Raw genomic sequence first — 115,343 nt, 5'->3', positions numbered from 1 at the left:
AGGAGGCTGGATTTAATTCCACACGCACCGCAGGTAAAGAGCTACCGCCCACCGAGACTTGACCGATACCGGGTAGTTGCGCAATTTTTTGCGCCAGAATAGTGGATGCCGCATCATACATTTGCCCACGGCTCTGTGTGTCCGAAGTCAGTGCGAGTACTAAGATTGGCGAATCGGCAGGATTGACTTTGCGATAGCTGGGGCGGATGGGTAGATTAAAGGGCAGTAAACTGCTGGAAGCATTAATAGCCGCTTGCACATCCCGCGCCGCGCCATCAATATCACGATCAAGATCAAACTGCAGGGTAATGGACGTTGAACCCAATGAACTGCTAGAAGTCATTTCAGTGATGCCTGCGATGCGACCCAATGAGCGTTCTAGTGGCGTAGCAATGGTTGCGGCCATGGTTTCCGGACTGGAACCCGGCATGTTGGCACCGACAGCGATAGTGGGGAAATCCACCTGTGGCAGTGGAGCCACCGGCAGTTGTAAAAAGCCCATCACTCCAGCCAGTGCAATAGCCAGTGTTAGCAAGGAAGTGGCAACAGGCCGATTTATAAATAATGCCGAAAGATTCACTTGAGTAAACCTGAGTTCTGCTGTGTACTCATCCCCTGTGTTGCCAGGCTATGTAATCCGCCATCATCAACATGAGGGTCCTGTCCGTCTAAGCTGTGTAGCACATCAGGATCACTAGGGCCTGTAGGACCAAAGCGCCGAGCTAATCTATCCAATGCCAGATAAATAACCGGCGTGGTATATAAGGTTAACAATTGACTAAAAATTAAACCGCCAACCATAGTAATGCCTAGCGGGTGACGGAGTTCGGAGCCGACACCGCTACCCAGCATTAACGGTAAAGCCCCCAACAAAGCCGCTAGCGTTGTCATCAATATAGGGCGAAAGCGTAGCAAACACGCCTGATAAATAGCCTCCAGCGGCGGCATACCCTGTTTGCGTTCAGCATCCAGAGCAAAGTCTATCATCATGATGGCATTTTTTTTCACAATACCGATTAACAGCACAATGCCGATGATACCAATAATGCCCAGATCATTGCCTGACATCATCAACGCCAGTAAGGCACCGACACCAGCTGATGGCAATGTGGACAGAATGGTCAGCGGATGGATATAGCTTTCGTACAACACCCCCAACACAATATATACCGTGACTATCGCCGCTAAAATTAACCATAAAGTCGTATCCAGCGAGGCATTAAACGCTAACGCAGCCCCCTGATAGTCTGTTTGTACGCTTAAGGGTAAATCAATCTCGGTTTTAATCTGCTCTATGGCAGTAATGGCATCGCCCAAAGCGGCACCCGGTTGCAGATTAAAAGAAATGGTGGTTGATGGAAATTGATCGAGATGGTTAATAGACAGTGCAGTTTGCCGCTCAGAAACCTCTGAGATTTCGGATAATAATACCTGCGTACCATTGGTTGACGGAATGCGCAGGCGATAAAGCTCTTCTGGCCCAACCTGCGCGGCGGGATTGACCTCTAGAATCACCCGATACTGATTGGATTGGGTAAATATAGTCGATACCAGTCGCTGCCCATAAGCATTATACAAAGCATTATCAATGGCACTGGTGGTTACTCCAAGACGGCTGGCGGTGGCTCTGTCGATGGTAATATAAGCCTGTAAACCCTGATTTTGTAAATCACTTGCCACATCAACAATAAATGGAATATGGCGCATATGCTCGACCAAACGCTGCGTCCATTCGGCCAGTTCTGCATAATTCACCGTTTGCAGAGTAAACTGAAACTGTGTACGGCTAATACGATTTTCCAGCGTCATATCCTGCACAGGCTGTAAAAATACACTAATGCCGGACACCGAATTGAGGTTGGAACGTAAACGTTGGATGATGGCTTCGGCACTTTCGTGGCGTTCTGACAAGGGTTTTAGATTGATTAATAGTCGGCCACTGTTGAGCGTGGAATTGCTGCCATCCACGCCAATAAACGACGACAAACTGGCGACTGCCGGATCTTCCAGAATTTTACTTGACAGTGCAGTTTGTCGATTAGCCATGGCGGCAAAGGAAATACTGGGTGGCGCTTCAGAAATACCCTGAATAAGTCCTGTGTCTTGTACTGGAAAAAAACCTTTAGGAATAATCAGGTACAACATGACCGTCATCACCATGGTGGCCATAGCCAAGCATAACACCAGAGTTTGATGACGAAATACCCACTGCAAACTGCGACCATAGCGGGCGATAATCGCATTAAAAAAACCTTGACCAGATCCCGGCAGTTGTTCATCAGCGATAGAATGCCTGAGCGGACGCAGCATTTTTGCGCACATCATGGGTGTGAGCGTGAGTGAAACTATGGCAGAAATCAGAATAGCCACCGCCAGGGTAATAGCAAATTCCCGAAATAAGCGACCCACCACATCGGCCATAAACAATAAAGGAATTAATACGGCAACCAACGAAAAGGTCAGCGAAATAATGGTAAAACCAATTTGTTCAGAACCTTTAAGAGCCGCTTTTAAGGGTGGATCACCACGTTCAATATAGCGGGAAATATTTTCTATTACCACAATCGCATCGTCCACCACAAAGCCACTGGCGATGGTTAATGCCATTAAGGTTAAATTGTTGATACTAAATCCGGCCAAGTACATGACAGCAAAGGTACCAATTAACGATAGAGGTACGGCAATACCAGGAATAATAGTGGCCGGTACACTACGTAAAAACAGGAATATCACCATAATGACCAAGGCGACGGCAAGCATTAATTCAAATTGCACATCCTCAACCGAAGCGCGTATGGTGGCGGTACGGTCGGTTAATACCACAACGTCAATCGCCGCCGGTAAACTGGCTTGTAATTGCGGTAAACGCTGTTTAATGCGATCAACCACCTGAATAACATTGGCCCCAGGTTGACGTTGAATATTAACAATAACTGCAGGCGTATTATTGGCCCAGGCAGCCAGTTTTACATTTTCTGCCGCATCCACTGCTTTGGCTACATCAAGTAGTCGTACTGGGGCATTATTCCGATAGGCAACTACCAAGTCCTTGTATTCCGCTGCAGTACGTAATTGATCATTATTATCAATAATGGCAGAGCGCAAAGGGCCGTCGAACATACCTTTCGGTAGATTGACGTTGGCGGCGGTAATGGCTGTTCGTAAATCCTCGAGGCTAAGTCCATAAGCAGCTAACGCCTTATCATTGGCCTGAATGCGAACCGCTGGCCGTTGTCCACCACTAATGTTGACCATGCCTACGCCGGGGATTTGTGCAATTTTCTGGGCTAAACGGGTATCCACCATATCTTCAATTTTAGCCAACGGAATACTGCTGGAACTAATCGCCAACGTCAGTATGGGGGGATCGGCCGGATTAACCTTGTTGTAGATGGGCGGCATAGGCAGATCGGTAGGCAAAAAGCTGTTTGCGGCATTAATCGCAGCCTGTACAGTCTGTTCTGCTACATCTAAACTAAGTTTAAGATTAAATTGCAGTGTAATCATGGATGCGCCACCTGAACTGCTGGATGACATTTGCTTCAGTCCAGGCATTTGCCCAAACTGGCGTTCTAGTGGAGCGGTGACTACCGCTGCCATGACTTCTGGACTGGCTCCCGGATACAAGGTGGTAACCTGTATGGTTGGATAATCCACCTGGGGTAGGGCGGAGATAGGTAGGATACGATAGGCGAGAACCCCCACCAGTAACAAGGCCACCATCAGTAAAGAAGTGGCAACCGGACGCAGGATAAAAATGCGTGACGGATTAAAGCCGGCCGCTGCTTGCTCAGAGTTGTTCATAGTCAAGAATGAGGTTTGTCCGTAGGTTTTGAAGCGGATGGTGGCGCATTCACAGCTTGGTTATCCAGTTTGACGATATTTACCGTCATTCCTTCCCGCAGTTTGTCTGCACCATCCACTACAAGTTTTTCACCAGGGCTTAGGCCGCTCAATACGGCAATATTGTCACCTTGGGTGGCACCGGTTTTAATAGGGCGCACGCTGACAGTATTATCCTCTTTAACTACATACACAAAAGTGCCATCTACACCGCGTTGTATGGCTGCATTTGCTGCTAGAGTGGCTGCCTTAAGCGTGTCCAAATGCATTTTGATGTTAACAAACTGATTAGCAAATAAGCTGCGATCTTCGTTATCAAATTGCGCTTTCAATTTTAGGGTGCCGGTAGTGGTATCTATCTGATTATCCACAGCCAGTACTTTACCGGTTGCCAATTTATGGTTACCAGCCCGATCATAAGCTTCGACAATGATATTAGGTTCTGCATGCCAGCGTTTCATAATGGCGGGTACTACATCTTCCGGTAAAGTGAAGATGACGGAGATGGGTTGCGTGAGGGTGATTACCAGCATGCCGCCGGCATCACTGGCATGCACAATATTACCCTGATCGACCAATCTTAGACCAATACGACCACTGATAGGGGCGGTAATATGTGCATAGGTTAATTGTAGCCTGGCGTTATCCACCAAGCCCTGATCCATTTCTACCGTGCCTTCGTACTGTTTGACCAAAGCCTGTTGCGTGGCTGTTTGTTGTGCGGCAATAGAATCCTGTTCCTGCAAAGTTTGGTAGCGATCCAGATCAATGTGCGCATTTTTAAGGAGTGCCTGATCGCGTAGTAACTGACCTTCTGCCTGTTTTAATTGTACTTGAAAAGGGCGCGGATCAATTTCGGCCAGCAAATCGCCTTGTTTAACTATTTGACCTTCGGTAAACGCCACTTTAATTAGTTCGCCATCTACCCTGGAATGCACTGTAACGGTACGCAAGGCAGTGACGGTGCCCAGGCCGTTAAGATAAATGGGCATATCGCCCTGTAGACTGGTTGCCACCCCCACACTGACAACCTGATTATCACTCCTGCCAGTTTTAGCCGCACCGTTGGGGGCTGAGGGTTGACGAAAATAATAGACGGCGGCGGTAACAATGACGATGATAAGCAGAATACCGATTAGCCGCTGCCAGTTAAACGCTTTATCAGAACTGGAAATTGCGTCGTGTGGTGGTTGATTCATGGATATGTAGATGATTAAAAGTTAGAACACTCAGTTAGGCAAGACTTTCACTGCGGGATTAAGTTCAAGAGGGCAGGTGTTTCCATAATACCTTTAGTTAATTTATTTTAAAGCCCGATTTACTGTTGAGTAATGTACACCAAAAACAGTGGCTATTTACTGTAAAGTATATTCGCCAGTTTTGAAGGCAACTCTCATTTCTTCTTTAGGGAACTTCGAAAAACCTGGCTTTTGTGCTTCGATAGGCTCGGCACGAACGGTAAGCTATTGATACATTGAGACACCGTTCGCCCTGAGCCCTTCGATACAACTCAGTAGAGCTTTATTGAAGGGTAGTTTTTCGAAGTTTCCTTAACTATCAGCATAATGATTTTTATCGAACAGCCATGATTCAGCATGGGGGCATCGTTGAGTCTTGAGAATTTCATTAATAGCTTCGGAATCGCCTTGCAAATGACTTTGTAGGGGAAATTTTTAGACTAGTTGTCGCCTAGAGGGTTAGAGAGTTAACTTCTTTCGGATTTTTACACTGCATGCATTAACACAGACTCATTATTTTTTAATTTGTGAACTGAACCCATGTTTTTGTATAAATAAAGGTATTAAATATAAGGTAATAAACACATTTAATTAAATGAATTGCTGATGAAAATACTTAGAAAGCTAATATTTATGTGGTTAATATCTATTGCTGTGACAACTAATGCCGAAGATATTACTCAATTAAAAACCAGCTTGGGTGTTCTATCGATATCAAAAAAAGATTTAAAATCAGAAGTTGACGATACTTGGGTTATTAAATTAGATGATAAGCCCATAGTCGATTATAAAAATTTAGGAGAGTTTACTCCCAGTTTTATAACGGAATTAGGTAATGGCGTAGAGTCATTCGATCCACCGAAGGGCGTGAGCAATAAAGTTGTCGTAGTTGATATTGAAGGCGAATTAATGGCAGGCATATCAAGAGCCAAAGGTGGTAATGCTTGTGATGGTGGTTATGTATCTGTTTTTTATTTTAATAAAAATGGCCAATCAAATCTATTGGAAGTTCCGGGGGGTGAATGCGCTGTAGTTAATAGAATTAGCATGCAAGATAATAAATTGGTTCTCCAGGTTGCGGGACTAAAAACACCGCTTGTGTATGAGAGTGGCGCTTTAAAAACACTCGAAATACCTGCTGAACCAGCAAAGCCAGATTATAAAAATAGTCATGCATCGAAAAAAGCGTTTGATTGTGTCACTCAAACCCGAGCAGATTGTCCCTATTTTACCAATGTTTATAACGGGGATTTGGATTTTAGAAATAGTTTATTAGACGCGTTAAAAAAATCAGGTTTCGCTATATTTGAATGGGATTTAGAAGTTCCCATGACTCCAATCATCATAGGTGGTGAGTCATTTATTTATGGGCAGGCATGGACAAAGTTTACTGATGAAAGGGTTGAAGTACTTTATTCTCTTAAAAGTAAAATTAGCGTAGGTTTATATTACCAAGAGTATGATAAAGGACGTTTTTTTGGTAATCCATCAACTAAAGAACAGCAAGTTCTTAAAGATATTAGCGAGCATTCTGGTAAAAACCCGATTGGAAAGGCTGCATCAGAAGGCCCATTTCCAGTGGTTGTTATTTAATACCCGATATGAGCAGGCTTACCTCTACGCTAACCTATGTTAGTTTGATTCCTATGTTTTTCAAAAACTCTATCTTGGTTTCTAAAAGCCAGTGTCAACGTGCGTTTTTTCAAGTTTCCTTGTAGTCAAATATATGAAAATACAAACAATTACTTTCAATAATGACAAACCACGTCCCCCTAGACGGTTGCCTATGCAAAAAGTGTGGGTGGGTTTGCTCATTATGTTATGTAATGTTTGTGTTTTTGCGCAAGAAGCCAGTACCGAGCAAACCTTTCGTTTAGGCTACTATTTAAAGTCTTATCCAGATCATAAATATGAGGACTTACAAGTAGCCGCACACTTTATGGTTGAGGAGATTGGTAAACAAATTGGCATCGAAACTTCTGTTATCGAATTTGATAATTTAGATGTAATGAAACAAGCTCTGGCCGATGGCAATATTAATTTTATACTGTCTAACTCTTTTGTTTTGGTTAATTACTTTGATGAAAATGAATTTGCAGAGGGATTCAAGTTAAATAAGTCGGATAGTTATTATGACAGTCTTATTGTGTTAACCCGAAAAAACGCAGGCATGGATGAGGTAAAATCTTTACAAGGTAAACGCCTAACCTTGCTAGAAAATAATCAGATTATCGATGCTTATATGGATGTGTTAGCGATGCAGAACTTTAAAAAACACTACAAAACTGTTTTTAAAGTCAGTAATCAGGAAAGCAAATCGGTTCAGTCCATCTTAAAACTATTTTTTAAGCAAACCGATGTGGTATGCGTTTATCATAATTTTTACAAAATTGCGGTTGATTTAAATCCGCAACTTAACGAACAGCTGCAAATTATTGATCATAGAGATAATATTCAACAAGCTATTGGTTTTTTTAGTAAAAGTACGCCAGCAGAATTTAGGGAGCGAGTCATTGAAAAAGTGCTTATGATGAATACCCTCGCCAGAGGGCGGCAATTATTTGATTTACTTAAAGTCGATAAGGCAGAAAGAGCCACCGTTGACAATTTGTTCGAAACCAAAAAATTGGTAGCTACGTATAACAGTTTTAAAAAGAGTAAATAATAGCTAGATGCTCAGATCTGCTCTAACTTTGATGGGCAAAGTCGGTCCCAGGCTGTGTAAAAACGTAAAAATTCAAAAATAAGTAGGTAAATTTGTAACAAAAAGTATTTACAATCAAACTGTTCTCTTGTCGTCTGGTTGATTTTCAGCCGAGAAAGCTATTTATAGCTGTAATGACTGCCGCAGGGTGACTGATATGCGGTAAATGGCCCGACCCATCTATGATTGCAAGCCGACTACCTTTGATAGCTGTATTTAAGTATTGAGCTACTTCAATCGGCACAAAGGGATCGTCCTTTGTTTGAATGATTAAGGCAGGCTTAGTCAACTTTTCTACGTCAGCTCGATGATCACTCTGAAATATTGCACAAAGCGAGGTAAGAATTTGTTCTTGAGGAATGGTTTGAATCGACTTAGAAAAATTTTGAGCTAGACTCGGTTTGTGCAGATTGGCCATGGCCTGTTTTGAAAACTGATCGAGCCAATTATTGAAATCAATGGTGATTGCTTGGTAAATATCATTCAAGTCGTAGTCACTGAAGCCGCCAAAGTAGCCAAAATCATTTAGGTAACGAGGTGATGCACCAATTAGTATTACCTTTGAGAATAAATCAGGTTGTTTGATGGCGGCAAGGATCGCAATCATACTGCCGACCGAATGTCCCACCAAGATGATATTCCTCTGCTCCAGAGCATGGCAAATATCAAGAACATCTTCGGCGTAAGTATTCAAATTCAGATATTTTGCTTGTACGAAAGCTTCAGGAATTGACCGCCCTGTGCCGGTATTATCAAAAACCACCAAACGATATTCATTTGCAAACGCCTCTGCAATGTTGTGCCAAGCTGTCTGATCAGTGCCAAAGCCATGAATGAAAAGCAAAGTTTGTTGCGCATCAAACTTTCCTGTCACTTTTACTGCATTTTTGAGTAAAGGGTCAAAAGATTTCATAGTGGGTTAACACGCAATATTTTTCCAACTGGTATTGATTGTTACCTCCGCTATATTGCCGTTGCCAAGATAGGTCAAGGCATCAAAGCTTATGACTTTAGCAACGGCAATTTTACATCCCTTTTCTGCCAGAGTATGTTCGATAAAACCTATACAGATTTCTTCGCCTTCGACAACCAAAACTTGAGTGTTAGGCATGTTGAAACTCCAATAGCGTCATTCTTCTGCATCTCGATCAGCCCATTCGGACTTGATCTCGATAATGGTTGGCAGAATAGTCATAAATTGTTCCAGCAAATCGGGATCGAAATGCTGACCAGACCCTTCATACATATAAGCCAAGATTTTGTCCATGGGCCATGGTTCTTTATAGGGGCGGCGCATGGATAAAGCATCGAATACATCGGCAATAGCCACAATCCGAGCTGATTCCGGAATGACTTTTCCCGCCAATCCATCGGGATAGCCGCTGCCATCCCATTTTTCGTGATGATGCAAGGCAATATCGGCTGCCATTTTGAATAATGGCGCATCGTTTTGGGACAGAATCTCGTAGCCGATTCGGGTATGGCTTTGCATAATTTGCCATTCATCGGCATCCAGTTTGTCTGGTTTGCGTAAAATAGCGTCAGGTATACCGATTTTGCCGGTGTCATGCATTGCCGCTGCCATTTCAATGAGTTCGCAGTCCAGCTCACTCCAACCATGATAGTTGGCTAGTGCCCGCGAATAGGCCGCCATACGCCAAATATGGACGCCCGTATCGTTATCATTGTAATGACCGGCTTTGCCTAACATGAAAACGGCATTTCGGTAACTCTTTTCTAATTGCGAGGCGCGAACCAGCGATAAATGAGTTTTGACCCTCGCTTGCACAATATCTGGGCAGACTGGTTTGATCAGATAATCGACACACCCTGCGGAAAATCCCTCTTTTTCGTTACCCATCTCGCCTAACGAGGTAACAAAAATAATCGGTATGCTGTCATAGGTTGGGTTAGCTTTTAAAGTTCTGCAGACTGTATAGCCATCCATATCTGGCATTTGGATGTCGAGCAATATCAGAGAGGGACTATGCTTGGCAACGGCATTGAGGGCCTCGGCCCCGTTATGGGCAAATACCAGAGCATAGTTGGGTTCGAGAATTTGGCGCAGTTTAGCCAAATTAATGGGTTCATCATCGACTATCAAAATAGGATTGTTTGCCATTTTGTACAACTCACTTTTTCTTATTATTATGCATCTTCATTTTACTTAATATTGCTAGTGTCAGACGCTCCGCCGAGCGAAAATCGAACATCGATAGTTTCGATTGAATTTCAGAGAATTCTGGTTTCGGCAGTTTACTCTTTAATTGTAACAGCACAGGTTCTGAAAGGGCTGGATTGTCTCTGTCAAGTGTTTGTAAAAATTGTTCCAGAAGTTCGATCAGTTCTCCCGGATTAATCGGATTATGCGTTGAAAGGCTAATTTCAGAAGGAGATTCATGATTTGGAGCCCAGGTCGCGATGGCTGTGCAGGCTTGATCAATAGCAATTTGTAGCGATTTTAATGTTGAATTTAAAACAATTTCGGCTTTTAAATTTGCTTCAAATGCTTCAGCTTGAGCCGCGATTTTTTTCAAAGCCAGATTACCGGCAACGCCTTTGAGCTTATGTACCAAAGCTGATGCGGCGGCCTTGTTATGCGCGGCTAGTAAATCAGCTAGAATGTGTCCACTGGTTGCATAGCTCTCAACAAATTTGTGTAAATAAGTTTGATAGACTTCAATATTACGCCATTGTCGAATGCCCTCATCAAAATCAATGTCGGGTAATGTATCAGCATGACTGTAGCCATCGAATAGGGAACCTCCTACGTCTGATGCCGTCCCATGTTGTATTTGCACCTGAAAATTTGTCGGCGACGTCTGGGAACTGGTCAAAAGTTGAATGGTTGCCAGGATATACTCGACGTCTATAGGTTTAGAAACAAAACCGTTCATACCTGCCGCAATCGCTTGTTCTTGTTCATCTTTTAGAACGCCGGCGGAGAGCGCAACGATCGGTAAATTATGCCAGCGCGAGTCTTGCCTAATCAAATGAGTAGCCGAATAGCCATCCATGACTGGCATCTGGACATCCATTAACACAATATCAACTTCTTCGGGGTGCGCATGCAACCAATCCACCGCGTCCTGACCATTGAAGGCGGTATATACAATGGCTCCGTAGCTTTCCAGTATCAACTGAGCAACTTGAATATTGATTTCGCTGTCATCTACCAGCAAAGCCAGCACACCTTGCAGATGTTGGTCTACGTTAGTTGAGGGGATAAGGTCGTTTATTTTAGTGGAATCTTTTCGTCGTTCCATCAGTTCTGCAATGGTGCTGTATAACACCGATGCCGTTACTGGCTTGCTCAGCAAACTGTGTACATTTTCGATGCCGGGTTGCGCCGCTATTAATTCGCGATCATAAGCCGTCACCATATAGACAATTGGCAGTTTTCTCTGTTCGCCAAAGCGGCTAGATAATGCGGTATGAATAGCCCTAGCGGTCGCCAACCCACCCATTTCCGGCATTTGCCAATCCAGCAATAACATGTCATACGGGTTATGTTCCTGCCAACGCATCAGCACTTGGCGAAGTGCAGCATTGCCGGAGTCTACCGTATCGACTCGCCAGCCTAGACTTTTAATGGTAGTAGATAGAGCCTCGCGCGACGAAGCGCTGTCATCGGCTACCAACAAATTCATGTGCTCCAGATGCTTAGCGGTTATTGCTATTGGGTCCGCGCTCTGTATGGGTAATTGGAAACTAAACTCGCTGCCGATACCCTCTTGGCTGGTTACATCAAGATTTCCTCCCATTAATGCCACCAGACGTTGACAGATAGCCAAGCCTAAGCCTGTACCACCGAAGCGGCGACTAATGGAGGTATCAGCCTGACTAAAAGCCGAGAAAATTTCTGCCAGTTGTTCCCTACTAATACCAATACCGGTATCCCTGACCAAGAAACGCAGTGCTTCCTGATTATCGGGTGTTTGAATCGATTCGATACGTAACTCCACTTCACCTTGTTCGGTAAATTTGATGGCATTGCCGAGTAAATTTACTAATACTTGCTGAAGGTGTTGTTTATCTCCCTGCAATCGGTCGACAGAATAGAGTGGGGTGATAACTAATTCCAAATTTTTTCTGCCCGCGAGGGTCGACATTAAGGAAGCCAATTCGTCTAACAGTACAGATAGGCGGAAAGGTTCGTTTTCGATGTTCATACGCCCCGCCTCAATTTTAGAAAAATCGAGAATGTCATTGATGATGCTCAGCAATGAATCTCCTGCATTATGAATTTTTCGAACTAAGTCCAGGCTTTCTCTATCCAGAGAACGCTGTGCCAATAAATAGCAAAAGCCTAGCACCGCGTTCATAGGTGTACGAATTTCGTGGCTCATATTCGCCAAAAAGTGTGATTTAATTTTAGATAAGCGTTCGGCTTCTTGACGCGCCTGTTCCAGTTCAATAGTGCGCTCACGAACAAGTTGTTCTAAATGATTACGATGTTGCATGAGTTCTTGATTGTTTTGCTTGCGAAGGCTGATGTCCTGTTTGATGGCAATAAAATGCCGGATGATCATTTGATCATCAAAAACCGGCGTAATGAGCTGTTCTTCCGTATAAAAACTACCGTCCTTGCGCCGATTAATCAATTCGCCTTGCCATATTTTGTCCAGGGTAATCGACTGCAGCTTTTCAATAAAATTGGGTTGGTTTTGTTGATTGGAATTTATAAGTTGATCGACATCGTAGCCGATGGCTTCCTCGACACTGTAGCCTGTCATCCTCGTGAAGGCCGGATTAATCCATTCAATAATGCCGTTTGGATCGGTGATCATAATGGCGTTGGCGGCTGCCTTTAGGGCGCTGCTTTGTAATTGCAGTGTTTGAGCGTCACGCTTGCGCTGACTGATATCCTGAACGGTCGCCACGCGATAGAGTAGGGAGCCGTCCTTGTTTTTGACGCTAACAATATCGACTTGTACCTCAAAGCAGGAGCCATCGACATGCCGATACACGGATTCATAACGGGTTTGCCCTAGCCGATCTGCGTCTTGCAAGTGCTTGATAACCGTATCGGTATTGTCAACAGCATACAAGTCTTTAATGAGATGGCCTTTTAATTCATTAGGAGAAACATAACCTAGCAAAGCTGCAAAGGCTTGATTACAATATTCGATGACATTGTTGTTGGGATTGCCGATGACAATCCCTTGCGCACAATGGTAAAAGGCGTCGGCCCAGCGTTGTCGTTCACTTTCCATTAGTTTTTGCTGGGTGATGTCCTCGGCAAAGATCGCGATGCCGCCCACCGCGTTTTCTTTGGTCAGCCATGGTCTGACTTCCCAGCGCAACCACTGCTGTTCGCCGTTAGTGCGAACGAAACAATCCTGATCGGCTTTAATCACTTCACCGGCCAGTCCCCGTCGATGCACTGTTTTCCAAGCTTCACTGATGTCTGGAAATACCTCGTAATGGCAGCGGCCAAGGATCACTTGTCCTTGGAGATGATAGTCTTCAATCCAGCGTTCGCTTGCAGCTAGGTAGCACATGTCGGCATCGAACATCGCCAACGCAGCTGGCGCATGTTGAATAAACAGGCTTAATTTGGCTTGGTTTTCGAGTAAGTCTTTCTCGATTTTCTTACGTGCCGTAACGTCTTGATGAATACCTATCATGCGGTTTGGGCTGCCGTCTTTGTCGCGCCCGATTACGATGCCGCGCGCAAGTATCCAAATGTAATCGCCAGAGCGGTGTCTCAGCCTGATCTCGCTTTGATAATAAGGGGTTTCGCTGCGAAAATGTCTGTGTACGGCCTCCATCGCTGTATTCAGGTCATCGGGATGCACGCGTTCTGACCACTCTTCAAATCGATTGGCTATTTCCTCATCGTTAAAACCGAGCATGGATTTCCAGACTTTTGAAAAAAATACGCAATTACCAGTAATATCCCAGTCCCAAACGCCTTGCTCGCTGCCTTCCAGCGCAAATTACCAGCGGGCTTCGCTGTCTTGTAATTTTTGCTCGACCTGTCGTTGCTCGGTTAGATCGCGAGCTAAAACGATCGCCGCCGGACTCTCTTCGAGCGGCAAGTGGTGACCGGTAAGTTCTGCCCAGAAATAACCGCCGTCTTTTCGCCGCTGACGACAAACCACGGTTTTGCCATCCAATTGCACGTTAGACATTGAGGATGCGCCGTCATCAGCCTTTTTCTCTAAATCGACTACTTTTTGCTGATCAATATCTGTGATGGTCATCGCCAAAAACTCATTCCGGCTGTATCCATAGTTGGCAATGGCCGCCACGTTAACATCCAAGAAAGCCAGAGTTTCAGTGTCATAAATCCACAACGGCAGAGGATTGGCCTCAAACAACTGCCGATAACGGTTTTCAGATTTTTTTAAGCTTGCCTGTGTCAACTTGAGGTCGTGAATATCAGTGCAGGTACCAAACCATTTTCCTATCTGACCCTCTTCATTCTTAATGGGCACGCCGCGAATTAACCACCAGCGATACTCACCGTCAAATCGGCGCAAACGGCATTCACGCGAATAGACGGCATGACTATGTACAGCCTTTTGCCAAGCCTCCCATGCCAATTGCTGATCCTCGGGGTGAAACGGAATATTCCAACCATGACCAAAACTTTCCTCAAATGACAAACCGGTATAATCGACCCATTGTTGGTTGAAAAAAGTATTTAAGCCATTGGTATCGGCGATCCAGACAATTTGCGGCATTGCATCGGCCAGCAAGCGGAACTCTCGTTCGCTGTTGCTAATGGCTAGCTCTTGACGGCGGCGCTGGGTAATATCCAGGACGATGCCGCGATAGAAAAGGATGTTGTCCTTTTTATCGCGCACCGGTTTGCCATTGGACATTAACCATTGTTGCTGGTTTTCGGGTCGATTAGCGACTCGCCATTCCAGGCTAAATTCATGGCCTTTATTGACTGCATCCAACAATTCTTGCTCCACAGAGGCCTGATCCTCTGCGTAGATAGTGGCTAGCCAATTGTCGTAGCTGGACGGTGTGGTCATATCTAGCCCATACAACTTGCGTAGTGTATCGGACCAGGTAACCCGATTGTCCGCCAACGACCATTCCCATAGACCGGCTTGCGATGATGCCAACACCATAGCCAAGCGTTCTTGGTCTGATTTTATTTGTATTGCAGCTAATTTTTGCAGGGCGTTTTCACTGCGTTTGAGTTTTTCGAAAATCAACCCAAAAAATACACCCATCACGATGAATAAAACAATCGAATAAGCGTAGTTAGGGTCAGACAACTGAAATGAGTGGAAAGGGGGAATAAAAAAGTAAACGCCTAGTAGAGCGGCGAAAATGCTGGCAACGATGCCCCCCCAAACTCCACCCAGCCATGCGCTGATGAACACTGCTGGATACAGTAGCAACCAAGTTGTGTGGGGAATAAAGTGCATCAACCATAATTGCAGCATGGTTGCAATAACCGGTATTATGACGGCAATAACGAATATTGTAATTCGCCGATAAGTGATTTTTGGCTGCATTGTTACCATCTTTTCATGAAAACTAATCGTCACTTGATTAAGTGTAGCCTATTTTTTTTAAGGAACTCGATATAGAATTTCAAATTTCTAATCAGTTTTAGGAATTGATGGTTTTAAATGATTTTTACTAGTACATTCAATATAATCAGTGTAATAGACTCTTACGTATTTATGTCAATAATGACAAATATTGAATAGGGAGTGAACTATCTGCTTGTGCATTTACTATAGAGCTTTTCCCTGCGAAGTAAGGACTTCGGTGGATGGGTTGCGATGCTTTCTCTAAACGGTTTTAAATAGAGACCCTACAGCACAACTGTTTGAGTGAGGGCAATCCACACACCTCGCTGCTGACTCAGTCAAAAGAGTAGTTTTCCTGTCCGCCATTATTTGCTTAACCAATTTTGTCGTGGAAATAATGTCTGGTAACTGCTGGTGTAAGCTGAGATTGTTTAGTTCGTAAAACAAAGCGCCTGCTAACTTTGCCTTGATATTAACGCCATCTAACATTGAAACTTCTTTCAAATACAGTTTAAGTGGGCAACTATCACTCAGAACTATTGTTTTCATGATAAATAACTTTTGGTATATCTTATAAGATATACCCAGTCTACGATAATGAAACAAAAAAATAATGACCTCTATGAGGTAATTGTTTAGCATATATATGCCAAATTAACTTATGCTTTGATCTTAGCTGAGCTCTTTGCTTGTAAGCAGACCGTGATCAATTGCGAAACGCGTGACTTCAGCAGTGCTATGAAGTTCTAACTTTGCCATCAGGTTACGCCGATGCGAGATGATGGTTGGTGTGGCTAAGTGCAGCTTCTTACCGATTTCAACCGACGTCATCCCGTTAGCAATCATCCCAATAATTTGTCGCTGGCGTTTTGTCAGGCTTTCGGCGGAATTATCTTTCGCTGCATAAACTGGCAAGCGTGATGAACCCTCGCGTATGAGTGACTCGATCTGCTTTAACAAGTCCATGCCTTCTTCATTCAGGCGTTTGAGCTGTGTGATATCCAGTATTGTACCTACCATGCGCAACGGCGTGTTGTCTTTGTCTCGACGGGTTACCTTGCCTTTTGCTTCAACAGACACCCAATGGCCAGACTTGTGCCGCAATTGGTGTTCGCTATAAAAGCTTGCGGTTTCGCCCTTCAAATGAGCTGAAATTTTCTGTTTGAAGCGATCAAAGTCCTTGGGATTGATTAAATTCATCCATTCATCTTCTTCGTTGCCCAGTTCCTCGTTCGTATAACCGAGCATTTCGAACCAGCGATTGCCTGCCGTTACCTTACGTTCTAGAATGTTCCAGTCCCATAAGACCAGTCCCGATCCCGACAATGCCAGTTCAAGTCGTTCATCGCTTTCGCGAAGGTTAGACTCGATTTGCTTAAGGTCGGAGATATCTTGCACCGTTCCGACAGCTTTGCTCAGTCGCCCATTACCATCGAACTGCAGTTCAGCTATGGCCCGGATCCAGCGGATCTGGTCTTTAACCACAATGCGGTAGGTCATGTCATACGCAGAACCCTGCAAAGCAGCTCGCCATGTAGTATCGACTTGGCATTGGTCATCGGGGTGTACACGTGAAAACCATTCAGCGAATGTTGTTACGCCGTTATCTTCAAGATCAAACAGTCTGGCTGTTTCTTTTGTGATCTTGAAGGTTTCAGTATCATTACTCATCAAGAAACTGCCGATTCGTCCTACCGACTGGGCACGTTGCAATGCTTCCTCACTTTCACGCAGGTTTAATTGGGTATTCTTTAGCTTGGTAATATCGCGACCGACCGATTGAGTTTCCATTAGGGTTCCGGCGGCATCGAAGAACCCCCGATTAAAGAATTGCATCCAAAGAATTTCGCCATTGGCCACGAATACCCTATTTTCAATAGTCACAACTGGGTTGTCGGGTGTCATCTTGCTTAGACTGGCCTCGATGATAGGAATATCCTCGGGATAGGCTACTGGATGCCAACGATGGCCTATCAGTTCATCGGCTGATTTTCCGAATAGTCGGCAAAAGACATCATTGACGAACACGAAGGTGCCATCCGGCAAAAACCGGGAGATGATCTCGGTCTGGTTTTCCACGACAGATCGATAGCGTAATTCGCTTACTTCTAGTTGCTGAACACTATAATGGCTTGCAGTTCTGTCAGCGATTACCCCCACCACCTTATCGGCGTCATCCACGAAGCGTGAGAAATTGAATTCATATATTCCCTTAGTATTATCCTTGCGTTTCAACGGAAGGATTCCAGAATAGATTGTATTTTTCTGGATGGCTGAATAAACGTCCTTATCGAACGCTGCGTAGCTGTCCTGATCGAAAAATAGCTTACGGATAGGGTGTCCTACCAATTCATCAGGCTCGTAATCAAAGATCAAATGCATGACTGAATTGGCCCATACAATATGCATGTCCTTGACTATCACGATGGCTATGAAGTTGCTATTTAAGATTGCGGATGATTCGCCAATAGATTTTTCTAGCATGCAGCGGGCTTAGAGTGTATGAGAAATTGGCTATTCTGACAGAAAGTTAGGTTTTAGTATGGCATAAATGCTTACTTAAATGTTACTCATAACCTGAGCTGAGTTTCTGTCTCAATCATTGTGGGAGATTACAAATAGGTTGGGTTGCGGATTTAATCATTTTGATGGTATGGCTGTTTTTCGAAACCAAGCATCCCTTCGGATCACTAACTGTTGGTTACTTGGAGTTTCTGATCTTGATTCGAACTCTGGATGTGCCAACCCTAGGTGGTGGATTACGATGTACAAGTAGTGTCTAACCCATAGTAAGAGTAATCAACGCATATCTTTTGCATGTCCCTGTAGCGTGCGATAACACGTTGACTATTTGGTATAAGTTTATTTTACAACAACGGCTTTTTCATAGGCGTCCGCCATTGCATCCTGGTGAGCGGCTATTGCCAGATGTTTGTTTTGTAATATCGATTTGCCGTTAGCCAGATAATTAGCTGCGGTTGATCTTTCCTGCTGAGCTAATCCTCTACGATAAGCGATATGTTGTCTAAGGACGACGTTTTCAGCGTTTTGATCTTTAATTTCAGCAGATTGATTTACCTCGGACTCAGTAACCGAGACATCATCACTTGCCGACGCAGCTACTGTAGCAAATGACAGTAAAGCGGCACATATCGTATTTCGATAGATAATTTTATTCATAAAATGAACCTCAGTTAAATAGTTATTGCCGGTCAATTCCCGGTCACAATATGATCGTTGCTTTTGAATTCTTCGTCTGTATGCAACCACACATAGAGCATGACTATTAATAATGAGTAATAGCAGTTAGCACCACGCAATGCATCGGGTTGCAGAAAAATCGTCGCAATGGGTTAGTTTCGATGCAGACTTAGATTATAAACACCTATCTGATTAGGTGTTTATACGAATAGAAAATAGTCTGTATGCTTTGATAACCTATATCTGCGCTTTTTAAGGAGTAGGGTTTATGTCTGCAAAGAAACACCGATACCATCCAGAAATGACAGGTGATCCACTCCCAGACGGGAAAGGAAAGTCAGTGGCTAAATTTAAACTTGCCAAGGGTAAACACAAGTCATGGTTAAGTGTTGGCTTTGAGGAACTGGACGATACTCTGGATAATCGTGAGATGAGCATTGAATTGGTGGTGTTTGGATATAAAAACAGTACCGGCTTTCAATAACTTAAAAGTGCAATTTACCTTTTGCCTGATAACTGACAGCCGGGTAACACCGGCTTTTTTTACATTAAAGTTGTCAGTTAATTAATATTAATCATTAACGATTTATGGCAATTACAGATGCTGTTGAAAACGAGTAAATATAAAAGTCTTACAAGCATGTATTGGCTAAAAAAACAATTTAACATCGATTATAAGTATATCTCTTCCGTACTATTGTTTTGGTCTAGTGTGTATTCTGCTGCTATTTTGCTAAGAGCCTTTTCTCTGGCCTAGGTATCGATTAGAGGCAACTTCGGATTAAAAAGTGGTCTGTCTGTTATTCTTTATAAATAGAATGTCGTGTGGGATAGAAGGGCATGAGCAACGCCTGGTTTGACTAGCTTCATAATGTATCGTAACAACCATAGCCTTATTTAGCGACTACCTATTTTTGTTCAGATTGGTTCACCACTATTCACTTATTGAGTTGTTTGTCTTCATAAAACAGCGATAGCGACGAAGCTCGCAATGGGTTTGCACAACACAAGAAATGTCAAACCAAAAGCGATCAAAAGCAAGGAGTGACTCACTTGGCTTACACCCGTAGTTGCACCCCATAAAAATAAATCACAAAAAATTCATTTTATTTGTAACAAAATAACGATTATTCCGACTGATAAGTCAGGGAAGCAAAAATTGCTTTTCTAATCTTCTATTTATTTACTTTAAGAGGCTTATCATTATGAACAAAAGAAACTTAGCATTGACACTTGGCGGTACCATGGCAACTCTGTTAACCGCCAGCCCATTATTACATGCTCAACAAAATCCGTTTGGTATGCAAAAAATCAACGCACCGCAGATGTTTGCAGAAGCTGATAAAGTCAAAGAAGGCAAATGTGGTGAAGCTAAATGTGGTGCTAATAAAGAAAAAATGAAAGAGGCAAAATGTGGTGCTGACAAAGCAAAAATGAAAGAAGCTAAATGTGGTGCCGATAAAGCAAAAATGTCAGAAGCCAAATGTGGTGCTGATAAAACGAAAGAAACTGACTCTAGCGAAGCGCCTAAATAAAGGTAAAAACGCTGTTAGGTATCGCCGATAGTGATTATCGGCGATTTTATTTCGATCCGTAGCGGAGTTTAAAATGTCTACGATTTGCAAATTTCAAAGTAAGTTCAGCATAACTCACCATCCACATACACCGTTAATACATAGATCGTTGTGCGTGCCATTCATGTGCCATCCTTCGGTTTTAGCGGGGTAGCTTACTGATGAAACACATTACACTATCTGGTGCAGGCTTAGGTTTGCGCCGTGAGCTGTTATCTGCTTTTGAAGCGGATGTTCCAGACTGCATCAATTTTTTTGAAGTTTCCCCTGAAAATTGGATAGATATTGGTGGCAAACAAGGCAAAATTTTTCGGCAGCTGACAGAGGAGTATTCTTTCGTTGCGCACGGCTTGTCGTTATCGATTGGCGGGCCTGCAGAGTTGGATGTCGCCTTTTTACAGCGGCTAAAAGCGTTTTTAGATACTCATCACATGGCATTGTATAGCGAACATTTAAGTTATTGCAGCGATGAAGGGCATCTGTATGATCTTTTTCCCATCCCGTTTACAGAAGAGGCAGTGCGGCATGTTGCCGAGCGCATGCGTATCGCACAAGACATACTGGAGCGGCCGATTGCGCTGGAAAACCCATCTTATTATGTAAAGCCTGTTTGGGCGGATATGGACGAGCTGGCGTTTATTAATGCGGTGCTTGACGAAACAGATTGTGCTTTGCATCTTGATATTAACAATGTCTATGTCAACAGCCTGAATCATCATTACGATGCTACACAGTTTATAAATAGTTTACCGAGCGAACGCGTGGTTTACGGACACGTGGCTGGACACGAGCTGGATAAGTCTGGTGTCATTATCGATACACATGGTCAGGCAACTTGTGTTCCAGTATGGGCGCTATTGGATTTGGCCTATAAAAAATTTGGGGTGTTTCCCTGTCTGTTAGAACGCGATTTTAATCTACCACCCTTGGTGGAATTGTTAACAGAAATTGAGCATATTGCTAGCTTACAACGCAATAACGGAGGGATGCATGGCAGAGTTTAAACGCGAACAACAACAGTTTTTAGCGCATTTACGTAATCCCAACTGTGCAGCTTTACCAGCTGGTTATGATGCTGAACGTAGCAATATTTATAGAGAGTTACTGAATAATAGATTTAATGACAGTTTACAACGCTGCTTTCCAGTTACCCATTCCCTGTTGGGGGAGAGCGCATGGCAACATTTGCTGAAAGCGTTTATTGCCGAACATCGTTGTCAATCGCCATTGTATCGGCAGTTACCAGATGAGTTTATAGGGTTTTTACAAACTAAACCCATCCAACCCTATTTATTCGAATTAGCCCATTTTGAATGGGTAGAGCTGGTGTTAGCCATTGCGGAGGCTGATACGGTAAACATTGAAACAGAGACGGCTGCACTGGACTGGCAGGTAGCCAGCCCGATTTTTGCGCCCGTTTTTGTGATATTGCATTACGATTATCCGGTTCATTGTATCGACGCCAACTATCAATTTACTCACCCATCTACAGAGCCAATCCATATATTGGGTTTTAGAGATAGAGATGAAAATGTGCAGTTTATCGAATGTCAACAGGCAACTTGTCGTTTACTGGAAATTTTACACAAAAGCGGCGGTACGCTAGTCAGTGCCATTGCACAAATTGCACAGGAACTGGAACAAAGTGATCCTGCTGTACTGTTAAGTTATGGTATTGATACCTTAAACAATTTAATACAACAAGGCGCCATTCTGGGCGCAACTATCAAGTGAGTCAATTTATGAATCCTAGCAGCAATTCATCTACATGCAAGCGTGGTTCTTTAGCACCATTTCTAGTGTTCCCTAAATGCATCCAATGTTGGCTAAACTATGAGGGCAACACCTATGCACCACTAGCACTTAGATTATTCTTAGCTTATGAATTTTTAGAAGCCGGATTAGAAAAGTTATCGGGCGAAAACTGGTTCTCTGAATTGGTGTTTCCGTTCCCATTCAATTTATTATCAGCCGATATGAATTGGATGCTTTCCACGGGCTTAGAAATAATTGGGCCTATTACCTTGATACTAGGTTTAGCCACCCGTTTTTTTAGTTTAGCTTTAATTGTATTAACCCTTATCGCCATTGCAACGGTGCATTGGCCAACTGAATGGCATACCCTGCAGGAATTATGGAAAGGCTATGTGTTTACCGATCAGGGCTACGGAAACTATAAATTGCCGTTGATCTATGTTTTCATGCTAGTATCATTAGTATTTAGCGGCGCAGGAAAATTAAGTTTGGATGCGTGGCTTTTTTACCGTAATGAGCCAGCCACTAAATGGATAAAGCCCAAATAAAAAACTATCGGGAAATGCTAGTCCGTTACGCTCTATTACAAGTGCAGAATGAGGCTATCGCAGAAGATGCTGTCCAGGAAACTCTATTGGCAGCTCTGCAAGCAGAGAGCAATTTTCGAAACGAATCCGCAGTTAAGACTTGGTTAATCGGCATCCTTAAACATAAAATTGCCGACCATTATCGTGCAGTTCAGAAACTGGATTGCATAGACATACAAGTCGATGAAGATAATCCTGACCAAGCTATTGAAAAACTGTTATTTAACGCAGCCGGTCATTGGATAGGTACACCCAGTTCCTGGAAAGAACCTGATCATGCTTTAGAGCAAAATCAGTTTTGGCTGATTTTTGAGTGGTGCCAAAAAAACTTACCGGCACCACACGCACGAGCTTTTATGTTACGCGAAATGGTTGGTCTTGAAGCCGAGGAAATATGCGTGGATATGGATATTAGCCATAGCGCCTGCCGCGTATATCTGCACCGGGCTAGGCTGGGTTTACGAGAATGCCTGGAACTAAAATGGTTTAATTCAGGAAAAGTATGATGAAAACCTGCAAAGAAATTACCGAACTATTATCCGATGGCATGGAAAGACCATTAGCCTGGCAAGAGCGCTTAAGCATTCGCGTGCATATTTTTTACTGCAAGTCCTGCTTTCGGTTTAAGCATCAGGTCATTTTTTTACGTAAAGCGGCAGAACAATTTAGACCGGGTAGTAAAAAATAACATATTTCTATGCTATAGATCATTCAACTAGTAGCCCGTTACAACCTTAAATGCACTGCAAATTAATTATTATGACTAGATGAGTTACCTGTCGTAAATGAAAGTCATAACTAAATGGTACTTGCAACTTTGCGGTTCGGCGGGTGACGATGTGCGAAAAGTGTTAAACCATTTATTACTAATTACTGCACATTGAAGCGGCCCGTTTATTCTTCCGCAAGAAAATCCTACTACGAGGGGGTAACAGGTGTAACCAGCAAGCTGGTGCTGGCTGACTGTCCCTGATCATCTACCACAGAAATGACAAACCGGCCTGGTTTGCCAGGCCAATTAACGGTTGCGCCTTCGCCGATAAAATTATCATCCAAAAACCAAAATAAGCGATGTCGTCCGCCGCCGGACACTGCGCTAAACTCAATGGTTGCTTGCTGGCCTAAGCGTAGCGGGTAACTGACACCAGCCTGGGGTGAAACAATTTTAGGTGGATTTGCCTCGGCATTTTGTTCGCTGGCATCATCACACGGATGCTGAAATGGGGGAGGGTTATCGCGCTGAACCCCGGCCTGTTTAAACGATTCTAATTCATCACTCTCCCAAAACTCTGCGATACGTTCTATGCTAGGGCCTTTATCGCCAGCACACAAACGCAAGCCTGTTGCAGGATTGATATGAATTTGTCGATGCAGGGTGCAGGTTTTTAGTGGTGATACGCCGGGAATAATCCAGCCGCTTTTACCGTGTGGACACCAGGTCGAAACTGGCCTGCCGGAGAGTGGACAAATGTCTATACGCTGCAGACTGACGGGTGGTTGATCAGCGCTTGTAGAACCCCTATGCTCAATAGCCAGTGCATCGACCATATCAAACAGCAAGGGCCCGACCAACTCTCTGCCTACCAGATGCCGATTTGCACTGCCATCGAAATTACCGGCCCACACGCCGATCAGATACTCGCCGCTGATACCGATTGCCCAAGCATCTTTAAGGCCGGAAGAGGTACCGGTTTTCCAGGCTACGCTTTGTTGCGCACTGAAACTACGACCGCCAAAACTACGATCTGGTCGTGGGTTAGTGGCTAACATGTCTTTGACTATAAATGCGGCTTCGGGGAGTAATAAGGGCTTTTGCTTATTAGCAGTTTTCTCAGTTGCCAACCAGCGTAAATCGCGTACTTCACCCTGATTAGCCAGTAAACCATATAAACGCAATAAATCTTCCATGGAAATTTCAGCACTGCCAATTGCCAGACTTAAACCATAATTTGCGGCATGTTTGGGTATGGTGATACCAGCATCGAGTAAAAATTGATGAAAACCGGGTTGTTTTAATTGTGCCAATAAACTGATAGCTGGTATGTTACGGCTACGGATTAAGGCGTCGGTGGCGGATAACGGTCCATAAAAATTACGTTCGAAATTTTCGGGTTGATAATCCCCCATGCGTAACGGCGTATCTTTGATTAAGGTATCGGCTGTAATTAAGCCTTGGGCAATGGCGAGAGCGTAGATAAACGGTTTAAGAGTCGATCCTGGCGAACGCGGTGCTTTAAGGCCATTCACGTAACCATGAATATTACGATTAAAATAATCGGCCGAACCCACATAAGCCAGCACTTCCATTGTGGGTGCATGCACCACCATCATACTGGCATTCAAAATACCGTCCTGACGGTGTTGGCGCAAAAAGCCAGCCAGTAATTCTTCGCTGAGTGCTTGAATATTACTGTCCAAAGTGGAGGGTAGGGTGGACATAGCCGGATATAAACTATGTAAGCGTTCAGAAAAATGCGGGGCGCGAAACGGTAAGTCTTGGCGTTGCCGAAACCAGAGTCGATCAAATCCAGGGCTATTGCCGTAGGCGATTTGCCAGGCTTTATGTAAACTTTGCAGTGCAGTGGCGTTTCTGGGCGCGCGCAGTTGTGGATTTTGTGGAATTAAAACCAAGGCGCGGGTTTCATCTTCTGTTAACGCTGAAATAGGTTTATGAAAATAGATCCAGGCAGCTGCTCCTGCACCTTCTATATTGGCTCCATACGGAGCCAGATTTAAATAGGCTTCCAATAATTGCGACTTACTGAAATGACTTTCCAGCCACAAGGCATAAGCCATTTGTTTAAGTTTACCACTAAAATGGTCGGTTTTTAGCCGCCAACGCTGTCTGGCCAATTGCATGGTTAGCGTGGACGCGCCTATCCAGTGTTGTTGGGTAATCAGACTGCTCCATACCGCCCGCAGCAGTGCAACCGGATTAATACCCGGATGCCAGTAAAACCAGCGATCTTCATAGTGTAAAGTGGCATTTTGTAAGCTGACCGGCACTTCTGCAAGAGGCACCCACAAGCGGTATTTTTGATCGGAACTTAAGCTAAGGCGCAATAATTTTCCTTGCCTGTCGACACTAGCATAAGAGGAATTGCTCTGATTTATCAGTAAGGGTTTGGGGCTAATACTTAACGATAGCCAAAACAACATGACACATAACAGCAACACTAGTAAATAAACGATAACGTTGCGTGTTAAGGGTGTTATATTCATTATACAAAAATGAGTGTTTTAAAACGGCCAGTTGAGAAGCATAACAATCTGAGCATATTGCTGTATATAGTGATTAAACTCAGTCTGTAATTAGGGTGCTGGTTCGCTGATTTCATTAGTGGTTAACTGGGCTTACCAGGAATGATTGGAGCGATGCCGCTAAGCTAGTAAAACTAGCTATAATAAAATTTGTGGCTTTCTTAAACAATAACCACCATAGAAAAATTTGATCAGCCTTTAGCCGATTACTTTAGCAACCTAGGCAGGCTTATGCCAGGTAACCTTTTTAAATTTTATTTTTTTAGCACACCATTATGATGGAATTAATTTGGGTTGGCTCCGCATTTATCAGTGGATTGATTGCAGCACGTCTTACCCTGCCGCCACTGGTCGGTTATCTGCTCGCTGGCTATGTTTTGCATAGTCTTAATATTGCGCCTTTACAGAGTTTAAATCATCTGGCTGATATTGGTATTGAATTACTGTTATTTACCGTTGGCTTGAAAATAAAACCAAAGTCACTGATTCGGCGTGAAGTATTAAGTGTTGGCGGTTTGCATTTACTGATAATGGCCATTTTTTCAGCTTTGTTTTTTCTGTTAATGGATAAACACATTACCGGCGGTTTGGTGTTGGGTATTAGTTTGTCTTTTTCCAGTACTGTATTAGCCATAAAAGTTTTGGAAGACAATGGCGAACTGTCATCCTTACATGGACGCGATGTTATTAGTATTTTAATACTGCAAGACATTGTTGCCATTTCATTACTAGCTTTTGCGGAAGGCGAACAACCCACCCCCTGGGCTTTATGTTTGTTTTTGTTACCCTTGTTGCGTCCTGTCGCGCATCGGCTGCTTTCTATGAGCAAAGTATCTGAACTGAAGTTGTTATTGGGCGTTTCTTTTGCGCTGGCTGGCGCGGTGTTGGCTGAAAGAGTAGGGGTTGCGGCTGATATTGGTGCTTTATTAACGGGTGTGACTCTGGCAAATCATGCCAAAATTGAAGAAGTGGCTAATAAACTTTGGAGTTTAAAAGAGTTGTTTTTAGTGGCCTTCTTTTTGCAAATTGGCTTAGAAGATTTTCCCAATCAGCAACAAGTGTTGTATGCACTGGCCCTACTGGCCGCATTACCCATTCAAGGTGTCTTATTTTTTGGTTTATTTATTCTGGCAGGTATGCGTGCGCGTACTGCATTTGTGTCATCACTGGCGTTAACGACCTATTCGGAGTTTGCATTAATTACCACGGGTGCGGTGATTAAGGCAGATTTATTGACAGCAGAATGGAAGTCTATCATCAGTGTCGCCGTGGCGGGTTCGCTGGCTATTGCTGCACCCCTTAACCGCGCTTCGGGACGATTGTTTGATTGGTGTGAACCTTTATTGGTCAGATTTGAGAAAAAAAACAAACTTTCCGACTGTTTGCCCGATTCCTTTGGAAGTGCTCAATGGCTGATTATGGGGATGGGACGCACGGGCATGTCGACTTATCAATCACTCATCAAGCAACAACAACGTGTGATAGGCATTGATGCCGATCCCATCGTACTGGAAAGTTTGCTGGCATCGGGCTTTAACGTGGTGTATGCCGATGTGAGTGATGGCGAATTATGGAGCAGATTACCCTTGGAGAAAATTAATGGCGTGATACTGACTTTACCGTCATTTGACAATAGAATTCGAGCGATCAGCCAGCTACGTAAAAATGGTTTTAAAGGAAAAATTGGTACCATATGCTATCTGGTTGATGATGAATGGTTATTGACAAAACATGGCGCCAGTTTTGTTATTCATCCATTGGTAGAAGCCGGTGTGCAGCTTGCAAATCAAATGCTGGTTAATCATACTAAACCGGATATTGATTTGTAATATTTTAACTTGTTTATAAACAATTCCAAATTACGATTGTATGCGGTTATCGTGTGCCGCATACATCACGATCTGCTGAACGATGTGGAGTGCATCAAACACGATCTAAACATCTAAATTGTCCCTCACTGTCCGCCTTACTCTCATCCTTGCATTGAACCTTTCTGACTCACTGCAGAATAGACGTATACCAAGCCAATAAGAAATAGACACAGTCTAGATACTTCGATTCGTTTAATACCCGTATCTATTTGCCTGTTTTCACAGGCAAGCCACAATTGCATCGACTGTTATTAAGGTTAAGGCTTGGGGTTACCGCTTATTACTCAATTTATAAGGAGTTACAAAATGAAAGTACTGCCAAAAAGTGCAAAATATCTATATTCCCCACTCATGATTGCCTTATTGCTGACTAGCACGCCTGCCGTGCAAGCTAAAGATGCTTTTGGAGAGGAACATCAGGTTTATGCACAGCGCAATCTGGTGTCTGACTTAAACAACGCAGAGCATACCGATCCCAATTTGGTAAATGCCTGGGGGTTGGCATTCAACCCAACAGGTGTCGTATGGGTTGGTGACAATGGTACGGGGGTTTCCACGTTGTATGATGGTGAAGGTGTTCCCGTTAGTTTAGTGGCAGCAATTCCCTCGCCAACTGACGCAAAGGGTGGTGGTAACCCAACAGGTGTGGTGTTTAACCCATCTGCTGGCTTTGTGGTGTCAAACGCTAGCACTTCAGGCTCTAGCCGTTTTATATTTGCTACAGAAGATGGCTTGATTGCGGGTTGGGCGCCTAATGTCGATCTGACTCACTCGCTACCTGCGATTGATAACTCCGGGGCGGATGGTGCTGTTTATAAAGGTTTGACGCTTATTTCGGGTGCCTTTTTATATGCTACAGATTTTCGCCATAATAAAGTCGATGTATTTGATAGCAATTTTAAACCTGTTAAATTGCCTGCGAATGCCTTTGTGGATCAAAATTTACCTGCTGGCTATGCGGCATTTGGGATACAGGCTATTAACAATGAAATTTTCGTTACTTATGCCAAACAAGATGCTGCCAAGCACGATGATGTAAAAGGTAAAGGCTTTGGTTTTATTAATGTATTCGATCCCAATGGACAATTAATAAGACGTCTTGCTTCTGCCGATAAATTGAATGCACCTTGGGGTGTGGCGTTAGCACCTGCAGGCTTTGGTAAATTTAGTGGAAAATTACTGGTAGGTAATTTTGGTGATGGTCGTATTAATGCTTATGATTTGAACAGCGGTGGTTTTGTTGGTCAGTTACGAGGTGCCGATCATAAACCAATTACAATTGACGGATTATGGGGTATTTCATTTGGTAATGGCTTTAAGAATCAACCTGTAAACACTTTGTTCTTTGCTGCTGGTCCTGATGATGAAGCTCATGGACTTTATGGCCGCATTGATACTGTAATCGATAAAGATAATGACGATTGGAAATATAATTGGTAAATTTTCAAATGTTTTAATGATTATACATAGACTGTCTCAGCAGTAACAAAGCAAAATAGCGCTGTTCTCTAAACCTATAAATTGCTGTTTTTTTATCAAAAAGCCGCAGATTCCTGCGGCTTTTTCTAGTTGCTGTTCTATAACTGAGCAAATAAGCTACCCACCATTTAGCTTCGCATCATATCGGCTATCCAAGTTAGTGATTACTCATGTTTTTAGCTAAATTGTTCACTCAGTGTTTGGCACTCCCTATTCCCTAAACTATATTTGCAACTGTGTTAGGATGGTAGAGTAAAGTTGTCATTAATAATTATATTATCGTCTTTGTCCTCCGTTAGTTTTCACAAATAAAGCTTTAAAACTGGCAATATACCTTTAAAAACAATAGTCATTATTGTACGTTAACGGTGTTGCTTGTTTTACAATCATTAAGAAATTATGGAGAGTAGGCAAGATGGTAAACTCAGTGTACACAGTATTGTTTGTGATTTTATGTTTAATGGTAAATAGGGCGCAGGCCGAAGAACCTGTGCAGGAGATTTTAGCGCGAGTTCCCTTTTATGCTATCGACTATACGCTAAATCAGGATGGTTCGTTTTCAGAAGATCGTGCCTGGGAAACCAAAGTACTACACGAAAAGGCATTGGAGGACGTTAAACAATTAACTATTTCATATAGCACCAGTATCGAAACTGCAAAAGTGATTGACGCGTATACCCTTAAAGCGAACGGTAAAAAAATTAAAGTTTCTATAGCAACGCGTAATCACAGCAATAAATTGCAATCCAACCTTACCGCTAAACGTAACAGAAATAAATTACCGATTAATATAATATTGCTATTTTGAAAAACTTTTAATATACAAAGGCAAACAATTCCTGTGCTTACACGTTTAATCGGTTTCTTTTATCTGGTGACAGGTAGCGTCTACGGTATATTTTCCATTGTCGACGGTTAGTTTGCCATCCCGAATAAATACTAGATAAGATTTTCCCCGTTCGGTGATAAATTCGGCGGAGCACAGCGTCTGCACGAGGATATTCCCCTCCTCATTCGGAGGTTTCCCCCGAGTTGGCTCGCATTCCTTGCTTTGACCATAGTACCAGAGTGTATCGCAACCCCAACGTTTAGGTACTGAAACATCGTTGCCCAAGACGCTGACTTTTTGCCACCGCCCAACGTTGACACGAACCGTGGTAAAACGATCAAGTATCTGCTCACCAAGCACTTCATTCGTATCATCGTGTGTTATCAATACGATGTCGGAGAACGTCAGCGAGGTTTCGAACCAATCGTCGGCAAGCCAGTTAAGCATATTGAGCGGAAAAATCCAAAACAACGGAATAGTGGCGGTAGCCGGTGCTTTCAGGCGTACCTCGGCAGTTTGCTCAATAGGCAGTTCGGGTCCCGAATATCCTTTCACGGTGCACCCACCTAGCATGGCTATCATTAGACCAATGATAAAACTTATGATGGATTTTTTCATTTAGGGGATTCAAGTTAAGGTTATGCGGAATTATGTAATTACAATATAAGCTAAACGCAGTGAACAGCGTCTATTCATAGGGGATTGAGAAGCGTACCCTAATTTCACTGGCGGTTAAATGTAGGTTAGCTGTCATTTGGAAAAATTTGACGAACGATGCCTGAGGGGCGATACAAGTCGATCAAGCCCTCCCAATCAAATCATGAATTATCCGAAAGTCGATTTAAATCTAATTTTGTAAATAGCCAGAATTTTTTGCAACTGTAATAGAATTGCAACATAAAATATGTTAGTGTAAGTCTTCGTTCTAAATCAGTTGACATTTTCTTAAAATATTAATTTTATTGAATAGGAGAGTTTTATGTTACTAAAAAAATCTTTATGAGCGTTAGTGCTTTATGTTTGAGCATGGTAATGGTGCAAGCTTGGGCAGAGGCACCTAATTATTATGAGTGTACGAATGGCAAGGATATTTCATTAAAATTACGGTATTTAAGCCGTCCAAATGTACCCGCTACAACCACACTAAGTTTGAAGTTAGGGAAAAAAACCTATAAAGCTGACGAAACAAATATCGAGGCTCAAAGTAGTGTAATGGGCGAACTCAATACCATTACAACACAGTTTATACCTGATGTAGAGATCCATAAAGTTTCATTTATTATTCCAACTATTGATTTGGGCTACAACTTTGCCGGTCAATTTATTAGTGAAGTTGATTTTAACAGCCAGCTGATACAGACCACTATTGCCACGCCGTTTATTGCTGGCCCATATATTGGTGTTGTGAATAACTCAAATTATGCTAATTTAAAGTGCAAAGCCTATTTACAATTAATACCGTAGGATAAAATTAGACTCTATCAAAATTAAATTTTCCTGATTACCCGCAAGCCTAAGTGGTTAGGATGGTTAGTGCGTAAGCGACTTAAAGTACAAAGTGAAAACCATCTGTTAGCAACCCAGCATACCCCCGATTACCAAAGTGAAAAGAGTAATCGGGGAATGTAAGGCAGACCAGTACAAGTGCAAAAAAATCGCGATTGATAAGCGTTCTGTAAGCCTAGGTTGATAGAGATTTAACTGAGTATAATTGCGGCTACGCGGGCTGCATAAACAGACTGTTCAGTTATAGAGTTTACCTCGAACGCTCGCGATGTTCAGTAATAGTGACTTTTGTAATCGGCTTATTAACAATGATTGTAGTCAGATAACCCGACATCATCTATACAATTTTGTTCCAAACATTGTAACCTTACAGTTTATATGATAATGTTTTGAACGAAGAAAAAACAGTGATTCTAAATGCGCACTAAATAATATAAAGCACTCAGCTTTATGATCCGTATTTTCTTCTCTTTTGTTTTTATTCTGTCAATTTACAAATGCCTGGCTATTTATTGCCTGAGCAAAATTACAATTATAATATAAATACTGATCGTTAATTTTAGCGATAAGGAGACCTGATGTTTTTAAATTCAGCTAAATTCGAATGTAAGCACATTCTAAAAGTACTGACATTTTTTACATTCTCAAGCTTTAACTATGCTTATGCTGATACCTTTAGCAGTACTATTGCGCTTCCAACTATTGCAGGCACTGGATTAAATGGCAGTTATTATGCTTTTAATACTTGGCCAGGCTCGTTAGCAAATACGCAAAACTTAATTAATGCTGCAGGGGCACCAACCGCAACTTTTACAGCAACTTCAGTCTGTTTTCCGTCTTGTAATACTTCGATTGGTGATGGATCAACTTTAGCCCAATACCTTGGCGCTAACGCAAGTAATATTTCACTCAACAATATTACAAATCTTTCAGAACATGCTGTGGTTTTGAATGGTTACATTGCCATCACCGCCCCTGGAAGTTATCAATTTTCGATATTATCGGATGATGGTTCGCAATTGCAGATTGGTGGTAAAACCATTTTTAATGCAGATGGTGACCATGGGTTTAGTGGGGGAACTGCCACTGTGCAATTTAGCAATTCAGGACTCTACAAATTTGATGTGCTTGCCTTTGAAGATGCTGGCGTTACAGGTTTGACCGTTCTCGAAAACGGTAATGCTTTAACAGCCAATCAGCTATTTACCTCTGCTGTACCAGAAGCAGAAGAGTGGACAATGCTGATGTTAGGCTTATGCATGATGGGTTGGGTAACACGTAGTAAGCAGTCGGTTCAATCAATAACAGTGTCATAGTTTTTTCTCACCACTCATGGCTAAAGGCTATACCAGATGAGGGGTATGGCCTTTTTTGTGGATAAGAGCTTAGATTAGTTTTAAATTTTACCCGACCGCAATGATAAGTTCTTTAATGTTTAACCTAGAAAGTTGAGCGCTTTTTTACTTTGGCAAAGATTTAAAGCCAAAAGGTATTTTTTTATCTTGCCCACTATACCGGGCTGTGCACAACAGGATTGGTTGGCAAGCGACGTGCGCAAGGGGTCCTTTTTTTTCCGGGTACACGAATGCATTCATATGAACGGTATTGATAACATAACGCACAACGGTTTAAACGACGTACATAGCGCCAGTATGCGCATCGTATTAAATGTTCCAGACGCTCTAACTTTCCTGTGTTTTCCATGGAGGGTATTAATTGCAGTGTATGTAATACTACATATAGCTGACGCGCCTGATTGATTAAAATGTCATTGTCCATCGCTACCTCCACACAAGTAAAATTATGCTGCATTTGCGATTTTTTGCCTTGATGTCAATCAAGGTATTTGCTGTTGACCAATTATTAGTCAATCTAATGTAGGTTACCAATAACCAGGCACTTACATCCTGTTGTCACCTGTTGGTCACAATGTTATCCACAGTTTTTGTGGATAACTGTTGATGCCAAAGAATAGTTAGGGCTTACATGGAATGTAGGCCTATCATATTTCCCTCTGTATCTGATACCAAGGCTATATAGCCATAGTCGCCAATAGACATTTTTTCTCGCTGCACTTGTCCGCCATATTGGCTAACCAGTGCTTGCTCAACAGCACAATCGGTACATTTAAAATAAACTAAGGTTGAGTTGCCAGTGGGGGTGTGTCCCTGCATTTTTACAAGCGCACCCGTTGCGCCGTATTGATTCATATCAGCAGGGAAAGCCAATAGTTCAATTCCCGGAAACGGAGGACTTAATGGCTGGAGTGTAATATCAAAAACGTGCTCATAAAATTTTTTTGCGCGCTCAAGGTCCTGAACATAAATTTCGAACCAGGCAATAGGATTATTTTGCATTTTTATACTCCTAAGGTTGGGGTAGAACAGCTAAAAGCTTATATACTCAAGCTATAAAACAAATTGCAGCAGAGTTTACTGCAATGAATTAGCTTGTTTAAAGCAACGATACTGAGCTATGTATAGCAGTAATCAGTTTGGATGATGAATTTCAAGTAATTTTATAATATCGGTATCACAAGCACCACATCCTGAACAAGCACCCGTTATTCTGGAAATTCTGTCCAGAGTGTTGTTACCATTAGCAATTAATTCTAAAACTTGTATTCTAGTGGTTCCACTACAGGTACAAATCACGTCTTTTGTGCTATCTGCCTCTATCATTGGCTAGTAGTGTGGATAAACAATAAACTGAATAGTTTAACCAAAATACAGACTTTATGTTTATTGATTGTTTCAGCGTTGGTCGTGCCATTATTTTGAATATTAGATGTTAGTTTGTTGTTAATAGATAGGCGTTAAGATTGGGCGAGTTATTTTGTAGTACGCAAAATAAGGAATTTAGCCCAGCAAATCTTCTCATAGACCTGTTTGAATCCTTGACATCTTCATTATTGAGTACTACTTGATTATTCAATAAATCGATAATAAATTCATTTTATATCGTTTTTATTCTTTGCAACGTTGCACTATAGTAAACATACACTATTTTTTTGACTGAGGTGCATGTGTTTGACGTGGATAGAATTTATTCTGTTAGAAGCCAACGAAGCGGGTATTTTTTGGTTAGAGAGGGGCGTAAAGGTCCTTATTCATCAATAACTATTGCCAGGATTGCACTTAATGAATATGTGGCAAACTGCATTAAGAATGGCATAACAGATCGCGCAGTTACCAGAAGGTTAATTAACAGGCTAGTGCCATCTAACGGTCAATAAACTGTCCAAAGGATAGGGCGGCGAATAGCTTCGTTATGGTGCAACACAAGCAATGCTTGCTGATATGTTGCACAAATATCAGCATTGCTGTGCAATATTTGTGCAAAAAATTTCGATTCTATAGCACTTCTATAATGTTTGCAGTACTGCAAACTGACTATGTTTAGGTGTCTGCTAAGCTTGTACTGTAACGACATGAGCATTTGGCGCAAATAATGCTTTATTTATGAGATAGCAAATTCGACTATTTCTTAAGTTTGCATTTTGTCATCGGTATAACGCCCAATAACCAATAGTAGCATAACATAATGTGTCTCATTATCCATAAACCCAAAGGGGTGCCTGTTCAGCTTGATTTGTTGCATTCAGCCAGCCAATATAATCCACACGGTTATGGCTTAATGGCTTTTACCGGCCCGCAAAAAATCAGTATTTACAGGCATCACTATACTAATTTTGATGAGCTGCGCCGTGCTTATTTACAGGTAGAAAAATATGAGTGTGTTATTCACCTTCGTTTATGCACACGTGGAAACATCACTAGAACCAATACACATCCGTTTCGAGTGACTAACTCCATTTATATGGCGCATAACGGTACTCTAAATATTCATTGCCGAATGCCCGGTCGCTCAGATAGCTGGCATATTGTAAATGATTACTTGACCCCGTTATTGCAGTTATCCCCCAAAATATTACATAACGAAAAATTTCAACAACATCTGGCTGCTAAAATAGGACCTAATAACCGATTGGTATTTATGGATGTCCAACGCCGGAAAACAATTATTATTAATCAGCAGCTGGGCATTGACTATCAAGGTTTATGGCTGAGTAATACTAAATGGTTTGACGCTGCCAGTTTTGGTATAGCAAAACCTGATATTCCTGTTCATGATAGTCAAACCCCTAAAAATGCTGAACCTAAACTTTCACTGGCTTTCACAAATATTAATGCACACAACTATCAGCAAAGTAGGTTGAGCACACTTAGTATGCCTACCCGGATTGAAAACTCGAACGGGCGGGCATTATCATGCCCACCCTAACCAGCTAATGGTTTATAACTAGCGGATTTTATGGCGGTTAAATCCAATAAAACCCAGTAGAGCAGAACCAAATAACCAAATAGCACCAGGAACGGGAACGCCTGCCAAAACGGCAGTGCCGCTGCTAGTTGCACCACTTTGCAGGGCTATCTCGGCAAAACCGTTAAAGCCATTGGATTTAAGACTCAAAAAGTCCGCAGCCTTGATATTAGCCCCTGCAAATGTCAAATTGAAAGTCTCGCTAAGTACACCTTTTCCAGCAGCACCCGTTATAGAGGTAGGCGAAAACGCAATTAATAAGTCGTTTTTTCCAGTTTGTGCGGCAGTTGCGCTATTAGGAACGATTAGTTGCGTGGCAGCCCATTCGGAGCCGGTTTGTGGGTTACTAACCGTGGTATACGAGAACGAGTCTGGTTGACCAAGGATGGTGGGATTGCTGACGCTAATGCCTGTTAACGCAGCCGTTTTAGCGGTTGGCAAATCCAGATACAAACGCGTAAGCTCTTGTTTTCCAGTTAAGCTCGCGGTTATGCTAAATTGCAATACATTAAGGGTCGCTGTATCGGAGATCTTTAAATCAACCGCTGTCCCTGTTGCGAGTGGACCAGGACTTCCTTGGAACACCGCTTGGTTAAAATTGATATCAACAGTACTTGCGAAAGCGCCAGTGGTACTAATAACACAAAGCGCTACCGCAGGAATGATATTGCTTAAACGACTTATTTGTTTAAGTATCATCGACTACACTCCAAAATGCTTTAAAAAACCTATAAATTTAATAGTTTCAATTTAAGAGGTAATCCGGAAATCCGCGCAACACGAACCCTGTGACTTTCCATAGCTAACATTGGTTGTTAGTAATAGCTTTTGCTCTTGACAATATTTATACCCAATAAAATACACAATGGCAAATGATTTAATATTAAGATTTTATTACAAAAATTAAATACTTACACAGTGTTGGGGTTAAATTTAATTGGTTTATCATTTAACTGTATAGCTATAATTTATAGAGTTTAAACGCTATTTGACAATTAAATTTTCGCATAACGGGTATGTTAAACAAGCGCTAACAAAGTTTAGTAGAATTTTGATTAGTTAATTTCCTTCTAATAGTTTAAATACAAAAGCCTAATGCCTCACACATGAAATATGCAAATCCATCACGAAGCATATAGAATTGAAACACTTTATGTCTACCGGGTAAGACTTTATTTGTAATTGGTTCGGCTAATGCTAAGCCATTGTCACTGTTGGTAAACATGATAATTCCATCCCCCGATTGTACCGATGCCATTACAAACGCACGGTAACCCGGATTGTTTCCCCAGTGCCAAATGAAAAGATCGTTTGCACTTCGTTCAATACCCCAACCCAGTCCCCAGCTCAAGTTCAGTTTTGGTTCAACCGTTACTGGAGAGTTCGTAAATTGCTTGAGCAAATGATCATTGTTTAAAACACTAGCGACGAATTTCGCATAGTCTTCCACGGTGGTATAAAGGGTTGCAGCTGCAATTGATGTTTTAAAATGCCAAGGTTTTATTGCTATTGCATTGGACGTCATTGCTGGCACCAAGTTTTGCTCAAGTTGTGGGCTCCAAACATATTCACTATGGGACATACCAAGCGGTGTAAATACCAGGGTAATCATGAGTTGATCAAGTGATTCACCGGTAATTACCTCGACAGCACGCTGTAACAACACGTAACCTTCCCCAGAGTAAAGCCATTCTGTACCAGGAGTAGATTCGAAACTGAGTGGTCCTTGCGCCCAATTTGGCAATCCAGATGTGTGGTTCAGTATCATTCGCACGGTAACATCTCGAAGTCTAGGGTCGTTCACCAAATCGTCTGCTAACGATGGTTTAGTTTCAAAGGGGTTGGATCGATGTAAATAACCCTGAGGGAGATACTTTACTACTGGGGTATCCAGTGCGAGTTTTCCTTGATCAACTAATTTAAGTACGGCATAAGCAAAAACTGGTTTACCAAGGGAGGCTGCTTGAAAAATACTGTCTGGATTGAGTGATAACGCAGGCTGACAACCCGTGGCATCATCAATTGTATCGATTTTGCGGTTCTTGATAATAGCAATTGATACAGCACAAATATTATTTTTTATAGCCAGTTTTTCTTGTGTCGTATGTAAATCTTCATTGGTTAGCTCAGTCTTATTAATAGTCGCGCACCCTGCCATATGTATCGACACGGCTACTATTGATAATATAAGTGTAAATAAACGGTTGATTTTTTTCATAGGCTTTGTAAAAAGACAAGGCGTCAATTTCTATCATGTTTACCAGTTCCGCTGCTTTCTTTCAATTAATGGTGGATGGTAGAACGGGCGTTTTGGTAGCGCACTCGTGCATACGAATGTTAAAATTAACTTTGATATATACTGTAAAATATATCGACTATCTACACAGTCAAGACGCTGTAGTGAAATAGAGGTTAGCAATTATAGCTCCAGTCTCATCATTACTAAGAATTGTAAGGCTTGGATGGTAGAACTTTCCCGTACCAAACCACAGCTTGCTAAGGTTGTTCTCTAATTTTAGCGGATGAACCTGACACACCAGAATAAGTTGTAAAGAAGTGATTAACTTTTGATTGTTTTATCACAAGAGGCCATTATGCATACTGAAAACACAGTCGTTACGGAACAGGTTATCGCTGATCTGGTGCGGTGCTTTTACGAAAGAGCTGCTAGCGATGAGCGATTAAAGAATATTTTTAATAATGCTATTTTTGATTGGGATCAGCATCACCGGGTGGTGGAAGACTTTTGGTCCAGAGCGCTGTTGGAGACTAATCGTTATCATGGTAGCCCGTATCCGGTTCATACCCGTTTACCGCTAAAGATTGAAGATTTTGATGTTTGGCTAGATTATTTTCGGCAAACAGCGTATGAGGTTTTGCCGCAAACAGCTGCGCAACAGGCTATTACCCGTGCTGAACACATGGCAGAAAGTTTTAAAGTAGGTATGTTTTTTGACTATACGCCCGCTAAAACTTCTTCTTGTGTCAATTAGGGAGAATAAAGTTATCAACTACGGGTTAGTGACTTTAATCATCCCTATATAGACGGTGTTGAACTCGATCGGCTCGGGTTGACGGGATTGCTCCCGCCACCTCTGCCACACCACCGCACGTACGGTTTTTCGCATCCGGCGGTTGAACCCAGCAATTAATTGGTTTAGGTCAAAAGAGTCCGTTATCGTACCCAACCATTGTCTGATGTGCTTCCAGTGCTTGCGGTAGAGCAACATTTCAATTGGTATGTTCCAAAAGCTCAGATACTTCCCATTGGTCATAGGCATGGGAACCGTATTTTACGGCAACGACGGTACCCAACTGATCCAGAAGAATGTCGGCAGGCAAACCGAGGGCACCGTTTTCCATTTTTAAGCCCATCTTGCCAATTAGTATACCTTTAACGGCCGCCCACAGGGCCTTTGGGTGCAGCGATGCAAACCAGGACGTTTCGACTCCAAATTGTTTGTAATACTTCTTTTTTGGGTCGGCCACTGTCGAGAAAGGTAGGTCATTCTGATATTTCCTCATTTCTTCTACTGAAGAATGGAACATGATGACTTCCATGATTCCTGCCGCTTCCAGATTATCTGCATTTTTAGAAAAGGTATGTAAATGAAAATTGCAGATAGGGCATCCGGCAAATCTTCGAAATTGCAAGTGTGTATATTTTCGTGATGGATCAGGAACCATTTGTGATTCCCCTGTGATTGTCTCTAAAGAGAACGGTGTTATTTTTTCGCCTACTTTTACTTTCATTTCATCACCTTTTCAGTCGTATTGTTAAAATCTGTTGCATGTTGCCAAAGGTGCCTCTGCTTTTAAAGGCGGTGGCTGCGGATATAAATATAAATGGATAACTATGCTTACCTAGCCGATTATGCGCCATTCATTGAACGTTTTCGTTCCAAGTTGGGTAGTCGGTGTAGCCGTGTTCCGTGCCACCATAGAAGCTCGTTTGATCGGGTGTATTCAGTGGTCCACCGTACTGCAGACGCTTTGGTAAATCCGGATTTGCGAGAAACAGACGGCCGTACGCTACAGCATCGGCACGTTTGTCGGAGATGATGAGTTCGCCCCGTGCGGCATCGTATCCCCCATTAACAATGTAAATACCATTCCACTGTGCACGCAGATGTTTAAACAAGTCAGCCAAACGCTCACCTGCAGGTGTCTCCCCTGGCGAAGCTTCCACAACGTGTAGATAGCCCAGATGCAAATCATTGAGTACATCGACAACATGGGAAAATGTTTCTTCTGGATTTTCGTCGCCCATATCGTTGAAGGTGCCGAAGGGCGAAATACGCACTCCAACTCGACTCGATTCCCAAACGCTCAGCACTGCTTCGACGACTTCACGGAGGAATCGAACCCTATTGGAAGCGACACCGCCGTAATCGTCCGTGCGAATGTTCGATTTTGTTTGAAGGAATTGATCTATTAGGTAGCCGTTGGCGGCGTGAATCTCGACCCCATCAAAACCTGCTGCTTTGGCATTGGCTGCGGCTTTGCGATAGTCCTCGATAGTCTGGTGAATATCTGCGAGTGTCATTGCTTTCGGTTCAGAAACATCCACAAAACCAGTCGCGAGGACGGTCTGACTTTTGGCCGTGATCGACGAGGGGGCTAATGGCGATGCATTTCCAGGCAGCAGGCTGTTATGCGAGATTCGGCCCACATGCCAGAGCTGAACAAAGATCCGTCCATCTGCTTCATGGACGCGCTGCACAATGTTATTCCATCCAGCAATTTGCTCGCGGGAATGAATGCCAGGTGTGTTGATATACCCCTTACCCATAGGCGAAATTTGCGTGGCCTCTGATACGATCAGGCCTGCCGACGCACGTTGGCTGTAGTATGTCGATGCGAGTTTCCCTGGTACACCGTCCGGTTCTGCACGATTTCGCGTCAGTGGTGCCATGAATACGCGGTTTTTTAATTGTAAATTACCCAAAGTGATTGGATCGTAAAGAGAAGTCATTTGTGATACCTCAAGAAATGTTGAATTAGTGAAAAAGGTGCTGCAAATAACATATATCTATATACAAATTGCTGCCGCTATTCCCACGGCAAGTAATAATCTAATACTATTGCTAATTCCTTTTAACTTCGTTGTTGATTGCGACATCCATGCGTCCCATCCGCTTGGCCATCTTTGCCCACAACGTCACGTCTATGGCGGTTTTGGCTATCTTCTTCACCAGTGGGAACGCTGATGGTAGTCTGGGTAATCTCCTTTGGTAGTTGAAAAACGAGTGTGCAATGGGTTGGTCGACGTCTATACTTTGACATATTCTATTCGGTTGGTATAGACTAGTTCTGGTAATATAATTAAGTAGAAATTGGAATATATTTAGCGGATATGGATAAGCATTTCAGCAATGCGAACTTTTGTTAGAGTGGTCGAGTCTGGCAGCTTTTCCGCTGTCGCGTACGAGTTGCGGGCAACTCAAAGCGCTGTCAGCAAGCAGGTAGCCGCCTTGGAGAAGGAGTTAGGGGTAAAGCTGTTGGTTAGAACAACGCGGTCTCTTGCCTTGACCGAAGAAGGTGAGTGCTATTTCGAGCAAGCCCGAAGGTTGGTGGCCGAAATTGCTGAGGCCGAGTCGAGCCTGATCAAAGCAGAAGGACAACTACGTGGCTGGATTCGGGTGGCTGCAGCGGTAGGCTTTGGCCGTTTGAAGCTGATGCCGTTGGTGAAGTCGTTTATGTCTGCACACCCCGATGTCAAAATCGACCTACGCTTGCACGATGGATTTATCAACTTGGTTGAGGAAGGGATTGATGTTTCGGTTCGGATCGGCGACCTGCCGGACAGCGGACTGATCGCACGGCGTATTGGCACCTCGCAGCTCATGCTGCTTGCCCACCGAGACTATCTGCGATCCCTACCCGAAGGTGTAGGCGCTCCCGTCAATCCGGAAGATCTAAAAGTGCACGACTGCATTGTTTATACAGGGATGTCCAACAGCAATTTGTGGACATTTACGGCTGGAGCAGGTACGTCGGAAACGAAGGGAGCCACTAAGAGTATTCGTGTTGAGGGGCATATTCAGACCAACAGCAGTGAAGTACTTCTCTCAGCCGTGGCAACGGGAATGGGAATTGGCTATGCGCCCACCTGGCTATTCGACGTTGAGTTGGCAAGTGGAGAAGTTGTGCGACTCATGCCAGACTGGGAATCACCCCGATCTCCAATTCATCTTGTGAGCCCACCCGAACGCAAGCATTCTGCCAAGGTTAGAGCGTTTGCAGAGCACATAGCTGCGGCGCTGACTTGAGTTGAAAGTCGCATACCCTTACCAATCTCAGCATAAGGAATAATGGTCAGGCTGGGTATTAGCCATTTTCCTGTGCCCATATCTGTATTTTATTTCATGACATAATCGTTACGTTTGCCAGGTATGCCAAATAGCAAAATCAGCCAAAAAATGCTGCCGCTGCAGATACCTATAATACTGCGTAACAGTAAGCTGTAACTGGGGTCTGGAGAGACGAAGCCCTCGATGAGACCGGCAAACAGTAAAAACGGGGTGGAAACCAGCAAGATTTTTCCGGCTTTGATACAGGTGTCTTGAAATGCTTGTAAACGGTTGCGTGTACCGGGACGGATTAGGGCTTCGCCTAGTTGTAAGCCCATCGCACCAGAGATAATAATGACGCTGAGTTCTACCACGCCATGACCAATAATAAAGGCAAACAGGCGACCATCTAATCCATAAGGGGCGGTAAATGCGAACATACTGCCTAACATTAGCCCGTTTAAACAAATAATATAAAGAGTCCCCACGCCATATAAAGCCCCCAACGCAAAAGCGGTTAAGGTCACAGTAATATTGTTGGCGGCAATAGAGGTGGATAAAACGGCAGAGGGGGTGACATTCAACAGGCCATCCGTCCATAATTGTCCGCTTTGTACTTGGTCTATCATTTTGCTGGAGGCGAATAAGCTAATGAGCTGTGGATAGTGGTAAATCAATAACCAACCCACGCCAAGCGATAAGAAGAAAAGTGCAAAGGCGGTGATTAAAGTGTTTTTTAACTCGCGCATTAATTGCGGTGCGTCCAGATGATATACATCGAGCAAACGCGCCCATAGATGCCCGGAAGGGCGGTAGATTTCTTCGTGTACTTTTAGAAACAAACTTTCCAGGTAACGGGTGATCAGTGTGTCGCCGTTAACCCGTCTGGATAATGATAAATCGCTTAATAAAGCCCGATAACCCGATAATAGTTGCCGGGTTTCCACCAGTTCGTCGCCACGCTGGCGCTTGTTGTTTTTTAGTTCGGTTTCCAGCGTATCCCATTCTGGTTTGCGCGTGTTTAACCAGTGGGCAAGGGCAATGTCCTGTGGTTTTTTGGGCGGGATACGCGGCGTATTTCGTTGAGTGTTTTCCATTTAGGCGGCTCAGGATGGCGTTAACAAGCTATCAAGCTGATGTTTTAAAGCTTTTTCGTAGTTGGCTGGTTTGGCGGGTGCTGGTAAAGGTTGGCCAATACGGGTTAAAAACCGTTCTGCGTAGTCGATGCGTTTTTCGCGGGATAAATCTCGCCAACGCGCTAACATATCCAATAATAGGCTTTGATCATCTAACGATAATGGCGAATTAAGTGCCAAGCTGGACATTTGTTGCATGGTTTTGCTGGCTACGCTATTGTCGTAGACGAGTACCAAGCCAGCCGCTAAGTCACCAATACGCACATGATGCCGAGTTACCGCTACCGAAATTAGGCCTATGCAATATATGCCTGGCAGGCCGTCAATTAATCGAAACACATTGCGCAGTAATAATGCGCCAACACTGGGGCTGTGGCCTTGCAGATCAACCAACCTTACGCCGGTCATACGTTTACCGGGTGTGCGCCCAGCCATGATCATTTCGATAACGGGGTGATATAAAAAATAAATGATGGTCGGAGGTAATAGCAAAACCAGGGTGGCAAAAGATGCAATTGAGGCATTGGGTTCTTTAAATATCTCATTCAGGTTCAATTTAAAGAAGATTAAATTGACGAGCGCAAACCAGGTAATGGCAAGCAAGATGCGAATATGCCAATCAATAATAAAAGCATGCGCACGCGCTCCCATCCCGGCAATTTCCAATCGGTAATCCAGGGATTCTGCGCTTTGTATGTCTAAAAAATCACTATTTTCGTGGCTAGGGGCCGGTTTTAGAGTATCCATAGGAGCTTTATGTGACAGTGGTTTTTTTAAGCAGCACTGATTCTATCGCGCTGGTGATGATAATAAAGCAATATTTGCTCATCCAGTTCTGCGGCTGTGCCACAGGTAATGTCGACACCCAGTGCTTGTAACTTTTTGCGGGTGAGTTCGCGTCCACGTAAGTATTCCAAACCTGCAAATTGCCGATACGGATCTTGCCATAGTCTTGCTGGTTTTTTTAGGGATTCATAAAGTTGCGTATCTTCCAAACTGGCAACTAATACCTGATGTTTAGCAGATAATAGCTTAACGGCTTGTAGCATTTGCAAGGCCGCTTCGGGTTGTTCTATTTCTGTCAGAAACACAACCAGACCCCGGCGTTTTAACACCTGTTTAATTTCCAGGGTGGCATTCAGGGCATTGGCTGTTTCGTTCAATGCCGATAATTGGCCTAATAATAAGCGTATGTGTGATAAGTGATGCATGCCACCCGCCATGCCGGTTTTCGCCAATACTTGTTGGGCATAGGCAATATTAGCAATACGATCGCCGTGCAGACAGGCGTATTCACTTAATTTTGCAGCTGTGTTGACGTAGTGATGTAGGCGATCCAGATTTCCGGATTGTAAACGGCTGCTGCGACCACAATCGACCAATACCACCATTTCCAAACATTGATCGCGGCTAAAACGTCGTACCATCGGTTTGCCGCGTCGGGCGGTGGCTTTCCAGTCTATATTGCGTAAAGCATCGCCGGTGCGGTAATCTTGTAATTCTAAAAACTCTAATCCGCTACTTTGCAAATAACGGCTGTAACGATTGCCCAATGATTGTATGCCTATCACTTGCTGGTTGTGAGTCAATCTGACCGGTTCTACACGCAGTGGTATGTGGTCGCTAATACGCCGCGTCCACCAGCAGATACCGTATTGACCCAGTTGTTTTAAATAGACAGCTCCCAGTTCGGTAGTGCCTAATTGCTTGGGGATAATCGTCAATGTATGGCTTTGGCTGTTACCCGCTTTAAGCTGCCAGCGTTGTAAATTGGCATTACCGCTTAAGTTATGCGGATAATCGGCTTGCGTTTCCAAATACAATAATACGTTGGAGTGATTGCCAATGGTTAGGGTGTAATGACACGCTTCACCTAAAGGTAATACCGGGCTAATCTGACGTTGCAATGTATAGCTGTTGGTGAGCCGAAAGCGCTCCCAGGCAGCCATCATAATCAGCAAAGCCGCTGGCCAGCGCCATAAACCTTGTAATGGTGGGCCGCACCATATGCCGATCACTGCAAACAGTATCAGTAAGCCTATCAACAGCAGGGCTGGACGTGAAATAGACATGATTTCTTAATCTGTGTTGCGCGGAATCGCCACTTGTTTTTCAATTTCACCATAAATCTGTGCGGTGCTATAACCTTCCAGCATGGCTTCAGAACTCAATAGCAAACGGTGAGCGACCACATTGGGAGCTACGCGTTTAATATCATCCGGTAGCAGGTAATCACGACCCTCTATAACGGCTTCTACCCGCGCACAGCGCATAATCGCCAAAAGGCCACGCGTGGATAAGCCCAAACTTAAACGCGGATGTTGACGCGTTGCTTGTGCTAACAGGGTGGCGTAATGGTACAAACTGTTTTCTACATGTACTTTTGTTGCAAGGCTGCGCGCTTCAGTCAATAGATTATCCGCTAAGGGCTGGATTTGTTCTAAAGCAGTACGATGACCGCCACCAGGTTTGTCGTAACGGCTCAATACGGCTATTTCTGCATCGATGGCGGGGTAGCTTAAATTAAGGCGGATTAAAAACCGATCTAATTGCGATTCCAACAGCGGATAAACACCTTCGTAATCCAGCGGATTTTGTGCAGCAATCAGGAAAAAATCAGCGGCTAATGGATAGGTTTTTCTATCCAGAGACACCGCGTTTTCTTCCATAGCCTGTAATAAGGCCGATTGAGTTTTGGGGCCAGTACGATTAATTTCGTCCATCAAGACTACGTTATTGAATAAGGGGCCAGGTGCAAACTCAAACTGGTTTTGGCTGGTATTAAATATATGTAAGCCGGTAATATCGGATGGCAGTAAATCTGCCGTACCTTGTATGCGACCAAAACTGCCCCCCATTAATTGTGCCAGCGCTTTGGCCAGTAGAGTTTTGCCCAAGCCTGGCGCACCTTCCAGCAGCACATGGCCATTGGCAATCCAGGCGATGACGAGTCCATGTAAAATCTCATCCATACCGAACACGATTTTTCCCAATTCCTGATGTAGATGTTGCTGTAGCTGTTGCCCGGCATTGTGTGTCATAGCGTGACTGTCCTAATATAAGTAATGGTGTTGGCTAATTTAAGTAACGAAACAGCTTGATTACTGTGCGCTTTTTTAAGCAGTGCCAGTTGCTGTGTATTAATCTGGTTATGTTGTTCCAGCCAGCGCCATAAACTGTTCTCATCATGGAGACGGCGATGTTGGTATAAGTCGGTGAGTAAATGATCGACCAATGCCGCAGCCAGTTGCCGTTTATGCAAGTGGCGGGCAAAATATTCAGTGGTGACTTGAATAAAATCTGCCGCAGATAATGGCAGAGCAACAGGGCGCACTGGAGCCAGTCGGTTGCTATAGCCTATCAGGTAAAACAGCCAGAATAATCCAATAGCGGCTAAAGTTTTGTGCAAACGCGGGTCTTTAAAAAAATGATCGGCATCATAAATGACTGATAATCCTAAATGATAATCGTCAAATAGGACGCTACCGCTACTAGACAGCGAATGTTGCAGAATATTGAGCATTAACTGCGCGTTATCAGCCTGATTTAAATGTTTATTACTAAATACATCAGTAGTAAGCATAAACACTAAACGACCGGCGTGAGCATTTAATTGCCAGGCAGTGGTGGTGCTGGTGTTATCGGCATTGTGGTGTTTAAGTAATTCCAGAGCTAAATTGTCACTATCTGTGGTGGTTATAGTCCAGGGATGGCTTAACAAGTCTAGCCTGACCTGACTGTCAATGTGATTGATATCGTGTAGTAAAGGGTGATCTGAGGCACGGCTAAACTGGCTATCCTGCGGGTGCAGTTGCGTATAGCTTTCTTGAAAGGCAGCCAATTGTTCTTTCAAGGTATTGTTGGTTTTGGTAGCTGTGGTTTTTGGGTCTGTTTTGTCATTATCATTATGCACAGTCCAGTTAAAACTGATAAATAAGTTTTTAATCTGGCTAAAGCAGGATTCCATTTTAGCCCAGGCAGGATGCTGGTAAGCGGCCCCTAAAATCAATACGGTGTTGCCTTTATCCACCCAGGTTTTTAGGTTTTTCCATTCCAGTTCACTGATAGGTTTGGGGGAGGGTAGGTTGATGATTAACAGATTACCGTTGTCGGTAAATTCTGCTGCATGTTTAAACTCTGTATACGGTTTGCGGTAACTGATGACATTAATATGCTGGCCTTGCAACCATTGAAACAAACCTTTTAAACCATCAGCTCCACGGTCTTCACTGCTTGGCAAAGATAAAGGTAAATTAGATTCTGCATGTTGCGGCATGAATAAATAAAACACCAATCCCAATGCAGCCAAGGCCGTTAATAAGGTGATCAGGCGTTCTTTGATCATAACGGCCTACCTAATAACCTTTGAACCGTGTTACGGTAACGGCTTAAACTGTCTGTATCAATAGGCCTTGCGCCGTATACAACGGGTTCGGCCGTGCTTAATAACTGCTGGAACAACTGTAAATTTGGAGAAGCCTGCTGGGATAGATAGGCTTGAATTTGTCTATAGGTAAGGCTGTGATCAAGCGGAATAAGCTGTTGCTCCGCCAGCCTGTCTATCACTTGATTCAACCAAACGGCGATTTGCTGCTGGGTGGATAATTGATCAGGTATCACAGCCGGTTGTGTGGAAAAAATAGTGGGTGTGATTTGCCGTATCCTGCGTGGTTTTGATTTGCCTGTCAGTTTTTGTAAAAATCCGGCATAGTAAAGTTCGCTAATTACTAACCACACCGACATCAACACCAGCAAACCAATCAGGGCATAGAAAAACATTTTTACAGTCTGTTCTGATGGTTTAATGGTGTCTAAAAATTGCTGTAACCATTGGTATTTGTCTTCATAATCATCGCCTTTCAAACTGTCCAGCCATTTTAGTAGGGCTTGCCACCATTCTGCACTGGGATCGCGGGCTTCGGTAATGACAATATCGGCCAATAGCTTGTCTAATTCAGCGTGCTGCACGGGTAATAGTTGACGGCTGGGCTGCATGCTGTTGGCTAATAACTGTAATTGCTTAAGGCTAACCGTGTCGCTGATATTGCTTAATAGGCCGAGATTAGTTAAGTCCATATACAAATCGGGACAGTCGCTGGCTAACAGCACTGACTGCTGCGTTTGCTGTTTAGCCAGTGACAGGCAAGTACTTAAATGGGCTTCGGTATTGGCTTGTACCGGTAATGCCAAACAAAAAAGTAGCCAAAAACAATAGCGCATTAGTTGCTCAACCGTGTGTCTAAATCGCTGCCGATTTTACGCAGTTTTTGGTCGTGATATTGTACGTAACCCAGCACCAGAAAATAGGGCGTGATAAATGCTACCAAAAAGTTGGTTACACTGTCCTCTAAGGCTTTGTCATTCGGAAAAAACTGGCTAAATACCATAGCGATTAATAATATCAGCACGATTAAAATGACAGAGGGTGCCGTATATATTCCAGTTATGCGCCACCATGCCCCTTTAATTAATTGATGACTGGCTTTTAAGCTTTGATAGGGGCTGGCCGATTCCAGTATGATAAATAAAAAACAAAAATTGAGTGAAAACATTAAATAAATGCCGGGAATAACCAGTAATACCACTCCGACAATAACCGCAAGCCAATAGAGTATGGCTGCAAAGAATAATGCAGGTAGTTTTTTAAAGCTAAATTTCAAGCTGTCTAACAAGCTGTCTTGCTGCTGATGGGTAATATTGTTAATTCGGTATGTCATGCCCGCAGTGCATAAACAGTTAAACAGATAGTACCCTGTAAAACCAACAAACAAACTTACACTCGTTTGTGGATCTTCCAGTAGGGCGGTGAAAGAAGAGGCACTAACTTTCTCAATTAAGTCATTAAGAAAAATTTCGTTAATCCCGCTAGCAAACATATAGACTAACAGTTTAGAGTAACTGGCCATCAATAACCGATAACTACTATCCAGTATTTTGCCAACATTCACCGGGTGTGTTGCTAAAAAACGCATATGACGTCCTTGTAATACGGATAGGGGAGTTAATTGTTTAAACGTGCTTCTAAATCGCTACCGGATTTTCGTAATTTAAGATCATGAAACTGCACATAACCCAGCGTAAAGAAATACGGGGTAATAAAAGCCATGACAAAGTTGCTGATACCTTGGGTAACAAAGATATTACCGCCGGTCACTAAACCAATGATGCCCCCCAGAGAAAAAATCAGTACGATCATAATCACACCGGGAGCTGTATATACCCCCAAAGTGCGCCACCAATTTCCCCAGATTAAGCGATGGCTGGCTCTTAAACTGGCATAGGCTTTCAGTGAATCCAGCACAACAAAATACAGGAAGAAACTCAGTGATAGCATCAGAATAATTCCCGGTATAATTAATAATAGAGTGCCGATCATCACAGCAAGTATATACAGAAAATAACCGAGAAATAAGCGTGGGGTTTTTCTAAAGCCAAAACTTAGGGCATCAGCAATGCTATCTTGCTGTTGGTGTTCCAGATTATTGATACGATAAATAATGGCGACGTGTAAGGTAAAAGTAATGATAGAAGAGATTAGCAGAACGCAGATCATCAATACCGGATGTTCATTATAAATAATCAGTGGCAAATTGGGTGATTGCGCTTGATCTTTATACAACCACATCTGTAACAAACCGAATATTACTTGAAAGCTAGCTGAAATCAGCATAAACACCAACAATTTAGAAAAACTGGCTCTGTATAATTTAAAACTCGCATCCAGTATTTTGCCAATACTCACTGGTTGTGGTGCTAAAAAACGCATGGTTAATCTCCTGGATAGGTGGGGTTAGCAAAAAAATTATATGAGCGGGTATTGCCAGAGAGGCGAATGAATTTATAGGAAGGGCTAGTGAAATGCGCTGCCGAATCAATACCAATTCCGACAAATTCAACTCTATCTAAACGCTAATGTCAAGCTTAGGGTATTTCATTGCATTTGACAAATAGTCGATAACTGACAACCAGTCTGTCGCTTACAATGTGCAGAGTAAGTAAGCCCAGCAAATGCTATTCTGGTCTGTACCCTGTTAAATTGCTATCACGCACTATTAAAACTGGGTTGCGAAATAAAACAACCCAGTTAGAAACTTAATGTTTAACCTTGCAGCGCTTTCAACAACGCTAATAATCTATCGTTAGCATCACCAAATAACATCCGTGTGTTTTCGTGTACAAATAATGGATTACCTACGCCAGCATAACCAGATGCCATACTGCGTTTCATTACGATAGTTGTGGCGCTTTTCCAGCATTCCAATACCGGCATACCGGCAATGGGGCTGTTAGGATCATCCAGAGCAGAAGGGTTAACAATATCGTTGGCTCCAATCACGATAGACACATCTACGTGCGGGAATTCTGGATTGATCTCATCCATTTCAAATACAATGTCATACGGTACTTTGGCTTCTGCCAGCAGTACATTCATATGTCCTGGCATACGTCCAGCAACAGGATGTATGGCAAAGCGTACTTTTTTTCCCTGACTGATCAGCAATTTGGTAATTTCGTTAACCGTGTGCTGCGCTTGCGCCACCGCCATACCATAGCCTGGAATAATTACGATGTTTTTAGCATCGTGCAGCAATTGCGCGGTTTCTTCTGCTTCGATGGGATACACTTCGCCAACCACTTCTGCCGCTTCGCCACCTGCGCTGCCAAAACCACCAGCAATGACGCTTAAGAAGTGACGATTCATGGCCCGACACATAATATAGCTAAGGATGGCACCACTACTACCGACCAGTGCGCCAGTGACTATCAGTAAATCGTTATTCAGCATAAAGCCTGTCGCAGCGGCTGCCCACCCCGAATAACTATTTAACATAGAAACTACCACTGGCATATCTGCACCACCGATGGCCATCACCATATGTACACCCAATATCAAGGCGATTACCGTCATAATCAATAACGGTGTCAGGCTGGTATTGCTGGCGGCACCAGCCAGGAAAAAATAACCCAAGATGAAAGTGGCAATTAGCAGTAATAGGTTAAACCAGTGCCGCGCAGGTAATAAAAGCGGTTTACCACTGATTTTGCCGCACAATTTACCGAACGCAATGACCGAACCGGAAAAAGTAACGGCACCAATGAAAATACCAATGTAAATTTCCACTTCATGTATGGTTTTTTCTGCACCCAGTAACGGTGATGCTTCTTCCAGAAAATTGGCATAGCCCACCAATACAGCAGCCATACCCACCAGACTGTGCATTAGGGCAACCAACTCAGGCATTTGCGTCATTTCTACCTTGGCGGCGGCTCTGGAGCCGATAAAACCGCCAATAAGCAGCGCAACGATCAAGATTGCGTAGTTGGCATGAACGCTACTACTAAGCACCGTGGCTAGTATGGCAATGGTCATACCCACCATGCCAAAATAATTGCCACGACGCGAGCTATCTTGTCGACTTAACCCGCTTAAGCTCAAAATAAATAAAATAGATGCAGCTATGTAAGCCATTGTGACCAAACCGTGTGTCATAGTGTTCTCCTTATTTCCGGAACATTTCGAGCATACGACGAGTGACCAAAAAGCCACCGGCAATATTAATGGAAGCAATCAGAATGGCCAATCCTGACAAGATTTTGATAATAGACAGTGTTGCCGATACCTGCACTAAAGCACCAATGACAATAATGCCGCTAATGGCATTGGTGACACTCATCAGTGGTGTGTGTAAGGATGGCGAAACATTCCAGATCACCTGATAGCCTACAAAACAGGCCAGTACAAACACCGTAAAATGTGACAAGAACGATTCGGGTGCAACCGCACCTAGACCAAAAAATGCGGCTCCCCCTATCAACAAAGGTAACCATTGCGCTAAAGCTGATTTTTTGTTGTCAGTTTCTAGTGCGCTACTTGCCACTTCCACAACCGGTTTGGCTGGGGCTGCAGAGAGTTTGGGTGGGGGAGGCGGCCAAGTGATGTTACCTTCTTTTATGACGGTAGCACCGCGGATGACTTCATCCTCCATGTTTACAAATACAGTGCCGTCTTTATTTGGGGATAAATCAGTGAGTAAATGCCGTAGATTGGTGGCATAGAGTTGACTGGATTGATTCGCCAGCCGACTGGGGAGATTGGTATAACCAATCAGGGTAACACCGTGTTTAACCACTACCGCATCACGTTCAGTTAAAGCGCAGTTGCCACCTTGTTCTGCTGCTAAATCGACAATCACACTACCTTGCTTCATAGATGCTACCATCTCGGCAGTAATCAGTTCTGGAGCGGGCTTGCCGGGAATTAAAGCAGTAGTAACGATAATATCCACTTCTTGAGCCTGTTGCGCAAACAGTGCCATTTCAGCTTCTATAAATTCTTTGGACATGGTTTTGGCATAACCGCCAGTACCGCTTCCTTCTTCTTTGAAATCCAGCATCAGGAATTCGGCATCCATACTCTCGATTTGTTCTTTTACTTCGGGTCGAGTATCAAACGCACGTACGATAGCACCCATACTTTTAGCAGCACCAATAGCAGCCAGACCCGCAACTCCCGCACCAATAACCAGTACTTTAGCGGGTGGTATTTTACCTGCGGCAGTAATTTGTCCGGTAAAGAAGCGTCCAAAATGTTGCGCAGCTTCTACAATTGCTCGATAGCCTGCAATATTGGCCATGGAGCTAAGCGCATCCATTTTTTGAGCGCGTGACATACGTGGCACACTATCCATGGCTAACACAGTGGTATTTTTAGCAGCCAGCGTATCCATCAAATCGGGATTTTGTGCAGGCCAGATAAAACTGATAATAATCTGACCGTTCTTAATTAGTCCCAGTTCGTCCAAACCTAAATCCAAACGCCGCTGTGGCGCACGGATTTTCAGGATAATGTCTGCTGTATCCCAGATAGCCTGTGCGGTATCAAGAATGGTGACACCTGCTTGCTGGTAAGCAGCATCCGTGATATTGGCCGCATTACCTGCGCCGGATTGTACATAGACTTCAAAGCCTAGTTTTATTATTTTTTCAGCCGCTTCAGGTGTGGTGGCAACGCGGTTTTCACCCGTGTAAATTTCCTTTGGAATACCAATTTTCATGCTATCTCCTATATGATGGAGGGGTATTAACTGTCAGTTAAACGCTGACTAGCAATTGAGATAAAACATAGTTACTAGCGCCATAGTCAACCCAAGATTAGCAATTATGGTTATTGTAGGCTAAAAAAACTGTAACGCTATTGTAAGCTGTGCGTGAGTGAGAATATGAGATTGCTTGTTTTTTTTCAATGCATTTCTGTGAAATGGGAGAAAATAATTTAAAATCGGTTTTAAATTATTTGCCCTCTTTTTTACCACTCTGCTAGCTACATTGATTAATATTTATAAATGCTGCTTTATCTGGCTACCTAACAATAACGTGCTCATGCAATTAAATGACCGATACTTATAAAGTAAAAGATTTTATAGAAACCCAGGAAGGTTTATTGTTTGCAGTGGTGGCTGAGTCACTGGAGGCCGATAAAGTGCTGTGTTTTTTGCGCTATGTGCTAAGCAAGCAGGGTTGGAAAAAAGTAAATACACTAGCCGCCAACCAGTATTTGAATACATATCATCCGCAGTATCTGTTTTTTTCAGCAGAACGCGATGCACATCTGCATGCTGTTGCACCGGATGCCATCATTAAGCACTATGCACCGCAAACGCGATTACAACAATTACTCGCTGAGGTAGCGCCAGATCAGGTGATTGTAGATTTGCAGGAATTATGTAGGTTGTTGGCGGGTGAGGGCGTTGTACTGCCACATCTGGGAATAACGGGATCGTTGTTACCTGGCGTCTATAATCCAGAATCGGATATTGATATTGTTTGTTATGATCGTGCAGTGTTTCATCATATCCGGCAACGTCTTAAGCATCATTTAGCAGCGCAGCAATGTCACAACTTGCAAGCGCAAGACTGGTTAGCCAGTTATGAGCGACGCGATTGTGATTTGTCATTGGCTGACTATATATGGCATGAACAACGCAAATTTAATAAAGGCATGATTAACCAACGTAAGTTTGATTTAAGTTTAGTAATACCCGGTACAGAAAGTAAACTGCACCATTATCATAAATTGGGTGCCATACAATTGCAGACGCTGGTCACTGATGATCATTTTGGCTTTGATTATCCTGCACAATTTTCCTTGCAACATGCCGAAATTCAAACCTTGGTCAGTTACACCGCTACTTATACAGGGCAAGCAATAACCGGCGAACAAGTATTGATTTCTGGTCAATTAGAAGCCGATGAGGCCGGACGCAAACGCATTGTTGTTGGCTCTAATCGTGAAGCCAAAGGTGAATATATTAAGGTGATACGTGCTTAAACAGTCTATCAAAGCGGTCATTTTTGATATGGATGGCTTAGTACTGGATACCGAAAGCACCTATATGCTAGCTTGGCAACAAGCCGCCACTAGTCTGTCTTTTTCGTTAAGCATGGATTTTTTGCAATCATTGTCGGGTATTGAAAGCAGACAATTAGAAATTGCTTTTAATGAATATTGCGAAAACGGCATAGATTATCAGCATTTTACCAAGCTTAGTTCAAGTTATTGGCATGCTCATGTTAAAACCACAGGCATTCCAGTTAAACCCGGTTTTTTTAATCTGCTGGATGTGATTAAACAACTGAACCTACCCTACGCGCTGGCCACAAACAGCAAAAAAACCAATGCCTTACATTGTTTAAATGTAGCTGGTGTGGCGGATGTATTTAAACTTATCGTCACTTCAGAAGATGTGGTTTTCGCTAAACCGGCACCCGATATCTATCTAAAAACCAGTGCATTACTGGGTGTAGACATTCAGCATTGTCTGGTGTTAGAGGATTCTGCTATTGGTGTCAATGCAGCTACAGCAGCCAATGCACCGTGTATTTATATTCCCTCTGTATTACCAGCTAACCAGCATGCGCAATGTCAAGCGCTGGCAATAGCAGAAGACTTAAACAAAGTAGCGGAATATCTTTTGCAAATTAATCAAAAGTTGTCAATGTAACTTTCAATCACCAATCAATATCAACCGAGCGGTGATCAGAGCCGCCGTAGTCTGGTTCGCCATCGACGCTCGCCGCCCCCAATTCGTCACTGCTGATGGCATAATCAAGCACTTTACCACTCGCAGGGCGTGTGGCTTTGTCAGGAGCAATGATAGTGCCTCCGCGTCTATCCAACCAGGGCATGTTTTGTTTTGCGTTTTGATTAAAATCACCGGCTACGATCCATGTCCGATTGCCTGCATTGGTTTTTGCACTTAGAATCGCCTGGTTGATATACTCTTGCCCACCCGCATGAATGTTGGCCACATAGTATTTGGTGCCGATGGATTTGCGCATGACAGGACGTTTGTAGGTGTCTGTCGACCATGAAACGGCGGGTACGCCGCCATCTTGAAAGAGCATAGCCATGGAACAGCGAATGTTGCCATTTCCTTCGTTCCTATCCCAAGGCAGAAACCAAATTTTATAGCCCTCGTAAGTTCCAATATCATTGGGTTCACCAAAAGTGAGTTCACCGACGTAGCCAATGGCTTTTGGAAGATTCCCCGCTTCTTGTATACAAAAAACATCGGGATTGTATTTGTCAATCCGGCGTTTGATTGCTGTCCAACGTTCACCTTGAGTGTTCCAAGTAAATACTTTCATAACGTTACTCCTCTGAGTTAATGATGTTTCGATTCTCAATGCGTTAAAATTTAGGCAGGGCAGTTAAGCCATTTTTCAAGTTGACGAGTAGCATATATTCATTCGTCTGATGTTCACAAAATCTAATAATAACAGTCAAATTATTGCTTATAAACCACTAACAAAAACTCAGTATGCACACCATCGGCTAGTCCGTTTGTGGTGTGCTTAGTCGAACCATGAACGGACTAGCCGAACCGATGTAAAAAATACAGACTGAATTATTGCTAAGCGCTTATTTAAAATAGTTTCGTGTTTTTTGCAATCAATATTTTAAGCTGAAAGGCGTTTATTTATATCTTATCCAGTCATATATTGATAGTATTAGCTCTAACATCAATTGTAGGAACTTCTGACATTTCGTGGAAAATATGTATGACCCATTTACCCATGCATTTTTTAATTAACTTCTCGTATATAGGGTTGTAAGCCGAAACCTCAGAAAATTTTGCCACACTGAATAAACCTATTTTGCGTATTCCCGAAACCAGTTCCGTTTCACTCAGGCCATCGTTCCGATATGAGTCCACCTGTAGTGAATGTCAGCTTTTTAGAGTGGTGAATTGTCGCAATCGACCCCAAGCTGCCATTCAGCCTAATTTTTTAAATGACTCTTGATGTATACAAAGCTGTCGGTCAGTTAAGCATTAACAATTAAGGAGTATGAAATTTTTTGGATAGATTTTATTAGGCTCTGCAATCTGGCGATCGAGGGAAAGGGATTGTAGGGATGTCCATGTACTTACAATTCTACTGAGTTATTATAGGGCCTATCAATAATGTATATATATCAATTAGTTGCAACTATTTTTGAAATGTGATATAGAAAAACGATAGACTTGATTTTTTTTGGTTGAATTCTATCGCTTTTCCGCTCTATAGGCTACTTATTGATTATAGTGGTGTGGAGAATAGAAAAATATGTTAGGTACAATTGAAAATACCTGTTTTATGTGTTAAAAAATCAACAAGAGTAAAGGCCAATTCTATCAAATGGTAGAAGCGGAAAGTCTTAGGGTTCTTGTTGCGAGGATTGCTGGATTGCCTCTTTGATCAGTTAAATTAGGTGAAAATTTATTGTAATAACCAATTCAAGGAAACATAATGCATTCAACTCAACTCAACTCAACTCAACTCAACTCAACTCAACTCAGATTGTAAGCGCTTTATAAAACTGCTGGTATTATTTACATTATTTGGCATCAATTATGCCTATGCTGATACCACTGAATATAAATTAGACTGGAAAATTGGCTCGGACGAAATTATTGCTAAGTTCAATGGTACCGCTACAGGTAACTTTATTACTAATATCTCAAATGCCTCTGTTTTTTTTGATGGTGTTGCGTTCAGTGGCAATGGAAGCTTATTCGTTGATAGCATCAGTCTGTTTGGGGGTTTTTGGTTATCAAGTGGTGCACAAATATCTTTCGATGGTACGTACAACAATTTCGTATTCGCCAATTCTAATTTAGCAATCGGTGATACCGCTACAAATTACTTTTACTCTATCGAAGTTCCCGGCCAGAGTTACAACTACCTCGTTATTGGATCAGAAAAGCATTATGGTTTCAGTAACTCAGGATATTCTGTATCCGCAGTTCCCGAAGCTGGAGAATGGGCAATGATGTTATTAGGCTTGCCATTATTAGGCTGGGTTGTTCGTCGTAAACAGTCTGCAATGCAAATCGCTACAGCATAAATCTACAGTTGGATAGCCAGAACGTTCTAAATCTGGCTATCCAGTGGATCTTGATTCAGAAGTTCATGCCTATTAATTTATTTTCAATGAATGGCAGCTATATAAATCAGTCCTGTCATTCGTTTAAATTTTTGACTGTCTCTTGATGGCCGAAATCTAGCATTTAAAATGTGGCTGAATTTGTAGTGGAATGAATGGTTGATTTCATCGGAATACGCACCTATTTCCAGCCGCATCACAAACAACTCTAACCTTGATGATGGTCTGTAAAAAGAAGATATTCAACCGAACTAACTCAGAGATTTCCATGCATTTCTAAGCACGGTAATGAAGTCATTCCAATTTTGGGTAGTTATCCACTGCATCAGGGGCTGAATTCAAACATAGGCAGGTAGGCAATTCTGAAGATATTTTATCTGAACACGTTGCCCCAATTTTACTAATTTTAGCGACCGCAGGATTTCGAGTATGCGTGTTTTCTCACTGGAAACACAGGGTTTGCACAACAACCCCAGATATTAAGATATTGAATGGTTTTTTTGTTGCTTCGAATAGGCATCGACAATTGCCAGAATCATAGGACCAAAGCGTTCTTTCAGGTCTTCCCAGCGTATTGAATTGATAAGCTCGACGCCTTTACGCTCGCTGCGGACCAGCCCTGCCTCGCGCAAGATGCGGAAGTGCTGGGATAATGTCGATTTAGGCAATACTCGCTTTTGTATGTTTAAAAAGGTTGAACAATTCTTGGCGCATGCTGAAGCGGCCAGATTGGCGTATATTTCTATGCGTACAGGATCGGAAAAAGCATGCAGGATGCCTTCAACCGTAATTTCTTCAATGTTTGGATGATAAGGGGTTCTCATATCTTTTATCATAACATAGCCTGACATTGTTGTTTATTTGTTCACTAATTCTGTATTAATGTAATATTGGAGTTAACGCAACCTGGATGCAGCCGTTGATAGCAAGTTAGCCATTGGGCAAAATGCTAAACTATCGTTGGAAATTACTATGTTTGATTTTGCCAACACTCACTAAGTGAGGGGGTGTTGACATTATTGTTTATTAGTTCCATAATCCTGCACAAATGAATTATTGAATTCATTTCAGCATCTTTTTTAACTTACAGGGTTTAACTTATGAGCAAACTATCTGGAAAAATCGCCGTAATCACAGGCGGTAATAGCGGTATCGGCTTGGCGACAGCCAAATTATTCGCAAAAGAGGGTGCTACTGTCGTTATTACGGGTCGCAGGCTAGCGGAAATCAATACAGCGGTTGCTGAAATCGGCGGTAATGCAATTGGCATTCAAGGCGACGTCTCAAATATGGCAGACCTTGATAAGCTTTATGCCGAAGTTAAAGCTAAATTTGGTCATATCGATATCGTATTTGCCAATGCAGGCATAGCAGAACCATCACCTATCGAAGCGGTAACGGAAGAGCATTTCGACAAAACTTTTGGCATTAACGTCAAAGGCTTGCTGTTTACCGTTCAGAAAGCATTACCGTTGCTGGTGGACGGCGGTTCGGTGATTCTTAACTCTTCAGTGGTTAATACGGTTGGCTTTGAAGGTTTTGGGGTTTATGCCGCGAGCAAAGCTGCCGTTCGTTCTTTTGCCCGCACTTGGACGGCTGAATTAAAGGCACGTAAAATTCGTGTCAATGTGGTGAGTCCCGGCCCCATTGAAACACCAATCTTTGACAAAATGGGTTTATCAGTTGAACAGATTGAAGCATTCGGCGAAAACATAAGCACACAAGTGCCTTTAGGTCGTTTTGGTCGCCCGGACGAAATTGCCCAAGCCGTGCTGTTCCTGGCTTCTTCCGACAGCAGTTATGTGGCCGGTATCGATTTGTATGTCGATGGTGGCATGGTGTCCGTTTAATTTAAAAAGCATTGTTGTGAACTTATATAAAACTTAACGCTCATTTTCTTATGGTAGGTAAATTATGAAACTTTTTGAAAAACTAAAGTTTGGGGATAATCTGTTAGCCAACAGAATAGTGTTGGCTCCTTTGACACGATCGCGGGCTGGTGCAGCAAGGTTGCCAAATGCGTTGATGGCAGAATATTATGCGCAACGCGCCGATGCTGGCTTACTAATTTCTGAGGCAACCAGCATTTCTGTGCAAGGTTTGGGATTTCTCAACAACCCCGGCATTTATACCGACGAGCAAGCCCAAGCCTGGCAGCTGACTACCAAAGCGGTACATGACCAAGGTGGAAAAATTTTTCTCCAGCTCTGGCATTGCGGCAGAGCATCGCACACCAGCTTCCATCCTGAGACTGGCCTGCCTGTCGCGCCTTCCGCTATCATACTCAATGGTGACTATATCCATACGCCCAGCGGTAAACAAGCTTACGAGACACCACGGGCGCTGGAAACCGCAGAAGTGAAACAAATCGTTTTGGATTACCAAAGCGCAGCTAGACGGGCGAAAGTGGCGGGTTTTGATGGCATTGAAATACACGCCGCCAACGGTTATCTGATTGATGAATTCCTGCAAAGCAAAACCAACCAGCGTAGCGATGAATACGGCGGTTCCATAGAAAACAGAACACGATTTTTATTAGAAATTTTAGCTGCGGTCAAGCAAGTATGGGATGCCGACAAAATAGGGGTTAGGCTATCACCCAACGGCGTATTCAACGATATGGGCTCTGAAGATTATCGCGAACAGTTTTTATATACCGCTCAAGAATTGGCTAAACATGAATTGGCATACCTGCATGTTATGGACGGGCTGGCTTTCGGTTTTCATGGCTTGGGCGAACCGATAACCTTGGCTGAGTTAAAAAAAGTCTATCCTGGCTGTATCATCGGCAACTGTGGTTATACCAAGGAACTGGCGGAGCAAAGGCTGCAAGACGGCGACGCGGATTTGATCGCTTTCGGCAGGCCGTTTATCTCCAACCCTGATTTGGTTGTCCGCTTCCAACATAATCTGGAATTGAATGCGGATGCGGAAATGGACGTTTGGTATGCGGATATTGGGGCAAAAGGTTATACCGACTTCCCAACAGTTACGCTTGCCGCTTAAGTAATCAGTTTATTGACTAACCATCTATTTTTTCACTGGAGTAATCATATGTCATTAACCCTATACCAAGCCTCAATCCCGGTATTAGTTCGTATGTTAGGCAATTTATCAGCGATACTCTACAAAGCCGCTGCCCATGCCGAAGCAAAGAAAATCGATCCGTCTATATTTGTTAATGCTCGCTTAGCGCCGGATATGTATCCGCTAAGCCGGCAAGTACAAATTGCCACCGATGTAGTAAAAGGTTGCGCGGCCAGACTAGCCGGGATAGAGGTGCCAAGCTACGAAGACAACGAAGCAAGCTTCGCCGAGTTACAAGCGCGTATAGCCAAGACTGTGGCATTTATACAAAGCGTGACTGCTGAGCAAATCGACGGCAGTGAAGGACGCAACATTACCTTGAAATTTGGTAGTAGAGAATTTCATTTTTTAGGCCAAGCGTATTTGTTGAACTTTGTATACCCAAACTTTTATTTCCACCTGACTACGGCTTATGCCATTTTGCGGCATAACGGCGTAGAAATAGGAAAAATGGATTATATCGGCGCTTATTAAGCGGCTATTCTTTTAGATATTTCCAGATCTTGCTACCACACTTACTCATGTAACTGTAGTAGCACTTTTCCTTGCTTCCCTTGGCTGTGCTGTTTTTAATGCGGGTATTGCCATCTGGTTCTTTTATGGCGCACATTCTTTGTTTACGCTTCTAAACGGAATGTGAGCCCGTGGAAGCCTAAGCCCCGCCAACTAGAGACATGTGATTGCACCACCAATACCAATCATTCGCCAGAATATTTTTTTTCTTTTTCACAATATTTTGGCCGATGATACGTCTACATCAGTATGAATACATCGCTTACCGACCCATTTACTAATGAACCGCAGACACTGATGACTGAACAGAACCAGCACCTGACTGAAACCATCGCACGGGAGCGCTGGCGGCTGGGTAATTTTATTCGTCAGCGCGTACCCGATCCTGAGGATGCGGAAGACATTCTGCAAGAAGTGTTTTTTGAGCTGGTCGAGGCTTATCGCTTGCCGGAACCTATAGAGCAAATAGGCGCTTGGTTGTTTCGCGTCGCCCGCAATCGCATCATAGACCGGTTCCGCAAGAAACGCGAGCAGCCCTTGCCGGAGGCTTTGGCAACTGCGGAGGATAGTGAAGAAGGTTATTGGCTTGAGCAGACTTTACCGGCATTGGATAGCGAACCGGAAACCTACTATGCGAGAGCTATGTTACTGGAGGCCATCTCGGTGGCGCTGGATGAGTTGCCAGCCAGGCAACGCGAAGTATTCATTGCCCATGAGCTGGATGGGCTTAGCTTCAAGGAACTCGCCGAGCAAAGCGGCGAAAACCTGAATACCCTATTGGGATTGAAAAGACTGGCCGTGCAGCATCTGCGTACACGGTTGCAACCGCTCTATGACGAGCTTTCATGATAAAGGAAACAAAATTGAAAACGAACTGTTCAAACGCTGCACCAATATGCAAGTCTAAATGTTTCAAAATCACGCTGCTGGTTGTCACGGGTATCGCCGCCTTAGGCTTGGTGGTTATGCTGCTGTGGAACTGGCTGATGCCGCAACTGTTTACCGGCGCGCAGCAAATCGGCTATTTTCAGGCGCTGGGTGTTTTCCTGCTGAGCAAAATTCTGTTTGGTGGCTGCCACACGCACGGACGTTGGAAGGAACGCGGCCAACGTTGGGAAAGCATGACACCAGAAGAGCGGGAACAACTGAAAGGCCGTTTCAAAAGCCGTTGGGGCCAATGGTGTTGCCCGGATAAAGATGAAAACAAAACGGTAGACGGGCCGACATCTCATGGCGAATAGCAGGAGTGTAGCTGCGCAGCTCGAAGCGCCGCAAGCACCCTTGCCAACCGATTTCACAAAGCGACTAGTTCGCTTTGCGCGGACCGTGATGCCGATCCTGATTGGACTTCATGCCTACATCGGCTGGCGTCTGCTGCCTGCGCTTCCCATCGGTTTAACGGGAACGTTGGTCGGTGGGGTGCTGCTGTGTCTTTCCACGTTGCTAATACCGTTGGGAATGTTTGCTCGTTTTTTAGTTCGGGAACAATCAGTGGCCGATCGATTCAGTTGGGCAGGTTCCCTGGTCATGGGGCTATTCTCATCGCTTTTGGTACTGACATTGTTGCGCGACATGTTTTTGCTTTCGGCGCAGACACCGTCGTTGACCAGCCCGACGGCCATTGCTGTAGTCGTGGCGGCGGGGCTATTAACCCTTATCGGTTTCGTCAATGCCCGGCGAGTGGCGCAGGTGGTCCGTATCGACATCCCGCTGGTGGGTTTGCCGGCACAGCTGGCCGGATTCACTATCGTTCAGCTCAGCGATATCCATGTCGGAGCGACGATCAAGGGCGACTACGTTGCCGCCATTGTTGATCGCGTCAATGGCTTGAATGCCGATCTTATTGCCATTACCGGCGATGTGGTTGATGGCGACGTTAAACAGCTTTCCGCTCATACCGCGCCTTTAGCGAGACTTAGGGCGCGGCATGGGGCTTTTGTTGTCACGGGTAACCACGAGTATTACTCGGGGGCGTTAAATTGGATGGCGGAATTCCAGCGCCTGGGTCTACGGGGTCTGATGAACGAACATGTTGTTATCGAACACGATGGCGGGCGCATGATCGTTGCAGGGGTAACCGATTACAGCGCGCATTTTTTTGATCCTGCGCAACGAAGCGACCCGCTTGCCGCGTTGGTCGGTAGCCCGAAAGGCATCCCCAGAATATTGCTGGCTCACCAGCCGCGTACCGCGCCTGCTGCGGCAGCGGCGGGCTTCGATCTGCAATTGTCCGGACACACTCATGGCGGGCAATTCTGGCCGTGGAATCTATTCGTGTTTCTGCAGCAGCCGTACACGGCCGGACTGCATAGGCTAGGGCAGCTCTGGGTGTATACCAGCAGGGGAACTGGCTATTGGGGGCCGCCCAAACGCTTTGGCGCACCCTCAGAAATTACGCTATTGCGACTGATTCCAGACTTGGTAAACAGCGAGTAGGTGAGTGGGAGATTGGTTATCCCTATGTTTTTTTGCGTTGCCCATAATCTGAGTAATTTGATTAGTACGGCTTGACAAGATAGTTTGTTAGTTCCATAATACTGTACTAATGAATTATAAGATTCAGCCGGGCAACCTTTCTTAATAACTGACAGGAATGAGTCATGAGCAGACTTTCCAGATTAAAGGTAAATAGCATGCCAAATAAGCCATTTAATCAGCCAGGCATCCTAATTGTCACCGTTATGTTCGCTTTTTTAAACGGTTGCGCAACGATACATGTTTCTGATCCAAAAGACCCATGGGAGAGTTGGAACAGGGGGGCACAATCATTTAATGACGGTGTAGATGACTATGTCATGAAACCTGTCGCCAAAGGCTATGATAGCGTGATGCCAAATTTTGCTCATCAGGCGGTAAGTAATTTTTTTAGTAATCTTGACGATATCGACGTGATCGCAAACGATGCCCTGCAGGGTAAGTTTTCGCAATCAGGTTTGGATGGTGCGCGATTTTTAGTGAATTCTACGGTGGGTGTCTGCGGTTTAATTGATGTAGGCACCCTGGTCGATCTGACCAAGCATCATGAAGATTTTGATCAGACCTTAGGGTTTTGGGGGATACCATCCGGCCCTTATCTGGTATTGCCATTCTTTGGACCCAGTTCGCCACGCGGTTTTGCCGGGCTATTAAGTGATGCAGCATTGAATCCTATCAGTTATACGGGCGTATATTTTGGGTCTTCCTCAGCTACCGCCTATGCCGTTTCAGGCGGATTGGGCGCATTAAAAGTCATAGATACCCGAGCCAATAACCTAGGGCTGGAAAAAACCATCACCGAAGCCGCTATCGATAGGTACGAGTTTTTCAAAAACGCATACCAATCTAGGCGGAATTATTTGATTCATGACGGTAATGTTCCAGACGAAGATGTGTTGAAGTCTGATGATAATAACAGTAACGGTCTGGGTCCAATCAGTCCATACTAACATTAAAATCGGTAGCCCCCCAGAAAGTACCCTAAATGACAGATCACAACAATTATTTGCAAGAGTGGCAGTTACCGTCGTTATCACAATCCGCAATCAAGTGGAACTATGAGTGTATGTAGGATGAAAAACATGAAATTGTTCATAAATTTGTTTAAGAATGGCTCTACCAGCTACCTATTGGCATTAATGGTTTTAACCAGTGGATGTAATAACGGGACTGCAAACCAGTCTGCAACGCCTCCACCAGCAGATGTCGCCATTAGCCAACCTTTGCAAAAAGAAATCGTCGAGTGGGACGAATACACCGGACGTTTGCAAGCGGTTGAGTCTGTGGAAATTCGCTCGCGAGTGTCTGGCTATTTGAAACAAATATCGTTTAAGGATGGCGGCAAGGTGCATAAAGGCGATTTGCTATTTGTCATCGATCCTCGCCCTTATCAGGCGCAACTGCATCAGGCAAAATCGGAAGTGGAGCGTTCTAAATCCAGGCGAGATTTGGCAAAAAACGATTTGCAGCGCGCAGAAAATCTGCTGAAAGAACAAGCTATCTCCGAAGAAGAATTCGACACCCGCAGCAAGAATTTATTTCAGGCCGGATCGTCTATTGAATCGGCCAACGCCGCAGTGGAATTGGCTGAACTGAATGTGGATTTCACGCAAATCCGTGCGCCGATATCCGGGCGCATCTCGCGCAAGCTCATTACCGAAGGCAATTTGGTCAGCGCTGACACCACTTTATTGGCGACCTTGGTTTCCATTGATCCGATCTATGTCTATGTCGATATGGACGAACGTTCGGTTTTAAAATATCGGCGGCAGGAAATAGACGGCAAGCGCCAAAGTTCCAACGCTTTACGCGTGCCTTTGGAAATGGCTTTGATCGATGAAAAAGGCTTTCCGCATAAAGGCTACATTGATTATGTAGATCCGCAAGTCAACCCGGAAACAGGTGCCATACGCACCCGTGGCGTGTTCGGCAATCCGGACGATTTATTAGGGCCGGGCTTGTTCGCGCGGGTGAGGGCACCTGGCAGTGAAGTCCATAATGCGATTTTAATCAATGATCGCGCCATTGCCATGGATCAAGGTAAAAAATACGTAATGGTTGTCTCTGAAGATCATCACGCGCAATACCGCCCCATTGAAACCGGGCGTTTATACGACGGCTTGCGCATTGTCACCGACGGCTTATCGCCGAAGGATTGGATAGTCACCAATGGCTTGCAATATGTGCAGCCAGGCGCGACTGTCAATCCGCATCAAGAGCCGATGGCCGCCGACAAGTCCGGAGCCGGTTCATGAACATTGCCTTCTTTTTTATCGATCGCCCGCGTTTTGCGATCGTGTTGTCCATCATCATTGTGTTGATCGGCACTATCGCCATGCTGTCGCTGCCTATCGGCCAATACCCGGAAGTTACGCCACCGACCATAGTCGTTTCAGCCAATTATCCGGGTGCCAATCCTAAGGTCATCGCCGAAACCGTCGCCGCGCCGATAGAGCAGGAAATTAATGGTGTGGAAAACATGTTGTACATGTCTTCGCAATCCACCAGCGACGGCTTGATGACGCTGACCATTACTTTTGAAATTGGCACCAATCTGGACATCGCGCAAATGCAGGTGCAAAACCGGGTGTCGAACGCCAATCCCAAACTCCCTGAAGACGTGCGTCGGCTGGGTATCACCACCAAAAAATCCTCGCCGGATATTTTGCTGGTGATCCATCTGATTTCACCAAGCCAGCGTTACGATCAGCTTTATTTGTCCAACTATGCGTTGTTGAACATCAGCGATCAATTACTGCGCCTGCCCGGTGTTGGCGATGTGCGCACTTTCGGTGCTGGCAGCTATAGCATGCGGGTGTGGCTGGATCCGGAAAAAATCGCCTCGCTGAACCTTAGTTCCAGCGATATCGTTAAAGCCATACGCGAACAAAACATCCAAGTTGCAGCCGGCGTGATCGGACAGCAGCCGATGGACAACGGCGCAGAATTTCAGCTCAATATTAATAGTATGGGGCGGCTGACGACAATAGACGAATTTGGCGATATTATCGTTAAATACGGCGAAGGCGGAACCGTGGTGCACTTAAGAGAGGTGGCGCGGATTGAACTGGGCGCAAATACCTATTCTCTGCGCAGCCAGTTGGACAATAAAGATGCGGTGGCGATACCGATTTCATTACGCTCCGGCGCTAATGCATTGGAAACCGCGCATCAAATCAAAAGCACGATGCAAAACCTCAAAAAACGCTTTCCGGAAGGCGTGGATTATAAAATCGTATATGACACCACTATTTTTGTCGAAAAGTCGCTGGATGCGGTACTGCATACTTTCTTTGAAGCGCTGCTGCTGGTGGTACTGGTGGTGCTGGTGTTTCTGCAAAGCTGGCGGGCGGCGCTCATTCCGCTGTTGGCGGTGCCGGTATCCATCATTGGCACATTTATCATCATGTCCGGGCTGGGTTTTACCATCAACAATTTGTCGCTGTTTGGGCTGATTTTGGCAATCGGCATCGTTGTGGACGACGCCATTGTCGTGGTGGAAAACGTAGAGAGAAATATTGGAGCCGGCCTTTCGCCGCGTGACGCTACCCGGCAAGCCATGAACGAAGTCACAAGGCCCATTATCGCCATAACGGTGGTTTTAGCGGCGGTGTTTATTCCTTCCGCTTTTGTCGCGGGCATCAACGGCCAATTTTATAAGCAATTTGCGTTAACCATTACCTCTTCCACAATAATTTCCGCTTTTAATTCGCTGACGCTTAGCCCTGCGCTGGCGGCTCTGCTGCTTAAACCGCATGGAACGGCCCCGGATCTGCTGACGCGGGCTATTAATTTCTGTTTCGGCTGGTTTTTTAGTTTGTTCAATCGCGTTTTCGTTAAAACCTCGCAAGTATACGCCAATGTGGTAAGGCGTTTACTGCGTTTCAGTCTGGTAGCCGGTCTGCTTTATTTGGTGCTATTAAGTTTTACCGGTTACGAATTTAACATCACGCCGGCTGGTTTTATTCCGATGCAGGACAAAGGTTATCTGGTGGTGTTTGCGCAATTGCCGGAAGCCGCTTCGCTGGAGCGAACCAACCAGGTCATCAAGCGTGCCAGCGAAGTTTTGCTGGCGCAGCCCGGTGTTGAAGGTGCGGTTGCGTTTCCTGGCTTTTCCGTGGTTAGCGGCGCCAATACCTCAAATGCTGGCACGATATTCGCGCCGTTAAAACCGTTTGAAGAACGTGTAGCGAACGGATTGTCTGCGCAAAAAATCCTAGCGGAATTACAGCCCAAAATGGGGGCTATTCGCGAAGCTTTTATCGGCGTATTTCCGCCGCCGCCGATTTTAGGACTGGGTAGTTTGGGCGGTTTCAAAATGCAAATTCAGGATCGCGGTCATGAAGGTTTTACCGCGTTAAACAATGCGGTGGGCGCAGTGTTGCAATCCGGACGGCAATCGCCAGAACTGGATGGTTTGTTTACCAGTTATCAGAACAACGTCCCACAATTGTACGCCGATATTGACCGGGTGAAAGCCAAATCGCAAGGCATCTCCATGACCGAAATTTTCGAAACCATGCAGACTTATTTAGGTTCACTTTATGTAAACGATTTGAATTTATTCGGCCGCACCTATCAAGTCATCACGCAAGCTGACAGTCCGTTCCGTCGTTTGCCAGAGCAAATTGGCCGTTTGAAAATCCGCAACGCGCGCGGCGAAATGGCACCACTGGACGAATTGGTGAAAGTCACAGAAATCAGCGGGCCGGATAGGGTAGTGCATTACAATATGTTCCCGTCCGCTGAAATCAACGGCGCGCCGGCACCCGGCTTTAGTTCCGGACAGGCGGCGACGCTGATGGAGCAAATCGCTCGCAAATCTCTGCCGTTATCTATGGATTTTGAATGGACAGACCTGACTTTCCAGCAAATTCGGGCCGGTGATGCCGCCATCTATGTATTTGCGCTGTCCAGCCTACTGGTGTTTTTAGTACTAGTAGCCCTGTATGAAAGCTGGATTTTACCGCTATCCATTATCCTGATCGTGCCGATGACGCTGATGTGCGCATTGGCCGGCGTATTGCTGCGTTCCGGAGATAATAATGTCTTCACGCAAATTTCGTTACTGGTACTGGTTGGGCTGGCCTGCAAAAACGCCATTTTAATCGTTGAATTTGCAAAAACGCTGCACGAACAAGGTGCCGACCGTTATACCGCCGCGATAGAAGCCTGCAAGCTGCGTTTCCGGCCTATTTTGATGACTTCTTTGGCTTTCATCATGGGCGTATTACCGCTGCTGTTTGCAACCGGCGCTGGTGCTGAAATGCGGCAGGCGCTGGGCACGCCGGTGTTTTTCGGCATGCTGGGTGTTACCTTTTTCGGCTTGATGTTCACCCCGGTGTTTTTCTCAGCGCTGCAAGGTTTGGCAGACCGTAACCAGACTCGCACTACTGCAAAAAGCGTCTCTGATTCAGCTCAACATACCTCCGAACTATAGATGCCGATATGAAAAAATTCAGCGAGTACACCGGTATGTCGAATGATCAGATAGCACGAGTTATTAGTTTGGTGTTCTGTCTAATGCTCAGCGCCTGCTCGCCTCTGGTCGGACCGGATTATCAAAAACCGGAACAGCGGACGCCTGAAAATTTTGCCAACGCTGCCCCAACTGGTATGAGCTTTGAAAATACCGAAATCCGCTGGTGGGAACAATTCCATGACGAAGAATTAAATCACTTGGTCAGCGAAGGCCTGCATTCCAATCCCGATCTGAAGATTGCCATTGCCAATCTACGTCAGGCCAGAGCCATGCGCCTGCTCAGCAAATTCGATCTATTTCCCACCGTGACGGCGGGCGCCTCGGAAAAAACCCAACAATACAGCATCGGTCAATTCGGCTCCAGTATCAAACCAGGGCCGGAATTTGATTTACTCACCACCGGCTTCGACGCAACCTGGGAAGTGGATTTCTTTGGCCGGATTCGCCGCTCAATAGAAGCGCAAGTTTCGCAAACTGAATCGGTGGAGGCGGTGTACCGGGACGCCATGGTTAGCCTGACTGCGGAAATCGCCCGCAATTATTTCGAATTGCGTGGCACTCAACACCAACTGCAAGTGGCGCGTAACAACGCAACTAATCAGCAAGCCACGCTAAAATACACCGTCACCACCCTGCAAGGTGGTCGCGGCACCGCGCTGGACGTTGCGCGTGCAGAAGAACAATTAAACTCGACGCTGGCCAGCGTACCACCGCTGGAAGCCAACATTCGCCACTACATACATCGACTTGCGGTGTTGCTGGGCTTAACGCCGGAGCAACTCAATAGTCGGTTGGAAGCGGAGCAACCGATACCGGCCGCACCGGCCATTGTTGCCATTGGTAACCCGGACAAATTGCTGCAACGCCGCCCGGATATCCGCATTGCCGAACGCAACTTGGCGGCATCTACCGCAAAATTGGGCGTGGTGATAGGCGATTTCTTCCCCAAAGTGCAGTTCATCGGCAACATATCGCTACAAGCCGGTAATTTTTCTGGTTTAGGTGGGCCCGGAGGCGATACCTATTCCTTCGGCCCCAGCATCCGCTGGGCGGCGTTTGACATGGGCCGGGTTTATACGCGCATGCAAGCTGCCGACGCGCAAATTGAAGCAGATACGGCCAATTACCAAAAATCAGTATTACGGGCGTTGGAGGAAACTGAAAACTCGCTGGTAGACTATGGTCGCTTGCAAGTACGCCGCGAATATTTCCGCAAAGCAGTTAGCGCAGCGGAAAAATCAGCGCGTTTAGCCCGACTAAGATACCAAAATGGTTTGTTCGACTTTTTAGCTGTGCTGGACGCCGAACGGCGGCTGCTAGAATCGCAAGATCGCTTGGCGCTAACCGAAACCGATACCTCCACGGCTTTGGTGGCGGTTTATAAAGCATTGGGCGGCGGCTGGGAGTGGCAGCAGGGGGCTGATTGATTAACCAACCCTGTTCCAACTAGTTAAGGTTTTACGGCAATCTACGTAAATTTACTTCTGATGATTAATATACGGAGTAGGGGATGGTGCAGTGATAACCGGGTAAGTATGTTTTGTGCGTAAAGACTAACCACTTTACTGGCGGTTAAATTGAGGTAGTGCACTTCGCTTTTATAATATGCGCTATTAAAAATAGGGGCCTATATAACGACCCCTATTAACGGCATTAACTAAATGCTTTTACTTAATAGTGAAAATAACTACCCAATCCCGTACAAGGATCCCAACCCGTTGTTGTATTTAATCCGTAGTAGGGCCCGCACCAACCTGCTGTGGTATCTGTAAACAAGGTGGAAAAATTACTGGCGTAGATTTTTGCTGCTTCAGCCGCAGTTGTTGTAGAGCTGGTGCCGGCATTCACCGTCATGGCGGCAGCCATTGGGCTTGACCAACTGGTACCGCCCACCACGTTCCATGCACCTTGGCCAGTGATAGAGGATGTGTAGTAAACCCATGCGCCGGAATTGGGATCGGCTGCTAACGCAATATCCGGCACCCCTCTAAAATTACCGCTACTGACGGCGGTTTTTTGGTAACTGGGTTTTGCTGCATAAGCACTAATACCACCGCCACCATCAGCCCAAGCCACTTCTTGATCAAAATCGCCCACGCTATTACTGGTGGTATTGTTGTTATACAAGCGCAGACTGGTACCGCCGACGCAGAGTACGTTTTGCGAAACACAAGGCCAGCTGACGCCAGCACTGTCGCCACTGGAGGCAAAATAAATAACATTAGTGTTATTAAAATAACTATCGTAGTTTGTTTCACCGGAAAATTCTGAACTTCCCCAACTCATGGATACCACACCACCACCCGCGGCCTGCACTAAGCTGGTGGCGGTTTTTACTGCTTGTAACAAACTGGAGATTTGCGAAGAGGCGGCTTCTACCAGATAAATTTTGGCAGAGGGCGCTAACGCATGCGCCCATTGCAGATCAAGTGCTTCCTCAACTTCCCAACCATTAGGGTCAATAGGTGGTTGTGATCCACTGGCAAATACTACTTGTAAGCTAGGTGTTGGTAGCCCGAACTGATTAGAAAATACAGTTAAGTCTCTTTGCGCGAAGGGATAATGATACGCATCTACAATGGCGATGGCTTTTACACCAGTATGGGCTGCAACATTTGTTGTGGTTTTATTTGGATTGCAATTGTTGTTCTGCGTCACTAGGCCATAGATGCAAGCAATGGACGCCGGGGTTTGGTAGCCATAGCCAGCATAAGGTGCGGTGTAATTGTTTATGGCTGCTTTATTAGCAGCAGTGTGGAAGCTTGCTTGTCCAGTTGGCGGGGAAACCAGTCTAAGATGGGTATGTACGCTAACTCCGGCGTTTCCGGGTTTTTCAATACTAACATCTGGCACCGAGATCGTATTATTGTGAGCGTATACGGGCTGATACGTCAGCAGCGTTGCCGACATAAGCATATATTTTATACAGAGTTGCATTTAGGTCACCTTGAATCCTGAAGTTAATAACTTTAAGTAAAATAGCGTAAATGATTATATTTATTGCTAAGTTAAGATGGGTTAAGGACAGGTAAATTTAGGTTAAATTTTAATCAGGTGTTATACGTTATTGCTAATTACTAAGTTAATGCAATGTAAAAATGTCCACTCTTGAGCAAAGTTGAAATGTCCAATTAGCTGAATGATTTATTGTGTAATTGGAGAGGGGATGTAAGGTTTCCATTTCAAGTTGACAGACCTTTTTATTGAGATGGGTATTGGCGGTGTTCCTGATTTTAGTGGTGCTTGATTCGCCTAAGTGTTAACTTGAAGGTATGCTCAGTTTGTATTCTGATTGGGATTGATCAATTCCTAAACGCACTCAAAGCATTTCAGTGCTCAACGCGGAAAGTGGCGTCCAATAATTACATTATGTGGTTTGTTTAAATTTACCCAAATTACTGCTAAGATGAGCTGCCAAGTTGATAACCATCAATTCTTTAAGGTAAAGCAACTGAATAACGCTGTTTTTTTATTTAATTAGGAGATTCACTATGCAACACGGAAAAGCCCTGCTGGCAACTGCATTGCTTCTCAGCGTAAATACTATTACCGCTCAAGCGACAGTTACTGCTGTCGATAATGGTCTGGGAATCTACGAGAGTGGTACAAATGTTACCTGGACATCAGATGCCAATTTGCTAGGGACTTTGGAAACAAATCAAGGATATACTAGTGTAATCAATGCAATCATTCAAGCAAATAACAGAGTTGTCCAGACTATAAACGGCACCCATGACTTAGTGGATGCGGATTTTAATGTAAATGGTACAGCGGACTGGTGGGGCGCACAAGCCTTCGTTGGTTATCTAAATAGTATTGTTTACGGCAATTCAGACCAATGGGTATTGCCGACTAACACTGTAACCTTATATGGTCAAGCTTACAATGCAACTCCTTCGGGAATCAGCTCAAGCATTCTAGTCGCGAATCGAAGTGACTCTGGATATTGGTCTAGTACAGTGTCCAATTATTCCTTTTACCCCAATAGCGCATGGGCCTTTACTGGTTGGTTTAACAGTCAGAGCTATGCAACTATGGATCATCAATACTTAGTATGGGCTATCAGTCCCGGTGTTGTTGCCGCTCCTGTGCCCGTTCCTGCCGCTATCTGGTTGTTCAGTTCTGTGTTACTAGGTATAGGTTTAATAGGAAAACGTCGCGCTGCTTAAAACACACAGTTACTGACGTGAGACATGTTCGTCTGACCCAATTCCACTTTTAGTCTACAGACGGATTTTTGAATTAGCGCATTTAACTGTTCAAGCAAGGCATTCTATAGGCGATGGAGTTTGCCCAGCCTTTCCAGTGACTCTGAGTTCCGCTCATGTACCTGAACCTTCCGCCAGCGCATGCACCTCCTGGTGCCACTGTTCGATGGCCTGGAAGGCTGGCTTGGCTGCGTTTTATAACGGGCTAGACCCTCGACTGCTAAAATGGTCAAGACGACACTCATGATCCAACAGCGGCTGTTTTTCACTCTCGCCTTTAAATAAGAAACCTGACAATATGACACCGCAGATCGCCAAGCGTGCCAATGAAATCTACAAGCAGAGGAGTAGCCAGGACGATCGTGCCATACAGGAGTGGCAACAGGCGGAGCAAGAGCTGCGATAAAAATAATAAATAGCGACGAACAGTGCGGCAGAGTAGGTCGAACATTCATCCAAAATCAAGCAATTGTGTGTGTGCAATCGTACAGACCGATTTCAGTCATGTCTGTATATTTAAAACACCTACCAGGGGATTTAATGGGGTATGTAGTGAATGCGCACGGTATTAATGTACTGTAATTCGAGCCTACCAGCTTAAGTTCGACAGCTAGCTAATGTCCTCAAATATTGCCTGAGTTAGCGTCAAATAATTAAATTAACTCGGTCTTTCCGACTGAGTCAACAGGAGAAACGCTATGATTAATACCGACCAAATTAAGCCTGATATGCCCGTTGTTTGCTCTGAAGATGGGCAGTTCGCCATTGTCGATCATATGCAGGGGACGAATACCATTAAGCTGAATAAAGATAAGACCGGTCAACACCATTACATTCCGGTAAGTTGGGTAAGCTCAACCGCTGGCGGAAAAGTTAAAGTAGATCGTCCTGGAGAACAGGCGATGGCGCAGTGGTCGACAAGTCCGCCAAGCGCATAAATGAATGACTTCACCTAATAATATAACGGTCATTAAGTTACGGGAAAATGTTGTAGAAATAGGTATCTCTGTTGAGGATGCTCTTCGTTTTATCGCCACAGCCGGTGTGGTTGGCTATGTTAATGATGATATAAATAATCATTGAATGTTTGAATTTCATTAAAATTAATAATCGCGGCGCTTAAATCCGACATTGGCGTAAAGCATTAATAGTTACCGGGGATTTAATTGAATACTTCAATACACACGTTACAAATGTTATTTACTCAATTGGGTTTAGCAGGAGACGAGAAACAGATTAATGCCTTTATTAAAAAGCACAGACCGTTACCTCGCTTTATTCCTTTGTCTGAGGCCAATTTCTGGAACGAAGCACAGGCAGCGTTCCTGGCGGAAGCGGTAGCAGAGGATTCGGATTGGTGCACGCTCGTGGATGAAATAGATTGTTCGTTACGAGAAAATTAATAAGTGGAGCTGGAAATATTATGCTGTTAGCTGGATTGAGAGACCTACTACTAAAGTCATAAATAAATTACCGGAATCTAAAGTGTGCGCACCAGTTCTTGACCCTACCTAGGATAGCGGTAGCGTATATCAGAAGCTGAACATATGCTGATCCTTTGTTGTCGCGATGTTACGTGAATTTATCAGGAAGTGGCACTGATGAAAGAATAAACCAAACATCAACATGGCGACAATCTACTGAGGGTTCCTTGATGAAAAATTTCCCAAAGGTAAGCTTATTGCCGTTATTGTCTCGGGCTATGATTGCGACGGGGCCGCAGCATTGTGTGACATAAAGCATTACCATCGCCCAGAAGCTTAGTGTGGCTCTCCAGCCTGACATGCCAGAGTGCGCAATTGACACTGGGTGCGTCGATTTTGTCCTATCGCCCGAAAATATCGCGTATGAAATTATGCGAATTGCACGCGCGAAGCCTAAGAAACGCTTCACAAACCGTACTCAAATTCCAACAGGGATCCTATTACACCAGCACAGGTCAAAGGCAACAATAATGCCGACAGCGTTGCCTGGTTGGTTGCCGCCAACAACACCTTCATTTGAATCACGGTTGCCACAGTCGATAAAACTGCAGCCGCGACAGCTCCCCACAACAAACTAGACTCATTCGCGGCTATGGGCTCTGGCTCCCATTGAACTAATCGTGGCAACACTAGACACAAAACCTGATGCAAACCCACTGATGGCAAGACAAATACGCGGCCCCGTGTCGCGTAGGGTGATGTATCCTGTCGCGCCAATGGACATGATGATGATCACAATTATCCAAATTGTTCGCGGGTTCAATGCATTGAAGCGCCCAAGGTATTGATCTGGTGTGAGGGGTAGCAGCACGAGCGCTGCCGCAGCCAGAATTAGCGCATCGTTGAGTTCGCCCTCACTTAGGATAGTGCTGACGAAATGGTGAAGGATATTTCGTTCAGTCAATAATATGGTCAGAATCACAGCTATTCCAGCTGCCAACACAGGGTCGCGCATTGCTTAGCCGCCGAATAACAGGGTCTAGCAGCGCCACTACTGTTGACATTATAAATCTGTCTTTAGAAGTATCCTGCTTTATTAGACCATTTCACCAGTTTGATATGGCATACCCAGGAAAGCAGCCAAGCCATTGAGTACGACACGGAGCTTGCGCGTAGCGAATAGCAAAGCAGAAAAATTAATCTTTTGTCGATATTGCTCGTGGATGATGAGCTTTAATCGCAGCAAATCTATGCTTTGAACATTTCAACTACCCAGCTAAGTGCGTCACCGAACTGAGTATATTCAGTTTTACCTGTTTAATCATCAAAAATTCCGGCGATTTCGGTTGAGAGTCGTTCAAGGCCTATTAATATATTGTCTAAAAAGATACTGATGGAAATCCTGCAAGACTCGGTTTTTTTGTCGCGCCTACAGTTTTCGGTAACTGCTCTTTTTCATATTTTATGGCCGTTAATGACCGTGGGTCTCTCTATTATTCTTGTGGTTTTTGAGGGACTCTGGCTCAAAACGGCGGATATCGATTGTTATAGGCATGCGCATTTTTGGGCCAAATTATTTTTGCTCAACTTTTCGGTAGGTGTTATCAGCGGCCTGCCTATGGAGTTTGAATTCGGCGCCAATTGGTCGCGGTTTTCCATCATGGCGGGTGAGTTTTTCGGTAACATTCTAGGCTTTGAAGGCGCTATGGCCTTTATGTTGGAAGCTGGATTTCTCGGCATTATGCTGTTTGGATGGACGCGCGTGCCTCCGATTATGCATCTGTTTGCAACCTGTATGGTGGCCTTAGGGGCATCGCTATCCGCCTTTTGGATTCTGGTTGCCAATTCATGGATGCAGACGCCTGACGGCATTCATCTGGAAAATAACCGGGTAGTGGTAGACAGTTATTTTGATGCAATCTTTAATAAAAACATGCCTTGGGGCGTTTCTCACATGTGGTTTGCCTGTTTAGCGACCAGTCTTTTCGTTTTGGGTGGTTTATCTGCCTGGTACATCCTTAATAAAAGGCACACGGCTTTCTTTCTTAAATCCTTTAAACTTGCCTTTCTAGGCGTAATTTTTGTAGTGCCATTGCAAATATTTATTGGGCATAACAGTGGCAAAGAGGTATTCGTAAACCAACCTGCAAAAGCAGCTGCTTTAGAAGCACATTGGGATACGAATGAAAATGATAAAGGTGCGGCCTGGAATCTGTTGACTTGGCCTAATAAAGCGGAACAACAAAATGATTGGGCTATCGCTATTCCGAATGGATTAAGCTGGATAGCGACCGGTGAAAGGCACGGCCAAGTGCAAGGTTTAAAAGCCTTTCTAAAAGGCGATCAACCACCGGCGATTTTACTAATTTTTTATAGCTTTCGTCTCATGGTGCTTATTGGCATGTATTTTTTAGCTGTGATGCTGTGGACTGCTGTCGCATGGATAAGTGGGCGACTAACCGTCGAACTCATCGCGAATAATCCTTTACTGCTAAGGGCATGGATAGCTGCCATTCCGCTGGGTTATCTAGCTTCTGAATGTGGCTGGATAGTGAGAGAAGTCGGCCGTCAACCTTGGGTAATTTATGGCATATTGCGCACCCGCGACGCAGCATCCGTGCTACCGACATCGGTAGTGGCAAGCACTTTGTTGGCTTTTATTGTCGTTTACAGCATTCTGTTTGTACTGTTTCTGATTTTTGCCAGCCGTATTATCCGAAAAGGCCCCGATTTGACGTTGACACCCTAGTTATGAGGTTAAACTGGAAATTAATTAACAATAATTTTGGGCTAATAAAAGATGGACAATGAAATTCATACGATACTCGCCAATATCTGGTTTCTTATTATTGGCCTGATGCTGTTTTTATATGTGGTTTTAGATGGTTTTGACCTTGGTGTCGGTATTCTTTCGTTATTTACCAGGAATGACAAACATCGCGCCATCATGATGACAAGTCTTGAAAGTATCTGGGATGCGAATGAAACCTGGCTGGTATTGCTTGGCGGCGCATTATTCGGCGCTTTCCCTTTGGTTTTCGCCATCACATTACAATCGCTATATGTTCCAGTTATGGTGATGATATTTGCCCTTATTTTTCGTGGTTTCTCATTTGAGTTTCGTCACCATGCAAAAGACATAACCTTGTGGAATCTCGGCTTTGGCTACAGCAGCGTATTAGCGAGTTTAGCCCAGGGTATCGCCTTTGGAGGATTGATTGGTGGACTACTTGTTTTTGACGGCAACTACCAGGGCAAGGTTTGGGGATGGTTTACACCCTTTTCTTTATTGGTTTCCGTTGGAGTTGTTTCAGGTTATGCCTTGTTGGGTGCAACCTATTTAATGATAAAGACCGAAGGCTCGATTCAGGTTAAATGTATTTATCAAGCTTATGTAGCAGCTGCTTTGCAAATAACCATTCTGATTGCGGTCATAATATGGATTCCCCGCTTCAACCCCTATTTTGCAGCGCGCTGGGCGAATAATCTATCTGGGCCTTATATTAGTTTCTTTCTTCTATTAGCTGTCTTTGCTTTTTTTATGTTGCTCAGCGCATTACAAAGACGTTTTGAAATAAGAGCTTTTTTTTGGAGTGTCATCATTTCACTGGCCGGTTTTACTGCAGTAGCCATTGGCTATTATCCGTTTTTGATCCCTGCTTCTTTGGGCTTGAGCCAAGCGGCCTCTTCGAGCAAAACCTTAATATTCATGCTTGCAGGTATTGGTTTTTTAATTCCAATTATGTTAGTTTACAGCGGCTATCAGTATTTGGTGTTCCGAGGCAAGATTCAAATAGATATGCCAATGGAGTGATGTCGCGGTAACTTCAGATTTTTGTTTAAAAATCGTATCTTCTGGTGTGGGTTCAAGGCGTTAGTCTCCGTTACTTTCATGGCGTACACGTGACACCGTGGCGTAAACCGTCTTACGCACTCGATTTTAACCGCCTAAGGGCTTATGTTCTGGAGTTGAGTGCCAAGGTGTGAAAGACAGGTTTTCGCAGTACGCCACTTGCTTAGGAGAGATAAACCGCTGTTTGGGGATGGTGATAAGCGCTACGCGCTACGCGGTTGAAGGGAGCGATTACTTCATTCCACGCTATGGTTGGATCCTCAATCGGCATTTCCGAAGGATGAGTACGTAGCTGTACCATAAAGTCAAAACACGCTTCGCCTTTAGCGAGCTGTTTCTGCATATTTTCCCGCAGAAAATTCGGAGAAGAGGATTTCTCATTCCCGGCATGGATTCGTTATTCCAATGGCTCTGGAAAGATACCAACCCGGAGTTTCTCTGGCAAGTTGTCGAGCACCTTAAATTCAGCTTTTACACATCCATGGTTTTGGCGTGAGCGTCTCTCAAGGCTAACCCATTTTTGGCTGCATCACTGCGAACAGCTTCCTTAATCATCTGGACGATCTGCCGGGTTGCAGCGCCTTCGTTTGCGAGTATTTCCTCGAGATTTAAGCGTTAGAAAACAGCAAAGACAGCCCCAATGGAAGAGCTTTGTATAGTTTTAGCACAGCTGTTGTAACTTTGCTCATCATGAATCCTCATGGATTTTGTGTGTAAAAATTTTAAGTTAGGTATCTGTTTCCGGTCTCGTCAGCTGCAAAGCTGAGAAAAATATTTGAAATAATAATTGCAATTACAGGATCAGTCGATACCAAGCCGAACATAGTTGCGGCACAAACGCCACCATGGTGGTCATTGGTCGCAATCCTCCCATTCCTTGATCTGGGCTGGATACCGGCGCAAACTATGCCGAAGGTAATCTACCGTACAGACTGTGATAAATGTTTTCCCTATTGTACAAATCTGCGGACAAGACGAGGTGGCTTTTGGTTGGGTGAGATACTCAGTGGGATGCAACCTTAAATATTTGCCCTTATAACCGTTGAACTTTAAAACCTAAATAAATCAGAATAACTATAAGTATCAAAAAATAGTGAGTTGATTCTGAAAGTTTTATACGCTGTTTTCCTGTAGACATATTGGCAATGAACGCAAAATACAAGCAAATAGGGATAAGTAGTACAGGTGTTAAAATAATGACATTAGAGGTATATAGATAATGAACCCAATATCTTGCGCCACACGTATCGAGAGCGACTCTATGGGATCTATTGCTGTGCCCGCAGACAAATACTGGGGCGCCCAAACCCAGCGAGCTCTACAATATTTCCAAATCGGCATTGAACGCTTGCCTAGGCCACTCATTCGGGCTTTAGGAATTGTTAAATATTGCGCGGCGCAAAGCAACGCAGTCCAGCATGGCCTCGATCAAACCATCACGAATGCCATCGCCGATGCCTCGCAGGATGTCATAATCGGCAAACTGGACGACAATTTTCCGCTTGTAGTCTGGCAAACCGGTTCCGGCACTCAGTCTAACATGAATGCTAATGAGGTAATCGCCAATTTAGCCAGTGAGCGCCTGGGCGGTGTGTTGGGATCAAAATCACCTGTTCACCCAAACGATCACTGCAATTGTAGTCAATCAAGCAACGATGTTTTTCCAACCGCGATGCACATAGCTACGGTTGAACAACTCCATCATTTGTTGATACCAGCGCTACAATACTTACATCAGGCGTTGACGGACAAATCTCTGGCCTGGACAGATATCATCAAGATTGGTCGCACCCATTTGCAGGACGCAACTCCCTTAACATTGGGCCAAGAATTTTCCGGCTATACAGCTCAGTTACAACTCAGTTTGGCTCGGATTACTGATTGCTTGCCGCGTCTCTACCCTCTCGCTCAGGGCGGCACAGCAGTCGGTACCGGACTAAATACCAAAACGGGATTCGCAGAAATTTTTGCCGAACAAGTGGCAAACTACACAGGAATGCCATTCATCACGGTTAGCAACAAGTTCGCAGCGATGGCTAGTCATGATGCATTGGTGGAAATATCTGGTGTGTTGAGCGGTATCGCCGTCACACTGTATAAAATCGCCAACGACATTCGTCTACTCGCTTCCGGTCCACGCGCCGGATTGGGGGAGCTGAGTCTGCCGGAAAACGAACCCGGCTCGTCGATCATGCCCGGTAAAGTCAATCCCACACAGTGTGAGATGATAACCATGGTCTGCTCGCAAGTTATCGGAAATCACACCACGGTGACTTTTGCCGGAGCTCAAGGACATTTGGAACTCAATACCTTTAAGCCTGTAATCATTTATAACGTCTTGCAATCGATACGATTGCTCAGTGAAGCCATTACCAGTTTTACGGATCATTGTGTGGTTGGCATTCATCCGAACACAGACCGAATTACTCAGCTTATGGAGCAATCGCTCATGTTGGTAACCGCTTTGGCGCCAGATCTTGGTTATGACAATGCAGTTTTGATAGCCAAAAGGGCTTTGGATAACCATAGCACACTGAGGGAAGCTGCTGTCGCCAGCGGACTTATTGATGAAGCCAAATTTGATGCTATCGTTCAACCGGCAAAGATGATTTCGCCTGGATGAGTCGACGGAGTGACTGAATAAAAAACACCAGATAGAGTAAACCATCATTGATGGTAAACCTAAGAAAAGTATCCATATTTTCTACATTGTTTGTGTACGGAGATTAAATATGAACGACACAATTTCAGTATTAACGCTCGATAACCCTCCACAATGGGTTTGCCTGGTATGTGGCTACAACATGATTGGCGAGATGACGGATATTTGCCCGTTTTGTGGCGCCCGACATGATCAGTTCATGCGTTGGGACGAGGTGGAAATGACATATCGGGTCACTAGTGTGACAGTAAATGACTATGTTAATCAATTGCTATCCGTACCCAAATTGGGACTGGAGCATGCGGCCTATCAAGTCGTAACTGAACATGGCTTGGTGTGGATCGATTCACCTTCGGCGTTCAACCGCGATTTGCAGCCAGCGGCTACGATTTTATTCACACACCATCATTTTATGGGGGCTTCAAATCAATACCGCCGCCTCTGGCACTCCGAAGTTTGTTTGCATGAATTGGATGCCAGGCATCCACTGGCAGCAGCGTTCGACATTGATAAATGCTTTAGCGAAGACTTCGTCTATAATGGCATACGGAGCTTTCACATCGGCGGCCACACACCTGGTTTTACCCTGTACATCTATCGGCACGTGCTGTTTATCTGTGATTATGTATTTCTGACTAACGACGGTATGTGTTTCAATCCCTACGGACCCGAAATCGAAACCAGGCAACGCGCTAAGTACATTTATGAAATCATAAGCAAGGCATCGTTGAATACGGTATGCGGTTACAACTATGTTTCCGACTTTACCGATTGGCTACCGGCATTCGAAAATTTACTCTTTCAGCACTGAGGCCTACATGTTCAAACATACTGAAAATAAAATTGATTGATTACCTCCAACGGTTTTTGCTCTGTACGCGCCTAAATCAATAGTTCTATGCACTCAAGTTTTAATCCGCTCAGCCAAAACCATTGCTGACCGATACCATGCCTTTTCCCTAATTGACGCAATTCACCCATCTGCAAGTCTATTAATAAGGTTTCTACTTGTAGGTTACTTGTCACAGTAATTGGTTTGATCCAGGGTCAGATAATCTCAGTGCGTTAGCGAACAGACTAGTTTGCACTGAAGTGCAATAATTTTACCTAGTGGCACAATAGCATTTCAAACATTATAAATATAACGAGGTGTGGCAATGTTATCTAAAATCTCTGTAACCGATTATATGTCAAAGAACGTTATTACGGTTACACCTGATATGGAAGTTATTCAGGCTATAAAAATTATGTTGGATAACAAAATTACCAGTGTACCCGTGCTTAATGCGCAAGGTGAGTTAATTGGGCTTTTTTCTGAGAAGGATGGCGTCAAAGGTGTTGTAGAGTTTTCCTATAACCAAAGTATGGATGGTAAGGTTCGTGAAAACATGACCAAGGAGACACCTATTATCGATTTCGAGAAAAGTGTTATTGATGCTGCAATTCAATTTCAAGAAATGGCGACTAGAAGTTTGCCAGTGTTTCAAGAAGGACGGATGGTTGGGATAATAAGCAGAGTTGATGTCATGAGAGCTTTGATAAATCTATCATGAAGTAGGGCCTCTATTTTTTCGAAAGTATGTTTAGGGGTATTACAAGCCCCAACAAGCAGCATAAATCACGCGGTCATTTAACGGTCATTTAATGCTGTAGCGGTTTCGATTTGCCCTAGTCTCCTAGAGTAGTTAACCAAAGTTATATTGTCCGATATTAGGATTTCAATTTCACTCTGGCATCCTGAGTAGTAAAAAGCCAATTCACACAAACGCCACCTAAACTCAAGATCTCCTCAACCGTTAGCTTCCTTAGATACCGTAACGTTATGCGTTAATTCAGGAAAAGCAGGGGTAACGCTACCACGATTCATAATCGGGGCAATTTTTTCGTTATATTCTGCTTCGTCGGCACCACGGTGTATCCATTGTATAATCACGTCTTTATTACTTATATATCGCAGGTTGGTTTTCATAATGCCATTAATGGCCGTGCCTAAACGAGCTTGATTATCCCCGCCGTGATAACTAATGACGACATATTCAACCGAAAGTCCAGGCTTACCATCCAGGCCCTGATGAGTAAAATACTTGTTAGCAAGCGCCATCAGATAACCGAGCCCGATGGTAAGCAGAAACACCGTATTTAAAATTCTTTCGCTGATGGAAATGTCGTTAAAGCGAATATATTGTTTTGTCGGATCGTTGAAAATAAGGGTTCCTGAACAGGGGAGCAGCGAATCTCAGTTGATATTGCCTGCACAACCAAAGTCGTACCAGCAAAAATTTACGGTTTGGTCTACAACTTCAGATGTGATCAATTTTTCTTGAATGGCATCAATCACCAAGCTCGGATAAACCCCAAGCCAAATCAGTAGCAGGATTAGCGACACGAGTATTGAGATGGATATCCGAGCGGGTGGGTAAGGTTTTGAAAATTCAATGTCTGTTGCCTCAACCTTCATCGACATGACAACGATGATTTTCAAATAATAATAAAGTCCTACGCCGCTTCCAATAATAACCGCGCAGAGTAAACCCCATAACTGCTTATCCATAGCGCTGACGAAGATATAGAATTTACCTATGAATCCGGCGGTCAGCGGAATGCCCGCCAGCGAAAGCAGCATTAGAGTAAATGCTGTTGCTAAGCCTGGCCGCCGCCAAAACAGACCTCGGTAATTAGAGATATCTTCTGCTTCCTCTTGTGGTGAAGACAGCATGGAAATTACCCCGAAAGCGCCTAGTAGGGTAATGAGATACGCTGATAAATAAAAGGTAATGGCTTCATTTGCGATTTCCGTCGAAGCGCCTCTGCCAGCCACAAACGCTACTAATAAATATCCCAGATGCGCGATAGAGGAATAAGCCAGCAAGCGTTTCACATTGTTTTGCAGCAAAGCCAGCAAATTACCACCCAGTATCGATAGGCCGGCAATCAGACTGACAACCATTTGCAAGGGGAGGTAAGTGAAACTATCGGTTGTGTTGAAATACCGGAGCAGTAAGGCGAATACCGAAGCTTTGGAAGCAGTAGCGATAAAGGCGGTGATTGGCGCAGGCGCGCCTTGGTAAACATCCGGAGTCCAGAGGTGGAATGGTATCAGGGACAGTTTGAACCCCAAGCCGACGACGATCAATAGGATACCGCAGAGTATCATGCGGTTCAGCGACTGCAAATCAGCCATATAATGCCCTATGGCATTAAAGAACAGTTCACCGCTTTGCGCATAGATCAAGGCCATGCCTAGTAATAGAAAAGCCGAAGACACGCCGGATAAAACCAGATATTTAATCGCAGCCTCCAGAGGTCTGGCTTGATTGAGTGGATAGCCTATCAGTGCAAACAGCGATATGCTAAGTATTTCCAATCCCATGAAAAAACTGGCAAAATGCGTGCTACTGATCAGCACTGAGCAGCCAAGCAGCGCGGTCAGTAGCAGCAAGGGAAGTTCTTCGTTTTCTCCTTGCTGGGCTTTGAAGTAATCATAACAAAACCCCACAATGGCCAGGCCGGTCAACAACAGCAAGAACAAATAATAGTGTGCAAAGCCGTCCATCCGTATCAATGCCGTAATCTGCAGCGGATCTTCCCGCCATTGGTAAATCAACATTAGCAATGCACTTAACATACCGCCAGCGGCGAGCACGCTGGCCAAAACAAAACTCCGTTTAACGGCAATGCTTAGCATGATGGCTACTGCCGCGCCAGCAAGTGCAATCATGGGCCCCAAAGCTATCAGTTGTGTAACATTCATTTCTGCGCCGTCTCAATAAAATGCTGCATTTCCAGCTTTAGAGAAAAACTCGAAAGGTTCAATACCGTTTGCGCGCTTATACCTAAGCAAATAGTCGCAATTGCCAGTATGCCAAGCGATAGCCATTCACGCCGAGAACAATCGGCCCCTGGGGACTCTTGTGTCAGTGGACCGTAAAAAACTTTTTGGATCATATTAAGTGCGTAAACCGGAGCTAGAATAAGGGCCAGTACCGTCACGCAAGTCAGTATCGGGTTGACGGTGAATGCACCCAATAAAACCAGAAGTTCCCCCATAAAGTTGCCCAATCCCGGCAAACCCAGTGAGGCAACCGAGAAGAACAAGGCTAAGGCCGCCAGACGGGGTAGTGGTCCCCATAGTCCACCCATAAGGCTTAGTTCTCGGGTGTGCAGGCGTTCTTGTAGTGCGCCGGCTATCATAAATAAGGCTGCGGCGCTGACGCCATGGGCCAGCAGGGTGATGACCGAGCCTTGCAAGGCAAATAAGTTCCAGGAAAATATCCCCAGCAGGATAAAGCCCATATGGCTGATACTGGTATAAGCGATCAGCCGTTTTAGATCTGTTTGGGCAAAAGCCAGTATCGCACCATACAGCACGCTGATGGTGCCGAGCAGCATGGCGATTGGGGCAAATTGACTCGCTGCATCCGGAAATAAAGGGATAACGAAACGCAATAACCCGTAAGCGCCGGTTTTAAGCATGATGCCCGCCAGAATAACACTAGCGCCGGTCGGGGCCTGGGTGTGAGCGTCCGCTAACCAGGTATGAAAAGGCACAGCCGGCAGTTTGACGCAAAACGGTATAAAGAACCCCAGCATCAACCAAAATGCCACATTCGGTTCAAGTTTGGTATTGAGTAATTCGAAATAATCGAACGAAAGCACTCCGCCGTTATGATGTTGAATCAACGCAAAAGCGACGATAGACAGCAACAACAATAGACTGCTCCCTTGGGTAAAAATGACAAATTTTATGGCCGCATAGGTCCGGTTTTCGTGCCCCCAGATACTGATCAGAAAATACATGGGGATAATCATCAGTTCCCAGCTGAAAAAGAACAGGAATAGATCGACCGCCAGAAACACACCTACTGTTCCAGCCAGACAGAATAATAAATTAAAGAAATAAAAGCCTTGTCTGTGTTTAATTTCTGTCCAGGAACTACTGACTGCCATAAAACCGAGTAAGACCGTCAACGCGATCAGTAGTAGACTGAGACCATCCATAGCCAGATGAAAACCGATGCCGAAACGCGTAATCCAGGGTAGATACAGGTCGGCAAACCAAGCTAATGGAAGATCTGTAGCCAACTCAGCTTGCGTCCACAGCGCAAACATCAGTAGCACCTCAATGCTGAGGGTAAGTATCGCTACCCAGCGCGGCGCTAACGCGCTCCACCGCTCTGTAAACCAAGCCGCAAAGGCGCCGGTAAGCAACACGACTATCAGCATCAGTAACATCACAACCAACATCCTAGGGTGATTATTAGTACTGTTCCCAGCACCATCGAGGTTGCATACCAACGCATGCGACCGGTTTGAGAGGTGCTGAGCAGTTGACTGCCATGACGACAAAGCCAGGCAAAGCGAGTATATAAAGTATCCACCAAATCATTGCGATTGCATGTGCTGAGGGTTTTAAAAGGCTGCACTACTAAGTAGTCATACATCCCATCCATGCCCCAGCCTTTAAACCAAAAACTCTGCACTTGCTTCGCCCAGCCGAAACCGCAAAGACGTTCAGGAGAAATCGTACGGGTAAGATAGAACAGAATTGCGATCAGTAGGCCGATAAAAGGTGCTGTAGCGGTGATAATAGAAACAAGGTCGAATTTGTGAGGGTTTTTCTCATAGACCAATGTAGAGAATACTGAATCCAGTGACATTTGCAGGAGGCCACCGCCAAGCGCCAAGCCGCAAAGCACGATTAACGGTATGCGCATTCGCCAGCCGTGTTGCTTGACGCCCTTGGTGTATTCACGCCCGAAAAACACCGTAAAAACCAGTCGGAAACTGTAAATGCCTGTAATCATAGCCCCCAGGCAGCCAAACGCCCAAAGCCAAGCGGAGCTTGCATAAGCCGCCTGCAGAATTTCATGTTTGCTGTAGAAACCTGCGGTAAATGGCAGCCCACTCAAAGCCGCGCTGCCAATTAAAAAGCTCCAGAAGGCGAGAGGCATGATTTTGCGTAGCCCGCCCATCCTGAAAATATTGTGCTCATGGTGTAAAGCGGCAATCACAGCTCCTGCGGCAAGAAACAACAACGCTTTGAAGAATGCATGCGTTAACAGATGAAAAATAGACGCAGACCAGGCACCTACCCCTAAAGCCAGAAACATATAACCTAGCTGACTGATCGTGGAGTAAGCAAGTATGCGTTTGATATCGGTTTGGGCGAGCGCAGAGCAGCCGGCCAGCAACAAAGTGAGAGTTCCAAGCACTGCGACTAGGCTTTGCACAACGGGGGCTTGTGCAAATAAAACATGGGTTCTGGCGATCAAGTAGACACCAGCAGTCACCATTGTGGCGGCATGAATTAGTGCGCTGACCGGCGTAGGCCCCGCCATTGCGTCGGGCAACCAGGTTTGCAAGGGTAATTGTGCGGATTTGCCCACTGCTCCGCCCAGCAGCAGGGCAGCAGCAGCGACCGGCATTACACCGCCTGACGTCCATCGCTGAGTAATCTGTGCCATCAGTGACTGAATGTCAACCGTGTGCAACTGAGTAAACAGCAGCAATAAGCCAACTAAAAGTGCAGCATCGCCGGCACGGGTCATCACAAAGGCTTTGCGGGCGGCATAGCCGTTATTTGCGTCACTATACCAGAAGCCGATCAGCAGATAGCTGCCGAGCCCAACGCCTTCCCAGCCTAGATAAAGCAACAGCAAATTGTCGGCTAACACCAATACCAGCATGGAGGCCACAAACAGATTCATACAGGCGAAAAAACGGGCATAGCCAATTTCGGCGGCCATAAACTCTGCGGAATACAGATGTATTAAAAACCCGACGCCTGTCACCACAAACAGCATCGTCACCGACAAGGCGTCGAGATAGAAACCAAAGGGTGCCGATAGATCCGCGATTGACAGCCAATATCCAAATACCAGATGGTAAGCCGGCTGGGTTCCCTGCAGGAATTCTGCGCCGATCAGGGCTGCCAAGAGGCACGAAACGCCCACACTGCCGACACCTATCCAGGCAACAAGTGATTTGGAGAGTTGTCCGGCGCTAAAGGCCAAGACTAAAAAACCCAGAAAAGGTGTCAGCGGGATCAACCCTATTAGTTCGATCACTGTTACCACCTATCCTTTCATGTCGTTCATCACGTCCGCATCCAGCGTATGGAAACGGTGATAAATCTGCAAAACCAAGCCGAGTCCAACCCCCACTTCAGCGGCGGCCAGCGTGAGTATCAGCAGAAACATAATTTGTCCATCAGCTTGCCCCCAGCGGGAGCCGGCGACGATAAATGCCAAACCTGCCGCATTGAACATGACTTCCAGAGACATCAGTATCATAATCAAATTACGCCGAACCAACACGCCGATTAATCCCAGTACGAATAAGGCGATAGCCAGCAATAGACCTTGTTCCATCGGTATAGCGCTCATGAATTTACCTTCGATCGCGCTGACATGATGATGGGTTTACCGAAATGATAAGCACCGACCAGTCCGGCAAGCAGCAATAGGGAGGCCAACTCCACCGCCAATAGATAAGGCCCGAACAATGCCATTCCGACTTGCTTGGCGTTGATTATCTGGCCAGTTTCAGCACTGTCGGCCTGAGCAATAATGAAAGTGGTTTCGGCGAACAGGATCAACGCCAACAAGGATGGCCCGATCCAAATACCAGGCTCTAGCCAAAGGCGTTCTTGAGTAAGGGTCTTTTGGCCTAGATTGAGCAACATGATCACGAAAATAAACAGCACCATAATAGCGCCAGCATAAATAATGACTTCCAGCACAGCGGCAAAATGCGCGCCTAACAGAAAGAAAATAACGCCAACCGCCAGTAAAGACAGAATCAGGTACAGTAAGCTATGCACCGTGTTGAGTCGGGTGATCATCATTACCGTAGCGAACAGGGCAACGGCGGACGTCATATAAAATAAAATCAAAATCATGTTGTGTGCTTCCTTAGGGTAATAAGGTTTTTACATCGATCGGCGCTGCTTCATTTTCAGCTTGGCCCTTGGCTTTACCGCCAATAGACATGCCGGCAACCCGGTAAAAGTTATAATCGTGATACTTGCCGGGGCCATTGATTAACAGATGCTGTTTTTCGTAAACCATGTTTTGTCGATCGTATTCGCACATCTCAAAATCGGGTGTTAGTTGAATCGCGTTGGTCGGACAAGCTTCTTCGCAAAAGCCGCACATGATGCAGCGCGAAAAGTTGATACGGAAAAACTCTGGATACCAGCGCCCGTTTTCATCCTCGGTTTTTTGCAAGGCTATACAATCAACCGGGCAGACCACAGCACACAGATTACAGGCTACGCAGCGCTCCTCACCATCCGGGTCGCGGGTCAAAATGATACGTCCGCGATAACGGGGGGAAAGTGCCGGTTTTTGTTCCGGGTACTCAACGGTGTCCGCTTTCACGAAAGTATGCTTCAAAACTTCCCATAATGAGCGCAGTTGACTAAGCATGATTTTTTCCTATTCCGAACTGTGTAATGCAAGCAAGACTGCGCCGGTCAGCAGCAAATTCAATAGTCCAGCCGGCAATAACAACTTCCAGCCGAAAGACATCAGCTGATCATAGCGGGGTCGAGGCAGTGCGCCCCTCAACAGGATGAAAAACATAATACCGATCATTGTTTTCAGAAAAAACCAGAGCAGCGGTGGTAACCAGGGGCCCAGCCAGCCGCCAAAGAATAAGGTAACGATGATTGCCGAACTCAGGGTGACGCCGATATATTCGCCGACGAAGAACATGCCGAATTTCATACCGGAATACTCGGTATGAAATCCGCCCACCAATTCTTGTTCGGCTTCAGGTAAATCAAGTGGGGCGCGGCGGGTTTCGGCAATCACGGCTATCAAAAAGATCATAAAGCCAAAAAACTGCGGAAAAATAAACCAGCCGTCTCGCTGGGCTTCGACTATTTCACGTAGATTAAACGTACCTGACAGCATCACCACGCCCATGATGGAAATGCCCATAAAAACTTCATAACTGACGGTTTGCGCAGCGGCGCGCAGACAGCCCAGCAAAGCATATTTGTTATTGGATGCATAGCCAGCCAACACGATACTGTAGACGGAAAGCGAAGACAAAGCCAGGAAGTACAGTAATCCGAAATTTAAGTCTATGATGCCGACACCCGGTGCAAACGGGATAACGGCAAACGCCATGAGCGTGGTGATGAAGACGATGGTAGGCGCCAGTACAAACACAGCTTTGTCAGCAAAGGGCGGTATCCAATCTTCCTTGAAGAACATTTTGATCATATCCGCTGCTACCTGCATTAAACCGAATGGCCCGAGGCGATTGGGTCCCAGTCTATCCTGCCAGACTGCTAAAAGCCGGCGTTCCACCCAGACCAAAACAGCCGCCAGTAGGATTAGCGCTACTAAAATGCCGAAGATATTTGCTATGCCACCTAGACCGGTATTCATCAAGACACCTCTGCATCAGCCTGCTGAGCCGGATAGACTTTCGTTACTGTCACCAGGGCTCCTGTTTTCATAAACTGGGAATCTGATTGGCCTGTCGTTATGCCCAGCAGACCGCGGGCGAGGGTATTTTCGATTTGTACCGGAAGCGTAACATGGGTAATGGCTAAAAGATCGCTGATGCGAATGGGATCGCCGCTGTCTACTGCCAATGCTTCGGCATCCTGCGGATGCAACAAAGCGCAAAACAGCGGTAGCCGTTCGACTATCGGCAACGAATAGCGACTTAACTCATCGCTGCCGAAAATATGCGGCAATTGCATGATGCGCCATATACCAGGTTGCGGAGGTTCGGCTGATGGCAACTCGGTAAACCAGCTCAAATCTCCTGTGGCTTCGATCAAACGTATACCCAGCTCTCCGCCGCGCAGAGGCCCGCTAATTTCTGTCTGAAATTTGTTAATGGCTTGATTAGAGTTCCACCTTGGTGCCCAAATAATCGGTAACCAAGCCGGTGGAATTGTTAACCGTCCGCCTTCCATGGAAAATGCGAATGGTGTTTCGTTATCTTGCGGCTTTGCGGTTTCCCGTACATCGGTGTTGGCATGCATGGCGGTTCGCCCACTATAACGCTGAGATTGCCTGGGGATTTTATTGGCATTGACGACGTATTCGCTATCCATCGCCAATCGGGCTATACCGGCAAGGGTAGGAAAATTTGCTGCACAGGCCGTCGTTAGTGCATCGAAATGAGACCATTGGCAATCCGCTATGCTGTTCGTTAACCATTGCCAACTGGCCAGCGTTGATGCCGTGGCCGGGTAGACCGGAAAATAACGTTGCGCCCGGCCTTCATTATTGACTAAAGTGCCTTCGGATTCGGCAAATACGGCAGCCGACAGCAACAAATCGGCTTTTTCAGTCGTTTGATTTTTCAGGCTGTCGATCACTATGATATGTGTGGCTGACTCCAGCATTAAATCCACGTCTGCACTCGATGCGCGTCTATACAGATCGTTCTCTAGAATCACCACAGTATCGGCCACATTTTCGCTAAACTTTGTTAAAGCCTGTTGAAAAGTTTGGCCGCCCATGAGGGCTAATCCTAAACTGTTACATTCCGGCAGGGTAAAAGTTAATTGTTTAATCGGTCCCGGCAATGCCTTGGCAACCTGATAAGCTGCCTGGATAACCGCCAGACTAGAACAACTGATTCCCGATACCACCAATGGATTTTTCGCGTTTTTTAGCTCGGCTGCAATGCTGGCAGCCAGAGCGCATTCTGCAGTGCTCAGATCGGTTGGGGCAGGCGCTTCATTATCCAGATAATGCGCAATGGCGAAGCCAAGTCGGGCGATGTGTTCCGGGCTGCCGTGATAAGTCGCTCTGGCTACATCATCCAGGCGGGTGGCGCAGACTGCAGCTATATACAAGGGACTTTTAATTTGTTTCGGTAACTGGCGGATGGCGGCATCCTGCCAGCGGTGTAAATGCATCTTTTCTGCCATCGCAAAGGCTTCATTGCGTACAGCCTGCCGGAGCGAAAGCGCCAGCCTCGGTGCGCTGTTTGTCACATCTTCGCCTAAAATCAAGACAGCGTCGGCGCGCTCTGTCTCGTGTAGGGCAGGGGAGTGGATGCCTCCGTGCAGCATTATTTCGGCAATGGCATTCAGTAAGGAATGTTCCGTATCGTCCAAGCCCAGAAAAAAATTATCTGCACCTACCAATGAGCGCAAGGAAAAATTGGCTTCCAAACTAGCTCGCGGCGAGCCGATGCCGATGATGCCTTTGGCCGATTGCACTAGTTGACGAAAATGTTGCAGTGCGATTTCAGCAGTAACAACTTGTTGACTATTGAGGTGCAGGCTCCGAATGCGCTCGGGACTATTGACAAAACCGTAACCGAACCTGCCCCGGTCGCACAGAAAATAACCGTTCACTTCGCTGTTATAGCGATTGACTACACGCCTGAGTGTTCCATAGCGTTCACCGGGCGAAATATTGCAGCCTAGGCTGCAATGCACGCAAATCGAAGGAGCCGTCTGCAAATCCCACTTTCGTGCGTAATGATCACTGAAGGTTTTGTCAGTGAAAACACCAGTTGGACAGACTTCCACCAGATTACCGCTGAATTCGTTTTCCAAAGCGCCGTCCGCAAAGCGGCCGAAATACACGTTATTATGCATACCGAAGACCTGCAAATCCTCTCCGCCAGCATAATCGTTATAGAAACGGACGCAGCGGTAGCAGGCAATGCAACGATTCATTTCGTGATTGATAAATGGACCCAGATTCTGGTTCTGATGGGTGCGTTTTTTACCTCGGTAACGCCGAACAGTGTGGCCCGTCATAACCGTCATGTCCTGTAGATGGCATTCGCCGCCCTCTTCACACACAGGACAATCGTGGGGATGATTTGTCATTAATAGTTCGATATTGGCGCTACGGAATTGCTGCGCTTGCTCAGCGGCCACAGAAATCCGCAAGCCGTCCGTAACCGGAGTCATACAAGCCATGACCAATCGTCCGTGTTGATCTTCCGCATCTTTGTATTGGATGATGGCGCATTGCCGGCAGGCACCTGCTGAACCCATAGCCGGGTGCCAGCAAAAATAGGGGAGATCCAGACCCAGCGCTAAACAGGCGGCTAGCAGATTATCACCCTGTTTAACCTCATAGCTTTGAGTGTCGATTTCAATGCGGGCCATTAGAAAGACTCCAGTAAGGTCGGTTCGCTGACGATGTAGCGTTCGAAATCCGCACGAAAATATTTAAGCGCACTCTGCAATGGCTCCATGGCTCCGGGTGCCAAGGCGCAAAAGGTATTTCCGGGTCCCAATTGATGCGTTAAAGCTGTTAAAGTATCCAGATCTTCCTGACGGCCAAGACCGCAGATGATGTCTTTCAATAGCGTCACTGTCCAGGGTAGCCCATCCCGACAAGGCGTACACCAGCCACAGGATTCCTGCGCAAAAAACTGTTCCAGATTCAGCACCATTTGTACCGGGCAGGTTTTGTCGTCCAGTACGATGATCGCGCCGGTACCCATGCGGCTACCGGCTTTAGCGACAGCTTCGTAATCCATGAGGATATCCAGATGTTCGGGCAATAAAAAGTCGGTCGATGCGCCGCCCGGCAAAAAGCCACGCAGTTTATAGCCATCACGCATGCCGCCGGCATGATCTTCAATTATTTCGCGAATGGGTGTTCCCATTGGCAGTTCCCACAGCCCGGGCTGCTTGACGCGGCCGCTGACGCCGAAAATTTTGCTACCCTTGTCGACACCACGTCCTAAACTCTGATACCACTCAACACCATAATGTAAAATATGCGGTACATTACAGAGGGTTTCCACGTTATTAACCACAGTCGGCTTGCCCCATAGCCCACTAACGACGGCAAAAGGCGGTTTGGCGCGTGGCGTGGCTCGCTTTCCTTCCAAGGCATTGAGCAGCGCGGTTTCCTCGCCGCAAATATATCGTCCGGCGCTGTAATGCAAGTAAATTTCCAGACTAAAATCGGAATTTAAAACATGTTCGCCCAGATACCCCTTAGACCGGGCTTCCAGCAAAGCAGTTTCGAGACGATTGGCGGCAAGATGGTACTCTCCGCGCAGAAATATATAGCCAATCCTGGCTTGAATGGCATAAGCCGCAATGATCATACCCTCAATTAACTGATGCGGATCCTTCTCCAGCAGCCATCTATCCTTAAAGGTTCCCGGTTCCATTTCATCGGCATTGGCAACCAGATAGCGAACCTGTTCGGCATCTGCGTCCATCGGAACCATACTCCATTTCAGACCGGCATTAAATCCGGCGCCACCTCTACCCCTCAGTCCGGCATCCTTAACCCATTGCTGTACCTGTTTTGGCTGTAATTCGGTGATGGCTTTACGCATACCTTGATAACCGCCGGTGCTTTCATAATCGGCCAGCGTCGCAACCGTGCGGTCCGATCGTATGTTTTTAGTCAGCGGTGTCTGCATATTTTCCATAGTGCTTACCTATCGAGAATCTTGTTAATAGCGTCTGCAGTCATGTCTAGAAGTATTTCATTTTCAATCATGACCACAGGTGCATGGTCGCAGGCGCCCAAGCAGACAATCGGTAAAATTGTATATTCACCGTCTACAGACATTTCGCCCAATTCGACCTGCAAATGTTTGCATAAGCGTTCGCTTAACTGATCGCTACCCAACATCCAGCAGGTCACGCTATTGCAAATATGCAAGACTGTTTTGCCGACTGGCTGGCGGTAAATCAAGTTATAGAAAGTTGCCACCCCTTCCAATTGAGCTGGCGAAATGTCCAGCAATTCGGCGACTGCGATCAGGGCTTCGTCGCATACCCAGCGACGATGTTTTTGTACGATTTTTAGGGCTTCAATGGAAACGGCGGTTTTGTCTTCGTAATGAGTCAGCTCAGTCATAATCTCTTGGATTTCTGTCGGGCTTAGTCCATCGAAGCTGAATTTTTCAGGGTAAGTCTGCATATCAGCGATCCACGTCGGCCATGACAAAATCGATGCTGGCCAAGATTGCAATCAGATCCGGAATCATCATGCCTCGGCACATGAGCGGAATCATTTGCAAATGCGGAAAAGAGGGTGTACGAATGCGGGTTCGGTAAGACATTACGCCGCCGTCGCTGGTTAAATAATAGGCATTTAGACCTTTAGTCGCCTCTATGGTGACGCTGGCTTCGCCGGCCGGTATTACTGGCCCCCAGCTGACATTCAGAAAATGCTGAATTAGGGTTTCTATATCCTGCAGCGTGCGCGCTTTAGGCGGGGGCGTGGTCAAAGGATGCATTGCCTTATACGCTCCTTCAGGCATATTGTTCAGGCATTGTTCAAGAATGCGTAGACTTTGGCGCATTTCCTCAACCCGCACCGCGCAACGATCATAACAGTCGCCATTATTGCCAATGGGTATTTCAAATTCGTAATTTTCGTAGCCGGAATAGGGCCGCGCTTTGCGATAATCCCAGGCAAAGCCGGTGGCACGTAGCCCGGCACCGGTGACGCTCCAATCAATAGCTTCTGCTGTCGTATATGCGCCGATGCCCTGCGTACGCCGCTTGATGGTGCTGTTTTGCATGACAAGTTTATGGTAATGATCCAGACGGGCGGGTAAATAAGCAATGAATTCGCGGATGCGTTTCTCCCAACCCAGCGGCAAATCCATGGCTACGCCGCCGATGCGAAAGAAGCTGGCGTGCATGCGGGCCCCGGTTATCGATTCCAGAATATCGAATACCTTTTCGCGATCAATGAACATATAAAAAATCGCTGACATCTGACCTATGTCCTGAGCGAAGGTGCCATAAAACAACAGATGGCTGGCTAGACGGTAGAGTTCGCAGATCAGGACTCGGATTGCCTGCGCCCGGGCCGGAACTTCAATGCCGGCCAGTTTTTCTACGGCTAGTACATAAGGCAAATTATTCATCGAGCCGCCCAAATAATCGACGCGATCTGTGTAAGGGATATAGGTGTGCCAGGATTGCCGCTCGCCCATTTTTTCGGCGCCGCGATGGTGATAACCGATATCTGGCAGCGCATCGATGATCTCTTCGCCATCCAGTTGCAAGGCTATGCGAAATGCGCCATGGACGCTAGGATGGTTGGGACCGAGGTTAAGAAACATGAAATCGGTGTTTTCGCTGTGACGACGCATACCCCAATCTTCCGGCACAAAGCGTAAAGCATCTTGTTCGATTTCTTGTTGCTCGTCGGATAAGCAAAAAGGTTCCATTTCAGTTGCCCGGGCGAAATGATCCTTACGTAGCGGATGTCCTTGCCAGGTTGGTGGCATGATAATCCGGCGGAGATGCGGATGACCTGCAAACACGATGCCGAACATATCCCATATTTCACGTTCATACCAATTGGCTGCGGGCCAAAAATCGCTAATGGTCTGCACAGATAAATCAGTCTCAAATAAGGCAACCTTTAAGCGAATATCCACGTTACGGGCAAACGACGACAAATGATAGATAACGGTAAAATCACTAGCAGGTAGGCCAATTCGGTAGTTTCTCTGACGTTCATCAATGGCTGTTAGGTCGAACAGCAGCGCATAGGGTAATGCTGCCTGCAATTTTAAATAGTGAAGCAGAGCGCGCAAGTTTTGTGCGGGTACCCATAGTGTTGTAATGTCGTCATGGGTCGGTTGCAGGGTGAAATTTTGGAATCCTAAGTTAACAGTCAGTTCATCGACAATTTGCGCGGGCTTATAGGTAATCTGAGATTTGTTTACACTGCTGTATGGCACATAACCTAAATCGGTTACTTCACTACTGAGTAGCGGTTTAGAGTTCATCGGGATTTTTTAACTGCATGGCTTGCATCCTTTCTTCCGTCAGTAAATCGCGGTAGCTGGGTTTAGATGGTTTTATAACCGATTGTTCTCCTGTCACCCAGCTTAATGGACGTCTTTCTTTACCTATAGACTCCTGTAGCAGCAATAATCCTTGCAACAACGCCTCAGGCCGTGGAGGGCAGCCGGGTACATAGACATCTACCGGTAAAAATTTGTCTACCCCCTGCACGACGCTGTAAATATCGTACATCCCGCCGGAATTCGCGCAGGAACCCATAGAGATTACCCAACGTGGTTCCAGTAATTGATCGTAAAGTCGCTTGACAACTGGCGCCATTTTTCGGAATACGGTACCTGAAATAATGATCAAATCAGCCTGACGCGGTGAAGCTCTGATCACTTCTGAGCCAAAACGGGCAATGTCGTGTCTGCTGGTGAAGGCGGTCGCCATTTCTACGTAGCAGCAGGATAAGCCAAAGTTAAAAGGCCAGATGGAATGGGATTGCCCCCAAGCGACCATATCTTCAAGTTTAGCGAACAGGAAATTACTCTGTACCGCCTCTTCATAGCTTTGCCGCTCGACATTAGGTGCAGGACCGGCTTGTGCTTTACTTAGAGTCCAATGCATTGTTCCTCCCGTGATCCGCTGAGACCGTGATTTTCTGTCTTCGGGTGCGCCAGTCAAGAGCGCCGATAGCCCAAAGATAAAACAAAGCCGCGATTAATATACTGGTGAAGATTAAAGCTTCGAAAAAACCGGACCAGCCAGCTTCCTGTAAGGCCACTGACCAGGCAAACAAGAAAACACTTTCCATGTCGAAAATCACAAAAAAGATGGCGATCAAATAAAACTGCACAGAAAAGCGTAGATGAATATCACCTGTTGGAACAATTCCAGATTCAAAGGGTTCATCAGCAGCTTTGGCCAGATGCTTCTGCCCCAATAAATAAGCGCCGCCGAGCATGACACTGGTAATAGTAACTACTGCTATCAAATAAAAGATCAATTGCAGCAATTCGCTCGCGTTCATGGCGTTGGGAACAGCAAATATACCTTTGGGTTCATGTCGATTATCCCTTATGTTTTTGCAAGCAACGAATGATAAGGGTTGTAGAGAATTCATTTCCGTACGCTACCGAACATAGGCAGTATTTCCAAAACTGAGTTGAAAAGTACGTCATCGTCCGATCTTGGAACGATATTTATTGCACCTCAGTTATTTTTACACCCTCACCATTGAGGATTGTGCCAGCTTCCGTATGGAGCAATAAGCTCGAAAGTTGGTTCGGTCCCCAACTGCCGGGTTTGTAGGAATAAGCCTTAAGGTGTGAAATGTAATGCTGATCGGTTTAATGATTGCCTTGACTTTCCCAATGATAATACCAGTGGTGTTTTCTCATTTGGGCTAGGGTAGGGGGATAAACCCAAGTGGCGACGATCGTTAACGATGAAACGGGTTTACCTATTTGAAAATTAGCCCATAGATAAAACTTTTCGGGTTCTTTGCGGTAATTATTAAATGTGGTTTGGGTATGGATAAAGCAAGCGAGCCAAGCGCTTCTTGGTCGTTAGTTGCAGAAATTTGCGCAGTTCTGCCGTTTGCCCGATTTGATCTAGTGCTGTCGTCAAAATCATGCTGTAGCTTATGAATTTCTGACACGATGTCAGTCATTCTTTCAATAAGAGGGAGAAACTTAGCTAATTTTGGCAAAAATGTGTATTTATAATTATTTGACATTACGTAAATAATGTCAAATTTATCAATAACTATTGAAATAATACTATGTATTATGTAGTATTATTTAAAAGTGACAAGCAAGAAATTTACATATGAATGAATTATTAGACCAAGAAGCTAAAATACAGGACGAAGTTGATGCCTTACGTCCACAATTTATCCACACCCGTGATTTATATCGGGAGGTATGTGCGTTATTGTTCTTTAGATACGGAATCACTCCCACCACCAATAAACTGTATCAATTGGTTAAAAAAGGGAGTATGTCGGTTCCCACCGAAGTTTTGAGTGCATTGGGTGCTAATAAACAAAAGGTTCTAAAGTTTCACGGGATTTTGGCCAACCTATTGTTCAGAAAGGCCTACAGACGATTTTTGACCTCTCAAATTTTAGCTGATTTTAAAGGCAGTTTTTTGAGAGCTTACAACCCGACGGAATCAATCATTTTTTCATCCGAGAAATCATACTCCCCCTGCAAGTTAAAATGGCTCCACCGCATGACGGAATCGTTTCGGATGGCTTCCATGAGTTCTTTTTTACGCTCTTCGTTATTATCCTTACCGAGTTCCTTTGCAAGATAAAGATAGTTCCAACATATAAGGGTATTTTTGATTAGTCGGCGACAGCCTTCCGCAATGTCCTGGTCTTCTTTTTCACCTTGAGAGAACGCATGATCATTACCCAGTGAAATCGCCTTGGATAATTTATTCGACCCCTCAACTTTATTAAGTTGTTTCTCAATCGCTTGCCTGAATTCAAGGTCGTCTGCATACTTTAAGATAAACAGCGTCTTAGGAATCTTGCCAAATTCTTTCAATGCCTTATAAAGCGGGTGCTGCTTAGAGTAGGAATTCAATCGCCTAAAAAGCTGCGAAGCTGTCGTCCTTTTTAGCTTAATTGTCGCTATAAACCGCAACATTTCATCCCACTGGGTGCTAGCAATTTCCTCATTGATATATCGATCAGGTTTAAAGCCCTGAGTGTCTTGCCCCGTGGTTTTCGTTTTTCCGTTCCTGAACGCATATAGCTTCTGGCGGCCAAGTCCTTTGATGCGAGGTGCAAACGTGAAGTTCAGGAAAAAAGTGGCGGCAAATATCACTTCTGAATAACCATGCGTATCCGTTGAATGAATATCGCTTTTTATAACATCGTTGTGCATTAGGCCATCAATCACATAGGGGGCTTCGCGCTCAGCAGCGCTGATAACCATTGAATGCCACATCATCTGGCGCATATCGATGAAACTGATTACGCTTGCGCCTTTGTCTTTCCCCAAATATTTAAAGGAATAGTTAGCGTTGAGTGAATCAACAGACACCCCGACTTTTTGACCATCACTGGCGGTGTGCAACTGGCCGTCTTGATTCCGGTAAATATCCGGTATCTCCATTTTATCCATGAATTGTAAAATACGATCATTCGCGCTTTGGACGTTAGCTAACGAAAAATACCAATTCAGCGTGTTATCCAACTCATTTTCATTGATCTGCCTGGAAATTTGCGCCAGTTTACGGTAACCAATATCGCAGCCATAGGCCATGATTCCCGCGAAGAAAACCTTCCTAGCCGGTTTGGGGCGCCGGTTCTTCATCTGCCAATGTTCAAATTCTTCTAGGAAGCCGGTCGCGTTATCAACCGTGGCCAACGCTTCAAGCAAAGGGATATATTTTCGCTCCGGAAATACGCTGCCCAATGACAAGCTATCCACTTCCTCAAGCTTGGGTGTTGAAACATGGAATGTACCATTACTGCGAAACGTCAGGTATGGATTCCCACCAGCTATAAAGCGGTTATTGGTTTCCTCATAACGGATGTCAACGGCCTGCGACAATGCCTTCAAAGTTGCCTGACAATCGGAATAGCGGGTTAATTCCGCCCGTTGCAAGTATTCATCCCGGTTTGCATCCCAATCGGTTTTTGGGATCATATAATCGTCAAGGGAACGATATTTTTCTGAATGAAGCAGGTTGAGAACGCCGGATTTGACAGCATCCGCAACCGCAAGATAGAGTAGCGCCTTATAGAGAGATACCCGAAACTTGCCGTCTTGAGCGACTATCAAACTACGCTGCTCAAGCGTTAAAAAAGCAATCGGTGCCTGCTTGTCGATATTTCCAGACTTTTTCTGGTAATGCACGATGGCTTCCAGTAACAATGGTTTGCCGCAATTTGAATCAAAAATCGCCTGCCTCACAATATCGGCAACGCGACCTTGTAGTTTGAGAGATCGTTTTTCGAGTAGGTCATAGTAACCGATGCCCTGCTGCTGAAGAGTGGTTAGTTCATCCTTGAAATCGTTGATTCGCTGCTCGATGCCGGTTTTTTTTGATGTTGGCCGATTAATGGCGGCCTCTATTGCCACGACTTTTTGATCTGCGGTTAATCCAGCTTCAGCAATGATGGTTTTGATCATAGCCAGGGTGCTTATGAAATCGTTCTGCAGGCCGTCAACCAATTGTGTGACGGACTGATTCCGGCTTTCTATCTCTTGGTAACAGATTTCCTTATGTTCATTATAGGTGGCATTGATCGCAGATTGGACAGCCAACAGCAGGACATCTATTAACATGTCTTGCAGTTTCAGCGTTTGGTAGACAATGAAAGCTATTAAATGGAGATAGCGATCCTCTTTTGCCCGGCGAGAGACCTGAGGAATCTGAGCTTTGATAACGGAATAGGCGTAGTAGCGCAAGCATTCATAACTTAAACCGAGCTGATTCACTACGGGTTTAAATTCGAGATAAAGCGCCATCAAATTTTGTAGATCGGCAAGATTGGCTTTAATTTTTGAAGGTCGGGTTGATTGGGACGCTTTTTTAAGCAGCGTAATTTGATAACGCCATTTGTCATCGGAACCCGATCCTGTTACTTTTTCCAATAAGGCATCGAGCATATCTTGCTGAGCTTTGTTTAGGCCGGTCTTGATGATTTCATTTAGGCCGTTCTGATGCTCATTAATCGCTTCGACAATCAAAGCGGCCAGCACGTTGTAGCTAGGTAGGGAAATTTCCTTACGCGTCAATAGCTGCATGGTGTCCAGTAAAATTATTTTTGGCCTGAACTGGACGCGCAACATGATTGAAATTTCGTGTTTTGCAAATGCCCTTGCGGCAGTATCAAATAGGGTAAAACCGAAGTAATTTAAAATAATGCGTTGGTGACGTAAATAAGAGGCCTTGTCATAGGCGCTCGTATCAACGTCATCAATCTGTACGCCAATTTGCATGGCAACATACGTAATGTCCGTTTGATGGAACTGTCGAGCAAAAAACCGATGCCGCGACTTGAAGTAGCCAGCCGTCACCACGAAACAGACCTTATTGGTTGGACTCTTCAAGTTCTCCATTGCCTCATTGAGCATTTGCGGCAGGGTAAAGAATCGCCGGCGTTCAACACTATTAAACACCGGCGGCGATTCAAAGTCGTTTTTTTCGGTGGTGTTGAAAATTTTTATTCTTGGCATCTAAACTATTGCGCAATGAAAACAAATATAGCTTCTGCGCCGCCGCAGTTTCACGTATAATTTATCATGTTTATGTTACTTTGTTAGATTAACTTATTATGTTACCGTTTAATCCGCTCTGAACCTTGTCAAAATATGAGTTACACAAACGGTCGTTTATGAAACTGGTAAAACTATGTTAATTGGCTATGCAAGGGTCTCAAAATCGGATGGCACTCAAGTTCTTGATCCTCAAATCGATGCGCTAATAGAGCATGGCGTCACGTCCGATCATATTTATACTGATTATGCATCCGGTAAAAATGACGAACGTCCAGGCTTGTTAGCCTGCCTAAAAGCATTAAGAGCGGGTGATGTTTTGATCGTTTGGAAACTCGACCGACTGGGCCGGAATCTAAAGCATCTGGTGACTACCGTTCATGACTTATCTGAAAAAGGTGTCGGTTTTAAAGTATTGGCCGGACAAGGCGCAAATATTGATACTGCCACTTCCAGTGGAAAGTTGATTTTCGGTATTTTTGCAGCCTTGGCAGAATTTGAGCGTGAATTGATTAGTGAACGAACAAAAGCAGCTTTAACGGCAGCCAGAGCAAGAGGGAGAAAAGGCGGTGCAAAATTCGCTTTAACTAAAGCTCAAGTAAGATTAGCTCAATCGGCAATGGGGCAAAAAGAAACCGTTATCTCCGAACTTTGCAAAGAGCTGGGTATCACCAAGCCAACCCTATATCGTTACCTTGCGCCCAATGGTGCATTAAGAGATTATGGTAAAAGGGTGTTGGGTGTCGATCATTAATATAGCGCCATACGCCAACATGTTTAAGAAATACACACAACTAACCCTAGCTTTCAGCTTGGTATACATCCCGTATGTTGTTGCCGGCACCGTTGACTCCGAACAAACGGAGTTTGCTCATATTGGCTGGCATCAAGTATCCGCACCTTTCGGTAGCTTCTTACTGATACGTGGTGATGAGGGTGTTTGTGCAGTTCGTTTTATTGAGTATCATAAAGGTAATGACAAGAAGCAACCCACCATATTCAGTTCAGGCGAAGAAAGCCACAGCGCTCAGTATGAATGGTTTTATCAGGGTGATGGCAGCGGTGACTTCAGCAAATCCAGCGTGATACGAGGGATTGGACATGTGAGTCGAGGTGCGGTCATAGGAATTGGTCGATTAGGATTTCAATCTGGAGACCCGTATCTGACATGCGGCCCCATCAAGACATTCTGGCTACAGCCATCATCCATATCGTTCGCCAAGAAAATAAATTGCGACAAAGCTATCTACGAACTAGCTCCAACAAAATGGCAGAGTATCAATGATGTGCATCTTGATAGTGCCCAACTTAATTGGTATCACTGTGATGAGGGTCGAAAATCTTTTCGTATTCCAATCAGCGAGCTTTAGCTGTAAATGACAACTTAGAGACGGTTTTCGTTAGCTAACTCTATGTCAGCTGTATCCGAAATAGACTCAAATTTGAGAGATCGAAAATCGACCTATGGCCTTTCTGAACAAGATGTTGGCCAAAATCCCGTGAAACTTTAGAGCCTTTTGTTTATTAGCACCCCCCTTTCTGTAACGTTGGTGTTATCGACGTTACAAAACCTTTTTTAGCTGAATGGTTAAAAGCTGAAGACACTCGCCGTGTTGAAATAGGTTTTTTACCCCGTTATCCTGATTTTAGTCTTTCATGCCAATGGACAAGATACCACATGAACACTGGGAAGCTATCCGCATGATGGGTGATCGTGTTTTGCGTTACTGTCCACGAACTGGGATGAAAATCTGGGAATCTAGCGCATGGGATTCTATACGCTCAGATTCACACCAGATTAGTTTTAGAGCTGGTTCTGATTCAATCTGGATTCAAGGCAGCCCAGCAAGGGTTTGTGGCTCTGGTTGTGCTGTTTTTGGCGAGGGTGCTGCCGTTGCACTTGATTTAGTCGGCTGTCTTGATCGCATGATTACATTTACAAGCAAGCAGATCGGTATTGAACTGTCACGCGATTACAAACATTGGCACGTTAGCCGTATAGATGTAACCAGCAATCTAATGTTAGACGATCTTGCCGCCGTCCGTATTGCATTACGGACACTTAGAGAATGTGAGGGCGGTCGCTATCGTGTATCACAACAAGCGGGCGACACTGTTTACTGGTCGCATAAAAGCCGCCTAAGATCGGGCAAGGCCTACGCAAAAGGCCCACATATCGACTACATGATGAAACAACCAAATTATTCGGGCCGTATCTACTCAATTGAAGAACGCAACCTGTCAAACCGCATATTAAGGCTTGAGCTAAAACTAGGCGCTCAATACCTACGAGAAAGAACTGATAAGCCCTGGTTTGAACTGACCCGTGATGATCTTACGGGAGAATGGCGCACATACTTTGAGCGCATGATAGGAGCTAGTGAAATGACAGACGAATCTCAATTAATTGACAGAATTATTGCTGTTTCTGATACCCCTGGCAAAGCTAAAGCCGCTCATTCTTTATTTTTGTTAATTCAGTCGCAAGGCTGGGAAAAAGCCCGCGACTTAACTCATAAGACCACTTGGTACAGAAATCTAAAAATTTTACACGCCGCTGGCCTTGGTGATGCTGATATATCAGCTGGTAATGTCGTGCAACTTCGTCGCAAAGTCCTTGAATGCTCGGCTGTGCATTCCTGGGCACAAATCATTTCACTAGCCGCTTAGGAGTTAAAAAAATGTTAAAAGTTACTGTTGATAACGACCCGCAATCAATTCGCATTCGCGAGGGCGAAAAAAACGGCCGTAAATGGCGCATGGTTACTCAAAAAGTGTGGATTCACAAGCCGCGTTCACCTTTTCCCGAACGTTTTGAAATTTCTATGCCATCTGGTCTTGACGGTTATCCCCCTGGTGAATACGTTCTTGATCTTGAAGCAATGCTTGAACCCGGCTCTTACCAAGCGCTACATCTCAATGATCGTGACGGTGTTTTGCTTGTTGCAGCTCATCTAGTTGATAAGACACAAATCGATACATTACATAAATCTAATTCCGGTGATAAAAAATCCGGTTTTAACTTGCAATCGTAAAGTGCAGGGGGCCAATTATGTCTATTATCTCTATCAGAGCTGTTATTGGTTTAGCAATGACGTTATTGGCTCCTGTTTCTGAATCCCATCAGGTCGCATTCCAAGGATATTGCTATCCAGATGAAACCACCGCTTTTTTAGTCTTTGACGCACAAGGTTTTGTTATTTTTCAGGGCGCAACTATTGACCCTATTTATTTAGTTGGTTTTTCTGTTTTTAATAATATATCTACAAATTTACCAGCGTCAATCAAATATACGTTTTATGCATCCCAAGATGGTACAAACGGCGTACAAGGCGGTTCTGGTAATTATTATTTCTATCTGCCTTTATGCGACAACTATCCCGTTGGTTCAATTAATATCGGTCAATACTCTAATCTACAAACCGTTCTTGATGGTTATTTTGTTCCCGATGAGACTTTAATAACTGAAATTATTGGCGATTGTATTCTTCTTTTTATACTAGGACTCTCAGCTCGTTACATTGTTAGCGCACTGACTATTCGTTAACTATGTATTTACTAATTTCCATTTTTAAAACAATATCAATAATAGCTTTTGTTTTAGCTTTTTATTTCTCTGTATTGCATATACATAATTTTATTCAATACAAAAAACTAATTCTTGAGAATCCGCAACTAGTCGGTTACTAGTATTCTTTTAATTATACTTTTAGGTGTTTTATGAAAAAAAAATTAGCTCTTCTTTCTGCATTAGCTGCTGTTTCTGTTAATAATGCTTTTGCCACTACCTCTGATATTCCAACATCTATCAGTAGTGCATTTTCTGGCGCTCAATCAAACTTATCGTTAGCAGCCATCGGTGTTATTGCTACTGTCGCTATCGTTACTGGCATAAGCTTTATCGTTTCTTTGCTTCGTAAATAAGGCGTTTATTGTGTTAGTTACCGTTCTGATCGTCTCACTAATTATGTTTTCATTTTTGGCTGGTTGGTCAGGCGGTAACTAATGCGTTTTATTTTATTAATTATAATTTTTTTACCTTTTTCCTCCTTTGCTACATCAGATTTACAAGCTTTTAATGCATGCACTAGCGCATATACATTCGCTATATCACAAGGCAATCCCCGTATTAATCCTTGTTCAAAAATCGGCAGTATGTATGTTATTCCCGATAAATATGACGGCTCTTATGATGGTACGTTTCCATTCGACTCTTCCGCGTGTTCCAATGGTATAAATACTACTGTTTCACCAGCACTTTGTTCTTTACCACTGCAAACATGTCCTCAAGGTCAATATAATTCAGGTTCTGGATGTGTTTCTATTGCTCAGGACTGCAACCCTACACCTGGAACAAATTCCTACTTTGATTTTAATACAGGAACTTGTGTTTCTTCTGGTTCCGAATCACAAGGCTGTTTTGATGGTAATCCAAGTTCGACCACTTACTATCCAAACTATTGTGCTCCCACTGGTGATTGTATTCCCGCTGGTGCAATTTGCTCTAACAATCCAGCCGATGTTAACGCCGCTAAACAAGCTAGCATCGCTGCCGTACCACCTGCCGCCGCCGCTGCTAACAAAGCGCTAGCCGATGCCGCCGCCGCTGATTCTCAAGCTAATGCCGCCGCTAATGCACAAGCTGCTGCTGCTAAAGCCGCTTCAGATCAAGCCGCCGCTGCCCAAGCTGCTGCCGCCGCTGCTCAGTCTCCCAATCCACAATCTACTTCCGCTCTAAATGCAGATAAAACTGCCGCTAATGATGCCGCTAATGCCGCCGCCGCAAACGCCGCAAACGCCGCTGATGCCGACAAACAGGCCAAAAAAGCGTCTGATAGTGCATCTTCTATTACTTCTGGTACAGGCGCTAATAATGCAAATGGTTATGCTAAATCCGCTTCTGATGCTGCCGCAGCCGCCGCCGCTGATGCCCAGGCCGCACTCAATGGCCAACCCCATCCAGGCGGCACCGCTGCCACTGGTACTGGTACGTCTGTTACTGGCTCTAATGATGGTCAATGTTTAGATTGTCCTGATCTTGAGTCTATGATGAAAGGTACTGGTGATAAACCATCTTCGGGTACTTCTAAAGGTTTCTCCGATCAAACAGTAACCGACTCTATCACTGCCGCTCAAAATGCGTACACTGATAAATTAGCTTCTGTACAAAAAGACCTTGGTAAATTAGTTTCTATTCCCGCCGCTAATGCTAACGCTTCCATGCCGAAAATAAACTATGGTGATTTCAAGATTGCAGGTCAGACCATTACTGTAGCTGCTGATTATTCACAATATAACGACCAATTTTCGTGGGTAGGTGCTGCTGTTATGTTTATGGCCGCTTTTTTTGCAATTCGACTATTTCTTGATTAACTTTTATGTCCGTTTTTGTTGATATTGTTAACGCTATCGTTTCCGTTCAAAATGAAGTTTCCGAATTTGTTGATACGGGTATTTATGATCTTTTGACCAAGTTCACTGCTTGGTTAATTCAATGGCTAACTGTCGCTTGGTTTAAAGCCAAATTACTAGCACTTACGTTTTCTTACTCTGTTGCTCAGCAAATGCTGACTAATCTCAATATTTCAAGTTACCTCACCACTACATACAGTAATCTCGATTCCCAAACATTTGCCGCCATCAATTTTTTACGCATACCAGATGCTATTAATTTAATGATTTCCGCTGCTATGACTAAGTTCGTTTATCGTGTCCTGGGCTTCTAATGGCAACAGCAATACACCACGGCGCTTACGGCTCGTTTAAAACCTTCTCACTTATTCAGCGTTTTGCTATACCCGCTCTTCTCGATGGCAGAACAGTTGTTCATAATGTACGTGGTTTCTCTTTTGACTTGGTTAAAAAGAATTTTCCTGATTACGTTTTTCCAGACACTGCAAAAGTTCTTAGTTTAAATACCGACATTAAAGAAAACAGACCGATTATGGCCAGATGGTTCCACTGGGTTCCTCTAGGTTCTTTAGTCATCATTGACGAAGCTCAACGCATTTACCCTAAGCGCCGAGAATTTAAAATTTCCGATCTTGACCAGGCACAATATCCAGATGGTTACATACCTGACGTAATCGATGTTTCGTATATTGATGAGACAACCGGCGAACTCATTCGCGCTGGCCGTCCAGAATCTTTCGAAACGGCCGTTGATATGCAACGGCACTATAATTGGGATTTATTCCTGTCTACTCCTGCTATTTCAAAAATTAGTGACGAATTCCGTGAAGGTGCCGAATACGGATATTTACATAAATCCTTATCCGGTAAACTTCCTTTTCTTTTCAAAAACTCATGGTATGAATTTCAACATCACCCCTCTAACAATGGTGTTGCCAAGTCAAACCAGAACGGTACTCCCAGACGGTACAAAGCTGATGAAAAAGTTTTTAAATGTTATCGCTCAACGATTACAGGTAAACACGTTGACAGTAAAGCAGGTCTCAACGCCCTTAACGATCCTGCCGTTATCGGAAAACTTGCACTTGTTGTTATTTCGTTTTTGCTCTTGGGAGTTTTGGCGCTCTATAATCTCAACAAGCAAACTGACAATCAAAAAGACATTGTTCCTACTGTCCTGGAGTCTCCGCCGCCTACTGTCGTTATTCCTGTATCTAGCCAAAAAGATACTATTACGCCTCCTGATGGTTCTCTTCACAATGTTTCTAATAGGGAAGGGGGTTCACACGATCTTTTAGCTGGTTTTCGCATTGTTTCTATTGCAAAGCAATTTTTAGACAATCCTGATATTAATCATATTGAATTTTTAACAGATACAACTGACGATCTTCAAACCGTTTCATATAAACGTTTAGCATCTTTAGGCATTCGTCTTGCAATCCACGGTTTGTGTGATATTTCTCTAGTAGCCACTTCTGGTCAAGTTTTAAAACTCGGCTGTTTTTCAAACATTATTCGTTATTGCCACGCCACTCTCGATACTGACCGATCTTACTCCGCTCGCGGTTGTTCTAAGCTTCCAAAGCCAAAACTTGATACTCGTATTAACGCTACTGCACCGCCACCAAACGCTATCGTTACCGCTGCAAATAATGTAATAGGCAAATAAAAAAGCGATGCCGCGAAGCTTGCGAGAGCGGCAAGCGTTTATTTGCCTAATTACTGTTACTTTTAATTACTGTAACAAATGCTAAAATTGAATAAACCCTACACGTATTTACTTTTAGCACATGCCAGAACCCACACTTAATTTCAAACCCAACTCTTTAAAAGTTGTTAAGCTTAATACGCCTACTCGACCAATTTCATCTGTTACTAAAAAAACTAGGCCAATTTTTTGGTATACACTCTGCGCAGTGTTGCTGGCCTTTGATGTTGCCCTTAATCAATTACCCGCTTTTAAACGACTTATTGTCGATCATTTTCAACTCTATTTTTTCCAACAACCTAAACCCGTTTTTAAACAGCCACTACCTGTTACTAAACTTCAACCTACTTTTTCACCACCTCGGTTTTCTAACCCAGCTCCTCCGCCTGAACCTGCTACAACCATAACGATTGATGCAAACAGTCACTTCGGTGTTGTTAAAACCAAGAAAGAGACGTGTTATTATGACAATCCTAATACCGTTCTTTCAAAACGTTGTTTTCCTAATCAATAATTGCCGGAGTTCTTTATGATTGAGCTTTCTCCATCCACTGAACACAGATTGATATTGGCCGCTCAAGCTGTTGGTCAAAATCTTTCAACTTTCCTTGATTCTTTGCTTGATGAATACCTTGAAGACCAGTTCGACATTAAATTAGCAGAGACTGCTTTAAAAGAAGACGGTGGTATGAGTCTTAAAGACTTTCGTTCTAAACATGGCGTTTAACGTTACTCTCAAGCCCTCAGCTCAAAAGGCATTATTAAAACTGCCACGGCCTTTGCAAACACGTATTCTTGATTCTCTTGAATCTTTAACCAACAATCCTAGACCTGTTGGTGTTAAAAAGCTTCAATCAGTTACTGATCTTTACCGCATACGCATTGGTGACTATCGCGTTATATACTCGATCAACGATCATGAATTATTGATCTATGTATTGACTGTTGGTCATCGTCGTGAAGTTTATCGCGATTAAAAGTAACGTTACCAAAGATTTTTGACGTTCATAGGTTAACGTTCCGGCAAGCGCAACGCAGCCGGCCTATAACATTCACGTGCTGACCACCCCATAATAAGACTATCTAAACGCCGCTTTGGTAGCTTGCGCGTAAAATTTGCGTGGTCATGCTTTTAAGTTGCTGACATTCTGAACAACGCACTCACTCATAATTTGAAACCTTTGGACTGGTACCCACAAAAAAACAAAGTAGGTCTTTTCACTCGTTCGACTCTGCCGCTTTTTAGTGCCCGTACCTGTAACACGGGCACTTAGTCCCATGGGTGGGACTTTCCGATACTTTTGACAAAAAAAATATGTTAGAGTCCAAGCCTTGTTTGTTTTTGTTTTGTTCTAAAGGCAAGAGGCCACCTTGTGTGGCCTATGCCTTTGTTTTTAAAGCTTTGATGATGTCAAAAGCGTCGCTTTCTAGCTTGTTTCTAAAATCTCTATCTCTTAGAATTGACTCTGGCCTAAAACGATTGCCTTTGTAAAGCAAAACACCTTTAGAAAACATCCAACCTTGCCATCCTGGCACGCCTATTTGCTTTTTATCCCACAACAGCAAATAGCGTATTACGTGGCTAGGCGCATCGTTTAAATCCCATTCCAACACCTGATCTATTTCAACGTTCAATACTTCAGCCGTTCTTTTTTCGTTTAGCCCAACGATTTTGTATCTTGTATTGTAAAATTCCGTATTGCGTTTACGCCCACGCTTGTTTTGATTTGTCATTACATTGACTCCATTTTGTTAAAATAGACACTAGAGCATTAAGTATGCCGCGTTTTCTTGATCTTCTTTTTTGACTTCGCATAATGTATACATTGGTAAATTATCCGTGTATAAATTTACGCCTTGCGCCTCTATGTTATAAATTCCATTATTTAATATTACTATTGCCATTCCAGCCGCAATTCCCGCGCGCTTTGCTGCATTCATCCATACGGTTTTTACTTCACCACCCGATCTAGCTACCGCCGCCGCTATTAAAACCTCAAGAGGGTCTATTTTTAATAATTCCGCAATCTTTACTGCCGTTTCATCTGCAATTAGTCCTCTCTTTCTCATGTTTGAGACTGCTGATCTGTCCATTCCCAATGCGCTTGCGCTTTTGTTGTCGCTTCCTGTTTGTTCTTTTAATTCATCTAAATAGTTTTCGATTGTTTTCATGATTTTCACCTAGCTGTCGTTTTGACAACAATACACTTGACTCGTTAAAAAATCTATGTTTTCATTATGTCGGCGCTGTCGCCATGACAGCATTAATAAAACAACATGGAGCGCATACCATGCAAATTTCAAATAAATCGATTGTCGATACTGTTACTGCTTACGTTGCTTCTTTTCAACGTTTGACTCATAGCACAAAAACTGAAAACTACGAATCGTTTCGTTGTACTCATTATGAATATTATCGTTCTCGCATAGTCGGCATACAGGCTATAACGTACGGATTGAACTCTCAAACAGATAAGGTAATTACTCAAGCTTTTTTAGATTTGGATTCATATCTTGAAATCTTTGAAAATCGTCTAAAAACTCAATCTATTGCTCTTCAAATCATTGAAGAAATTGAAATTCATGGATTATCGGGCGACTATGCGCGCACTCCTGCTGGCGCGTCCGGTGTAGTAGGGCAGGGGTGCAACTAATGAATTTAAGGCTTCATCGTTTACGCCTAGCCTATTTACGCTATACCGCGTCTCGTTTACGTGTTCCGCTCTATCTTTGTTTGAAAAATCCTATTTCGCGTCTTTCTTATCGCCGTTCAATTTGTCGTTATCACATGGGCGTAGCATACGATTACTTTAAAACCTTATGAAACTAATCGCCAACCGTTCATTCAGAGAAATGCAAGCCGCCGCCGTTGCCGCTGCCGATACTTCGCATTTAACACCGCCTGATCTTAGCCATCTTAACTACTATGACAAAACCGCAATAGAGAACGCTAAATTTATTAGCCGCCGTGCTGGTCAAGGCTCGTACTTGTTTCGTGATGCCACTCCACCCACTTTCTGTAACGTTGGTGTTATCGACGTTACAAAACCTTTTTTAGCTGAATGGTTAAAAGCTGAAGACACTCGCCGTGTCGAAATAGGTTTTTTACCCCGTTATCCTGATTTTAGTCTTTCATGCTAATTGACTGGATAACTGCTTACTTGCCAATGGACAAGATACCACATGAACACTGGGAAGCTATCCGCATGATGGGTGATCGTGTTTTGCGTTACTGTCCACGAACTGGCATGAAAATCTGGGAATCTAGCGCATGGGATTCTATACGCTCAGATTCACACCAGATTAGTTTTAGAGCTGGTTCTGATTCAATCTGGATTCAAGGCAGCCCAGCAAGGGTTTGTGGCTCTGGTTGTGCTGTTTTTGGCGAGGGCGCAGCCGTTGCACTTGACTTGGTCGGCTGTCTTGATCGCATGATTACATTTACAAGCAAGCAGATCGGTATTGAACTTTCACGCGATTACAAACATTGGCACGTTAGCCGTATAGATGTAACCAGCAATCTAATGTTAGACGATCTTGCCGCCGTCCGTATTGCATTACGCACGCTTAGAGAATGTGAGGGCGGTCGCTATCGTGTATCACAACAAGCGGGCGACACTGTTTACTGGTCGCATAAAAGCCGCCTAAGATCGGGCAAGGCCTACGCAAAAGGTCCACACATCGACTACATGATGAAACAACCAAATTATTCGGGCCGTATCTACTCAATTGAAGAACGCAACCTGTCAAACCGCATATTAAGGCTTGAGCTAAAACTAGGCGCTCAATACCTACGAGAAAGAACTGATAAGCCCTGGTTTGAACTGACCCGTGATGATCTTACGGGAGAATGGCGCACATACTTCGAGCGCATGATAGGAGCTAGTGAAATGACAGACGAATCTCAATTAATTGACAGAATTAACGCTGTTTCTGATACCCCTGGCAAAGCTAAAGCCGCTCATTCTTTATTTTTGCTTATTCAGTCACAAGGCTGGGAGAAAGCAAAGGATTTAACCAGTCGTCGCACTTGGTACAGAAATCTAAAAATTTTACACGCCGCTGGCCTTGGTGATGCTGATATATCAGCTGGTAATGTCGTTCAACTTCGTCGCAAAGTCCTTGAATGCTCGGCTGTGCATTCCTGGGCTCAAATCATTTCACTAGCCGCTTAGGAGTTAAAAAAATGTTAAAAGTTACTGTTGATAACGACCCGCAATCAATTCGCATTCGCGAGGGCGAAAAAAACGGCCGTAAATGGCGCATGGTTACTCAAAAGGTGTGGATACACAAGCCGCGTTCACCTTTTCCCGAACGTTTTGAAATTTCTATGCCATCTGGTCTTGACGGTTATCCCCCTGGTGAATACTTTCTTGATCTCGAAGCAATGCTCGAACCTGGCTCTTACCAAGCGCTACATCTAAACGATCGTGACGGTGTTTTGCTTGTTGCAGCTCATCTAGTTGATAAGACACAAATCGACAATTTACAAATCGATACATTACCTAAATCTAATTCCGGTGATAAAAAATCCGGTTTTAACTTGCAATCGTAAAGGGCAGGGGGCCAATTATGTCTATTATCGCTATCAGAGCTGTTATTGGTTTAGCAATGACGTTATTGGCTCCTGTTTCTGAATCTCATCAAGTTGTATATAACAAATATTGTTACCCTGATGAAACCACCGCCTTTATTGCGTTTGATGCACAAGGTTATTTTCAATTTGGTGAAGACTTAATTGATCCTGTCACTCTTCTTTCTTTTTCTTTATATTCCGGCGCTGGTATTACTCCGACTATTAACTATGTCTATACAGCTCAAGTTAATACACCCACAAACGGTTTTACTTATCCATACAATCTGTATTTGCCAACTTGTGACAATATCGCTACTGGCTCTTTAAATCCTGGCGATTATCTTAATCTTCAAACAGTTTTAGATGCTTATTTTGTTCCAGATGAGACTTTAATAACTGAAATTATTGGCGGTTGTATTCTTGTTTTTATACTTGGATTTTCAACTCGTTATATTGTTAGCGCAATGACTATTCGTTAACTATGTATTTACTAATTTCCATTTTTAAAACCATATCAATATTAGCTTTTGTTTTAGCTTTTTATTTCTCTGTATTGCATATTCATAATTTTATTCAATACAAAAAACTAATTCGTGAGAATCCGCAACTAGTCGGTTACTAGTATTCTTTTAATTATACTTTTAGGTGTTTTATGAAAAAAAAATTAGCTCTTCTTTCTGCATTAGCTGCTGTTTCTGTTAATACTGCTTTTGCTACCACCACTGATATTCCAACATCTATCAGTAGTGCATTTTCTGGCGCTCAATCAAACTTATCGTTAGCAGCCATCGGTGTTATTGCTACTGTCGCTATCGTTACTGGCATAAGCTTTATCGTTTCTCTGCTTCGTAAATAAGGCGGTTATTGTGTTAGTTACCGTACTGATCGTCTCACTAATTATGTTTTCATTTTTGGCTGGTTGGTCAGGCGGTAACTAATGCGTTATTTTTATTTTCTCCCTTTATTATTTTCATTCTCTCATTGCGTAAGCGCTTATACACAATCTGATGCTTATAACGATTGCACTAGTTATGTAGCATACATTAAAACAGTAAATCTAATTACTCTCTCTTGTAGTTTACAGCCCCCGTATTATATCGCTTCCTATAACGGTAATTCTTGGTCTGCTTTTTATTATCCCACTCCCTGCGCTAATGGTGTTAATACAAATGTTTCACCAGCAGTTTGTTCTTTACCCCCTCAAACATGTCCTCAAGGTCAATATAATTCAGGTTCTGGATGTGTTTCTATTGCCCAGGACTGCAACCCCAAACCTGGAACAAATGCGTACTTTGATGTTAATACAGGAACTTGTGTTTCTTCTGGTTCTGAATCACAAGGCTGTTTTGATGGTAATCCAAGTTCGACCACTTACTATCCAAACTATTGTGCTCCCACTGGTGATTGTATTCCCGCTGGTGCAATTTGCTCTAACAATCCAGCCGA

The 115,343-nt window shown here is 44.4% G+C and carries 108 protein-coding genes (2 of these 108 cut by a window edge); 57 read left to right on the top strand and 51 right to left on the bottom strand.

The window, feature by feature from the left end; translation table 11 throughout:
• The 3 genes in view from ABH008_RS13495 to ABH008_RS13485 are tightly spaced (at most 2 nt apart) and all read right to left on the bottom strand, a layout consistent with a single transcriptional unit that may run on beyond the window.
• Nucleotides 1-580, bottom strand: the beginning of a protein-coding gene (locus ABH008_RS13495; protein WP_347986144.1) for a multidrug efflux RND transporter permease subunit. The gene continues 2,534 nt to the left of window position 1, outside the view; the window shows 580 of its 3,114 coding nt (coding positions 1-580); its start codon is at nucleotides 578-580; its stop codon lies off the left edge, out of view.
• On the bottom strand, nucleotides 577-3,804 hold the full coding sequence (locus ABH008_RS13490) for an MdtB/MuxB family multidrug efflux RND transporter permease subunit (RefSeq protein ID WP_347986143.1): 3,228 nt from the start codon (nucleotides 3,802-3,804) through the stop codon (nucleotides 577-579). Before ABH008_RS13490 ends, ABH008_RS13495 begins: the two co-directional genes overlap by 4 nt.
• Nucleotides 3,805-3,806: 2 nt before the next feature.
• Nucleotides 3,807-5,042, bottom strand: coding sequence for an MdtA/MuxA family multidrug efflux RND transporter periplasmic adaptor subunit (locus ABH008_RS13485; protein ID WP_347986142.1), 1,236 nt, complete (start codon nucleotides 5,040-5,042; stop codon nucleotides 3,807-3,809).
• Nucleotides 5,043-5,687: 645 nt separating this feature from the next.
• On the opposite strand from ABH008_RS13485, the gene ABH008_RS13480 reads away from it, so the two are divergent.
• Both ABH008_RS13480 and ABH008_RS13475 read left to right on the top strand, forming a co-directional pair.
• Nucleotides 5,688-6,674, top strand: coding sequence for a hypothetical protein (locus ABH008_RS13480; RefSeq protein ID WP_347986141.1), 987 nt, complete (start codon nucleotides 5,688-5,690; stop codon nucleotides 6,672-6,674).
• Between the two features lie 133 nt (nucleotides 6,675-6,807).
• Nucleotides 6,808-7,746, top strand: a complete 939-nt coding sequence (locus ABH008_RS13475; protein WP_347986140.1) for a PhnD/SsuA/transferrin family substrate-binding protein — start codon at nucleotides 6,808-6,810, stop codon at nucleotides 7,744-7,746.
• A gap of 145 nt (nucleotides 7,747-7,891) precedes the next feature.
• Here the strand turns inward: ABH008_RS13475 and ABH008_RS13470 are convergent, their stop codons facing one another.
• The 7 genes from ABH008_RS13470 to ABH008_RS13440 all read right to left on the bottom strand — a co-directional run bounded on the left by ABH008_RS13470 (nucleotide 7,892) and on the right by ABH008_RS13440 (nucleotide 18,470).
• Nucleotides 7,892-8,698: an alpha/beta hydrolase gene (locus ABH008_RS13470; protein WP_347986139.1), complete on the bottom strand. Its 807-nt coding sequence runs from the start codon at nucleotides 8,696-8,698 to the stop codon at nucleotides 7,892-7,894.
• Nucleotides 8,699-8,704: 6 nt separating this feature from the next.
• Nucleotides 8,705-8,896 (bottom strand): hypothetical protein, encoded by a 192-nt coding sequence (locus tag ABH008_RS13465; RefSeq protein WP_347986138.1) that lies wholly within the window; start codon nucleotides 8,894-8,896, stop codon nucleotides 8,705-8,707.
• 18 nt (nucleotides 8,897-8,914) lie between these two features.
• Nucleotides 8,915-9,907: an HD domain-containing phosphohydrolase gene (locus ABH008_RS13460; protein ID WP_347986137.1), complete on the bottom strand. Its 993-nt coding sequence runs from the start codon at nucleotides 9,905-9,907 to the stop codon at nucleotides 8,915-8,917.
• A gap of 10 nt (nucleotides 9,908-9,917) precedes the next feature.
• Entirely contained in the window at nucleotides 9,918-13,721 is a 3,804-nt protein-coding gene (locus ABH008_RS13455) for a PAS domain S-box protein (protein WP_347989974.1), read from the bottom strand.
• Nucleotides 13,722-13,727: 6 nt separating this feature from the next.
• On the bottom strand, nucleotides 13,728-15,269 hold the full coding sequence (locus tag ABH008_RS13450) for a PAS domain S-box protein (protein WP_347986136.1): 1,542 nt from the start codon (nucleotides 15,267-15,269) through the stop codon (nucleotides 13,728-13,730).
• Nucleotides 15,270-15,962: 693 nt separating this feature from the next.
• Nucleotides 15,963-17,774: a PAS domain-containing protein gene (locus ABH008_RS13445; RefSeq protein ID WP_347986135.1), complete on the bottom strand. Its 1,812-nt coding sequence runs from the start codon at nucleotides 17,772-17,774 to the stop codon at nucleotides 15,963-15,965.
• A 378-nt stretch (nucleotides 17,775-18,152) separates the two neighbouring features.
• On the bottom strand, nucleotides 18,153-18,470 hold the full coding sequence (locus ABH008_RS13440) for a hypothetical protein (RefSeq protein ID WP_347986134.1): 318 nt from the start codon (nucleotides 18,468-18,470) through the stop codon (nucleotides 18,153-18,155).
• 289 nt (nucleotides 18,471-18,759) lie between these two features.
• Here ABH008_RS13440 and ABH008_RS13435 point away from each other — a divergent pair, with 289 nt between their 5' ends.
• The 7 genes from ABH008_RS13435 to ABH008_RS13405 all read left to right on the top strand — a co-directional run bounded on the left by ABH008_RS13435 (nucleotide 18,760) and on the right by ABH008_RS13405 (nucleotide 23,095).
• On the top strand, nucleotides 18,760-18,975 hold the full coding sequence (locus ABH008_RS13435; RefSeq protein ID WP_347986133.1) for a hypothetical protein: 216 nt from the start codon (nucleotides 18,760-18,762) through the stop codon (nucleotides 18,973-18,975).
• 721 nt (nucleotides 18,976-19,696) lie between these two features.
• On the top strand, nucleotides 19,697-20,026 hold the full coding sequence (locus tag ABH008_RS13430; protein WP_347986132.1) for a hypothetical protein: 330 nt from the start codon (nucleotides 19,697-19,699) through the stop codon (nucleotides 20,024-20,026).
• A gap of 200 nt (nucleotides 20,027-20,226) precedes the next feature.
• Nucleotides 20,227-21,069: a DUF692 domain-containing protein gene (locus ABH008_RS13425; RefSeq protein ID WP_347986131.1), complete on the top strand. Its 843-nt coding sequence runs from the start codon at nucleotides 20,227-20,229 to the stop codon at nucleotides 21,067-21,069.
• Nucleotides 21,056-21,799, top strand: a complete 744-nt coding sequence (locus ABH008_RS13420) for a putative DNA-binding domain-containing protein (protein ID WP_347986130.1) — start codon at nucleotides 21,056-21,058, stop codon at nucleotides 21,797-21,799. Before ABH008_RS13425 ends, ABH008_RS13420 begins: the two co-directional genes overlap by 14 nt.
• A gap of 8 nt (nucleotides 21,800-21,807) precedes the next feature.
• The gene (locus ABH008_RS13415; RefSeq protein ID WP_347986129.1) at nucleotides 21,808-22,368 is read left to right on the top strand and encodes a DoxX family protein; all 561 of its coding nucleotides are present in this window, start codon (nucleotides 21,808-21,810) and stop codon (nucleotides 22,366-22,368) included.
• Nucleotides 22,350-22,913, top strand: a complete 564-nt coding sequence (locus tag ABH008_RS13410; RefSeq protein WP_347986128.1) for a sigma-70 family RNA polymerase sigma factor — start codon at nucleotides 22,350-22,352, stop codon at nucleotides 22,911-22,913. The genes ABH008_RS13415 and ABH008_RS13410 overlap by 19 nt, the downstream gene beginning before the upstream one ends.
• Nucleotides 22,910-23,095 (top strand): zf-HC2 domain-containing protein, encoded by a 186-nt coding sequence (locus ABH008_RS13405; RefSeq protein WP_347986127.1) that lies wholly within the window; start codon nucleotides 22,910-22,912, stop codon nucleotides 23,093-23,095. The genes ABH008_RS13410 and ABH008_RS13405 overlap by 4 nt, the downstream gene beginning before the upstream one ends.
• Before the next feature lie 230 nt (nucleotides 23,096-23,325).
• Here the strand turns inward: ABH008_RS13405 and pbpC are convergent, their stop codons facing one another.
• Nucleotides 23,326-25,629, bottom strand: coding sequence for a penicillin-binding protein 1C (gene pbpC / locus ABH008_RS13400; RefSeq protein ID WP_347986126.1), 2,304 nt, complete (start codon nucleotides 25,627-25,629; stop codon nucleotides 23,326-23,328).
• 314 nt (nucleotides 25,630-25,943) lie between these two features.
• Between pbpC and ABH008_RS13395 the strand changes: the two genes are divergently transcribed.
• The 3 genes from ABH008_RS13395 (at nucleotide 25,944) to ABH008_RS13385 (ending at nucleotide 29,826) form a co-directional block, all read left to right on the top strand.
• The gene (locus ABH008_RS13395) at nucleotides 25,944-27,497 is read left to right on the top strand and encodes a cation:proton antiporter family protein (RefSeq protein ID WP_347986125.1); all 1,554 of its coding nucleotides are present in this window, start codon (nucleotides 25,944-25,946) and stop codon (nucleotides 27,495-27,497) included.
• Nucleotides 27,498-27,845: 348 nt separating this feature from the next.
• Nucleotides 27,846-28,979 (top strand): TIGR03118 family protein, encoded by a 1,134-nt coding sequence (locus tag ABH008_RS13390; protein ID WP_347986124.1) that lies wholly within the window; start codon nucleotides 27,846-27,848, stop codon nucleotides 28,977-28,979.
• 454 nt (nucleotides 28,980-29,433) lie between these two features.
• Complete coding sequence (locus ABH008_RS13385; RefSeq protein ID WP_347986123.1) at nucleotides 29,434-29,826, top strand: DUF3857 domain-containing protein; 393 nt, start codon at nucleotides 29,434-29,436, stop codon at nucleotides 29,824-29,826.
• Nucleotides 29,827-29,871: 45 nt separating this feature from the next.
• Here the strand turns inward: ABH008_RS13385 and ABH008_RS13380 are convergent, their stop codons facing one another.
• Entirely contained in the window at nucleotides 29,872-30,465 is a 594-nt protein-coding gene (locus ABH008_RS13380; RefSeq protein ID WP_347986122.1) for a hypothetical protein, read from the bottom strand.
• Nucleotides 30,466-30,846: 381 nt separating this feature from the next.
• Here ABH008_RS13380 and ABH008_RS13375 point away from each other — a divergent pair, with 381 nt between their 5' ends.
• On the top strand, nucleotides 30,847-31,311 hold the full coding sequence (locus ABH008_RS13375) for a hypothetical protein (RefSeq protein ID WP_347986121.1): 465 nt from the start codon (nucleotides 30,847-30,849) through the stop codon (nucleotides 31,309-31,311).
• A 620-nt stretch (nucleotides 31,312-31,931) separates the two neighbouring features.
• Nucleotides 31,932-32,669 (top strand): PA14 domain-containing protein, encoded by a 738-nt coding sequence (locus ABH008_RS13370; protein WP_347986120.1) that lies wholly within the window; start codon nucleotides 31,932-31,934, stop codon nucleotides 32,667-32,669.
• A gap of 193 nt (nucleotides 32,670-32,862) precedes the next feature.
• On the opposite strand, the gene ABH008_RS13365 is transcribed toward ABH008_RS13370, so the two are convergent.
• From ABH008_RS13365 to ABH008_RS13355, 3 genes are all read right to left on the bottom strand, one after another.
• Nucleotides 32,863-33,132 carry a hypothetical protein gene (locus tag ABH008_RS13365; RefSeq protein ID WP_347986119.1) on the bottom strand — a complete coding sequence of 90 codons (270 nt, stop codon included), beginning with the start codon at nucleotides 33,130-33,132 and terminating at the stop codon, nucleotides 32,863-32,865.
• A gap of 203 nt (nucleotides 33,133-33,335) precedes the next feature.
• Nucleotides 33,336-33,710, bottom strand: a complete 375-nt coding sequence (locus tag ABH008_RS13360; RefSeq protein ID WP_347986118.1) for a VOC family protein — start codon at nucleotides 33,708-33,710, stop codon at nucleotides 33,336-33,338.
• A gap of 132 nt (nucleotides 33,711-33,842) precedes the next feature.
• The gene (locus ABH008_RS13355; protein ID WP_347986117.1) at nucleotides 33,843-34,034 is read right to left on the bottom strand and encodes a (2Fe-2S)-binding protein; all 192 of its coding nucleotides are present in this window, start codon (nucleotides 34,032-34,034) and stop codon (nucleotides 33,843-33,845) included.
• 862 nt (nucleotides 34,035-34,896) lie between these two features.
• On the opposite strand from ABH008_RS13355, the gene ABH008_RS13350 reads away from it, so the two are divergent.
• A complete protein-coding gene (locus ABH008_RS13350) occupies nucleotides 34,897-35,637 on the top strand; it encodes a class II glutamine amidotransferase (protein ID WP_347986116.1) in 741 nt (246 codons plus the stop codon).
• Nucleotides 35,638-35,655: 18 nt separating this feature from the next.
• Here the strand turns inward: ABH008_RS13350 and ABH008_RS13345 are convergent, their stop codons facing one another.
• Together ABH008_RS13345 and ABH008_RS13340 are read right to left on the bottom strand one after the other, a co-directional pair.
• Nucleotides 35,656-36,375 (bottom strand): hypothetical protein, encoded by a 720-nt coding sequence (locus ABH008_RS13345; protein ID WP_347986115.1) that lies wholly within the window; start codon nucleotides 36,373-36,375, stop codon nucleotides 35,656-35,658.
• Nucleotides 36,376-36,754: 379 nt separating this feature from the next.
• Nucleotides 36,755-37,894 carry a serine hydrolase domain-containing protein gene (locus ABH008_RS13340; RefSeq protein ID WP_347986114.1) on the bottom strand — a complete coding sequence of 380 codons (1,140 nt, stop codon included), beginning with the start codon at nucleotides 37,892-37,894 and terminating at the stop codon, nucleotides 36,755-36,757.
• 376 nt (nucleotides 37,895-38,270) lie between these two features.
• On the opposite strand from ABH008_RS13340, the gene ABH008_RS13335 reads away from it, so the two are divergent.
• The gene (locus tag ABH008_RS13335) at nucleotides 38,271-38,669 is read left to right on the top strand and encodes a group III truncated hemoglobin (protein WP_347986113.1); all 399 of its coding nucleotides are present in this window, start codon (nucleotides 38,271-38,273) and stop codon (nucleotides 38,667-38,669) included.
• Nucleotides 38,670-38,907: 238 nt separating this feature from the next.
• On the opposite strand, the gene ABH008_RS13330 is transcribed toward ABH008_RS13335, so the two are convergent.
• Nucleotides 38,908-39,429, bottom strand: a complete 522-nt coding sequence (locus ABH008_RS13330) for a peroxiredoxin-like family protein (RefSeq protein ID WP_347986112.1) — start codon at nucleotides 39,427-39,429, stop codon at nucleotides 38,908-38,910.
• 130 nt (nucleotides 39,430-39,559) lie between these two features.
• The gene (locus ABH008_RS13325) at nucleotides 39,560-40,651 is read right to left on the bottom strand and encodes an alkene reductase (protein WP_347986111.1); all 1,092 of its coding nucleotides are present in this window, start codon (nucleotides 40,649-40,651) and stop codon (nucleotides 39,560-39,562) included.
• Between the two features lie 400 nt (nucleotides 40,652-41,051).
• On the opposite strand from ABH008_RS13325, the gene ABH008_RS13320 reads away from it, so the two are divergent.
• Nucleotides 41,052-41,948: a LysR family transcriptional regulator gene (locus ABH008_RS13320; RefSeq protein WP_347986110.1), complete on the top strand. Its 897-nt coding sequence runs from the start codon at nucleotides 41,052-41,054 to the stop codon at nucleotides 41,946-41,948.
• An 89-nt stretch (nucleotides 41,949-42,037) separates the two neighbouring features.
• Here the strand turns inward: ABH008_RS13320 and ABH008_RS13315 are convergent, their stop codons facing one another.
• The 10 genes from ABH008_RS13315 to ABH008_RS13270 form a co-directional block, all read right to left on the bottom strand.
• Nucleotides 42,038-43,066, bottom strand: a complete 1,029-nt coding sequence (locus ABH008_RS13315; protein ID WP_347986109.1) for a stage II sporulation protein M — start codon at nucleotides 43,064-43,066, stop codon at nucleotides 42,038-42,040.
• A gap of 9 nt (nucleotides 43,067-43,075) precedes the next feature.
• Entirely contained in the window at nucleotides 43,076-43,852 is a 777-nt protein-coding gene (locus tag ABH008_RS13310; protein ID WP_347986108.1) for an RDD family protein, read from the bottom strand.
• A gap of 26 nt (nucleotides 43,853-43,878) precedes the next feature.
• Nucleotides 43,879-45,177: a DUF58 domain-containing protein gene (locus tag ABH008_RS13305; RefSeq protein WP_347986107.1), complete on the bottom strand. Its 1,299-nt coding sequence runs from the start codon at nucleotides 45,175-45,177 to the stop codon at nucleotides 43,879-43,881.
• Nucleotides 45,178-45,183: 6 nt separating this feature from the next.
• Nucleotides 45,184-46,146, bottom strand: a complete 963-nt coding sequence (locus ABH008_RS13300; protein ID WP_347986106.1) for a MoxR family ATPase — start codon at nucleotides 46,144-46,146, stop codon at nucleotides 45,184-45,186.
• The gene (locus tag ABH008_RS13295; RefSeq protein WP_347986105.1) at nucleotides 46,143-47,450 is read right to left on the bottom strand and encodes a DUF4350 domain-containing protein; all 1,308 of its coding nucleotides are present in this window, start codon (nucleotides 47,448-47,450) and stop codon (nucleotides 46,143-46,145) included. The genes ABH008_RS13300 and ABH008_RS13295 overlap by 4 nt, the downstream gene beginning before the upstream one ends.
• Nucleotides 47,447-48,325 (bottom strand): hypothetical protein, encoded by an 879-nt coding sequence (locus ABH008_RS13290; protein WP_347986104.1) that lies wholly within the window; start codon nucleotides 48,323-48,325, stop codon nucleotides 47,447-47,449. Before ABH008_RS13290 ends, ABH008_RS13295 begins: the two co-directional genes overlap by 4 nt.
• Nucleotides 48,325-49,077: a YciC family protein gene (locus ABH008_RS13285; protein ID WP_347986103.1), complete on the bottom strand. Its 753-nt coding sequence runs from the start codon at nucleotides 49,075-49,077 to the stop codon at nucleotides 48,325-48,327. The genes ABH008_RS13290 and ABH008_RS13285 overlap by 1 nt, the downstream gene beginning before the upstream one ends.
• A gap of 29 nt (nucleotides 49,078-49,106) precedes the next feature.
• Complete coding sequence (locus tag ABH008_RS13280) at nucleotides 49,107-49,871, bottom strand: hypothetical protein (RefSeq protein ID WP_347986102.1); 765 nt, start codon at nucleotides 49,869-49,871, stop codon at nucleotides 49,107-49,109.
• A gap of 333 nt (nucleotides 49,872-50,204) precedes the next feature.
• Complete coding sequence (gene pntB / locus ABH008_RS13275) at nucleotides 50,205-51,596, bottom strand: Re/Si-specific NAD(P)(+) transhydrogenase subunit beta (RefSeq protein WP_347986101.1); 1,392 nt, start codon at nucleotides 51,594-51,596, stop codon at nucleotides 50,205-50,207.
• 10 nt (nucleotides 51,597-51,606) lie between these two features.
• A complete protein-coding gene (locus ABH008_RS13270; RefSeq protein WP_347986100.1) occupies nucleotides 51,607-53,160 on the bottom strand; it encodes a Re/Si-specific NAD(P)(+) transhydrogenase subunit alpha in 1,554 nt (517 codons plus the stop codon).
• A gap of 335 nt (nucleotides 53,161-53,495) precedes the next feature.
• On the opposite strand from ABH008_RS13270, the gene ABH008_RS13265 reads away from it, so the two are divergent.
• Together ABH008_RS13265 and ABH008_RS13260 are read left to right on the top strand one after the other, a co-directional pair.
• Nucleotides 53,496-54,434, top strand: coding sequence for a hypothetical protein (locus tag ABH008_RS13265; RefSeq protein WP_347986099.1), 939 nt, complete (start codon nucleotides 53,496-53,498; stop codon nucleotides 54,432-54,434).
• Nucleotides 54,427-55,107, top strand: coding sequence for an HAD family phosphatase (locus tag ABH008_RS13260; protein ID WP_347986098.1), 681 nt, complete (start codon nucleotides 54,427-54,429; stop codon nucleotides 55,105-55,107). The genes ABH008_RS13265 and ABH008_RS13260 overlap by 8 nt, the downstream gene beginning before the upstream one ends.
• 7 nt (nucleotides 55,108-55,114) lie before the next feature.
• On the opposite strand, the gene ABH008_RS13255 is transcribed toward ABH008_RS13260, so the two are convergent.
• Both ABH008_RS13255 and ABH008_RS13250 read right to left on the bottom strand, forming a co-directional pair.
• Nucleotides 55,115-55,753, bottom strand: coding sequence for an endonuclease/exonuclease/phosphatase family protein (locus ABH008_RS13255; protein ID WP_347986097.1), 639 nt, complete (start codon nucleotides 55,751-55,753; stop codon nucleotides 55,115-55,117).
• Nucleotides 55,754-58,012: 2,259 nt separating this feature from the next.
• Entirely contained in the window at nucleotides 58,013-58,369 is a 357-nt protein-coding gene (locus ABH008_RS13250; protein ID WP_347986096.1) for a helix-turn-helix domain-containing protein, read from the bottom strand.
• Between the two features lie 264 nt (nucleotides 58,370-58,633).
• Here ABH008_RS13250 and ABH008_RS13245 point away from each other — a divergent pair, with 264 nt between their 5' ends.
• The 10 genes from ABH008_RS13245 to ABH008_RS13200 all read left to right on the top strand — a co-directional run bounded on the left by ABH008_RS13245 (nucleotide 58,634) and on the right by ABH008_RS13200 (nucleotide 70,517).
• Entirely contained in the window at nucleotides 58,634-59,383 is a 750-nt protein-coding gene (locus ABH008_RS13245; RefSeq protein WP_347986095.1) for an SDR family oxidoreductase, read from the top strand.
• A 64-nt stretch (nucleotides 59,384-59,447) separates the two neighbouring features.
• Nucleotides 59,448-60,539 (top strand): alkene reductase, encoded by a 1,092-nt coding sequence (locus tag ABH008_RS13240; RefSeq protein ID WP_347986094.1) that lies wholly within the window; start codon nucleotides 59,448-59,450, stop codon nucleotides 60,537-60,539.
• A gap of 48 nt (nucleotides 60,540-60,587) precedes the next feature.
• Nucleotides 60,588-61,094, top strand: a complete 507-nt coding sequence (locus ABH008_RS13235) for a DUF1993 domain-containing protein (RefSeq protein ID WP_347986093.1) — start codon at nucleotides 60,588-60,590, stop codon at nucleotides 61,092-61,094.
• Between the two features lie 336 nt (nucleotides 61,095-61,430).
• Complete coding sequence (locus tag ABH008_RS13230; RefSeq protein ID WP_347986092.1) at nucleotides 61,431-61,982, top strand: sigma-70 family RNA polymerase sigma factor; 552 nt, start codon at nucleotides 61,431-61,433, stop codon at nucleotides 61,980-61,982.
• Nucleotides 61,979-62,374: a hypothetical protein gene (locus ABH008_RS13225; protein WP_347986091.1), complete on the top strand. Its 396-nt coding sequence runs from the start codon at nucleotides 61,979-61,981 to the stop codon at nucleotides 62,372-62,374. The genes ABH008_RS13230 and ABH008_RS13225 overlap by 4 nt, the downstream gene beginning before the upstream one ends.
• Before the next feature lie 88 nt (nucleotides 62,375-62,462).
• A complete protein-coding gene (locus tag ABH008_RS13220; RefSeq protein ID WP_347986090.1) occupies nucleotides 62,463-63,569 on the top strand; it encodes a metallophosphoesterase in 1,107 nt (368 codons plus the stop codon).
• Nucleotides 63,570-63,766: 197 nt separating this feature from the next.
• Complete coding sequence (locus ABH008_RS13215) at nucleotides 63,767-64,558, top strand: VacJ family lipoprotein (RefSeq protein WP_347986089.1); 792 nt, start codon at nucleotides 63,767-63,769, stop codon at nucleotides 64,556-64,558.
• Nucleotides 64,559-64,690: 132 nt separating this feature from the next.
• Nucleotides 64,691-65,863 carry an efflux RND transporter periplasmic adaptor subunit gene (locus ABH008_RS13210; RefSeq protein ID WP_347986088.1) on the top strand — a complete coding sequence of 391 codons (1,173 nt, stop codon included), beginning with the start codon at nucleotides 64,691-64,693 and terminating at the stop codon, nucleotides 65,861-65,863.
• Entirely contained in the window at nucleotides 65,860-69,048 is a 3,189-nt protein-coding gene (locus ABH008_RS13205) for a multidrug efflux RND transporter permease subunit (protein WP_347986087.1), read from the top strand. Before ABH008_RS13210 ends, ABH008_RS13205 begins: the two co-directional genes overlap by 4 nt.
• Before the next feature lie 8 nt (nucleotides 69,049-69,056).
• Nucleotides 69,057-70,517 (top strand): efflux transporter outer membrane subunit, encoded by a 1,461-nt coding sequence (locus ABH008_RS13200; protein WP_347986086.1) that lies wholly within the window; start codon nucleotides 69,057-69,059, stop codon nucleotides 70,515-70,517.
• Between the two features lie 244 nt (nucleotides 70,518-70,761).
• Here ABH008_RS13200 and ABH008_RS13195 read toward each other — a convergent pair whose 3' ends face one another.
• Nucleotides 70,762-72,027 carry a S53 family peptidase gene (locus tag ABH008_RS13195; protein ID WP_347986085.1) on the bottom strand — a complete coding sequence of 422 codons (1,266 nt, stop codon included), beginning with the start codon at nucleotides 72,025-72,027 and terminating at the stop codon, nucleotides 70,762-70,764.
• 554 nt (nucleotides 72,028-72,581) lie between these two features.
• On the opposite strand from ABH008_RS13195, the gene ABH008_RS13190 reads away from it, so the two are divergent.
• The 4 genes from ABH008_RS13190 to ABH008_RS13175 all read left to right on the top strand — a co-directional run bounded on the left by ABH008_RS13190 (nucleotide 72,582) and on the right by ABH008_RS13175 (nucleotide 74,701).
• Entirely contained in the window at nucleotides 72,582-73,259 is a 678-nt protein-coding gene (locus ABH008_RS13190) for a hypothetical protein (protein ID WP_347986084.1), read from the top strand.
• A 737-nt stretch (nucleotides 73,260-73,996) separates the two neighbouring features.
• Nucleotides 73,997-74,236, top strand: coding sequence for a DUF2171 domain-containing protein (locus ABH008_RS13185; protein ID WP_347986083.1), 240 nt, complete (start codon nucleotides 73,997-73,999; stop codon nucleotides 74,234-74,236).
• Between the two features lie 4 nt (nucleotides 74,237-74,240).
• On the top strand, nucleotides 74,241-74,381 hold the full coding sequence (locus tag ABH008_RS13180) for a hypothetical protein (RefSeq protein WP_347986082.1): 141 nt from the start codon (nucleotides 74,241-74,243) through the stop codon (nucleotides 74,379-74,381).
• An 83-nt stretch (nucleotides 74,382-74,464) separates the two neighbouring features.
• A complete protein-coding gene (locus ABH008_RS13175) occupies nucleotides 74,465-74,701 on the top strand; it encodes a DUF2789 domain-containing protein (RefSeq protein WP_347986081.1) in 237 nt (78 codons plus the stop codon).
• A gap of 661 nt (nucleotides 74,702-75,362) precedes the next feature.
• Here the strand turns inward: ABH008_RS13175 and ABH008_RS13170 are convergent.
• On the bottom strand, nucleotides 75,363-75,737 hold the full coding sequence (locus tag ABH008_RS13170; protein WP_347986080.1) for a DUF4010 domain-containing protein: 375 nt from the start codon (nucleotides 75,735-75,737) through the stop codon (nucleotides 75,363-75,365).
• A 378-nt stretch (nucleotides 75,738-76,115) separates the two neighbouring features.
• Here ABH008_RS13170 and ABH008_RS13165 point away from each other — a divergent pair, with 378 nt between their 5' ends.
• Both ABH008_RS13165 and cydB read left to right on the top strand, forming a co-directional pair.
• Nucleotides 76,116-77,471, top strand: a complete 1,356-nt coding sequence (locus tag ABH008_RS13165; protein WP_347986079.1) for a cytochrome ubiquinol oxidase subunit I — start codon at nucleotides 76,116-76,118, stop codon at nucleotides 77,469-77,471.
• 51 nt (nucleotides 77,472-77,522) lie between these two features.
• Nucleotides 77,523-78,536 carry a cytochrome d ubiquinol oxidase subunit II gene (gene cydB / locus ABH008_RS13160; protein WP_347986078.1) on the top strand — a complete coding sequence of 338 codons (1,014 nt, stop codon included), beginning with the start codon at nucleotides 77,523-77,525 and terminating at the stop codon, nucleotides 78,534-78,536.
• A gap of 202 nt (nucleotides 78,537-78,738) precedes the next feature.
• On the opposite strand, the gene ABH008_RS13155 is transcribed toward cydB, so the two are convergent.
• Complete coding sequence (locus ABH008_RS13155) at nucleotides 78,739-78,918, bottom strand: hypothetical protein (protein ID WP_347986077.1); 180 nt, start codon at nucleotides 78,916-78,918, stop codon at nucleotides 78,739-78,741.
• An 876-nt stretch (nucleotides 78,919-79,794) separates the two neighbouring features.
• On the opposite strand from ABH008_RS13155, the gene fumC reads away from it, so the two are divergent.
• The 3 genes from fumC to ABH008_RS13140 all read left to right on the top strand — a co-directional run bounded on the left by fumC (nucleotide 79,795) and on the right by ABH008_RS13140 (nucleotide 82,790).
• Nucleotides 79,795-81,198 (top strand): class II fumarate hydratase, encoded by a 1,404-nt coding sequence (gene fumC, locus ABH008_RS13150; protein ID WP_347986076.1) that lies wholly within the window; start codon nucleotides 79,795-79,797, stop codon nucleotides 81,196-81,198.
• Between the two features lie 109 nt (nucleotides 81,199-81,307).
• Nucleotides 81,308-82,048, top strand: coding sequence for a rubredoxin-like domain-containing protein (locus ABH008_RS13145; protein ID WP_347986075.1), 741 nt, complete (start codon nucleotides 81,308-81,310; stop codon nucleotides 82,046-82,048).
• 346 nt (nucleotides 82,049-82,394) lie between these two features.
• Nucleotides 82,395-82,790: a CBS domain-containing protein gene (locus ABH008_RS13140; protein WP_347986074.1), complete on the top strand. Its 396-nt coding sequence runs from the start codon at nucleotides 82,395-82,397 to the stop codon at nucleotides 82,788-82,790.
• A gap of 236 nt (nucleotides 82,791-83,026) precedes the next feature.
• Here ABH008_RS13140 and ABH008_RS13135 read toward each other — a convergent pair whose 3' ends face one another.
• From ABH008_RS13135 to ABH008_RS13065, 15 genes are all read right to left on the bottom strand, one after another.
• Nucleotides 83,027-83,338, bottom strand: a complete 312-nt coding sequence (locus ABH008_RS13135; protein WP_347986073.1) for a hypothetical protein — start codon at nucleotides 83,336-83,338, stop codon at nucleotides 83,027-83,029.
• A gap of 135 nt (nucleotides 83,339-83,473) precedes the next feature.
• Nucleotides 83,474-84,988: an NADH-quinone oxidoreductase subunit N gene (locus tag ABH008_RS13130; RefSeq protein ID WP_347986072.1), complete on the bottom strand. Its 1,515-nt coding sequence runs from the start codon at nucleotides 84,986-84,988 to the stop codon at nucleotides 83,474-83,476.
• Nucleotides 84,985-86,469 carry an NADH-quinone oxidoreductase subunit M gene (locus ABH008_RS13125; protein WP_347989973.1) on the bottom strand — a complete coding sequence of 495 codons (1,485 nt, stop codon included), beginning with the start codon at nucleotides 86,467-86,469 and terminating at the stop codon, nucleotides 84,985-84,987. Before ABH008_RS13125 ends, ABH008_RS13130 begins: the two co-directional genes overlap by 4 nt.
• On the bottom strand, nucleotides 86,469-88,304 hold the full coding sequence (gene nuoL / locus ABH008_RS13120) for an NADH-quinone oxidoreductase subunit L (RefSeq protein WP_347986071.1): 1,836 nt from the start codon (nucleotides 88,302-88,304) through the stop codon (nucleotides 86,469-86,471). Before nuoL ends, ABH008_RS13125 begins: the two co-directional genes overlap by 1 nt.
• Before the next feature lie 9 nt (nucleotides 88,305-88,313).
• Entirely contained in the window at nucleotides 88,314-88,622 is a 309-nt protein-coding gene (gene nuoK / locus ABH008_RS13115; RefSeq protein WP_347986070.1) for an NADH-quinone oxidoreductase subunit NuoK, read from the bottom strand.
• Nucleotides 88,619-89,134: an NADH-quinone oxidoreductase subunit J gene (nuoJ, locus tag ABH008_RS13110; protein WP_347989972.1), complete on the bottom strand. Its 516-nt coding sequence runs from the start codon at nucleotides 89,132-89,134 to the stop codon at nucleotides 88,619-88,621. Before nuoJ ends, nuoK begins: the two co-directional genes overlap by 4 nt.
• A 16-nt stretch (nucleotides 89,135-89,150) precedes the next feature.
• Complete coding sequence (nuoI, locus tag ABH008_RS13105) at nucleotides 89,151-89,666, bottom strand: NADH-quinone oxidoreductase subunit NuoI (RefSeq protein WP_347986069.1); 516 nt, start codon at nucleotides 89,664-89,666, stop codon at nucleotides 89,151-89,153.
• A 9-nt stretch (nucleotides 89,667-89,675) separates the two neighbouring features.
• Nucleotides 89,676-90,638 carry an NADH-quinone oxidoreductase subunit NuoH gene (gene nuoH, locus ABH008_RS13100; protein WP_347986068.1) on the bottom strand — a complete coding sequence of 321 codons (963 nt, stop codon included), beginning with the start codon at nucleotides 90,636-90,638 and terminating at the stop codon, nucleotides 89,676-89,678.
• On the bottom strand, nucleotides 90,638-93,343 hold the full coding sequence (nuoG, locus tag ABH008_RS13095; protein WP_347986067.1) for an NADH-quinone oxidoreductase subunit NuoG: 2,706 nt from the start codon (nucleotides 93,341-93,343) through the stop codon (nucleotides 90,638-90,640). The genes nuoH and nuoG overlap by 1 nt, the downstream gene beginning before the upstream one ends.
• On the bottom strand, nucleotides 93,343-94,632 hold the full coding sequence (gene nuoF / locus ABH008_RS13090) for an NADH-quinone oxidoreductase subunit NuoF (protein ID WP_347986066.1): 1,290 nt from the start codon (nucleotides 94,630-94,632) through the stop codon (nucleotides 93,343-93,345). The genes nuoG and nuoF overlap by 1 nt, the downstream gene beginning before the upstream one ends.
• A 5-nt stretch (nucleotides 94,633-94,637) precedes the next feature.
• Nucleotides 94,638-95,129 carry an NADH-quinone oxidoreductase subunit NuoE gene (gene nuoE, locus ABH008_RS13085; RefSeq protein WP_347986065.1) on the bottom strand — a complete coding sequence of 164 codons (492 nt, stop codon included), beginning with the start codon at nucleotides 95,127-95,129 and terminating at the stop codon, nucleotides 94,638-94,640.
• A gap of 1 nt (nucleotide 95,130) precedes the next feature.
• Nucleotides 95,131-96,960, bottom strand: coding sequence for an NADH-quinone oxidoreductase subunit C/D (nuoC, locus tag ABH008_RS13080; RefSeq protein ID WP_347986064.1), 1,830 nt, complete (start codon nucleotides 96,958-96,960; stop codon nucleotides 95,131-95,133).
• Entirely contained in the window at nucleotides 96,950-97,588 is a 639-nt protein-coding gene (locus ABH008_RS13075) for an NADH-quinone oxidoreductase subunit B family protein (RefSeq protein ID WP_347986063.1), read from the bottom strand. The genes nuoC and ABH008_RS13075 overlap by 11 nt, the downstream gene beginning before the upstream one ends.
• On the bottom strand, nucleotides 97,569-97,991 hold the full coding sequence (ndhC, locus tag ABH008_RS13070; protein WP_347989971.1) for an NADH-quinone oxidoreductase subunit A: 423 nt from the start codon (nucleotides 97,989-97,991) through the stop codon (nucleotides 97,569-97,571). The genes ABH008_RS13075 and ndhC overlap by 20 nt, the downstream gene beginning before the upstream one ends.
• Before the next feature lie 1,129 nt (nucleotides 97,992-99,120).
• Nucleotides 99,121-102,162 (bottom strand): Tn3 family transposase, encoded by a 3,042-nt coding sequence (locus ABH008_RS13065; RefSeq protein WP_347986062.1) that lies wholly within the window; start codon nucleotides 102,160-102,162, stop codon nucleotides 99,121-99,123.
• A 175-nt stretch (nucleotides 102,163-102,337) separates the two neighbouring features.
• Between ABH008_RS13065 and ABH008_RS13060 the strand changes: the two genes are divergently transcribed.
• The 12 genes from ABH008_RS13060 (at nucleotide 102,338) to ABH008_RS13005 (ending at nucleotide 110,298) form a co-directional block, all read left to right on the top strand.
• The gene (locus tag ABH008_RS13060; RefSeq protein WP_347986061.1) at nucleotides 102,338-102,955 is read left to right on the top strand and encodes a recombinase family protein; all 618 of its coding nucleotides are present in this window, start codon (nucleotides 102,338-102,340) and stop codon (nucleotides 102,953-102,955) included.
• Between the two features lie 19 nt (nucleotides 102,956-102,974).
• On the top strand, nucleotides 102,975-103,571 hold the full coding sequence (locus ABH008_RS13055; RefSeq protein WP_347986060.1) for a hypothetical protein: 597 nt from the start codon (nucleotides 102,975-102,977) through the stop codon (nucleotides 103,569-103,571).
• Nucleotides 103,572-103,863: 292 nt separating this feature from the next.
• On the top strand, nucleotides 103,864-104,871 hold the full coding sequence (locus tag ABH008_RS13050; RefSeq protein WP_347986059.1) for a phage/plasmid replication protein, II/X family: 1,008 nt from the start codon (nucleotides 103,864-103,866) through the stop codon (nucleotides 104,869-104,871).
• A gap of 11 nt (nucleotides 104,872-104,882) precedes the next feature.
• Nucleotides 104,883-105,236 (top strand): hypothetical protein, encoded by a 354-nt coding sequence (locus tag ABH008_RS13045; RefSeq protein ID WP_347986058.1) that lies wholly within the window; start codon nucleotides 104,883-104,885, stop codon nucleotides 105,234-105,236.
• Nucleotides 105,237-105,253: 17 nt separating this feature from the next.
• Complete coding sequence (locus ABH008_RS13040) at nucleotides 105,254-105,748, top strand: hypothetical protein (RefSeq protein WP_347986057.1); 495 nt, start codon at nucleotides 105,254-105,256, stop codon at nucleotides 105,746-105,748.
• A gap of 173 nt (nucleotides 105,749-105,921) precedes the next feature.
• Complete coding sequence (locus ABH008_RS13035) at nucleotides 105,922-106,125, top strand: hypothetical protein (protein ID WP_347986056.1); 204 nt, start codon at nucleotides 105,922-105,924, stop codon at nucleotides 106,123-106,125.
• A gap of 81 nt (nucleotides 106,126-106,206) precedes the next feature.
• The gene (locus tag ABH008_RS13030) at nucleotides 106,207-107,574 is read left to right on the top strand and encodes a hypothetical protein (RefSeq protein WP_347986055.1); all 1,368 of its coding nucleotides are present in this window, start codon (nucleotides 106,207-106,209) and stop codon (nucleotides 107,572-107,574) included.
• 5 nt (nucleotides 107,575-107,579) lie between these two features.
• A complete protein-coding gene (locus tag ABH008_RS13025) occupies nucleotides 107,580-107,927 on the top strand; it encodes a DUF2523 domain-containing protein (RefSeq protein ID WP_347986041.1) in 348 nt (115 codons plus the stop codon).
• A complete protein-coding gene (locus ABH008_RS13020) occupies nucleotides 107,927-109,282 on the top strand; it encodes a zonular occludens toxin domain-containing protein (protein ID WP_347986054.1) in 1,356 nt (451 codons plus the stop codon). The genes ABH008_RS13025 and ABH008_RS13020 overlap by 1 nt, the downstream gene beginning before the upstream one ends.
• A 121-nt stretch (nucleotides 109,283-109,403) precedes the next feature.
• Nucleotides 109,404-109,835, top strand: coding sequence for a hypothetical protein (locus tag ABH008_RS13015; protein WP_347986053.1), 432 nt, complete (start codon nucleotides 109,404-109,406; stop codon nucleotides 109,833-109,835).
• 15 nt (nucleotides 109,836-109,850) lie between these two features.
• Nucleotides 109,851-110,048: a hypothetical protein gene (locus tag ABH008_RS13010; protein ID WP_347986052.1), complete on the top strand. Its 198-nt coding sequence runs from the start codon at nucleotides 109,851-109,853 to the stop codon at nucleotides 110,046-110,048.
• Nucleotides 110,038-110,298: a type II toxin-antitoxin system RelE/ParE family toxin gene (locus ABH008_RS13005; RefSeq protein ID WP_347986051.1), complete on the top strand. Its 261-nt coding sequence runs from the start codon at nucleotides 110,038-110,040 to the stop codon at nucleotides 110,296-110,298. Before ABH008_RS13010 ends, ABH008_RS13005 begins: the two co-directional genes overlap by 11 nt.
• Nucleotides 110,299-110,701: 403 nt before the next feature.
• Here the strand turns inward: ABH008_RS13005 and ABH008_RS13000 are convergent, their stop codons facing one another.
• Nucleotides 110,702-111,055 (bottom strand): hypothetical protein, encoded by a 354-nt coding sequence (locus ABH008_RS13000; RefSeq protein WP_347986050.1) that lies wholly within the window; start codon nucleotides 111,053-111,055, stop codon nucleotides 110,702-110,704.
• A 30-nt stretch (nucleotides 111,056-111,085) separates the two neighbouring features.
• Entirely contained in the window at nucleotides 111,086-111,493 is a 408-nt protein-coding gene (locus ABH008_RS12995) for a hypothetical protein (protein ID WP_347986049.1), read from the bottom strand.
• 83 nt (nucleotides 111,494-111,576) lie between these two features.
• Here ABH008_RS12995 and ABH008_RS12990 point away from each other — a divergent pair, with 83 nt between their 5' ends.
• The 7 genes from ABH008_RS12990 to ABH008_RS12960 form a co-directional block, all read left to right on the top strand.
• Nucleotides 111,577-111,975: a hypothetical protein gene (locus ABH008_RS12990; RefSeq protein ID WP_347986048.1), complete on the top strand. Its 399-nt coding sequence runs from the start codon at nucleotides 111,577-111,579 to the stop codon at nucleotides 111,973-111,975.
• A gap of 166 nt (nucleotides 111,976-112,141) precedes the next feature.
• Nucleotides 112,142-112,462 carry a hypothetical protein gene (locus ABH008_RS12985; RefSeq protein ID WP_347986047.1) on the top strand — a complete coding sequence of 107 codons (321 nt, stop codon included), beginning with the start codon at nucleotides 112,142-112,144 and terminating at the stop codon, nucleotides 112,460-112,462.
• Complete coding sequence (locus ABH008_RS12980; RefSeq protein ID WP_347986046.1) at nucleotides 112,456-113,496, top strand: phage/plasmid replication protein, II/X family; 1,041 nt, start codon at nucleotides 112,456-112,458, stop codon at nucleotides 113,494-113,496. Before ABH008_RS12985 ends, ABH008_RS12980 begins: the two co-directional genes overlap by 7 nt.
• 11 nt (nucleotides 113,497-113,507) lie before the next feature.
• Nucleotides 113,508-113,876 carry a hypothetical protein gene (locus ABH008_RS12975; protein WP_347986045.1) on the top strand — a complete coding sequence of 123 codons (369 nt, stop codon included), beginning with the start codon at nucleotides 113,508-113,510 and terminating at the stop codon, nucleotides 113,874-113,876.
• Nucleotides 113,877-113,893: 17 nt separating this feature from the next.
• Nucleotides 113,894-114,376: a hypothetical protein gene (locus ABH008_RS12970; protein WP_347986044.1), complete on the top strand. Its 483-nt coding sequence runs from the start codon at nucleotides 113,894-113,896 to the stop codon at nucleotides 114,374-114,376.
• A 173-nt stretch (nucleotides 114,377-114,549) separates the two neighbouring features.
• Entirely contained in the window at nucleotides 114,550-114,753 is a 204-nt protein-coding gene (locus tag ABH008_RS12965) for a hypothetical protein (RefSeq protein ID WP_347986043.1), read from the top strand.
• A gap of 81 nt (nucleotides 114,754-114,834) precedes the next feature.
• Nucleotides 114,835-115,343 carry the 5' portion of a hypothetical protein gene (locus ABH008_RS12960; protein ID WP_347986042.1) on the top strand. Its footprint extends 871 nt past the window's final position, so 509 of the gene's 1,380 nt are visible here — the first part of the coding sequence; it begins with the start codon at nucleotides 114,835-114,837; its stop codon lies beyond the right edge, outside the window.

It is taken from the genome of Methylomonas sp. AM2-LC (assembly GCF_039904985.1).
GTDB lineage: Bacteria > Pseudomonadota > Gammaproteobacteria > Methylococcales > Methylomonadaceae > Methylomonas.
The sequence above is the reverse complement of the archived record's forward strand: the minus strand, read 5'-3'. Positions and strand labels throughout refer to the sequence as shown.

Coding starts and splice junctions, on each gene's coding strand:
- ABH008_RS13490 (WP_347986143.1), bottom strand. CDS start 3,804: ATGAACAACTCTGAGCAAGCAGCGGCCGGCTTTAATCCGTCACGCATT.
- ABH008_RS13485 (WP_347986142.1), bottom strand. CDS start 5,042: ATGAATCAACCACCACACGACGCAATTTCCAGTTCTGATAAAGCGTTT.
- ABH008_RS13480 (WP_347986141.1), top strand. CDS start 5,688: ATGAAAATACTTAGAAAGCTAATATTTATGTGGTTAATATCTATTGCT.
- ABH008_RS13475 (WP_347986140.1), top strand. CDS start 6,808: ATGAAAATACAAACAATTACTTTCAATAATGACAAACCACGTCCCCCT.
- ABH008_RS13470 (WP_347986139.1), bottom strand. CDS start 8,698: ATGAAATCTTTTGACCCTTTACTCAAAAATGCAGTAAAAGTGACAGGA.
- ABH008_RS13465 (WP_347986138.1), bottom strand. CDS start 8,896: ATGCCTAACACTCAAGTTTTGGTTGTCGAAGGCGAAGAAATCTGTATA.
- ABH008_RS13460 (WP_347986137.1), bottom strand. CDS start 9,907: ATGGCAAACAATCCTATTTTGATAGTCGATGATGAACCCATTAATTTG.
- ABH008_RS13450 (WP_347986136.1), bottom strand. CDS start 15,269: ATGCAGCCAAAAATCACTTATCGGCGAATTACAATATTCGTTATTGCC.
- ABH008_RS13445 (WP_347986135.1), bottom strand. CDS start 17,774: ATGCTAGAAAAATCTATTGGCGAATCATCCGCAATCTTAAATAGCAAC.
- ABH008_RS13440 (WP_347986134.1), bottom strand. CDS start 18,470: ATGAATAAAATTATCTATCGAAATACGATATGTGCCGCTTTACTGTCA.
- ABH008_RS13435 (WP_347986133.1), top strand. CDS start 18,760: ATGTCTGCAAAGAAACACCGATACCATCCAGAAATGACAGGTGATCCA.
- ABH008_RS13430 (WP_347986132.1), top strand. CDS start 19,697: ATGAACAAAAGAAACTTAGCATTGACACTTGGCGGTACCATGGCAACT.
- ABH008_RS13425 (WP_347986131.1), top strand. CDS start 20,227: ATGAAACACATTACACTATCTGGTGCAGGCTTAGGTTTGCGCCGTGAG.
- ABH008_RS13420 (WP_347986130.1), top strand. CDS start 21,056: ATGGCAGAGTTTAAACGCGAACAACAACAGTTTTTAGCGCATTTACGT.
- ABH008_RS13415 (WP_347986129.1), top strand. CDS start 21,808: ATGAATCCTAGCAGCAATTCATCTACATGCAAGCGTGGTTCTTTAGCA.
- ABH008_RS13410 (WP_347986128.1), top strand. CDS start 22,350: ATGGATAAAGCCCAAATAAAAAACTATCGGGAAATGCTAGTCCGTTAC.
- ABH008_RS13405 (WP_347986127.1), top strand. CDS start 22,910: ATGATGAAAACCTGCAAAGAAATTACCGAACTATTATCCGATGGCATG.
- pbpC (WP_347986126.1), bottom strand. CDS start 25,629: ATGAATATAACACCCTTAACACGCAACGTTATCGTTTATTTACTAGTG.
- ABH008_RS13395 (WP_347986125.1), top strand. CDS start 25,944: ATGATGGAATTAATTTGGGTTGGCTCCGCATTTATCAGTGGATTGATT.
- ABH008_RS13390 (WP_347986124.1), top strand. CDS start 27,846: ATGAAAGTACTGCCAAAAAGTGCAAAATATCTATATTCCCCACTCATG.
- ABH008_RS13385 (WP_347986123.1), top strand. CDS start 29,434: ATGGTAAACTCAGTGTACACAGTATTGTTTGTGATTTTATGTTTAATG.
- ABH008_RS13380 (WP_347986122.1), bottom strand. CDS start 30,465: ATGAAAAAATCCATCATAAGTTTTATCATTGGTCTAATGATAGCCATG.
- ABH008_RS13375 (WP_347986121.1), top strand. CDS start 30,847: ATGAGCGTTAGTGCTTTATGTTTGAGCATGGTAATGGTGCAAGCTTGG.
- ABH008_RS13370 (WP_347986120.1), top strand. CDS start 31,932: ATGTTTTTAAATTCAGCTAAATTCGAATGTAAGCACATTCTAAAAGTA.
- ABH008_RS13365 (WP_347986119.1), bottom strand. CDS start 33,132: ATGGACAATGACATTTTAATCAATCAGGCGCGTCAGCTATATGTAGTA.
- ABH008_RS13360 (WP_347986118.1), bottom strand. CDS start 33,710: ATGCAAAATAATCCTATTGCCTGGTTCGAAATTTATGTTCAGGACCTT.
- ABH008_RS13355 (WP_347986117.1), bottom strand. CDS start 34,034: ATGATAGAGGCAGATAGCACAAAAGACGTGATTTGTACCTGTAGTGGA.
- ABH008_RS13350 (WP_347986116.1), top strand. CDS start 34,897: ATGTGTCTCATTATCCATAAACCCAAAGGGGTGCCTGTTCAGCTTGAT.
- ABH008_RS13345 (WP_347986115.1), bottom strand. CDS start 36,375: ATGATACTTAAACAAATAAGTCGTTTAAGCAATATCATTCCTGCGGTA.
- ABH008_RS13340 (WP_347986114.1), bottom strand. CDS start 37,894: ATGAAAAAAATCAACCGTTTATTTACACTTATATTATCAATAGTAGCC.
- ABH008_RS13335 (WP_347986113.1), top strand. CDS start 38,271: ATGCATACTGAAAACACAGTCGTTACGGAACAGGTTATCGCTGATCTG.
- ABH008_RS13330 (WP_347986112.1), bottom strand. CDS start 39,429: ATGAAAGTAAAAGTAGGCGAAAAAATAACACCGTTCTCTTTAGAGACA.
- ABH008_RS13325 (WP_347986111.1), bottom strand. CDS start 40,651: ATGACTTCTCTTTACGATCCAATCACTTTGGGTAATTTACAATTAAAA.
- ABH008_RS13320 (WP_347986110.1), top strand. CDS start 41,052: ATGCGAACTTTTGTTAGAGTGGTCGAGTCTGGCAGCTTTTCCGCTGTC.
- ABH008_RS13315 (WP_347986109.1), bottom strand. CDS start 43,066: ATGGAAAACACTCAACGAAATACGCCGCGTATCCCGCCCAAAAAACCA.
- ABH008_RS13310 (WP_347986108.1), bottom strand. CDS start 43,852: ATGGATACTCTAAAACCGGCCCCTAGCCACGAAAATAGTGATTTTTTA.
- ABH008_RS13305 (WP_347986107.1), bottom strand. CDS start 45,177: ATGTCTATTTCACGTCCAGCCCTGCTGTTGATAGGCTTACTGATACTG.
- ABH008_RS13300 (WP_347986106.1), bottom strand. CDS start 46,146: ATGACACACAATGCCGGGCAACAGCTACAGCAACATCTACATCAGGAA.
- ABH008_RS13295 (WP_347986105.1), bottom strand. CDS start 47,450: ATGATCAAAGAACGCCTGATCACCTTATTAACGGCCTTGGCTGCATTG.
- ABH008_RS13290 (WP_347986104.1), bottom strand. CDS start 48,325: ATGCGCTATTGTTTTTGGCTACTTTTTTGTTTGGCATTACCGGTACAA.
- ABH008_RS13285 (WP_347986103.1), bottom strand. CDS start 49,077: ATGCGTTTTTTAGCAACACACCCGGTGAATGTTGGCAAAATACTGGAT.
- ABH008_RS13280 (WP_347986102.1), bottom strand. CDS start 49,871: ATGCGTTTTTTAGCACCACAACCAGTGAGTATTGGCAAAATACTGGAT.
- pntB (WP_347986101.1), bottom strand. CDS start 51,596: ATGACACACGGTTTGGTCACAATGGCTTACATAGCTGCATCTATTTTA.
- ABH008_RS13270 (WP_347986100.1), bottom strand. CDS start 53,160: ATGAAAATTGGTATTCCAAAGGAAATTTACACGGGTGAAAACCGCGTT.
- ABH008_RS13265 (WP_347986099.1), top strand. CDS start 53,496: ATGACCGATACTTATAAAGTAAAAGATTTTATAGAAACCCAGGAAGGT.
- ABH008_RS13255 (WP_347986097.1), bottom strand. CDS start 55,753: ATGAAAGTATTTACTTGGAACACTCAAGGTGAACGTTGGACAGCAATC.
- ABH008_RS13250 (WP_347986096.1), bottom strand. CDS start 58,369: ATGATAAAAGATATGAGAACCCCTTATCATCCAAACATTGAAGAAATT.
- ABH008_RS13245 (WP_347986095.1), top strand. CDS start 58,634: ATGAGCAAACTATCTGGAAAAATCGCCGTAATCACAGGCGGTAATAGC.
- ABH008_RS13240 (WP_347986094.1), top strand. CDS start 59,448: ATGAAACTTTTTGAAAAACTAAAGTTTGGGGATAATCTGTTAGCCAAC.
- ABH008_RS13235 (WP_347986093.1), top strand. CDS start 60,588: ATGTCATTAACCCTATACCAAGCCTCAATCCCGGTATTAGTTCGTATG.
- ABH008_RS13230 (WP_347986092.1), top strand. CDS start 61,431: ATGACTGAACAGAACCAGCACCTGACTGAAACCATCGCACGGGAGCGC.
- ABH008_RS13225 (WP_347986091.1), top strand. CDS start 61,979: ATGATAAAGGAAACAAAATTGAAAACGAACTGTTCAAACGCTGCACCA.
- ABH008_RS13220 (WP_347986090.1), top strand. CDS start 62,463: ATGCCGATCCTGATTGGACTTCATGCCTACATCGGCTGGCGTCTGCTG.
- ABH008_RS13215 (WP_347986089.1), top strand. CDS start 63,767: ATGCCAAATAAGCCATTTAATCAGCCAGGCATCCTAATTGTCACCGTT.
- ABH008_RS13210 (WP_347986088.1), top strand. CDS start 64,691: ATGAAATTGTTCATAAATTTGTTTAAGAATGGCTCTACCAGCTACCTA.
- ABH008_RS13205 (WP_347986087.1), top strand. CDS start 65,860: ATGAACATTGCCTTCTTTTTTATCGATCGCCCGCGTTTTGCGATCGTG.
- ABH008_RS13200 (WP_347986086.1), top strand. CDS start 69,057: ATGAAAAAATTCAGCGAGTACACCGGTATGTCGAATGATCAGATAGCA.
- ABH008_RS13195 (WP_347986085.1), bottom strand. CDS start 72,027: ATGCAACTCTGTATAAAATATATGCTTATGTCGGCAACGCTGCTGACG.
- ABH008_RS13190 (WP_347986084.1), top strand. CDS start 72,582: ATGCAACACGGAAAAGCCCTGCTGGCAACTGCATTGCTTCTCAGCGTA.
- ABH008_RS13185 (WP_347986083.1), top strand. CDS start 73,997: ATGATTAATACCGACCAAATTAAGCCTGATATGCCCGTTGTTTGCTCT.
- ABH008_RS13180 (WP_347986082.1), top strand. CDS start 74,241: ATGACTTCACCTAATAATATAACGGTCATTAAGTTACGGGAAAATGTT.
- ABH008_RS13170 (WP_347986080.1), bottom strand. CDS start 75,737: ATGCGCGACCCTGTGTTGGCAGCTGGAATAGCTGTGATTCTGACCATA.
- ABH008_RS13165 (WP_347986079.1), top strand. CDS start 76,116: ATGGAAATCCTGCAAGACTCGGTTTTTTTGTCGCGCCTACAGTTTTCG.
- cydB (WP_347986078.1), top strand. CDS start 77,523: ATGGACAATGAAATTCATACGATACTCGCCAATATCTGGTTTCTTATT.
- ABH008_RS13155 (WP_347986077.1), bottom strand. CDS start 78,918: ATGCAGAAACAGCTCGCTAAAGGCGAAGCGTGTTTTGACTTTATGGTA.
- fumC (WP_347986076.1), top strand. CDS start 79,795: ATGAACCCAATATCTTGCGCCACACGTATCGAGAGCGACTCTATGGGA.
- ABH008_RS13145 (WP_347986075.1), top strand. CDS start 81,308: ATGAACGACACAATTTCAGTATTAACGCTCGATAACCCTCCACAATGG.
- ABH008_RS13140 (WP_347986074.1), top strand. CDS start 82,395: ATGTTATCTAAAATCTCTGTAACCGATTATATGTCAAAGAACGTTATT.
- ABH008_RS13135 (WP_347986073.1), bottom strand. CDS start 83,338: ATGGCGCTTGCTAACAAGTATTTTACTCATCAGGGCCTGGATGGTAAG.
- ABH008_RS13130 (WP_347986072.1), bottom strand. CDS start 84,988: ATGAATGTTACACAACTGATAGCTTTGGGGCCCATGATTGCACTTGCT.
- ABH008_RS13125 (WP_347989973.1), bottom strand. CDS start 86,469: ATGTTACTGATGCTGATAGTCGTGTTGCTTACCGGCGCCTTTGCGGCT.
- nuoK (WP_347986070.1), bottom strand. CDS start 88,622: ATGAGCGCTATACCGATGGAACAAGGTCTATTGCTGGCTATCGCCTTA.
- nuoI (WP_347986069.1), bottom strand. CDS start 89,666: ATGCTTAGTCAACTGCGCTCATTATGGGAAGTTTTGAAGCATACTTTC.
- nuoH (WP_347986068.1), bottom strand. CDS start 90,638: ATGAATACCGGTCTAGGTGGCATAGCAAATATCTTCGGCATTTTAGTA.
- nuoG (WP_347986067.1), bottom strand. CDS start 93,343: ATGGCCCGCATTGAAATCGACACTCAAAGCTATGAGGTTAAACAGGGT.
- nuoF (WP_347986066.1), bottom strand. CDS start 94,632: ATGGAAAATATGCAGACACCGCTGACTAAAAACATACGATCGGACCGC.
- nuoE (WP_347986065.1), bottom strand. CDS start 95,129: ATGCAGACTTACCCTGAAAAATTCAGCTTCGATGGACTAAGCCCGACA.
- nuoC (WP_347986064.1), bottom strand. CDS start 96,960: ATGAACTCTAAACCGCTACTCAGTAGTGAAGTAACCGATTTAGGTTAT.
- ABH008_RS13075 (WP_347986063.1), bottom strand. CDS start 97,588: ATGCATTGGACTCTAAGTAAAGCACAAGCCGGTCCTGCACCTAATGTC.
- ndhC (WP_347989971.1), bottom strand. CDS start 97,991: ATGAACGCGAGCGAATTGCTGCAATTGATCTTTTATTTGATAGCAGTA.
- ABH008_RS13065 (WP_347986062.1), bottom strand. CDS start 102,162: ATGCCAAGAATAAAAATTTTCAACACCACCGAAAAAAACGACTTTGAA.
- ABH008_RS13060 (WP_347986061.1), top strand. CDS start 102,338: ATGTTAATTGGCTATGCAAGGGTCTCAAAATCGGATGGCACTCAAGTT.
- ABH008_RS13055 (WP_347986060.1), top strand. CDS start 102,975: ATGTTTAAGAAATACACACAACTAACCCTAGCTTTCAGCTTGGTATAC.
- ABH008_RS13050 (WP_347986059.1), top strand. CDS start 103,864: ATGGACAAGATACCACATGAACACTGGGAAGCTATCCGCATGATGGGT.
- ABH008_RS13045 (WP_347986058.1), top strand. CDS start 104,883: ATGTTAAAAGTTACTGTTGATAACGACCCGCAATCAATTCGCATTCGC.
- ABH008_RS13040 (WP_347986057.1), top strand. CDS start 105,254: ATGTCTATTATCTCTATCAGAGCTGTTATTGGTTTAGCAATGACGTTA.
- ABH008_RS13035 (WP_347986056.1), top strand. CDS start 105,922: ATGAAAAAAAAATTAGCTCTTCTTTCTGCATTAGCTGCTGTTTCTGTT.
- ABH008_RS13030 (WP_347986055.1), top strand. CDS start 106,207: ATGCGTTTTATTTTATTAATTATAATTTTTTTACCTTTTTCCTCCTTT.
- ABH008_RS13025 (WP_347986041.1), top strand. CDS start 107,580: ATGTCCGTTTTTGTTGATATTGTTAACGCTATCGTTTCCGTTCAAAAT.
- ABH008_RS13020 (WP_347986054.1), top strand. CDS start 107,927: ATGGCAACAGCAATACACCACGGCGCTTACGGCTCGTTTAAAACCTTC.
- ABH008_RS13015 (WP_347986053.1), top strand. CDS start 109,404: ATGCCAGAACCCACACTTAATTTCAAACCCAACTCTTTAAAAGTTGTT.
- ABH008_RS13010 (WP_347986052.1), top strand. CDS start 109,851: ATGATTGAGCTTTCTCCATCCACTGAACACAGATTGATATTGGCCGCT.
- ABH008_RS13005 (WP_347986051.1), top strand. CDS start 110,038: ATGGCGTTTAACGTTACTCTCAAGCCCTCAGCTCAAAAGGCATTATTA.
- ABH008_RS13000 (WP_347986050.1), bottom strand. CDS start 111,055: ATGACAAATCAAAACAAGCGTGGGCGTAAACGCAATACGGAATTTTAC.
- ABH008_RS12995 (WP_347986049.1), bottom strand. CDS start 111,493: ATGAAAACAATCGAAAACTATTTAGATGAATTAAAAGAACAAACAGGA.
- ABH008_RS12990 (WP_347986048.1), top strand. CDS start 111,577: ATGACAGCATTAATAAAACAACATGGAGCGCATACCATGCAAATTTCA.
- ABH008_RS12985 (WP_347986047.1), top strand. CDS start 112,142: ATGAAACTAATCGCCAACCGTTCATTCAGAGAAATGCAAGCCGCCGCC.
- ABH008_RS12980 (WP_347986046.1), top strand. CDS start 112,456: ATGCTAATTGACTGGATAACTGCTTACTTGCCAATGGACAAGATACCA.
- ABH008_RS12975 (WP_347986045.1), top strand. CDS start 113,508: ATGTTAAAAGTTACTGTTGATAACGACCCGCAATCAATTCGCATTCGC.
- ABH008_RS12970 (WP_347986044.1), top strand. CDS start 113,894: ATGTCTATTATCGCTATCAGAGCTGTTATTGGTTTAGCAATGACGTTA.
- ABH008_RS12965 (WP_347986043.1), top strand. CDS start 114,550: ATGAAAAAAAAATTAGCTCTTCTTTCTGCATTAGCTGCTGTTTCTGTT.